The sequence below is a fragment of the Bdellovibrio sp. MYbb2 genome (assembly GCF_056175685.1).
On the sequence record NZ_JBJKJI010000001.1, the window covers coordinates 1,108,697 to 1,222,880 of the forward strand.

General features: G+C 50.2%; 110 protein-coding genes and 1 pseudogene (2 of these 111 cut by a window edge). 59 read left to right on the forward strand and 52 right to left on the reverse strand.

Annotated features, from left to right (window positions below; translation table 11 throughout):
* The 19 genes from AC04MQ_RS05495 to AC04MQ_RS05585 all read left to right on the forward strand — a co-directional run.
* Positions 1-2,344: the 3' portion of a tetratricopeptide repeat protein gene (locus tag AC04MQ_RS05495; RefSeq protein ID WP_475391432.1), read on the forward strand. 437 nt of this gene lie to the left of the window's left edge; the window shows 2,344 of its 2,781 coding nt (coding positions 438-2,781); its start codon lies beyond the left edge, outside the window; its stop codon occupies positions 2,342-2,344.
* An 8-nt stretch (positions 2,345-2,352) separates the two neighbouring features.
* Positions 2,353-3,195, forward strand: coding sequence for a sigma 54-interacting transcriptional regulator (locus AC04MQ_RS05500; RefSeq protein ID WP_041577987.1), 843 nt, complete (start codon positions 2,353-2,355; stop codon positions 3,193-3,195).
* Positions 3,192-3,602, forward strand: coding sequence for a flagellar basal body rod protein FlgB (gene flgB / locus AC04MQ_RS05505; RefSeq protein ID WP_041577986.1), 411 nt, complete (start codon positions 3,192-3,194; stop codon positions 3,600-3,602). The genes AC04MQ_RS05500 and flgB overlap by 4 nt, the downstream gene beginning before the upstream one ends.
* Before the next feature lie 3 nt (positions 3,603-3,605).
* Positions 3,606-4,049 carry a flagellar basal body rod protein FlgC gene (gene flgC / locus AC04MQ_RS05510; RefSeq protein WP_015092407.1) on the forward strand — a complete coding sequence of 148 codons (444 nt, stop codon included), beginning with the start codon at positions 3,606-3,608 and terminating at the stop codon, positions 4,047-4,049.
* Between the two features lie 80 nt (positions 4,050-4,129).
* The gene (gene fliE, locus AC04MQ_RS05515) at positions 4,130-4,465 is read left to right on the forward strand and encodes a flagellar hook-basal body complex protein FliE (RefSeq protein ID WP_011165741.1); all 336 of its coding nucleotides are present in this window, start codon (positions 4,130-4,132) and stop codon (positions 4,463-4,465) included.
* A gap of 24 nt (positions 4,466-4,489) precedes the next feature.
* Positions 4,490-6,139 carry a flagellar basal-body MS-ring/collar protein FliF gene (gene fliF, locus AC04MQ_RS05520; RefSeq protein WP_015092405.1) on the forward strand — a complete coding sequence of 550 codons (1,650 nt, stop codon included), beginning with the start codon at positions 4,490-4,492 and terminating at the stop codon, positions 6,137-6,139.
* Entirely contained in the window at positions 6,139-7,173 is a 1,035-nt protein-coding gene (fliG, locus tag AC04MQ_RS05525; protein ID WP_015092404.1) for a flagellar motor switch protein FliG, read from the forward strand. Before fliF ends, fliG begins: the two co-directional genes overlap by 1 nt.
* Positions 7,160-7,945 (forward strand): FliH/SctL family protein, encoded by a 786-nt coding sequence (locus AC04MQ_RS05530; RefSeq protein ID WP_475391436.1) that lies wholly within the window; start codon positions 7,160-7,162, stop codon positions 7,943-7,945. Before fliG ends, AC04MQ_RS05530 begins: the two co-directional genes overlap by 14 nt.
* A complete protein-coding gene (locus tag AC04MQ_RS05535) occupies positions 7,945-9,273 on the forward strand; it encodes a FliI/YscN family ATPase (protein ID WP_475391438.1) in 1,329 nt (442 codons plus the stop codon). The genes AC04MQ_RS05530 and AC04MQ_RS05535 overlap by 1 nt, the downstream gene beginning before the upstream one ends.
* 12 nt (positions 9,274-9,285) lie before the next feature.
* A complete protein-coding gene (fliJ, locus tag AC04MQ_RS05540; protein WP_475391440.1) occupies positions 9,286-9,735 on the forward strand; it encodes a flagellar export protein FliJ in 450 nt (149 codons plus the stop codon).
* Between the two features lie 4 nt (positions 9,736-9,739).
* Complete coding sequence (locus AC04MQ_RS05545; RefSeq protein WP_475391442.1) at positions 9,740-10,543, forward strand: MotE family protein; 804 nt, start codon at positions 9,740-9,742, stop codon at positions 10,541-10,543.
* A gap of 38 nt (positions 10,544-10,581) precedes the next feature.
* Positions 10,582-12,390, forward strand: a complete 1,809-nt coding sequence (locus AC04MQ_RS05550) for a flagellar hook-length control protein FliK (RefSeq protein ID WP_475391444.1) — start codon at positions 10,582-10,584, stop codon at positions 12,388-12,390.
* Positions 12,391-12,401: 11 nt separating this feature from the next.
* The gene (locus AC04MQ_RS05555) at positions 12,402-13,406 is read left to right on the forward strand and encodes a flagellar hook assembly protein FlgD (RefSeq protein WP_015092399.1); all 1,005 of its coding nucleotides are present in this window, start codon (positions 12,402-12,404) and stop codon (positions 13,404-13,406) included.
* A complete protein-coding gene (locus tag AC04MQ_RS05560; protein ID WP_475391446.1) occupies positions 13,406-13,840 on the forward strand; it encodes a TIGR02530 family flagellar biosynthesis protein in 435 nt (144 codons plus the stop codon). Before AC04MQ_RS05555 ends, AC04MQ_RS05560 begins: the two co-directional genes overlap by 1 nt.
* 171 nt (positions 13,841-14,011) lie before the next feature.
* The gene (locus AC04MQ_RS05565; protein ID WP_015092398.1) at positions 14,012-15,295 is read left to right on the forward strand and encodes a flagellar hook protein FlgE; all 1,284 of its coding nucleotides are present in this window, start codon (positions 14,012-14,014) and stop codon (positions 15,293-15,295) included.
* Positions 15,296-15,546: 251 nt separating this feature from the next.
* The gene (locus AC04MQ_RS05570; protein ID WP_041577985.1) at positions 15,547-16,221 is read left to right on the forward strand and encodes a response regulator transcription factor; all 675 of its coding nucleotides are present in this window, start codon (positions 15,547-15,549) and stop codon (positions 16,219-16,221) included.
* Positions 16,202-17,614, forward strand: a complete 1,413-nt coding sequence (locus AC04MQ_RS05575) for a HAMP domain-containing sensor histidine kinase (protein ID WP_080602439.1) — start codon at positions 16,202-16,204, stop codon at positions 17,612-17,614. The genes AC04MQ_RS05570 and AC04MQ_RS05575 overlap by 20 nt, the downstream gene beginning before the upstream one ends.
* 76 nt (positions 17,615-17,690) lie before the next feature.
* Positions 17,691-19,868 carry a FecR family protein gene (locus tag AC04MQ_RS05580; RefSeq protein ID WP_015092395.1) on the forward strand — a complete coding sequence of 726 codons (2,178 nt, stop codon included), beginning with the start codon at positions 17,691-17,693 and terminating at the stop codon, positions 19,866-19,868.
* The gene (locus AC04MQ_RS05585) at positions 19,852-21,069 is read left to right on the forward strand and encodes a hypothetical protein (protein WP_235046172.1); all 1,218 of its coding nucleotides are present in this window, start codon (positions 19,852-19,854) and stop codon (positions 21,067-21,069) included. Before AC04MQ_RS05580 ends, AC04MQ_RS05585 begins: the two co-directional genes overlap by 17 nt.
* Here AC04MQ_RS05585 and AC04MQ_RS05590 read toward each other — a convergent pair.
* The 11 genes from AC04MQ_RS05590 to AC04MQ_RS05640 all read right to left on the reverse strand — a co-directional run bounded on the left by AC04MQ_RS05590 (position 21,061) and on the right by AC04MQ_RS05640 (position 32,191).
* The gene (locus AC04MQ_RS05590; RefSeq protein ID WP_015092393.1) at positions 21,061-24,192 is read right to left on the reverse strand and encodes an RCC1 domain-containing protein; all 3,132 of its coding nucleotides are present in this window, start codon (positions 24,190-24,192) and stop codon (positions 21,061-21,063) included. The genes AC04MQ_RS05585 and AC04MQ_RS05590 overlap by 9 nt on opposite strands.
* A gap of 270 nt (positions 24,193-24,462) precedes the next feature.
* Positions 24,463-25,176, reverse strand: coding sequence for an ABC transporter ATP-binding protein (locus AC04MQ_RS05595; RefSeq protein ID WP_015092392.1), 714 nt, complete (start codon positions 25,174-25,176; stop codon positions 24,463-24,465).
* Positions 25,173-25,949 carry an ABC transporter ATP-binding protein gene (locus AC04MQ_RS05600; protein WP_041577984.1) on the reverse strand — a complete coding sequence of 259 codons (777 nt, stop codon included), beginning with the start codon at positions 25,947-25,949 and terminating at the stop codon, positions 25,173-25,175. The genes AC04MQ_RS05595 and AC04MQ_RS05600 overlap by 4 nt, the downstream gene beginning before the upstream one ends.
* The gene (locus tag AC04MQ_RS05605; protein ID WP_015092390.1) at positions 25,930-26,901 is read right to left on the reverse strand and encodes a branched-chain amino acid ABC transporter permease; all 972 of its coding nucleotides are present in this window, start codon (positions 26,899-26,901) and stop codon (positions 25,930-25,932) included. Before AC04MQ_RS05605 ends, AC04MQ_RS05600 begins: the two co-directional genes overlap by 20 nt.
* Complete coding sequence (locus AC04MQ_RS05610) at positions 26,901-27,803, reverse strand: branched-chain amino acid ABC transporter permease (RefSeq protein WP_015092389.1); 903 nt, start codon at positions 27,801-27,803, stop codon at positions 26,901-26,903. The genes AC04MQ_RS05605 and AC04MQ_RS05610 overlap by 1 nt, the downstream gene beginning before the upstream one ends.
* Before the next feature lie 8 nt (positions 27,804-27,811).
* Positions 27,812-28,933: an ABC transporter substrate-binding protein gene (locus AC04MQ_RS05615; protein WP_015092388.1), complete on the reverse strand. Its 1,122-nt coding sequence runs from the start codon at positions 28,931-28,933 to the stop codon at positions 27,812-27,814.
* Positions 28,934-29,022: 89 nt separating this feature from the next.
* Positions 29,023-30,012 (reverse strand): 6-phosphofructokinase, encoded by a 990-nt coding sequence (gene pfkA / locus AC04MQ_RS05620; RefSeq protein WP_015092387.1) that lies wholly within the window; start codon positions 30,010-30,012, stop codon positions 29,023-29,025.
* Between the two features lie 92 nt (positions 30,013-30,104).
* Positions 30,105-30,377, reverse strand: a complete 273-nt coding sequence (locus tag AC04MQ_RS05625; protein WP_015092386.1) for an HU family DNA-binding protein — start codon at positions 30,375-30,377, stop codon at positions 30,105-30,107.
* Between the two features lie 161 nt (positions 30,378-30,538).
* Positions 30,539-30,760, reverse strand: coding sequence for a DNA gyrase inhibitor YacG (locus tag AC04MQ_RS05630; RefSeq protein WP_041577983.1), 222 nt, complete (start codon positions 30,758-30,760; stop codon positions 30,539-30,541).
* Positions 30,761-30,806: 46 nt separating this feature from the next.
* Complete coding sequence (locus AC04MQ_RS05635) at positions 30,807-31,517, reverse strand: hypothetical protein (RefSeq protein WP_015092385.1); 711 nt, start codon at positions 31,515-31,517, stop codon at positions 30,807-30,809.
* A gap of 233 nt (positions 31,518-31,750) precedes the next feature.
* Positions 31,751-32,191: a hypothetical protein gene (locus AC04MQ_RS05640; RefSeq protein ID WP_015092384.1), complete on the reverse strand. Its 441-nt coding sequence runs from the start codon at positions 32,189-32,191 to the stop codon at positions 31,751-31,753.
* 199 nt (positions 32,192-32,390) lie between these two features.
* On the opposite strand from AC04MQ_RS05640, the gene AC04MQ_RS05645 reads away from it, so the two are divergent.
* Entirely contained in the window at positions 32,391-33,212 is an 822-nt protein-coding gene (locus AC04MQ_RS05645) for a hypothetical protein (RefSeq protein ID WP_015092382.1), read from the forward strand.
* Here the strand turns inward: AC04MQ_RS05645 and AC04MQ_RS05650 are convergent.
* Entirely contained in the window at positions 33,174-33,923 is a 750-nt protein-coding gene (locus tag AC04MQ_RS05650; RefSeq protein ID WP_015092381.1) for a prolipoprotein diacylglyceryl transferase, read from the reverse strand. The genes AC04MQ_RS05645 and AC04MQ_RS05650 overlap by 39 nt on opposite strands.
* 105 nt (positions 33,924-34,028) lie before the next feature.
* On the opposite strand from AC04MQ_RS05650, the gene AC04MQ_RS05655 reads away from it, so the two are divergent.
* A complete protein-coding gene (locus AC04MQ_RS05655) occupies positions 34,029-35,456 on the forward strand; it encodes a cyclic nucleotide-binding domain-containing protein (protein ID WP_015092380.1) in 1,428 nt (475 codons plus the stop codon).
* Here AC04MQ_RS05655 and AC04MQ_RS05660 read toward each other — a convergent pair.
* From AC04MQ_RS05660 to AC04MQ_RS05685, 6 genes are read right to left on the reverse strand one after another with little or no spacing between them, the layout of a single operon-like run.
* Positions 35,441-36,253, reverse strand: a complete 813-nt coding sequence (locus tag AC04MQ_RS05660; RefSeq protein WP_015092379.1) for a metal ABC transporter permease — start codon at positions 36,251-36,253, stop codon at positions 35,441-35,443. The genes AC04MQ_RS05655 and AC04MQ_RS05660 overlap by 16 nt on opposite strands.
* Positions 36,250-36,819 (reverse strand): ATP-binding cassette domain-containing protein, encoded by a 570-nt coding sequence (locus AC04MQ_RS05665; RefSeq protein WP_015092378.1) that lies wholly within the window; start codon positions 36,817-36,819, stop codon positions 36,250-36,252. The genes AC04MQ_RS05660 and AC04MQ_RS05665 overlap by 4 nt, the downstream gene beginning before the upstream one ends.
* Positions 36,816-37,691 carry a metal ABC transporter substrate-binding protein gene (locus AC04MQ_RS05670; RefSeq protein ID WP_015092377.1) on the reverse strand — a complete coding sequence of 292 codons (876 nt, stop codon included), beginning with the start codon at positions 37,689-37,691 and terminating at the stop codon, positions 36,816-36,818. The genes AC04MQ_RS05665 and AC04MQ_RS05670 overlap by 4 nt, the downstream gene beginning before the upstream one ends.
* Positions 37,692-37,700: 9 nt before the next feature.
* Positions 37,701-38,759: an outer membrane beta-barrel protein gene (locus AC04MQ_RS05675; protein ID WP_015092376.1), complete on the reverse strand. Its 1,059-nt coding sequence runs from the start codon at positions 38,757-38,759 to the stop codon at positions 37,701-37,703.
* On the reverse strand, positions 38,759-39,364 hold the full coding sequence (locus AC04MQ_RS05680; protein ID WP_475391455.1) for a hypothetical protein: 606 nt from the start codon (positions 39,362-39,364) through the stop codon (positions 38,759-38,761). The genes AC04MQ_RS05675 and AC04MQ_RS05680 overlap by 1 nt, the downstream gene beginning before the upstream one ends.
* Positions 39,365-39,367: 3 nt before the next feature.
* Entirely contained in the window at positions 39,368-39,961 is a 594-nt protein-coding gene (locus AC04MQ_RS05685) for a hypothetical protein (RefSeq protein ID WP_475391456.1), read from the reverse strand.
* A 196-nt stretch (positions 39,962-40,157) separates the two neighbouring features.
* Between AC04MQ_RS05685 and AC04MQ_RS05690 the strand changes: the two genes are divergently transcribed.
* From AC04MQ_RS05690 to AC04MQ_RS05705, 4 genes are all read left to right on the forward strand, one after another.
* Entirely contained in the window at positions 40,158-41,378 is a 1,221-nt protein-coding gene (locus AC04MQ_RS05690) for a sensor histidine kinase (RefSeq protein ID WP_475391458.1), read from the forward strand.
* A complete protein-coding gene (locus tag AC04MQ_RS05695) occupies positions 41,378-41,902 on the forward strand; it encodes a response regulator transcription factor (RefSeq protein WP_015092372.1) in 525 nt (174 codons plus the stop codon). The genes AC04MQ_RS05690 and AC04MQ_RS05695 overlap by 1 nt, the downstream gene beginning before the upstream one ends.
* A 146-nt stretch (positions 41,903-42,048) precedes the next feature.
* Complete coding sequence (locus AC04MQ_RS05700) at positions 42,049-42,339, forward strand: BrnT family toxin (RefSeq protein ID WP_475391460.1); 291 nt, start codon at positions 42,049-42,051, stop codon at positions 42,337-42,339.
* Positions 42,329-42,571 (forward strand): BrnA antitoxin family protein, encoded by a 243-nt coding sequence (locus tag AC04MQ_RS05705; protein ID WP_015092371.1) that lies wholly within the window; start codon positions 42,329-42,331, stop codon positions 42,569-42,571. Before AC04MQ_RS05700 ends, AC04MQ_RS05705 begins: the two co-directional genes overlap by 11 nt.
* 16 nt (positions 42,572-42,587) lie before the next feature.
* Here the strand turns inward: AC04MQ_RS05705 and lspA are convergent, their stop codons facing one another.
* From lspA to AC04MQ_RS05735, 6 genes are all read right to left on the reverse strand, one after another.
* Positions 42,588-43,097, reverse strand: coding sequence for a signal peptidase II (lspA, locus tag AC04MQ_RS05710; RefSeq protein ID WP_015092370.1), 510 nt, complete (start codon positions 43,095-43,097; stop codon positions 42,588-42,590).
* Between the two features lie 57 nt (positions 43,098-43,154).
* Positions 43,155-43,769, reverse strand: a complete 615-nt coding sequence (locus tag AC04MQ_RS05715; RefSeq protein WP_475391463.1) for a hypothetical protein — start codon at positions 43,767-43,769, stop codon at positions 43,155-43,157.
* Between the two features lie 261 nt (positions 43,770-44,030).
* Positions 44,031-44,822, reverse strand: coding sequence for a siderophore-interacting protein (locus AC04MQ_RS05720; protein ID WP_475391465.1), 792 nt, complete (start codon positions 44,820-44,822; stop codon positions 44,031-44,033).
* Between the two features lie 156 nt (positions 44,823-44,978).
* Entirely contained in the window at positions 44,979-46,502 is a 1,524-nt protein-coding gene (locus AC04MQ_RS05725; RefSeq protein ID WP_475391467.1) for a sigma-54-dependent transcriptional regulator, read from the reverse strand.
* A complete protein-coding gene (locus tag AC04MQ_RS05730) occupies positions 46,495-48,375 on the reverse strand; it encodes an ATP-binding protein (protein ID WP_475391469.1) in 1,881 nt (626 codons plus the stop codon). Before AC04MQ_RS05730 ends, AC04MQ_RS05725 begins: the two co-directional genes overlap by 8 nt.
* A 158-nt stretch (positions 48,376-48,533) precedes the next feature.
* Positions 48,534-49,817, reverse strand: a complete 1,284-nt coding sequence (locus tag AC04MQ_RS05735) for a radical SAM protein (RefSeq protein WP_475391471.1) — start codon at positions 49,815-49,817, stop codon at positions 48,534-48,536.
* 364 nt (positions 49,818-50,181) lie between these two features.
* Between AC04MQ_RS05735 and AC04MQ_RS05740 the strand changes: the two genes are divergently transcribed.
* Positions 50,182-53,901, forward strand: a complete 3,720-nt coding sequence (locus tag AC04MQ_RS05740) for a TolB family protein (RefSeq protein ID WP_475391473.1) — start codon at positions 50,182-50,184, stop codon at positions 53,899-53,901.
* A gap of 60 nt (positions 53,902-53,961) precedes the next feature.
* Here AC04MQ_RS05740 and AC04MQ_RS05745 read toward each other — a convergent pair whose 3' ends face one another.
* Positions 53,962-55,935: a hypothetical protein gene (locus AC04MQ_RS05745; protein ID WP_015092362.1), complete on the reverse strand. Its 1,974-nt coding sequence runs from the start codon at positions 55,933-55,935 to the stop codon at positions 53,962-53,964.
* Positions 55,936-56,151: 216 nt separating this feature from the next.
* On the opposite strand from AC04MQ_RS05745, the gene AC04MQ_RS05750 reads away from it, so the two are divergent.
* A complete protein-coding gene (locus AC04MQ_RS05750; RefSeq protein ID WP_015092361.1) occupies positions 56,152-56,412 on the forward strand; it encodes a 2Fe-2S iron-sulfur cluster binding domain-containing protein in 261 nt (86 codons plus the stop codon).
* Between the two features lie 46 nt (positions 56,413-56,458).
* A complete protein-coding gene (locus tag AC04MQ_RS05755; RefSeq protein ID WP_041577978.1) occupies positions 56,459-57,439 on the forward strand; it encodes an MBL fold metallo-hydrolase in 981 nt (326 codons plus the stop codon).
* Positions 57,440-57,455: 16 nt separating this feature from the next.
* Here the strand turns inward: AC04MQ_RS05755 and AC04MQ_RS05760 are convergent, their stop codons facing one another.
* The 3 genes from AC04MQ_RS05760 to AC04MQ_RS05770 are packed head-to-tail and all read right to left on the reverse strand — an operon-like array spanning position 57,456 to position 60,957.
* Entirely contained in the window at positions 57,456-58,292 is an 837-nt protein-coding gene (locus AC04MQ_RS05760) for a DUF6279 family lipoprotein (RefSeq protein WP_015092359.1), read from the reverse strand.
* Between the two features lie 54 nt (positions 58,293-58,346).
* Positions 58,347-60,632: a transglycosylase domain-containing protein gene (locus AC04MQ_RS05765; protein ID WP_015092358.1), complete on the reverse strand. Its 2,286-nt coding sequence runs from the start codon at positions 60,630-60,632 to the stop codon at positions 58,347-58,349.
* 52 nt (positions 60,633-60,684) lie between these two features.
* Entirely contained in the window at positions 60,685-60,957 is a 273-nt protein-coding gene (locus AC04MQ_RS05770; RefSeq protein ID WP_235046171.1) for a hypothetical protein, read from the reverse strand.
* On the opposite strand from AC04MQ_RS05770, the gene AC04MQ_RS05775 reads away from it, so the two are divergent.
* The 3 genes from AC04MQ_RS05775 to AC04MQ_RS05785 all read left to right on the forward strand — a co-directional run bounded on the left by AC04MQ_RS05775 (position 60,938) and on the right by AC04MQ_RS05785 (position 63,374).
* Positions 60,938-61,405, forward strand: a complete 468-nt coding sequence (locus AC04MQ_RS05775) for a co-chaperone GroES (RefSeq protein WP_235046170.1) — start codon at positions 60,938-60,940, stop codon at positions 61,403-61,405. The two genes, AC04MQ_RS05770 and AC04MQ_RS05775, sit on opposite strands and share 20 nt — an antisense overlap.
* Before the next feature lie 10 nt (positions 61,406-61,415).
* Positions 61,416-62,825: a hypothetical protein gene (locus AC04MQ_RS05780; protein ID WP_015092356.1), complete on the forward strand. Its 1,410-nt coding sequence runs from the start codon at positions 61,416-61,418 to the stop codon at positions 62,823-62,825.
* A gap of 174 nt (positions 62,826-62,999) precedes the next feature.
* Complete coding sequence (locus AC04MQ_RS05785) at positions 63,000-63,374, forward strand: hypothetical protein (RefSeq protein WP_015092355.1); 375 nt, start codon at positions 63,000-63,002, stop codon at positions 63,372-63,374.
* Here the strand turns inward: AC04MQ_RS05785 and AC04MQ_RS05790 are convergent.
* The 3 genes from AC04MQ_RS05790 to AC04MQ_RS05800 form a co-directional block, all read right to left on the reverse strand.
* Positions 63,371-64,390, reverse strand: a complete 1,020-nt coding sequence (locus AC04MQ_RS05790; protein ID WP_475391477.1) for a hypothetical protein — start codon at positions 64,388-64,390, stop codon at positions 63,371-63,373. The two genes, AC04MQ_RS05785 and AC04MQ_RS05790, sit on opposite strands and share 4 nt — an antisense overlap.
* Positions 64,387-65,448 carry an ankyrin repeat domain-containing protein gene (locus AC04MQ_RS05795; RefSeq protein ID WP_015092353.1) on the reverse strand — a complete coding sequence of 354 codons (1,062 nt, stop codon included), beginning with the start codon at positions 65,446-65,448 and terminating at the stop codon, positions 64,387-64,389. The genes AC04MQ_RS05790 and AC04MQ_RS05795 overlap by 4 nt, the downstream gene beginning before the upstream one ends.
* Positions 65,449-65,518: 70 nt before the next feature.
* A complete protein-coding gene (locus AC04MQ_RS05800) occupies positions 65,519-66,910 on the reverse strand; it encodes a hypothetical protein (protein ID WP_015092352.1) in 1,392 nt (463 codons plus the stop codon).
* A gap of 290 nt (positions 66,911-67,200) precedes the next feature.
* On the opposite strand from AC04MQ_RS05800, the gene AC04MQ_RS05805 reads away from it, so the two are divergent.
* Positions 67,201-68,391 (forward strand): KamA family radical SAM protein, encoded by a 1,191-nt coding sequence (locus AC04MQ_RS05805; RefSeq protein ID WP_015092351.1) that lies wholly within the window; start codon positions 67,201-67,203, stop codon positions 68,389-68,391.
* On the opposite strand, the gene AC04MQ_RS05810 is transcribed toward AC04MQ_RS05805, so the two are convergent.
* Complete coding sequence (locus tag AC04MQ_RS05810; RefSeq protein WP_015092350.1) at positions 68,383-69,576, reverse strand: serine hydrolase domain-containing protein; 1,194 nt, start codon at positions 69,574-69,576, stop codon at positions 68,383-68,385. The genes AC04MQ_RS05805 and AC04MQ_RS05810 overlap by 9 nt on opposite strands.
* A 258-nt stretch (positions 69,577-69,834) precedes the next feature.
* Here AC04MQ_RS05810 and AC04MQ_RS05815 point away from each other — a divergent pair, with 258 nt between their 5' ends.
* Positions 69,835-70,668 carry a flagellin N-terminal helical domain-containing protein gene (locus tag AC04MQ_RS05815; protein WP_015092349.1) on the forward strand — a complete coding sequence of 278 codons (834 nt, stop codon included), beginning with the start codon at positions 69,835-69,837 and terminating at the stop codon, positions 70,666-70,668.
* A 48-nt stretch (positions 70,669-70,716) separates the two neighbouring features.
* Here AC04MQ_RS05815 and AC04MQ_RS05820 read toward each other — a convergent pair whose 3' ends face one another.
* The 3 genes from AC04MQ_RS05820 to AC04MQ_RS05830 all read right to left on the reverse strand — a co-directional run bounded on the left by AC04MQ_RS05820 (position 70,717) and on the right by AC04MQ_RS05830 (position 75,309).
* Positions 70,717-72,162, reverse strand: coding sequence for a HAMP domain-containing methyl-accepting chemotaxis protein (locus tag AC04MQ_RS05820; RefSeq protein ID WP_475391481.1), 1,446 nt, complete (start codon positions 72,160-72,162; stop codon positions 70,717-70,719).
* A gap of 290 nt (positions 72,163-72,452) precedes the next feature.
* Positions 72,453-72,950: a hypothetical protein gene (locus tag AC04MQ_RS05825; RefSeq protein WP_015092347.1), complete on the reverse strand. Its 498-nt coding sequence runs from the start codon at positions 72,948-72,950 to the stop codon at positions 72,453-72,455.
* A gap of 70 nt (positions 72,951-73,020) precedes the next feature.
* Positions 73,021-75,309, reverse strand: coding sequence for an ATP-dependent helicase (locus tag AC04MQ_RS05830; protein WP_475391482.1), 2,289 nt, complete (start codon positions 75,307-75,309; stop codon positions 73,021-73,023).
* 173 nt (positions 75,310-75,482) lie between these two features.
* On the opposite strand from AC04MQ_RS05830, the gene AC04MQ_RS05835 reads away from it, so the two are divergent.
* The gene (locus tag AC04MQ_RS05835; protein ID WP_235046168.1) at positions 75,483-76,820 is read left to right on the forward strand and encodes a hypothetical protein; all 1,338 of its coding nucleotides are present in this window, start codon (positions 75,483-75,485) and stop codon (positions 76,818-76,820) included.
* A 66-nt stretch (positions 76,821-76,886) separates the two neighbouring features.
* Entirely contained in the window at positions 76,887-77,420 is a 534-nt protein-coding gene (locus AC04MQ_RS05840; protein WP_235046167.1) for a hypothetical protein, read from the forward strand.
* 61 nt (positions 77,421-77,481) lie between these two features.
* Here AC04MQ_RS05840 and AC04MQ_RS05845 read toward each other — a convergent pair whose 3' ends face one another.
* On the reverse strand, positions 77,482-78,291 hold the full coding sequence (locus AC04MQ_RS05845; protein ID WP_235046166.1) for an SPOR domain-containing protein: 810 nt from the start codon (positions 78,289-78,291) through the stop codon (positions 77,482-77,484).
* A 133-nt stretch (positions 78,292-78,424) separates the two neighbouring features.
* On the opposite strand from AC04MQ_RS05845, the gene AC04MQ_RS05850 reads away from it, so the two are divergent.
* Entirely contained in the window at positions 78,425-79,276 is an 852-nt protein-coding gene (locus AC04MQ_RS05850) for an inositol monophosphatase family protein (protein ID WP_015092342.1), read from the forward strand.
* Here AC04MQ_RS05850 and AC04MQ_RS05855 read toward each other — a convergent pair.
* Together AC04MQ_RS05855 and AC04MQ_RS05860 are read right to left on the reverse strand one after the other, a co-directional pair.
* A complete protein-coding gene (locus AC04MQ_RS05855; protein WP_015092341.1) occupies positions 79,273-80,058 on the reverse strand; it encodes a murein L,D-transpeptidase catalytic domain family protein in 786 nt (261 codons plus the stop codon). The two genes, AC04MQ_RS05850 and AC04MQ_RS05855, sit on opposite strands and share 4 nt — an antisense overlap.
* 106 nt (positions 80,059-80,164) lie before the next feature.
* Positions 80,165-80,704 (reverse strand): hypothetical protein, encoded by a 540-nt coding sequence (locus AC04MQ_RS05860; protein WP_015092340.1) that lies wholly within the window; start codon positions 80,702-80,704, stop codon positions 80,165-80,167.
* A 194-nt stretch (positions 80,705-80,898) separates the two neighbouring features.
* Here AC04MQ_RS05860 and AC04MQ_RS05865 point away from each other — a divergent pair, with 194 nt between their 5' ends.
* A complete protein-coding gene (locus AC04MQ_RS05865) occupies positions 80,899-81,366 on the forward strand; it encodes a hypothetical protein (RefSeq protein ID WP_015092339.1) in 468 nt (155 codons plus the stop codon).
* A 36-nt stretch (positions 81,367-81,402) separates the two neighbouring features.
* Here the strand turns inward: AC04MQ_RS05865 and AC04MQ_RS05870 are convergent, their stop codons facing one another.
* Together AC04MQ_RS05870 and AC04MQ_RS05875 are read right to left on the reverse strand one after the other, a co-directional pair.
* Positions 81,403-81,699, reverse strand: a complete 297-nt coding sequence (locus tag AC04MQ_RS05870; protein ID WP_015092338.1) for a hypothetical protein — start codon at positions 81,697-81,699, stop codon at positions 81,403-81,405.
* 32 nt (positions 81,700-81,731) lie between these two features.
* Positions 81,732-82,013 (reverse strand): CsbD family protein, encoded by a 282-nt coding sequence (locus AC04MQ_RS05875; RefSeq protein WP_475391486.1) that lies wholly within the window; start codon positions 82,011-82,013, stop codon positions 81,732-81,734.
* 224 nt (positions 82,014-82,237) lie between these two features.
* Between AC04MQ_RS05875 and AC04MQ_RS05880 the strand changes: the two genes are divergently transcribed.
* The 13 genes and pseudogenes from AC04MQ_RS05880 (at position 82,238) to AC04MQ_RS05940 (ending at position 93,996) form a co-directional block, all read left to right on the forward strand.
* Complete coding sequence (locus AC04MQ_RS05880; protein ID WP_232469051.1) at positions 82,238-82,801, forward strand: flagellar basal body-associated FliL family protein; 564 nt, start codon at positions 82,238-82,240, stop codon at positions 82,799-82,801.
* A gap of 9 nt (positions 82,802-82,810) precedes the next feature.
* Positions 82,811-83,812: a flagellar motor switch protein FliM gene (gene fliM, locus AC04MQ_RS05885; RefSeq protein WP_015092335.1), complete on the forward strand. Its 1,002-nt coding sequence runs from the start codon at positions 82,811-82,813 to the stop codon at positions 83,810-83,812.
* A 125-nt stretch (positions 83,813-83,937) separates the two neighbouring features.
* Positions 83,938-84,189, forward strand: a pseudogene (fliN, locus tag AC04MQ_RS05890) (flagellar motor switch protein FliN); the annotation flags it as partial.
* 5 nt (positions 84,190-84,194) lie between these two features.
* Positions 84,195-84,893 carry a FliO/MopB family protein gene (locus AC04MQ_RS05895; protein WP_015092333.1) on the forward strand — a complete coding sequence of 233 codons (699 nt, stop codon included), beginning with the start codon at positions 84,195-84,197 and terminating at the stop codon, positions 84,891-84,893.
* Entirely contained in the window at positions 84,890-85,648 is a 759-nt protein-coding gene (fliP, locus tag AC04MQ_RS05900) for a flagellar type III secretion system pore protein FliP (protein WP_011165671.1), read from the forward strand. Before AC04MQ_RS05895 ends, fliP begins: the two co-directional genes overlap by 4 nt.
* A gap of 8 nt (positions 85,649-85,656) precedes the next feature.
* Positions 85,657-85,929, forward strand: a complete 273-nt coding sequence (gene fliQ, locus AC04MQ_RS05905; protein ID WP_011165670.1) for a flagellar biosynthesis protein FliQ — start codon at positions 85,657-85,659, stop codon at positions 85,927-85,929.
* Entirely contained in the window at positions 85,929-86,708 is a 780-nt protein-coding gene (gene fliR / locus AC04MQ_RS05910; RefSeq protein WP_015092332.1) for a flagellar biosynthetic protein FliR, read from the forward strand. The genes fliQ and fliR overlap by 1 nt, the downstream gene beginning before the upstream one ends.
* A gap of 32 nt (positions 86,709-86,740) precedes the next feature.
* The gene (flhB, locus tag AC04MQ_RS05915; protein ID WP_041577977.1) at positions 86,741-87,802 is read left to right on the forward strand and encodes a flagellar biosynthesis protein FlhB; all 1,062 of its coding nucleotides are present in this window, start codon (positions 86,741-86,743) and stop codon (positions 87,800-87,802) included.
* Positions 87,802-89,901, forward strand: coding sequence for a flagellar biosynthesis protein FlhA (gene flhA / locus AC04MQ_RS05920; RefSeq protein WP_015092330.1), 2,100 nt, complete (start codon positions 87,802-87,804; stop codon positions 89,899-89,901). The genes flhB and flhA overlap by 1 nt, the downstream gene beginning before the upstream one ends.
* The gene (flhF, locus tag AC04MQ_RS05925) at positions 89,891-91,324 is read left to right on the forward strand and encodes a flagellar biosynthesis protein FlhF (RefSeq protein ID WP_475391491.1); all 1,434 of its coding nucleotides are present in this window, start codon (positions 89,891-89,893) and stop codon (positions 91,322-91,324) included. Before flhA ends, flhF begins: the two co-directional genes overlap by 11 nt.
* Positions 91,321-92,151: a MinD/ParA family protein gene (locus tag AC04MQ_RS05930; protein WP_051026329.1), complete on the forward strand. Its 831-nt coding sequence runs from the start codon at positions 91,321-91,323 to the stop codon at positions 92,149-92,151. The genes flhF and AC04MQ_RS05930 overlap by 4 nt, the downstream gene beginning before the upstream one ends.
* Positions 92,152-92,230: 79 nt before the next feature.
* On the forward strand, positions 92,231-93,016 hold the full coding sequence (locus tag AC04MQ_RS05935; RefSeq protein WP_041577976.1) for a FliA/WhiG family RNA polymerase sigma factor: 786 nt from the start codon (positions 92,231-92,233) through the stop codon (positions 93,014-93,016).
* 548 nt (positions 93,017-93,564) lie between these two features.
* On the forward strand, positions 93,565-93,996 hold the full coding sequence (locus AC04MQ_RS05940) for an Ig-like domain-containing protein (protein WP_475391493.1): 432 nt from the start codon (positions 93,565-93,567) through the stop codon (positions 93,994-93,996).
* Positions 93,997-94,009: 13 nt separating this feature from the next.
* On the opposite strand, the gene AC04MQ_RS05945 is transcribed toward AC04MQ_RS05940, so the two are convergent.
* Both AC04MQ_RS05945 and AC04MQ_RS05950 read right to left on the reverse strand, forming a co-directional pair.
* Positions 94,010-95,131 carry a sigma-70 family RNA polymerase sigma factor gene (locus AC04MQ_RS05945; protein ID WP_015092325.1) on the reverse strand — a complete coding sequence of 374 codons (1,122 nt, stop codon included), beginning with the start codon at positions 95,129-95,131 and terminating at the stop codon, positions 94,010-94,012.
* Positions 95,132-95,139: 8 nt separating this feature from the next.
* Positions 95,140-95,445, reverse strand: a complete 306-nt coding sequence (locus AC04MQ_RS05950; RefSeq protein WP_015092324.1) for a polyhydroxyalkanoic acid system family protein — start codon at positions 95,443-95,445, stop codon at positions 95,140-95,142.
* Between the two features lie 174 nt (positions 95,446-95,619).
* Here AC04MQ_RS05950 and aspS point away from each other — a divergent pair, with 174 nt between their 5' ends.
* A complete protein-coding gene (gene aspS / locus AC04MQ_RS05955) occupies positions 95,620-97,434 on the forward strand; it encodes an aspartate--tRNA ligase (protein WP_475391496.1) in 1,815 nt (604 codons plus the stop codon).
* A 69-nt stretch (positions 97,435-97,503) separates the two neighbouring features.
* On the opposite strand, the gene AC04MQ_RS05960 is transcribed toward aspS, so the two are convergent.
* Positions 97,504-98,166: a DUF4097 family beta strand repeat-containing protein gene (locus AC04MQ_RS05960; protein WP_015092322.1), complete on the reverse strand. Its 663-nt coding sequence runs from the start codon at positions 98,164-98,166 to the stop codon at positions 97,504-97,506.
* Between the two features lie 73 nt (positions 98,167-98,239).
* Between AC04MQ_RS05960 and AC04MQ_RS05965 the strand changes: the two genes are divergently transcribed.
* Together AC04MQ_RS05965 and AC04MQ_RS05970 are read left to right on the forward strand one after the other, a co-directional pair.
* Complete coding sequence (locus AC04MQ_RS05965; protein ID WP_041577975.1) at positions 98,240-99,010, forward strand: DUF1266 domain-containing protein; 771 nt, start codon at positions 98,240-98,242, stop codon at positions 99,008-99,010.
* A gap of 107 nt (positions 99,011-99,117) precedes the next feature.
* The gene (locus tag AC04MQ_RS05970; RefSeq protein ID WP_015092320.1) at positions 99,118-99,564 is read left to right on the forward strand and encodes a hypothetical protein; all 447 of its coding nucleotides are present in this window, start codon (positions 99,118-99,120) and stop codon (positions 99,562-99,564) included.
* A 39-nt stretch (positions 99,565-99,603) separates the two neighbouring features.
* On the opposite strand, the gene AC04MQ_RS05975 is transcribed toward AC04MQ_RS05970, so the two are convergent.
* The 3 genes from AC04MQ_RS05975 to AC04MQ_RS05985 all read right to left on the reverse strand — a co-directional run bounded on the left by AC04MQ_RS05975 (position 99,604) and on the right by AC04MQ_RS05985 (position 103,193).
* The gene (locus AC04MQ_RS05975) at positions 99,604-100,713 is read right to left on the reverse strand and encodes a CpaF family protein (RefSeq protein ID WP_475391499.1); all 1,110 of its coding nucleotides are present in this window, start codon (positions 100,711-100,713) and stop codon (positions 99,604-99,606) included.
* Entirely contained in the window at positions 100,710-102,011 is a 1,302-nt protein-coding gene (locus tag AC04MQ_RS05980; protein ID WP_015092318.1) for a type II and III secretion system protein family protein, read from the reverse strand. Before AC04MQ_RS05980 ends, AC04MQ_RS05975 begins: the two co-directional genes overlap by 4 nt.
* A gap of 75 nt (positions 102,012-102,086) precedes the next feature.
* Positions 102,087-103,193 carry a hybrid sensor histidine kinase/response regulator gene (locus AC04MQ_RS05985; RefSeq protein WP_015092317.1) on the reverse strand — a complete coding sequence of 369 codons (1,107 nt, stop codon included), beginning with the start codon at positions 103,191-103,193 and terminating at the stop codon, positions 102,087-102,089.
* Positions 103,194-103,413: 220 nt separating this feature from the next.
* Between AC04MQ_RS05985 and AC04MQ_RS05990 the strand changes: the two genes are divergently transcribed.
* Positions 103,414-105,597, forward strand: a complete 2,184-nt coding sequence (locus AC04MQ_RS05990) for a hypothetical protein (RefSeq protein WP_475391502.1) — start codon at positions 103,414-103,416, stop codon at positions 105,595-105,597.
* Between the two features lie 55 nt (positions 105,598-105,652).
* The gene (locus tag AC04MQ_RS05995; protein ID WP_475391503.1) at positions 105,653-106,921 is read left to right on the forward strand and encodes an amidohydrolase; all 1,269 of its coding nucleotides are present in this window, start codon (positions 105,653-105,655) and stop codon (positions 106,919-106,921) included.
* Here the strand turns inward: AC04MQ_RS05995 and AC04MQ_RS06000 are convergent.
* The 6 genes from AC04MQ_RS06000 to AC04MQ_RS06025 all read right to left on the reverse strand — a co-directional run bounded on the left by AC04MQ_RS06000 (position 106,914) and on the right by AC04MQ_RS06025 (position 110,109).
* Positions 106,914-107,789 (reverse strand): hypothetical protein, encoded by an 876-nt coding sequence (locus AC04MQ_RS06000; protein WP_475391505.1) that lies wholly within the window; start codon positions 107,787-107,789, stop codon positions 106,914-106,916. The two genes, AC04MQ_RS05995 and AC04MQ_RS06000, sit on opposite strands and share 8 nt — an antisense overlap.
* An 8-nt stretch (positions 107,790-107,797) precedes the next feature.
* Positions 107,798-108,280, reverse strand: coding sequence for a hypothetical protein (locus tag AC04MQ_RS06005; RefSeq protein WP_015092313.1), 483 nt, complete (start codon positions 108,278-108,280; stop codon positions 107,798-107,800).
* Positions 108,281-108,376: 96 nt separating this feature from the next.
* The gene (locus AC04MQ_RS06010) at positions 108,377-109,111 is read right to left on the reverse strand and encodes a hypothetical protein (RefSeq protein ID WP_015092311.1); all 735 of its coding nucleotides are present in this window, start codon (positions 109,109-109,111) and stop codon (positions 108,377-108,379) included.
* 11 nt (positions 109,112-109,122) lie between these two features.
* A complete protein-coding gene (locus AC04MQ_RS06015) occupies positions 109,123-109,452 on the reverse strand; it encodes a hypothetical protein (protein ID WP_475391507.1) in 330 nt (109 codons plus the stop codon).
* Positions 109,453-109,454: 2 nt separating this feature from the next.
* Complete coding sequence (locus AC04MQ_RS06020; protein ID WP_011165646.1) at positions 109,455-109,724, reverse strand: Flp family type IVb pilin; 270 nt, start codon at positions 109,722-109,724, stop codon at positions 109,455-109,457.
* 97 nt (positions 109,725-109,821) lie between these two features.
* Entirely contained in the window at positions 109,822-110,109 is a 288-nt protein-coding gene (locus AC04MQ_RS06025) for a hypothetical protein (RefSeq protein WP_015092309.1), read from the reverse strand.
* A 189-nt stretch (positions 110,110-110,298) separates the two neighbouring features.
* Here AC04MQ_RS06025 and folD point away from each other — a divergent pair, with 189 nt between their 5' ends.
* The 4 genes in view from folD to AC04MQ_RS06045 are tightly spaced (at most 13 nt apart) and all read left to right on the forward strand, a layout consistent with a single transcriptional unit that may run on beyond the window.
* Positions 110,299-111,162 (forward strand): bifunctional methylenetetrahydrofolate dehydrogenase/methenyltetrahydrofolate cyclohydrolase FolD, encoded by an 864-nt coding sequence (gene folD / locus AC04MQ_RS06030; RefSeq protein WP_475391510.1) that lies wholly within the window; start codon positions 110,299-110,301, stop codon positions 111,160-111,162.
* A 13-nt stretch (positions 111,163-111,175) separates the two neighbouring features.
* The gene (locus AC04MQ_RS06035; protein WP_015092307.1) at positions 111,176-112,216 is read left to right on the forward strand and encodes an aromatic ring-hydroxylating oxygenase subunit alpha; all 1,041 of its coding nucleotides are present in this window, start codon (positions 111,176-111,178) and stop codon (positions 112,214-112,216) included.
* Position 112,217: 1 nt separating this feature from the next.
* On the forward strand, positions 112,218-113,321 hold the full coding sequence (locus AC04MQ_RS06040; protein WP_475391512.1) for an esterase-like activity of phytase family protein: 1,104 nt from the start codon (positions 112,218-112,220) through the stop codon (positions 113,319-113,321).
* A gap of 3 nt (positions 113,322-113,324) precedes the next feature.
* On the forward strand, positions 113,325-114,184 hold the 5' portion of the coding sequence (locus AC04MQ_RS06045) for a class I SAM-dependent rRNA methyltransferase (protein WP_475391514.1). It continues 445 nt past the right edge of the window; only the first 860 of its 1,305 coding nucleotides appear in the window; its start codon is at positions 113,325-113,327; the stop codon falls past the right edge of the window.

The following is a 114,184-nucleotide window of genomic DNA, read 5'->3' on the forward strand; positions in this document are numbered from 1 at the left end:
ACAGATTCCGACCGAGCTGCCAGCTAAAGACGTGAAACCTGTAGCGAAAGCTAAAACTGATAAGAACCGCAAGCCAGCAGCTGATACTTTGGCGATTGCGGATCAGGGTGTGGGTTTTGCCGCTAATGATTCTGTGAAATCCGGTATCTTCGACGGTGGTGACCCGGAATATTCCCGCTTCTCTGTTAAAGACTATGAGATCAAAGAAGAGGCGATGATTCGCGCCAAGGATAACTATTATATCCCATTCCCGATGCTGGAAACTCCAGTTAGTTACTGGGAGAAAATGAAGATCACTCCGGCGATCTATCAGATTTCCCCGCAGTCCACGGAAGAAAACAAACAGGCTCGTTTGCTTTTGACGCTTTTTGAAAAGCAGCGCTATGGCGTTTATCTGAAAACTCAAGCCTGGTTCAAAGACAAATATCCAAAATCTGAATACAACGAAGTCATTGATTTCATGACCGCCGATGTTCACCTGGCTCTGTGGCAGGAAGAAGGCCGCATGAAAGATTATGACGAGGCGATGCAGAAATATAAGGAAGCCGTCGCAAAGTATCCGCGTTCTGCTCTGGCGGAAAGAACGTCAGTTAAGACGGGCTTCCTGGCTTTGGAAAAAGGCGATGCGTTGAATTCCCTGCGCCTGTTCCAGGAACACATCGACAATAAAAATTTCTCCGGAAAAGAATCTGTATCAAAGGATCTGGCGCGTTTGGGCATGGGTTTGGCTTTCATGAAGCTGAACAAATGGACGGATGCGATTGCCCAGTTTGATCAGGTTGAAAAAGAAGCGACCAATCGCGATCTGAAAGTGGAAGCGGCTTACCGTCGTGGTGATGTCTGGGTTCGCGGCAAGAACTATGCAAAAGCCGTTGATGAATATCAGAAAGCTTTGAAGAAATATCCGGAAGGGCAGGGCTCTTACCCGAATGCGTTCTTCAATCAGGCGGAATCTTTGTTCATGATGAACAAGTACCCGCAAAGTCTGGACACCTATCGTGAATTCGTGAAGAAATTCCCAAGCAGCAACCATTCGGCATTTGCGATGACTCGTATGGGTGAATTGCTTGAAATCTTCGGTGCTGACAAGTCCCGCGTGATGGGGGCTTACCTTGAAACTTACTTCCGTTATGGTGAAACTCCGAATGCGGTGATTGCACGTTTGCGTCTGTTGAGTGCGCGCATGAAGGGCATGAAACCGAAAGAAGTAAATCACGCAGTTGAAGAAATCATGTCTTTGGCTAAAAAGATTGATCTTCCGAATATCGAGCAGTTTGCAACTGTGATGGTGGCGGATGGTTACACTCACCGTGGTGAACACCAAAAAGCGGTGGACCTGCTTTCCAAATACTATAAAGAACATCCCACTTCTGTGGACGTTCCATTGCTGACCAACCGTATTATTTCCAACATCAATGACAAGCTGGAATCCGAAGTCAATGAAGGCAACTTCATCAAGGCTTTGAAAACCCACAGTCAATATGCTGACAACTGGCTGAAAAATTCCAAACGTCTGGATACCAAATACAATGTCGGTCGTGCGTTTGAAATGGCCGGGGTTCCGGTTGAAGCGGAAAGATACTACAAAGACGTTTTGAACCGTATTTATGCAATTCGTGGCACAGCGGAAGCCAAAGAAATCCAGGTGAAAGAGCAGATTCCTTCCGAGGACGAGCTGAACCTGCGTCTTTCCAATGTGTTCACTCAAGAGCAAAAATACAATCAGGCGTATGACTATCTGAAAAACATCAAAACGCCGGAAAAAATGGACGAACAATCCCAGATCGAACGCGTGAACATCGCGGTTCGTCTGCTGGAAAAACGCGGGGACAATGATTCCGCGGTTCGTTATCTGGGCGAATTGCTGCGCACCTGGAAAGGTCAGCCACAGCTGGTGGCGGAACCTTATCTGAAACTTGCCGAACTTCAGGTGAAACAAAGCAAGCCGGATGAGGCCATCCAGTCTTTGGAAATGATCGACAAATTGCAAAGTGATTCCGGCAAGATTTCCCCGGTGATCCACGCCAAGGCGCTGGAAATGATGGGCGATATCTATCTGAATAAAAAGCAGCAGGATCTGGCGACAGGTTCCTATGAAAAGCTGCTGGAAAAATACGAAGACAATCGTCCGCTTTCCTCCATCCGTTACAAACTGGGTCAGATCTACTTCAAAGCAGGTGAGATCCAGAAAGCGGCCGAGGTCTGGAATGACTTCAAAGGTGACAAGAGCGGGTTCTGGAAGAATCTGGCTCAGGAGCAGTTGAAGAATTCAGAATGGCGTGACGGTTACAAGAAATATATCAAAAGAATTCCAGCTATGTCTGAGAACGAGCAAGGCCAATAGGAGTTTGGATGTCGTACTTTGATTTTGATGCTCTACACATCGAAGATAGAAGAATGCACGAAGTGAAACAGCTCAGTTTGCAGCTGGCTTCAACGCAGGCAAGTTTGCTTCTGGTGGGTGAAGCCGGTGTGGGTAAAACAAGTCTGGCTCGTTACATTTACACAAAAAGCCGTTCAGCACGCCTGTACTGCCTGGATTGCAAAAATGCCGGTGGTTTTGATTTCTCCCGCGTGGATGGCGGCACTTTACTGATTGAAGATCTGGATTGCGCTTCCGTGGCATTGCAAAATGACCTGATGAAGCTGGTGGAAAGAACCGATGGGACTCGTCCTCGCTTTATTTCCACCTCCCGTCGTGATTTGCGCGCTTTGGTGAAGCAGGAACAATTCCGTCAGGATTTGTTTTATAAGCTGGCGGTAGTTCATCTGGAGCTGCCGCGTCTGGAAGACCGTCGTCAGGATTTCCAGAACATTGTGAACTTTATTCTGGAAGTATCCCAGATCATGCATGGCAAGTCTGGCTTGCGTTTGACGGCGGAAGGTTTCGACCGCCTGAACACGTGGAACTGGCCGGGCAACATCCGTGAACTTGAAAATGTGCTGGAAAGAGCCGTGGTTCTTGCAAAATCTTCACTGATCGGGCCTGAATCCATTCAGTTTGAGGCTGTGGTCGAGGATATGGATCTGGATTTTGCCCCGGGCATGTCCCTTTCTGAGGTCGAGAAGCGTCTAATTATTCAGACCCTGGAGCTGACCGCCCAGAACCGCACCCGTGCGGCGCAAATGCTTGGAATCAGTATTCGTACATTGAGAAACAAACTTAATGAATACAAGGAAGCAGGTGTTTTATGAGTAATATCTTCGATAAAACAACCAACGCGCTGGCGACCTCACTAAGCATGAGGCAGCTCCGTCACAATGTGACATCCTCGAATATCGCCAATGCCGAGACTCCGGGTTACCACGCCAAGAAAATGGATTTCGAAGGTGCTTTGCAAAGAGCCCTGGATCTGGACGGCGCAAATTCATTGAGCACAAGCAATCCCGAACACTTCGCGGTGGGCGGAATCTCGGTCAATAAAACACGCCCGGATATTTACGATGATCCGGAAGGGGCTGTGAACAACGACGGAAACACCGTCGATGTGGAAAAAGAAATGTCGGCGTTGTCAGAGAACGCGATCATGTACAAAGCGGCTTTGCAATTGATCAACAAGAAAATGGCGGCACTGAAATATGCCGCGACCGAAGGGCGGTAATAGATGGCTGATTTTTTGACGGGGATGAGAATCAGCAGCAGTGGTATGGCGGCGCAAAGAATGCGCATGAATACCATTGCCAGCAATATTGCCAACATTAACACGACCCAGACCCCCGAAGGTGGTCCGTATCGCCGTAAGGACGTGGTTTTCGAGGCGATGCCCGATGCCAAGAACTTTGGCGAGATCATTACATCGACGGATCCGGCAGGAAGCTTCCAGCGGGTCCAGGTTACAGATGTGGTTTCGGATCGCAAGGCGCCGTTGCTCAAGTATGAACCGGACCATCCTGATGCAAATGCAGACGGATACGTGGCTTATCCGAACATCAATTTGATGGAAGAAATGACCAATATGATACAGGCGTCGCGTTCCTACGAGGCCAACGTGACAGCGGTTCAGGCGTCGAAGGATATGGCGCTTTCCGCGCTGGAAATAGGCAGGTAATTCCTTCCTAGACCCCGGCAAAAATTAGGGACTTTTTTACGCAAGTTTAATACAATTTTATCAGAGGAGAAGGTGAAGCCATGGAGGGTTTTACTGTATCAAATGCAAACAGGTTTCTCGATAATGGAATCGTCCGTGATTCCAAGTCACTAAGCATCGAGAACACCCCTTCAACGAGTTCGACATCCGGTACGGGCAAGAGCTTCGCCGACACCCTGAAAGACGCCGTAGGCAGCGTGAATGAAATGCAAAAGGCTTCAGATAAAGCCATGCAGAATCTCGCGACTGGCAAAACGGACAACGTGGCAGATGTGATGATCGCCGCGGAAAAAGCAGACATCGCCCTGAAGGTGATGGTGCAAGTGCGCAACAAGATTATTGATGCGTACCAAGAAGTTATGAAGATGCAGGTTTAGTTTTCTTAGGCTGGAGGGGTTTCCTTGAATAAGATTTTTGGTGGATTGGTTGTCCAGTTTCGCGAGTTCTTCAAAAACCTGGGTCCGACCAAAAGACTTTCAGTAATTGCGGTTACTGTAATTGCGGCGGTGGCACTTTTCACGATGCTGTTTATGGCTTCAGGGAAAGACTATGTGCCATTGTTCACAAACATTCCGACTGAACAGGTTTCCACAATTGTTGGAAAACTGAACGAAAAGAATGTGCCGTTCCAGCTGCGTGATGGCGGTAAGACAGTCGCCATCCCAAAAGAACTGCTACACTCAACCCAGATGACATTGATGTCCGAGATCGGTTCCCCGAAAATGGGTTCTATCGGTCTTGAGATCTTTGACAAGCAGGATTTCGGTATGAATTCCTATGCTCAGAAGATCAACTATCAGCGTGCCCTTCAGGGTGAGCTGATGCGTGCGATCAACACGCTGACAGCAGTGAAACAATCCAAAGTTATTCTGGCATTGCCAAACAAAAAGACCTTCCTGGAAGAGGGTGGTCAGGCGTCAGCATCCGTCGTGGTGGAATTGCACCAGGGTAAAGAGCTGACTCCGGAACAAGTGCGCGGTGTTCGTTATTTGGTGGCGAACTCGGTTGAAGGCATGGACGCTGACAAGGTCACAGTCCTGGATGAGCGTGGCAAAGTGCTGACCCGCGTGGCGGACGGTACAACCGGCGGTTCCAATGAATTGCTGGATCTGAAAGCGAAAATCGAAGGTGACCTGGAAGACCGCATTGAAGACATCCTGACAAAGGTTGTTGGTCATGCCAAGGTTGTGGCGAAAGTGGATGCAACCCTGAATCACCGTGTGATTTCTTCTGTGGAAGAATCCGTGGATCCTGACAAAACAGCGATTCGTTCCCAGCAGTCTGAAGAGGAATCTTTGGACGGCTCCCGCACCAATCCAGCGGGTGTGCCGGGTTCCCGTTCCAATCTGCCGGGTGCAGAGGACCAGGGGACAGTGGGCTTCCGTCAGGATGTTAAAAAAGAAATCAAAACAACCAACTATGACGTGCCAAAAACCGTGCGCAATATCCGTGAATCCGCAGGGAATCTGGAGCGCGTGAGTGTGGCGGTGGTTGTTGACGGCATGATGACGACGACAACCAAAGCGGACGGCACAACCGAGACGACCTGGAAACCGCGCTCTGCTGAAGAGCTGCGCAAGTACGAGGACCTGGTTAAGAATGCGATCGGCTTCAATACCGCTCGTGGCGACAGTGTAAAAATTGAAAACATCCAGTTCCAGCCGGAAGACTTCTCTGAAGCAGAGAAAATCCTGACTACTTTGGAAAGAAAAAAGCTGATCCACGCGTTGTTCAAGTGGGCATTGCTGGGCTTCAGCTTGGCGCTGTTCTTCTTCATCGTGGTGCGCCCGTTCATGCAGTGGATCACAGACAGCTTCCAGGATTCTGTTGAGGAAATGCTTCCTCGTACAATCGAAGAGCTGGAAGAACTGCAGTCCGTGGATAACACCCTTCCGGGTATGTCCACTGCGTTGCCGGTCCTTCAGGAATCCATTGATCCTGAGAAGGCCGAATCTGAATTGCTGAAAGATCGTATCCTGTCATCAATGAGTCGTGACGAGGAAAAAGCAGCCAACGCCTTTGGCATGTGGCTGGTTAGGAAGGATGGCTAATGAAACTTCATAAGTCAGATAATATTGAGTATGAAAATCTCAAGGGCTTCGACAAGGCCGCAATCCTGATCAATTACCTGGGCAAGGATGCGGTGAAGGTTTTGCTTCGCCGTATGGATGACTCTGATATCCGCAAGCTGATCAATCAAATGAGCAAATTGCGCGTGGTGCCGGTTCACGTGACCAAACGTGTGCTGGAAGAGTACTACGAAATGATCTCTGAAACTGAAGACTATATCTTCTCTGAAAATATCTCTGCCAAGGACACCATCGTGGACGCCCTTGGTGAAGAAAGAGCCCGGGGTATCCTGGGGGGCTTGAATATTTCCACTGGCGGATCCCGTTCTTTGGAATCCCTGGAAATGGTCGACGCAAAATCTTTGGCGACCTTCCTGGTGAATGAGCACCCGCAGACCGTAGCTGTGATCCTGGCGCATCTTGAGCCCGAGAAAAAAGGCGAGGTTCTGAAACGTCTTCCGGAAGCCCTGCAGGCTGAAGTGGTTCTGCGTATGGCGAATCTGGAGCACGTGGATCCTGAATTGATTGCTGAAATCGACCGTGTATTGAAAAACCAGCTGTCCAATACAGCGACTGTCGAGCAGGCGGCATTGGGTGGTGTACACCCGGTGGCGGAAATGCTCAACGTTATGGACAAGAACACAGAAACTGCGATCATGTCACGCCTGGAGGAAAAAGATCCTCTGCTGGCGGAAGAAATCCGCAAACTGATGTTCGTCTTCGACGATATCGTGAAAATCGACGACCGTGGTATCCAGTCCCTTCTCAAGGAAGTGGCGAACGAAAAACTTCTGCTGGCACTCAAAACTTCCAGCGAAGAGATTCGTACGAAGGTCTTCAAGAATATCTCTGCCCGTGCGGCCGAGATGCTGCGTGAGGATCTGTCGAACATGGGTCCATCCCGTCTGTCCGACGTCGAGTCGGCTCAGCAGGAGATTGTGAACGTGGCACGCCGTCTGGAAGCCGAAGGAAAAATCCTGATCGCAAGAGGTGGTTCAGAAGATGCAATGGTCTAATCGCGCCTCCAAGTCCGTTTTGTCCAAGGAAGTGGCTGAAAAAACAGTGCTCGAGTTTGTTCCCATGCGTTTTGATCTGGGGACTCCCGAGCAGGCCATGAACTATCTGGCAGAAAAGGGCAAAGGCTCTGACTTCCGCATGAACGATGCCGTGCGTGTGCAGACGGGCATTGATCAGGTGGAAAAAGGCAACGACGAGGAAAAAGTCGAAGTAGCCGCATTGGAAAAGCTGAAAGAGATCCAGGAAGGCGCCTATCAGGAAGCCTATCGCCTGGGTCTGGAAGAGGGCCGTAAAGAGGCCTTCGAGCAGGTGTCTGGTGATATCGCCGAGCGTATGGCCGGTTTGGACGCCCTGCTTTTGACCATCAAAGAACTTAAAAAAGAAATGTCCGGATTTAACGAAGCCCATCTGCTGAAACTGATGTTCCAGATGGCATCCCGTCTGGCGAAAACCGAGCTTAACAGCAACAACGACGCGATGGTGGGAATCCTGCGCGATGCGGTTGGTTTGGCTCAGGACGAGGAAGAAATCACCGTTCACGTGTCCCAGGCTCAGTTTGACTTTCTTGAGGAGCTTAAATCCGAGACCGGCCGTGAGTTTGAATTCATCAAAAAAATCAAATTCGAACCCAACGCCGAAGTTGCTGATGGCGGCTGTATCGTTGAAACCAACTATGGTGAAGTCGATGCGCGCATTGAGCAGCGTGTGGAGCAGTTGTGGTCTGTTCTTTCTGAAAACATGCCCAAAGTTAAAGACAGGATTGCCGGTTAATGAGCGAACTTGAAATGAACCTGGATAAGTATTCTGACGTGATCCAGTCTGTCCACTTGACGAAGGACAGCGGTAAAGTCACGGAAGTGAACGGGATGCTTATCAAAGGATATTTGCCGGGCGCAAGTGTCGGCAGTATCGTGTCCATCAATCCCAGCGGGATGGAAAAATCCTTCCTGGCGGAAGTGGTGGGGTTCAAGGACAAGCATGTTCTGATGATGGCACTGAACGACATGAGAGGCGTGGCCCTGGGATCCAAAATCGTCCTGGCCCGTCAGATCGCCACCGTTCGCGCTGGTGAAGAGCTTTTGGGTCGTGTGGTGGATGGCCTGGGTCGTCCCCTGGATGACAAAGGCGAAGTCGAAAATTTCCGTGAAGTTCCTTTATACAGCGAAGTTCGTAACCCTCTGGATCGCCGTCCGATTCGTGAGCCTATTGACCTGGGGATTCGTGCCATCAATGGCGCATTAACCGCGGGACTGGGCCAGCGTGTCGCTATTATGGCGGGTTCCGGTGTGGGTAAATCCGTATTGCTGGGCATGATGGCCCGTAATACGAATGCCGACGTCAACGTGATCGCCATGATCGGCGAACGTGGTCGTGAGGTGCGTGAATTTATCGAGCACGATCTGGGCCCGGAAGGGATGAAAAGATCGGTTGTTGTCTGTGTGACCAGTGATCAAAGCCCGCTGCTGCGCATGCGTGGCGCCTATGTGGCAACGGCACTGGCTGAGTATTTCTCCTCTCAGGGGAAGAATGTTTTGTTGATGATGGATTCTGTGACTCGTTTTGCGATGGCTCAAAGGGAAATCGGTCTCAGCACCGGCGAACCTCCATCCCAGAAGGGTTACACCCCGAGCGTCTTTGCCACCCTGCCAAAGCTGTTGGAGCGTGCCGGGTCCTTTGAGGGCGAAGGCAGTATCACCGGTTTCTATACGACGCTGGTGGAAGGGGATGACATGAATGATCCGATCGGGGATTCCGTTCGTTCCATCGTGGACGGACACATCGTTCTAAGCCGTTCTTTGGCGCAGAAGGGTCACTTCCCGGCGATTGATATCATGCAAAGTGCCAGCCGGGTGATGCGGGCGGTGTCTTCGCCAGAACACTCGAAACTGGCGCAAAAGCTGCGCGAAACCCTGGCGGTCTATAAGGACGCCGAGGATTTGATCAACATTGGTGCTTATAAGCCGGGATCCAATCCCAAGATTGACCGGGCCGTGAAGGTGATTGATCAGGTGAACGACTTCCTTAAACAGAGAGTCGAGGACCCGACCAATTTCACACAAACCGTGCGTCAGATGCAGCAGATTCTTATTAACGCCTGATAGAGGTGGACCATGAAATTCAAATTTCCACTTCAAAAGGTTCTTGAACATCGCAAGATCAAAGAAAATCTGGCGCAAAAGGATTTTCAGGAAGCCGTGAATCTGTATCAAGAGGAAGTGGCGCGCCTGAATCAGATGGGCAACCAGATTCAGAACGCCCATGCGCAGGTGGGGGCCTTGAGTCATCAAGGTGGGGCCCAAGGTCCAGCTCTTTCCCAGATTCATGAGTTTCTTCAGGGCCAGCAAATCCGCATCCAGAGACAAATGCAAAAAGTTCAGGAATTCGAGAAATTGGTCGAGGCCAAGAGAGAAATTTTGCGACAAGCCGCTCTGGAATATAAAATTATGGAGAAGATGCGTGAAAACAAGTTCGAAGAATATCGGGCTGAGCGTCTTTCCAATGACCAGAAGGAAATGGATGAACAGTCCATCCTGCGGTTTAAAGCTGTGAAGGAATCATAGGCAGATGAAAAGCGGATACGATCAGTTCTTCAAAAATGCACGTCAGGTTGCCGACCAGAACAACGGAGTGAAGTTTCAGAAAAGAAATCCTTCTCCGAAACTGCATCTGGATCTGGCTTCCGAGGACGTTGAACAGCAGATCCGCCGCCGTATGAAAATGTCTGCACCAAAGAAAAAGAAAAAAGCCCCGGTGCCATGGAAAATGATTGGCGTTTCTTTCTTTGGTTTTATGGTTGCCATCTGGGGATTCCAGAATCACGAAGAAGTTGAAAACATCATCAAGCGTGTCGAAGTTCAGATGACTGGTGAGGCGATTGCCCAGCCGTCAGCGCCTCCGGCAGAAACGGCACCTGCTGAACCGAAAGCGGAAGCTCCGGTGACGGCGGCGATGAGCGGTGCTGAAATTGATCACCTGCAAAAACTGAACGAAAGAAACAAGGAACTTGATGCGCGTGAAGAAGAACTGAACCGCATGGAGACCGAACTTGCCACCCAGAAGGTGGAACTTGAAAAACGCCTGAAAGAGCTGGAAGAGATGCGCAGCAAGATTTCCGGCATCCTGGAAGACCGGGTCAAGGCGGACGACGAGAAAGTCGATACTTTGGTACAGATGTACACCAATATGAAGCCACCACAGGCGGCCAAAGTCTTTGAGACGATGGACGAGGATTTGGCAATTGAAATACTTGGTCGTATGAAAAAGAAGAATGCTGCTGATATTATGAATTTGTTGAAGCCTGAAAAAGCTCAGATTTTGTCTGAGATGTTTGCGGGCTACAAGCGTCGTGCTCCTGCGAGCACGAAATAAGAAAGTAACGACAGTTTTTTCCAGGGAAGGAGGAAGGTTTGTTACAAAGTATCGTACCCCCCATGGTGGGTGCGACCGAGATGAAGTCACCACCTGACAGACTGGTGGAGAAGGACTTCAAGGGAACCGGATCCGGCTCATCCTTCGGCAAAGCTCTCGAGGAGAAAATAACCTCGAAAGACCCGAAAGAAATGAAAGAGCCACCGCAACGGGACATGAAGGCGAAAAGTGAAAAGCCTGAAAAGACCGAAGCGAAAAGGGAAAAGGGACCCGAGGTCAGCCAAAACGATGGGAAAGCAGAACGAAAGGGAACGGTTCGACAGCAAAAAATAAAAGAATTCATGGACTCCTTCGAGAGTGAATTCGAAATATCCCCCACGCGACTCGTGGAGGCGATGTCCCAGCTGGACGACACCCAACTAGTACAATCCCCGGAAGAGACGGCACAAGCTGTGATCTCTCAATTGGGACTCAGTGATGAGGACGCAGACAAAGCGCAAGCGATGTATGCGGGCTTGTTGCTGCAGTTGCAGCAGACGCCTGCGCCAAGCAAGGCTCCGGAGTTTACTGTGGGTGCCGGTGTGGTGACTCAGGCTGGTGTGCAGCTGCGTGCTGAACAGGCGCAGGCAAAGCAGAACATGCTTGGCAGCACCGTCGACCGTTTAAATCAAAAATTCTGGACAGACGCGCAGGCAAAACCATTGCCTTCTGCAGGTATGGGACAGCTTGAGGCTGCAGCCCTGCAGAACATGGATCTGGATGAGGCGTCTTTTGCGGATATTCCAAAACAGGAAATCCCAATGGATATGCCGCTTCCGGAAATGCCGCAGCAGGCTCCAGGCAAGCTTCCTGAACTTCCTCCGCATCTGCAGGGTCAGATGAAGGACACCATGTCTCCGGCATTGCTGGCGGCCTTGGCTGCAAAGAAGGCGACAGAAGCACAGGCCGCTCAGGGAACTGGCGTCGTGGCGGAAGCTCAAGCCTCTGAACAGGGCGCGGATCTGATGGCGGAATTCACTCAGGCGGTAAAAACGCCAGAGGCTCCGAAGATCCCGACAGCTCAGGCTTTGAATCCGCTGGAAGTGCAGTCCAAGCTTTCCCAGGAATTCATGCGCAATGAATCCCAGGGTGGCAACCTGATGCAACAGCAATCCCAGGATTCCATGGCAGGCCAATTCACCAAAGGTGTGGAGACAAAGGAGCTGGGTGAAAAATTCAGTCTCGAGGGTCTTCAGGGTGTTCATGGCGCTCCAATCAAGGGTGAGTCCCTGAAAATGGATGCGGCTTTGCCACTGGCAGGGACGGCTCCACAGGCACCGGTTGATGCCAGGGAAAATGAAGCAGCCGTGAAGCAGCTGATGAATCAGGCTCAATACCTGATCAAACGCGGCGGCGGCGAAATGAAGGTTCAGATGACCCCGGAGGGTATGGGAACCATTCACCTGAAAGTCATGCTTCAGGACGGTAAAGTGAACATGCAGATGTCAGCAGATACTCAGGAGGCCAAAAAAGCCATCGAGTCCAGTCTAGCTGAACTGAAAACCAGTCTTGCTGCTCACAAATTGTCCATGGAGAATGTAAAGGTGGATGTGGTTAACTCGACATCCGCGGATACGGCTATGCAAAACCAGACCAACATGAACGGCAATCAGCAAAGAGACCAGACGCGCCAGTTCTGGAACCAGTTCAACGAGAACTTCGGTTCCCAGGGCCGCAAGGAATCTTTCGCAGACATGCCTTCACTGAAAGGTTATGGCGGTCGCCGTGATCCACTTCAGCCGATCGAGACACAAAGCGTGTCCCGCAAAGTTGAAGGCCGTGGCAGTGGACTGAACCTGGTAGCATAAAGGAGTTATGCATGACGATGGTTAACGCGAAATTGGGAGTGAATGCATTCGGAGCGACTCAGACAAAACCTGAGACGGCCGGAGCGTCCAACATGAGCGTGGCAGACAGAGAAAAGCTGGGCGGTGAAAACGTCGGCGAAGTTCTGAATAAAATTGTCGATGCCAACTGGACAGATCCCTCCAAGAAAACCCGTGCTGTCGGCAACCCAAGCTTGGACAAGGATGCCTTCTTCAAGCTGATGCTGACACAGATGAAAAATCAGGATCCGACGAATCCACTGAAGAGCCATGAGATGGCGGCACAGTTGGCAAGCTTCTCCTCTCTGGAGCAGATGCAGAACATGAACAAGTCACTTGATGAAATGAAGAACGGTCAGAAGCCTTCGGAAAACTTCCAGGCACTGAATCTGATCGGTAAAGCAGTCGCAGGTGATTCTTCCAAAGTGGTGCGCGGCACGAATGACAGAGAGCATGATTTCAAATTCACTCTGCCAATGGCTGCAAGCGAAGTGTCGGTGAAAGTTCGTGATGCCGAAGGGAATGTCGTGCGCACGTACAATCTGAAATCACTGAAAGCGGGCGAAAACAAACTGACCTGGAATGGTGAAGACGAAAAAGCAATGAAGGCTTTGCCTGGTGAATATCAATTCATCGCAGAAGCAAAAACTGCTGACGGCAAGAAGATGGGAATCAAAACAGACTTCGACGGAATGATCACTGGTGTGAGCTATTCCAATGAAGGCCCTGTGCTTCACGTGGGAAATCAGGCGATTCGTTTCTCTGACGTGAAAAAGATTACAGACCCACGTCTTATGACCACCGACCAGAAAGTAAATGATGTAACAAACCTAGACTTGAAGAAAGATGATGCTAAAGGACAAACTATGAAAGAGGGGAATGCAGAGTTACAAAACTCTTCCATGAATCCTGCTCCTGTAGCAAAATCTAACATCATGAACAATGTGGGCTTGTCCCGCGACATGATGGAAAAGATCGCTAAGGAGACAGCGAAGTAATGGTCGATTTAAAAAAGATACAGACTCTAGATCAACTCATCCCGCAGCAGCCGGCCAAGGTTAAACAACCTCAGCTGGATGGTACGGGACCTTCCTTCAAGGACACGCTGGATCAGCTCGGAGGCATGAAGCCTCAGAACCTGGGACAGATGAATCCTGCAGGCCCGGTGAAGGGCGCGGAAGGGGTTAAGTTTTCGAATCATGCGATTGAGCGTATGAGAACCCGGGGAATCAATTATTCTCCAGAGGACATCTCAAAACTTTCAGACGCGGTTTCGAGAGCGGCGGCAAAAGGTTCCAAGGATTCATTGATTTTGATGAATGACTCGGCACTGATTGTCAGCGTGAAGAACAACACGGTTGTCACGGTGATGGACAAGAATGCGCTCAAAGAGAACGTGTTCACCAACATCGATTCAACAGTGGTGTTATAAGCGCGGAATCCTCCTTCGCTCATGAATGAGCTACGGCGGATAAATTGTGAAGCTGTCCTGAAGTGACAGATAGCAATGGATTGCACAATTTAATATTAGGGCTGGTCCTCGTAGAGGAGGCCCTCCAAAACGGCGGAATTCGACTAATTCTGCCAACGACATGGAGGTCACATGGGTATTCTTTCTTCATTGTACACTGGTGTATCCGGTATGACAGCACAGGGCGAGGCTCTGGGTGTTATCGGGGACAATATCGCCAATGCGAACACTATCGGTTTCAAAGCAAGCCGTGCAGAGTTCCAGGACATCATCTCCAAAAATCTAAAAGGTATTGTTGGTGGTAACCAAATTGGTCGCGGTGTGAAGATCGGTGCCGTAAATCCAATCCTTTCCCAGGGTAACATCGACGCCACTGAAAAAGTGACGGACCTTGCTATCTCCGGTGACGGTTACTTCAAAGTTAAAGGTTCTGACGGTGAATCCTTCACTCGTGACGGTTCCTTCCACTTTGACCGTGAAGGTTATCTGGTAACCAACGACAATCAAAAAGTTCAGGGCTTCTCTACAGACGAGAAGGGCAATATCGTTAACAAAATGACGGATATCAAATTCCCGCGCGCTCTGATCCCTGCGAAAGCAACCAAAGAATTGAAACTGGATCTGAACCTTGACTCCCGTATGGAGCCAACGAAGAAATTCGATGTTGCCGACCCATACTCCACTTCTCACTACTCTACAGGCGTTGAGATGTATGACTCTCAGGGTAACAAACACCTTGTCAGCTTCTTCTTCAACAAAGTTAACGACCGTGAATGGGAATTCAAAGGTTTGGTTGACGGTAAAGAGATTTCTGGTGGCGAAGAAGGCAAAATGTCTGAAGTTGCTGCTGGTAAACTGATGTTTACTGTTGACGGTAAACTTGATTCCCAGGAAACAACTTCCACGAACTTCAACTTCAAAGGCGGTGCTTTGCAGGACCAGCAAGTGAAGCTGAACTTCGGTGATGCGATCAAGGACGGCGGTAAAGGTTTGGACGGTACTAAACAGTACGGTAAAAACTCGGACCTGATCTCCTGGCACCAGGATGGCGCGGCTGCGGGTACAATCACTGGCTTGTCCTTCAATGACGAAGGTACATTGACAGCGGTTTATTCCAACGGTCAGGCCAATGACCTTGCCCAGATCGCTTTGGCTAAGTTCGAAAACCCGGAAGCTCTGTTCAAAGTTGGTAACAACCGTTTGAAAGAATCCAGAGACTCCGGTACTGCTTCCGTAGGTGCTCCAGGCGCTGCGGGCCGCGGTAAATTGTTCGCGAAATCCTTGGAAAGATCCACAGTGGATCTGGCTACAGAGTTCGTAAACATGATCCAGAATCAGCGTGGTTTCCAGGCCAATGCCAAAACCATCACGACGACGGATGAACTTCTGAACGAAGTTATTCAGTTGAAACGTTAATTCCCGCTAGTCTAAATCTACCATGACCATGTCGACAGGCTCCCTGACCAGGAGCCTGTTTTTTTTCGTTTGGCAACCCCGTTTCAGAGGGGAAATGGTTTCATCTTTGCAATCCCAGGACTAAACCCGATTAAATCTATGTAATATAGGCTATTAAGGGCACCAATGTGAAATTTGCTACTTTTGTTTAGAAACAAATCTGCTATAAATTGCATATAGATTTTACGAACCAGTAACAAAGGTGACTCTCGATGAGATGCTTAGTAGTCGAAGACGATAACGAGATCGCAACAATAGTGAAACAAGGCCTGGGCGAACTTGAAGGTGAGGTCGATGTTGAATCCAACGGACGCCGCGCCTTTGAAAAAGCACAAACCAATCATTACGATATTATTGTTTTGGATTTGATGCTGCCTGAAATGGATGGTTACACTTTCGCAAAGTCTTTGCGCGAAAAAGAAATCAACACACCGATTCTGATCCTCAGCGCTTTGCGTGAATTGGATGACCGCCTGAAGGGTCTAAGCATGGGTGGCGATGACTACCTGACCAAACCTTTCGCAATGGCCGAACTTCAGATCCGTGTGAAGAACCTTTTGAAGCGTTCTCAAAAAGCATCCGAAGTGACTCAACTGATTTTCCAGGACCTGAAACTGAACCGTCTGAACCGTGATGTGGTTCGTGCCGGCAGAAAACTCGACCTTCAGGAAAGAGAATTTGTTCTTCTTGACCTGTTCATGAGTAATCCAAATAAAATCATTGGTAAGCAGACAATCCTTAAGGAAGTCTGGAACTATGATTTTGACCCTCAAACGAACGTGGTGGACGTACTTGTATGCCGACTCAGAAACAAACTGGAAAAAGATTTCCCTACACGCCTTATCTACACGGTTAGAGGCGTAGGATATGTTCTCAAGTCGTCTTAAACCGACCCTCTTCCGAATCAGCACCAAGCTGACGCTTGCGTATTCTCTGGTGCTGATTCTAAGTTCCACAGTCATCTTTAGCTTCCTTTATTTTCAGATCAGTCACGGCCTGCAAGAGCAGGAGCGTGGCGTGCTGTCTTCCAAGCTGGAAGAATACCGCAACCGCATCGAAGTGCGGGGTCTGGGGGAATTTAATGACTACTTCCTGTACATTCCCAACTATGACCGCGACGCTGCGTTGCTGGTCAGTGTTTTCAGCCCCAAAGGGGAAGTGACCTTCCATCACGAGCCCTTCCCCAGCTTCAAATTGAACATGGAAATGCTTAAAGAAGAAATGAACCGCCATCGCGGTCAGATCTTTGAATTTGCCATGCGTGAAATGCACGGGGGCGACACGATTATCATTCTGGGCACAACCCTGAAAGATGGCAGCCGTCTGGTGGTGGGGAAAAGCACCGAAAGCCTGAGTCTGCAGTTGCGCAACCTGCAAAAGATCTTCTGGTGGTTGCTTCTTCCGGTGGCCTTGATTGGTTTCCTGGGGGGCTTGTTCCTGTCCAACCGAACGCTCAGCCCGGTGCGTGAGCTGATCACTTCGATGAAAAAGATTGAAGGCGGTTCCCTGTCCACACGTGTTCCGATCGGGGGCAGTGATGACGAGCTGGAAGAATTGAAGGTTCTGTTCAATAAGATGCTCGATAAGATCGAAAATCTGGTGAATGGCCTGAAAGAGGCCTTTGATCACCTGGCTCACGATATTCGCACTCCGGTGACCCGTTTGCGCGGGCGAGCGGAACTGGCGCTGACCAGTGAAGGGGATGTTGAATCCTATCGCGAGGCTTTGCAGAGCTGTTTTGAAAACTCGGACAAGATCCTGAACTTTCTGCAGGTGCTGACGGATATCACCGAGGCTGAAAACCGCAGTAAGAAGCTGAAGATCGAAAAGAAATTCATCAGTGATCTGGTAAAAGAGATCATGAGCCTGTACGAAATGGCCTTCGAAGAAAAAGACATCAAAGTTATTCAGAAGCTCGACAGTCATGACTGGGCCATGGTCGATGCGAAACTGATCAGTCGTGTTGTCGCGAACCTTCTGGATAATGCGCACAAGTACACACCTCCGGGTGGTGAAGTGACGATTGAAACCATTAATCAAACTGAAAACGTCATTATACGGGTGACGGATTCCGGGCCGGGTATTTCGGCGGATGAACACGGCATGATCTGGCAGAAGCTTTATCGCAGCGACAAGAGCCGCTCTGAATACGGCATGGGCTTGGGATTGACGTTTGTAAAAGCGGTCGTCGAAGCGCATGACGGAAAAGTTTCTGTGCGCAGTCCGGTGAAAGACGGACGTGGTACGGAGTTCGAAGTTCTTCTGCAGAAGATGTCGTGACCTAGGTCGCGGTGTCCAGTGTTCCGCTAAATCTTGTGGCGGGGGTGTAATGCCTCGGCCATAATGATTTCATCACATGAAAAAAATCATCGTAGCATGTCTTCTTGGAATTTCGGTCTTGTCTTTCATTGTGGCAAAGCAGTTTCTGTTCAAGGCCGAAGTAAATAATGAAAATCTTGGCCCGACACTGGCAGAAGTTCGCAATGTAAAAAACGAACTGCGCTATAAACACTCCACTGGTTTTTTCTGGGCCGATGCCGCTCAATCACAAAAACTTTATAACGGATCGGAAGTTTTCACCGGTCCATCTTCTGAAGCCCTGCTTGAAATGCGCAACAAGGACGTCATTCACGTTCCTGCAGAAACACTTCTGCGCATCACCGAAAATCCACAAGCCGGGACGCTGGCGTTGAATCTGGAACGCGGCAGCCTGCAAGTGGAAGGTAAAGGGCAGGGAAAACCTTTAAGCGTGCGTGTCGGGAATTCCGATCTGGTGTTGAAAGCCGATGGTCCCTTTGGATTATTTGCCAAAAAGGATGCCTCTGGCCAGCTGACACTTTCCATGGCGTCAGGCTCTGTGACATTGGAAAATGGAGACCAGAAGAAAACTTTGGGCGCTGGCGAGGCTTTGAGTATTTCTGATCCCACGGCCCCTAAGGACGACAAAGATAAAAAAGACGAACAGGGTGCTGGGGGTGGCGCCGCTGGTGGAACTTCCGAAGTTTCAGCCGGGGGTGGCGGTGACATCAAGATAACGCCTGAGTCTGAAGTGAAAAAGGTCCCGACAGCGTTGACCATGACCACAGTGGAAAAAGAAAAACTGATTCTGGTCGAACCGGCTCCGAAAAAGATTCTGTATGGCCAGGGACTGGAGTTCTTCCGTTGGAAGGGCGCGGAAGGTAAAAAGCTGACTTTGCAGACCAGCCGCACGGCAGACTTCCTGACGGAAACCCGTTCTGAAGATGTCTCTGAAATGAAAGAGGCGGTGATTCCCAAAGATCTGGGTACGGGTGAATATTATTGGCGTCTGGTTGAAAACACGGATGGAGTTCCGCATTTTTCTGAAACGCGCACCTTCCGCATCGAACGACTGGGAAGTGCCAAGATCGGTCAGCCGGCCCTAGCGTTTAAAGAACGCGGTAAATGGACATTGAATGTTCCGGTCAAGGATTCAAAGCCCGGTGAAAAATTCCACATGCAGGTTGGAAAGAATAAGGGCTTTGAAGAAATCTTTGATGAATACGAAGGCCCCGAACCTTTAAAAAGCTTCCTGGATATGTCCGGTGAATACAACATCCGTGCGCGCAAAGCGTATGGCAACAACTTGTATTCAGACTGGTCAGATCCGGCAAAAGTGATTGTGCGCCCGCCACTGTCAGCACCGTTGCTTTCAAAGTCTGATGAAAAAATCGGTGCCACGAACATGTCAGAAATGACTTTGACCTGGAATCCGGTTCCCTATGCCGTTGATTATCTGGTTCAGATCGGCGAGGGGCCGAAGTTCAGTAAAATTCTGAAGAACGTGGTCGTTGAAAAGCCCCCCTATGAGCTGAAGCACAACGAAACCGTTCCAGGTTACATGCGTCTGGTGGCTCGTTCTGTCGAAGGTGAATATTCCCCGCCATCTGAGGTTTATCAGGTTAAAGGCGTTATCAAGGGCCCGTCGATCGAGAAAAAAGAAGTTTTGCCTCCGGTCTTTGAACAAGCGGGATCAACACCTCAGTTCCACCTTGTGTGGACTCATCGCGAAGCGGCCAAAAGATACCGTGTTGAACTAAGCCGGGATCCGAAAATGGCTGGATCCCAGATGCTCGATACCGAGAATGTAGAGTTTTTCCATTCAGTCACTGAAGAGGGCTGGTACTATTTCCGTGTATGGCCGGTAGTGGATGAAAGTAAACTGTTCGGTCTGCCGACGCCCATTCTGGCGGTTTCTTATGGCAAACCGGGTCCTTTGATCGCACCAAAAACCATGACTCCGAAGAAAAACGAAGTATTCCTGATTCCTCGTGGTGTTCCGGTGTCGATCAAGTTCACGTGGTCTGAATCACCGGAAAATGAATGGTACGTCCTGCAGCTGTCCCAGGATCAGAACTTTGCAAAGAATACTGAAATTAAAGTCGAAGCACAGGAATACATTCTGAAAAAGCCGATGAAAAACGGCCAGTGGTATTATCGTATTCGTGGCAGAAACAAGTACCAGGCGTCGGCTTGGAGTGATACTGGGGTGTTCTATTTTGGCGTCTCTCAATAAAGCTCTTGGAATTTTTGTTGCTGCATTGATGTTGGGCGCTCCTGCGTGGGCGCAGCAGACCTTGAATAAGGCGCGCGTTGAAGTCGTGCCATTTTCTTCTTTGCAAAAGAATATCCATCCCTTTCAGACGGATTGCCGCAATATTCTGCGCGAACCTCAGGTTGAATGGGAACAGTTCGAGATCGTGAAATTTCCCGAACAAAGCACGCTGCAGTTGAAGATTTCCGGTGAACTGAAAGAAAATCTGGACATCCGTTTCTGGAGCCGTCGCATCTTATTGTATGATAAGGACAAAAAAGCCCTGAAGCCGGTGATCCTGCCTTTGGTGAATCTGCCTCTCAAAGCCGACACCGGGAAGTTTCTGATCTCGTTGAATATTCCTGAAAATGCCAATTTTATTTCGGTGCCCCTGGAATTGTTTGGTGATGAAAGCTTCCGTTACCTGTTCCACGTGCGTGGGGTGAATCAGGAAATGAAAGTGCAGGCCATGCCGGTACTGGACAAAGTCGGAAAAGATTTTTGTTCCCGTGACGTGATGTGGGTGGGGGCCGGATTGATGGGAGCTGCTCAAAAGCAGGACACCAGCCCGATCGTGACTACTTTGGATCTGCAGTCCTTCACATTCGACACACTTTCATTTGCACGTCGCTGGAACTGGAAAGTGGATCGCACGATTCGTACCAGTGCTTACACCAGCACGTTCCAGTTTAATAATTTTCTGGATGTGTCCGGCAGTCAGCGCCTGTTTGATATCAAGGGCGAAGTCGCTTTCACGAAACGTCATTGGACCTATCGCAATGCTCTTTTCAAAGTTCAATATGGTTATCTGGCGGGTGGTGACTTTGAAAGGCGCCCTTATGCCTATGTTGCCAGTGCAAGTTCTGGCGGAATCAGTACCGGACAGCATATCAGTGCGACAGTCGGTGGATTTGCCGAACTGTTTTCCCACGACAAAAAATGGTACACGGATGTTTCTTTAAGGCTGCATCCGTTCTATTTTGGTTTGGATCACACTTACAGTGGTATTGGGATTTCGGGTGAACTCGGGTTTGCCCATCCACTCAGTTACGAGCGCAGTATTGGTGTTTATACTTACGGTACCATGTTTCAGGGGAAGCATGCGGGTTCCGATTCCAAAGACACTTCAGATGTCTTTATTTTCGAAACCCATCTTGAATTCAGATACGGCTGGCTATTTTAAAACATAGTTCGGCGTGCTGTGCATGAACGTGTCGTGAGCTTCGCCATAGTGACTGACGCCCCAGCATTTTAAATCACCCAACGTTGTTATGCCGCAGACATGAAGTGGAATGCTGTCCAACAGAACCAATCCCATGCTGACAGATTTGGCTAAACCAAATCCAAAGGCAAATGACGCCGTGGGAGCAGAGACGATCTGATAAGTGGAATTCACAGCACCGCTGTTATCCAAACCCCAGCATTTTACCGTTTCGGTCGCCATCGTCGCACATCCGCCGAATGCTCCAAGAGAAATATCTGTCGCCCCGGTCAGTTGTGATGCCACCATCGGCGTGGTATTGACAGCACCGGTGGCCTGGGTGGTCAATGGAATGGCTGCGTGGACGGTTCGAGTTCCCCAGCATTTGACTGTCCCATCATGCAGGTAGCAGGCACCATAGTTGCCGATGGATATTTTGACTTCTTTTGTTGTGGTGATGGTTTCAATCAGCTGCGGCACGTGAGTGGCTCCACCTATCGGCGTGCTAGCGCCCACAATTCCGTTTGCATTGTAACCCCAGCAATAGATTTCTTTGGTGGTGGCCGTGGCCTTGATGGCGCAGGTGCTACTGATGCCGGCGTGAACGCTTACCACTCCTGAAGTCAGATTTGGGACGGCGGTAGGGTAAGGTCTTGCTTCCGAAATGGTGGCATGCCCTGATTCACCGGCACCATTATTACCCCAACATAGAACCCCACCAGAAGAATTGACGGCGCAAGTGTGGTTGTATCCGGCGGAAACATCTTTGATACTGCCAGGCAGTCCGGCAACGCCGGCCGGATATGTTTGCGGGATCTGGTAAGGAGTCAGCACGCGTTCGCCACTTGCAGAATTGTTTCCAATCTGACCGGTTTCATTAAGACCCCAACAGAAGACCGCTCCTGCTTCGGTGAGTGCGCAGTAGTGCTGGAAACGACCGGTGATTTTTTGAACGTTCGTGATCGGCAGCGTGAAATGGGGGCGTGTCAGTGCGTTGCGATTGTTGGTGCCTAATTGTCCTTCATCGTTTTGCCCCCAGCAGGTGACAGTTTTATTCGAGCGCAAAGCGCAAGTGGAGGCCGCACCGGTCACGACCTGCGTGTAGGTGGCAGAAGACTGTCCAGGACTGAAGGCAGCCGCGCGGAAACCATCCCCCCACAAACCATTGCCCACTTCTCCATAGCGATTGAAGCCCCAGCATTTCACTCGGGTTGACGCTGTCACCGCGCAGCTGGCCAGTTCGCCCAACTGGAAGTCGGTGATCGTTTCACCAAAGCTGTCCATCCGCTGAGGGACAAAGCTTTCGGTCAGTTCATACTGATTTGTGGCCGAGGGCAGTCCCATACCCCAGCAGTAAAGATTGTTGTCAACACCTAGGGCGCAGGTGCTGTCTGTACCCACTTTGACTTTTTTTGCTTTCACCGGCATAGCCACCATATTGGCGGCGGCCCACGGCACTGATCCGGAAGCAGCACCACGACGGGATCGATAGTTGCTGCCCCAGCACCAGACATCCCCGGTTGCCGTCAGACCACAGGCATGACGAACATCTGCATAAGCGCTGCCGTTGACGGTAAGAGTGGCAATGTCGTTTGGTAGACCTGTGATTGAAATTGGAACGGGCGTTGCCACAGCTCCGGTGCCCATCTTGCCCCAGCACTTGACGGTGCGGGTGCCCGCGTCTTCATCGATGGCACAGGCCATGCGATATCCCGCAGCCACGTCGATGGCTTTGGTGATGTATCCATATAGAGTTGGTGTGCTATAAACGCTCGTGGTGGTCGCCTGACCAACAGTAGCGTCGGCATTGTTGCCCCAGCAGCGCACTTGATCGGTGGAGGTGATGATGCAGGTGAAGCCCATGCCGACCGTAACCTTTTTCACGCCGGTGTACCCCGCAAGCTTTTGCGGGGTTGCGGTCCCTGTTGTCAGACCATTACCCAGTTGACGGGTGGCGTTTTCACCAAAGCAGTAAACTTCACCAGCTGTGTCAATGTAGCAATTGTGCTCAGCATACCCTATGCCAATGTCACGGATGTCGGTGGCTCCGGTGACTTCAGCAGCAAAATTGTTGCCGGTGTTTTTTCCGTTTCGATACATGAAAGCGCCCCAGCAATCCAGCTTTCCATCCAGGCGCAAGGCGCACATATGCCCTTTGGCGGCACCCGCCATCGCCTTGTATCCCGTGGCCTGAGGTCGGGCGCTGTAGTCGGGCATCGTGTTAATGATGTTCACGCCAAGTGTTGGAAGACTTGAAGCCGCATTTGTTGAGCCTGTGACCGCCAGGGAGAAGCTTTTTGTGGGGCTTGGGGTGGTCTTGGACATGATGGAATAATAGAGGCTCTTCGTGACAGCACCTGCAGGAATTTCCAGTTCGGTGGAAATGATATCCGGGAAATAGTAATCTATGCCGGCAAGGGCGGTTCCCGGGATGGATTTAAGCATCACGGTTGTTGGCACCGCGACTGTCCGTGACAAATTGACCCGGATATTTCCCATTGTCTGTTCCTGATTGAAATCACCCGGAGAAGTCAGGGTGACTATCGGGCCTGCGATGAACGACGGCGAGGTCTTTTCGGCACTGACGTTGCCCACTTTGTCGGTCGCACGAATGATGTAGTAATAGCTGTCAGCTTCCGTGTCCGGCAAAGTCAGGCCGTCAAAGTAAAGCGCGTCTTTGGATTTTTCAGTCCAGTCTTTGATGACGGCGTTGCCAGCAGTTTTTACCAGCTTGATTTCATACTTCGCGATGCCGGACAGATTGTCGGTTGTGACCGGAGCATTCAGGCGCGGCGACACATCCAGTAAAGAACGGTTCGACACCAAAGTTTGGGTGTCGGAAACATTCGGGCCGGTTTTATCCAGAATGATTTTGGCCTTCGTGCAATCGCTGTAGAAGCCATCTTTGTTGCGCACCTTTACGGAGATATAGTGCTCACCTTCCACATTGGGAAGCATGGCTGTTTTTTCAGACGTGTACGGTTCCCACATCTCTGAACACAGACCGCCGACGGCAAAACTCAGCTCAGAAATTTCAGATGTGGAAATGATTTTGACCGGAATGCTGGTTTGTCCCGTGTAAGGAACGTCGTCGTTAACCTTCAAAGTGATAGTGGGAGTGTTCTCACTTGAGAAAATAAGGGAGAGGTCATTCTTGGTGGTGCAAGAACTTAGAAGCAATAAACTAAGCACGAGGTATAAGAACGTTCTAGTCATGCTGTTCTGATCGGATATTTGGAAGCAATTATAAAGACTTAGACAGGTTCAATCTCAGTTTGAGACAACATGAATGTTCCAGAGAAAGTGTCCGCGGAATACTTTGCAATGCCATGGTCTTGAAATCGAAGGCGACGTAAAGGTCCCCATAGTAAACAGCTAGACTCCCAGATAGCTTTTGCGGACTTCGTCGTTGTTCAGAAGGCTTTGGGCAGAGTCCTGCATCACAATGCGACCGCACTCTAGCACGTAAGCGCGATGGGAAATTTTCAGCGCCATACGCGCATTTTGTTCAACCAAAAGGACGGTCATGCCTTCTTCCTGATTCAGCTTTTTTACGATTTCAAAAATCTGCGCCACAATCAGCGGAGCCAGCCCCAGGGAAGGTTCATCCAGCAGCAACAAGCGTGGCTTTGCCATCAGTGCGCGGCTGATAGCCAGCATCTGCTGCTCGCCTCCGGAAAGGGTTCCGGCCATCTGGGAAATACGCTCTTTCATTCTTGGGAACAGAGTTAAGCACATTTCCAGATCTTGTTTGATTTTGGTTTTGTCCGATCGGGAGTAGGCCCCCATCTCCAGATTTTCAAGCACACTCATTTGCGGGAAGACACCACGGCCTTCCGGAGACTGGGCAATGCCCAGACCCACGCGCTTGAAGGTGGAAACTTTATTCAAGTCCTCACCGCGGAAACGGATGTTGCCCTGACTGGGAACAATGCCGGAAATCGCACGCAAGGTGGTGGTTTTGCCTGCACCGTTGGCGCCGATCAGGGACACCACTTCGCCTTCATTGACAGTAAAGTTGATGCCTTTTAAAGCGTGAATAGAGCCGTAATAAACATCCAGATTTTCAACGGTCAATAATGGATTCATTCGGCCTCCTCAACGCCCAGATAGGCTTCGATCACACGTTGGGAGCTTTGCACTTTTTGCGGGGCCCCTTCTTCGATCTTCACGCCGTGATCCAGAACGATGATGTTTTCACAGATTCCCATCACCAGCTTCATGTCGTGTTCAATTAACAGTACGGTCAGTTTGAAATCTTCGCGGATCTTCGCAATGGTTTCCATCAGATGGTGGGTTTCTGAATGGTTCATGCCGGCTGCCGGTTCATCCAAAAGAATGATCTTTGGATCAGTCGCCAGCGCGCGCACGATTTCAAGTTTGCGCTGTTCACCGTATGGAAGGGATGTGGCCGGTTTATGGGCTTTGTCCTGCAGTTTGAAGATCTTTAAAAGATCAATCGCCTTTTCCTGCAGACGTTGTTCATCCACCCGGAAAGAATCGGTCTGAAACAAAGTATCGAACAAACCATAACGAACATGCTGGTGACCGGCGATCAGAACATTGTCCAGAACAGTCAGGTTTTTAAACAGACGAATGTTCTGGAAGGTGCGCGTGACCCCGCGGTGGGAAATTTCATAAGGAGCCAGGCCCTTCAGGCTTTGGCCTTCCAGGGTGACTTCGCCGGACGTGGGCTGATAAACCCCGGTCAGCATATTAAACACCGTGGTCTTGCCGGCACCGTTCGGACCGATCAAACCAGCCAGCTGGCCTTTTTTGATTTGGAACTCCAGCGAGTCAACGGCCTTCAGACCGCCAAACTGCATGGTGATCTTGCGGGCCTCAAGCAGAACGTCGGACATATTTTCTCCAAACATCGCTGATTTCCAAATCCCCGAACAAACCTTTTGGTCGAAGAATCATCATAAGAATCAAAGCCAGGGAATAAATCACCATGCGCAGATCGACACCAGTCAGTTCCTGCAGCGGACGCAAAGCTTCAGGCAATACGGTGATAATGACCGCGGCCACGATGGATCCGGTCATGGACCCCATGCCGCCCAGAACAACCATGATCACGGCATTCACACTTTGCAGGAAGGTGAAAGACGATGGATTGATGAAATTGGTAAAATGCGCAAACAATGCCCCCGCCACACCGGCAAAGAAGCTTGAAAGCACAAAGGCTTTTACTTTCATGCGTGTGGTGTTTATGCCCATGGCTTCCGCGGCGATTTCGTCTTCACGCACGCTCAAGAACCCGCGCCCGTGACTGGAATGCATGACCCGCCAGATGGTGAAGAAACAAATCACCAGCCACACCGAAGCAAACATAAAGGCAAACGGGAAAGTTCCAAAGCTTGGAATGCCGGAAAGACCGCGCGGTCCACCCACGAAATCCATGTTCAAAAGGGCCACGCGAATGATTTCACCAAAACCCAAAGTGACAATGGCAAGGTAATCACCTTTCAGGCGCAAAGATGGCAGACCCACCAGAAATCCCGCCACCGCCGCGGCAAGGCCGGCACCGATCACAAAGATAAAGGACTGCACCAATTGCATGGATTCAGGCAGGAAGCCCCACTTGGTGGAGGCGTAGGCCGAAAAATATGCACCGATCGCCATAAAGCCCGCGTGTCCCAAAGAAAACTGGCCGGTGTAACCGTTGACCAGGTTCAAGCTCATGGACAGCAGACAGTTCACCGTGGCAAAAAGCAGGATCAGTTTGATGTAGGCATTAACGCCGAAATCCAATCCGAACCCCAGAATAGCCAGGCAGATAAGTGCCAGTGCCGGGTTTTTTAAGGCTTTCATCAGACCTTCTCCACAGAGTATTTACCCAGCAGACCCGCCGGCTTAAAGATCAAAATCACAATCAGAATTCCGAAGGCCAAAGCATCGCGATAGGTGCTTGAAAGATAAGCCACGACCATTTCTTCCGAAAGGCCCATGATCATCGCACCCAGAACCGCACCGCCGACGTTGCCGATGCCACCCAGGACGGCGGCAACAAACGCCTTCATTCCGATCATCATGCCCATCAGGGGGTCAATTTTGGGATATTTCATGCCGACCAGAACACTGCCGACACCAGCCAACGAAGATCCGACAATAAAGGTGAAAGCAATAATTCGGTCCGGGTTCACACCCATCAGGCTTGCCACCATCGGGTTGGCGCTGACCGCACGCATGGCGCGGCCGATTTTTGTTTTGAATAACAGGAACTGCAGTCCCAGCATGGCGACAATACCCACACCCAGAACCGTCACATCAAAAGAGCGGATTTCAACAACACCGATAGAGAAGATCACAAAGTCTTTCATGACTTCAGGAAACACTTTGGGATCGGCTCCAAAAACCACCTGACCGGAATATTGCAAAAACAGACTGACGCCGATGGCAGTGATCAGGACATTTAGTTTTGGTGAATTTCTTAAAGGACGATATGCCAGACGTTCAATCACCAGCCCCAGCAGGCTGCAGCAGATCATCGTGATGACAATTAAAGTCAGAAGAGTGCTGAAGCCGGGGTTGTTTTCAATTCCCAGCCAGCGGGCGAAATAGTAGGCGGCAAAGGCGCCCACCATGTAAACATCCGAGTGGGCGAAGTTGATCATTTTCAGAATTCCGTACACCATCGTGTAGCCCAGGGCGATCAATGCGTAGATGGATCCAAGGCTTACTCCGTTGATCAAATGCTGTACGAAATCCTGCATGCACGTCCTTATGGGGTGATAGTGGTCACAAACTTGCGGTTGTTACCGTCGACCTGGATGACCACCGCACTTTTCACAGCGTCACGGTTTTCATTCAGGCTGATTTTCCCGGTCACACCAGGGAAATCTTTTGTCTTGGATAGTTCATCACGAATGGCTTTGCCTGACAAGTCTGGCGCGCGCTCAATCGCTGCCACCAGGATTTTCGCGGCATCGTAACCCAAAGCCGCCAAAGCATCCGGAGTTTCATTGTACTTGGCTTTGAACTTTTTGATAAACTCAGTCACCGCTGGATCCGTGGATTCAGTGGTGTAGTGGTTGGAGTAATAGTTGCCGTTGATGGCTTCTTTGCCGATCTCGTACAATTTGTCAGAATCCCATCCGTCACCACCCATCAAAGGCACTTTCACACCCAATTGGCGGGCTTGTTGGGCAATCAGACCCACTTCAGTGTAATAACCCGGAACATAAATCGCTTCCGGATTTTTAGAGCGGATCTGAGTCAGCTGGGCTTTGAAGTCGATGTCGCCGGCCTGATAGCTCAGGTCCGCAACGATTTCGCCGCCGCCTTTTTTGAATTCCGCAGCGAACACGTCGGCCAGACCCACGCTGTAGTCGTTTTTCACGTCACGCAGGATCGCGGCTTTTTTGATCTTCAGGTTTTCTTTCGCGAACTTTGCCATCACCATGCCCTGGAATGGGTCGATGAAACAGACGCGGAAGACATAATCACCGGCTTTGGTCACATCGGGATTTGTGGAAGCAGGGGAAACAAAAGGAACTTTGTTGGACTGGGCAATCGGAGCCGCCGCTTTGGATCTGCCGCTGGCAACGCCACCGATGACAGCTACGACGTTGTTTTGAGTGATCAGACGGGTTACTGCGGAAGCTGCCTCTTCGTTTTTACCCTGATCGTCCAAAGTCACCAGGCTGATTTTTTTGCCTTTGACTCCGCCTGCGGCGTTGATTTCATCCAAAGCCAGGCGCACACCTTTGTTGGAGCTAAGTCCGAATGTGGCATCGCTTCCAGTCAGGGAATCGTATTCACCGATCACAATTTCATTTTCTTTTTTGGTGCAGCCGCTGATAAGTGGCAGAACCAAAATCAGAGCCAAGAGGAGTTTTTTCATGTGGACCTCGCTGTGGGTTGCTTAAATGGAATACTCCATAGAATTCAAGCTCCTACAGTCGAGGTCAAGGTAAAAACGTGAGGACGGGTCTAAGTTGCCAGAACACTCGCCAGCGAGATCAGATCCAGCTGGTTTTTCTTTTCGTTCTTGTACACGAGTTCCAAAGGCACCTGAATAAGTCGTTCACCTTCAGTGCCGATCATAACGTCGCAATAACCTTTGAACAAAGCGTCCACAGCGGCAGCACCCATGCGGCTGGCAAGAATACGGTCGGCCGCAGTCGGGGAGCCACCACGTTGTTGGTGACCAAGAATACAGACTTTTGCGTCCATGCCGGATTTTTTGCGAATGGCATCAGCAAGATCATACGCGCGGCCTGGCTTCTGTCCTTCGGCGGTGATGATAATACTGCTGGTTTTGCCGCGGGACTTGGCTTCGTTGATGCGGTCGATGGCTTTTTCAACAGTGGTGTTGGCGTCGGGAGTGAAGATTTCTTCCGCACCACCAGCAAGGCCCACGTGAGACGCGATGAAACCAGAATTTCGGCCCATCACTTCAACGATGAACAAGCGATCGTGAGAGGCAGCGGTGTCACGAATGCGGTCAATTGCTTCAAGAGCTGTGTTCACAGCCGTATCAAAGCCGATGGTTTTATCACTGCCAAAGATGTCATTGTCGATGGTGCCGGGAACGCCGACCACCGGGATCTGATGTTCTTCCCAAAGTGCATGAGCACCGCGGAAGGATCCGTCACCGCCGATGCAGACCAAAGCATCCAAACCAAGGTTTTTGATATTTTGAGCGGCGCGGGCGCGGCCTTCGGGACGCATGAAATCGGTGGAGCGGCCGGTTTTAAGCATAGTGCCGCCGCGCTGGATGATGTTGGCCATGTCGCGAAGTTGCAATGGCTCGATCTTGTTTTCGATCATGCCGACATAGCCGTTGTGAATTCCGTACACTTCAAGTTTTTGTGAGATCCCCACGCGGACAACTGCGCGGATTGCCGCATTCATGCCCGGCGCATCGCCGCCACTTGTGTACACACCAATTTTCTGAATTTTCTTATCAAACTGAGCCATGGGATAAAGGCTACCCCGGGATTATCATAGAGACAAAATAAAAAAGGCGTCCTTGCGGGACGCCTTTTCAGAAATCGAAATACTGGGGTTAATTACTTAACCATAGATTTGAATTCAGCACCTGCGCGGAACTTCGGAGCCCATGCAGCAGGGATTTTGATCGCTTTACCAGTTTGTGGATTGCGACCAGTGCGAGCTTTACGTTTAGCTTTAGTGAAAGTACCGAAGCCAACCAATTTAACATCGTCACCTTTTTTAACGGATTTTTTGATGTTTTCTACAGCGCAATCAAGGATTGCTTCTGCTTGAGCTTTGGAAACTTTTGTTTCAGTAGCGATTTTTTCGATAAGTTGAGCTTTGTTCATTTGAACTCCTCTTGTTGGACACGTTTGTGTATCCGATGTTGATTATAAAATCGTGATGATAACTCTTCGTCATCCAATGACAGCCCCATGAAAATCCATAATCAGAATTTCGTCAACTGCAAAATGTGAAAAGGTCTCTGAGTGTGGATTTGCGGCTGATGCTAATGTTTGTCTTCGCCTGGATAATCATCATCATCCATGGAAGTTAAAGCATCACTTGAAGAATCTTTGACGGGAATTCTGTAGGACTCAGAAGCCCACTCGCCAAGATCAATAAGTCTGCATCTTTCAGAGCAGAAAGGACGGAAAGGATTTTCGCTTGAGTACAAAGCCAAAAGCCCGCATTGCGGGCATTTGACCTGTCGAGATTGAGATTCGGTCATAGTCGGAATTTATTCCAAGTCCCGCACCCAGTGCAAGACGCAGAGCTTAGTAACGCTTGAAAACACCTGTTGCGAACTTCGTCGCGACACCATTGTGCGGGAAGTAAACTTCGTACGCGAACTGGTTCTGCGCCAAAGTTCCTTCTTTTACCATGACTTGGATCAGGCGAAGGCCGCCACCGTTCAGGTAAGAACCCTGAGCGCGGATTTCAAAGCCTTTGCTGTTGTTGATAAGGCTGAAAGTGTTGTTATTGGAAAGAATCAGCGGGTTGAAAGCAACTCCACCAGCGTTGATTCCCAGGTTCAATGTGTACTGATACCAGTTTGGAGCCGGGTATGCTTCAAATCTGATCACCGGTCTCATGGAACCGTCGATCGAGAAAGAAACCATCAGGGAACCGGATGTCCAGTTTTCACACTTGGCCAAGCCAGCTTCGATACCCCAGATAGTACGACCACACACTGCCAACGCTTCTTTCAGGAAGGTTGCATAAGCACCACTGTTCACAATGCTCAGGCTGCCGCGGTAGTTCGTGTTGTTACCATAATAATTATAGTCATAGAATTGGGTTGGGCCGGTTACGACGTTGCCGCCGCCATTAACCACAACGCAAGATGATCCATTCCAGACAGTGCCCACAGCACAGTTAGGGATCACACCGGTATTGGTGTTTCCACCGCCACCACCACTTTTTCCACACGCCGCTAAAACCAGCGCGCTATAGATCGCGATAAACGATACGATAATCCTTTTCATAATAAACCTCTCTCTCGATATTTTTCCTCACTTACAATGCAATACATGAGTCATGCCAGAGCGCGGGAATGTTGAAAGAGCGTTTAATCGCAGATGGAACGTCTGAGCCTGTTTACTTATTTATAAGGTCAGCCAATTTGTGTCACTGCGAACGAAGGCAAGCGCCTGAACGGAATGGGAAAACCCTGTCTCAAACTGAGACAGGGTTTGAACTCGTTGAAAGCACTGGGGGATTAGTCGCCGCGAGTGATGTCAGCGGTGCCGGAAATACCGACAGCGTTGCCGGCGTCATCCAGATCGATATAGAAACGAACATTGGTTTCACCAAGGGGACGGTAGCTGATCAGCAGGTTGCATACGGCAGATCTGCCATCCTGGTCGATCGTACATTTGGTGTCGGTGTGGGAAACGGCACTTTTCATATCTTCCAAGTCCTGTCCTTCAGAAAGACGGGTCAGAATCTCTTCGTTGTAGGCCTGAACTTTGGCCAGAATATCAGTCAGTTTTTCATGGGAATGAACTTCGCCGCTCATGCGCATGGTGCCGGCATTTTGTTCCAATAAAGTCAGGGCCTGCTCTTGCAGCTTTTGATCATTCAAAGAATCGAAAGCCGAGGCAGAGGCCTGGCTGGCAAAGACAAAAGACATCAACAGAACAGTCAAAGATACGCGCATGGAATCCTCCGAAGTTACAAAAAATTATATCTCGCTGTTGGGTCTTAGCAGAATGTGTGCCTGCCAGAGATGAGCTTTGGTTTGATTCCAGTGACCAAGCTTGAGTGGCAAGAACATTTTCTGTCACTGTGGGTGGAAACTTTCATGCAACCTTTTGAAGGTGGGACTTTATCCTGAAGTATGGTATGGTGCTGTCCCTATGAGCCGCGAAACTAAAAAATATCTTCCCTACATTCTGGCGACACTTCTTCTGGTGGGACTCATTTTTATGGTTCAGACGCAGAAACCTTTGAAGGCACGCACTTCAGGGGCGTCTTTTGCGCAAGAAGCGGGATATTTCTTTCTGCCTCCCGGCAGCGCGAATGTTTCGCATGTGACCGAGGCTCAATACCGGGCACTGCTGACTGAATTTCAGGTGAAATACATCATGCCGGTGTTTAACAGCACGGGAAGACCTCTGCTGGTTCCAGCCGAATGGGAAAGTCCTTACTTTGCAGCGTTTGCCCAGAATAAAGACACTTACATGCAAGTTTCCTTGTGGGGCGGTATGGCCCGCGCGCCCGGCGCTTCGTTACCGGTGCTTGCGGGAATTCTTTGTCATGAAATCGGTCACGTGATCGCGGGTGAACCGCGCCAGACTTTCACCGGTGCTGAGTGGTCTTCTTCAGAAGGACAGTCGGACTTTTATGCAGCCAAAGATTGCCTGCCGCAGTTTTTGAAAGCACATCCGGAACTGGTCACTGAAATCAACCCGCAAGTGCTGGCACTTTGTGGTGGCAATGAGCTTTGCGCCCGCACCGCACAGACCGGGGTGGAGATGGTGCAGTTCTTCAAACGCTATGATTCGCAAAAGTCAGCGGATGTATCTTTGTGGACACCAGCTCCTGCGGCGACGGAGCTTTTAAGAAATGTGTATCCGTCTCATCAGTGTCGTCTGGATACTTATCTGGCAGGGGCTTTATGTCAGACGGGCGGACGTTGTTCAGCTCCGGCGTGCTGGTTTGCGAATCATCAGGAATAATCCCAGCGCCATAATAGTCAGGCTGATCCAGCTTGAAATTGACAATCCCAATGAAGGCCCGCGGAAATCATCACGGAACGCTTCCATCAGCAGACGGCCCATTCCATGCAAAACCATCCACAGGAAAAAGATGCTGCCTGGGTTCTTTAGCAATTTCGGGCGCAGCGAATGCGCCGTGGTTTCAGTCCCCAGCAAAATGAAAAGCACACCCAGTTCCCACAGCGAAGCATAGGCTTGGGTCGGATGCAGGCCATTCACCGCCCAGGGAAGGTCACAGGTTCCGCCATAACAACAACCCGCCAACAGGCAGGCCACCCGGCCCAGCACATAGGCGAAGGAAAGAACCGGCGCAAACAGGTCCAGATAGTCTTCAAACTGCACGCGCGCCACAAACACCATATAGAGCAGACTGCAAAGGCCCGCCAGAATGGCGCCGCCATAAAAGACAAAGCCACCATTCCAGAAATAAAAGATGCGGGCGAAGTCTTCCTGATAATGCTCGAAGTTTTCATAGAAGACGTGAAACAGGCGCCCACCGATAAAGCCCGTCACCATGATGATAAGACTTAGGTCCAGCGCGACTTTGCGGGAAAGTTCAAACTTGTCCGCCCGGAGGCTGATCCAGAAAAGGCAAAGGCAAACCGTCAGACTCAGAACGAGATAATAAGTGGGAACGTTAAGAGTGGGCGACAGGGGAATGAATGGAAACAAGCGGCCTCCGCTATACCGACGATAGACTTAATTTTCTTTGATTACCAAGAATATTCAACACGATTCTGGTCAAGGGCCCGGAACTACAGACATAATAAGGCCAATATGAAGTTGCACCCGGCTGAAATCGCCAAAGAAATTAGGGCCTTTTCTTTCTTCAAGTCTTTTGCGGACGATCTGCTTTTGCAGACTTCGGCCATGGTTCATTGCGAGTCATTCGCAGCGGGGTCCTTCATTCTTCAAGAGGGCAAACAAAACAGCTCTTTGTTCTTTTTAAGATCCGGAAAAGTCGAAATTTCCCTGGCTTCTGAAGTGATTGCCACTTTGGATACTCGGGGTGAAGTGTTCGGTGAAATGAGTGTGATCACCACAAACCCGACATCCACCACGGTCAAAGCTCTTTCGCCGGTGGAATGTTTTGTGATCCGTTCCGAGGATTTTGGCCATGTTCATCCCAAGGACAAGGACCGTTTCCAGGCCTTGTTATATCAGATTTACTGCAACGTCCTTACAGAACGTCTTATGAAAACCAACGAAAAAGCGCGACTCTTTGAAATCCTGAACCGCGAACTTCACGAAGCCCAGCAGAAAATCCAGAAAGTGGGTGGCCGGGTCTTGTTGGTTGAACCGGAAAAGAAACAACAACTTCCGATTCGCATGGCTCTGGGGGGCACCGGAGTTCAGCTGGATATTGCAGATAACTCCGAAAGTGCGCGCGAATTCCTGCGCGACAACCAGTATGACGTTGTTTTGTGTGAAGAAGGCTGCGTGGATGTGCTTAAAGAAGTCCACGAAGGCAAAAAAACGCCTTATTCCATTTTGCTAACCAGTAAAGATGTTCAGGGGAACCTGCGCATTCTGGAAGGCAATCGTTATGTGGATCATATCATTTCCCGGGATGCGGAAGACCGCAACGCCACCATTCGTTATGTTTTGACGGCTCTGGGAAAACTTCTGAACAAGGATCTTTTCGGCATCGAAAAATACCTGACCTGGGGAGTGGAAGTTCAAAGAAAAGTTGTTTCCAACTCCACTCACCGTGAATCCCTGCGTGAGGATCTGTACGGCTACTTCAAAAAGATGGGGGTTCGCTCCACCATTTTGGACCGTGTGAATACGGTAGTTGAAGAAATGCTGATGAATGCGATCTATGATGCGCCGGTGGATTCAAGCGGTAAATCCATTTTCAATCATGTATCCCGTAAAGAGGAAATCCAACTGGACACCCACCAGCAGTCCCAGCTTCGTTACGCCAGTGACGGGGTTTATCTGGCCGTGGGGGTGAAGGATCCATTCGGTTCTTTGACCAAAGATATCATCATTGATTATCTGCTCAGCTGTTACAATGGTTCGGCAGGAAGCATGAATGCCAATAAAGGCGGCGCGGGGCGCGGCCTTCATCAGATCATCGAAAATGCGGATTTGACAGTTTTCAACGTTAAAAAAGGCGTGTGCACTGAAGTCATCTGCATGTTCAATATCGACGGCCAAAAGCGTGAAGCCCAGCCGTCATTCCACTATTTCTTTGTATAAGTGATAAGTCCCAACAACATCTGTCCCAGAAGCACGCAAGGCACTGTGGGCAGATTTGTGGATAAGAGCGAGACCGCAAACCCCAAAGCAGTTCCACCCACGGAAATCACCAGCATTCTGATCAGATAGCTTTGCAGGTTTCTGCTGCGCGTGGCGGTGAAGCTGGTTGCAATGAACAAAGATCCGATGGTGAAAAGATAGCCCATGCTTTGAATCGCCATCGTTGTCAGCAGCAGTGTTCCCACGTCAAAGGCGCGGTTTTGCCAGGTGCGATGAATGTAGCTGTGATTGACCATTTGAAAAGAAGCCAAAGACAAAGATCTCCAGAACTTCAAAACAAAGATTCCAAACGCCACGGCTGCCAGCAGACATAGTTGAGCACCCGTATCGCTCATCACCGCCAGATCACCGAAATAAGATGCGGCAATATGGCTTTCCAAAGCCGGGGTCAGATAGCTGATCAGATAGGTCAGTGACAGGAAGAATACGAACAGGGTCAGATAGATGTGATTGCGATCGGACTTGGTCTGAATCAGCTGATCCATCAATAGCAAAGTAACCCAACCCAGCGACAAACCCGCGACGAGGCTGATGCCGTGAAAGTCTGTGCCCAGCAGAATATTGATCACAAGGCCCAGAACGATACCCAGTGAGGCACCTTGTCCCAGAACAAAGATCTGTGCACTTTTTTCGCGGGCACTCCATTGCGATCCGATTAATGCCAGCACCGCAGCCATCAGGATTGAAGACGGCAGGGACCACTTATAAATTTGCAGCAGTTCAATAAAGGATGTCATCGGATCTCCAGCACACGAACGCGGTTCCATTCGGAGGTCAAAGCGCGATGGGACACCAAAACCAATGAACTTTGCGGATTTTCTTTCAAATAGCTCCCCAGAGCTTCTTCCAGCTGCAGGGTAGACTCGGAATCCACGTGATTAAACGGTTCATCCAGAATCAGCAGGCGCGGTTTTTTCGCCAGTACCGCGGAAAGCAGGATTTTTTGTCTTTCACCACCACTGGCGGTGTTCCACTTTTTATCCAGATCCATATTCTTTAACAGGGGGTGGAATCCTTCATTATCACCCAGCAGATCACGCAACGTCAGCGGCAGGTGAAAATGCAGTGTGCCCAGCTGCGGCAGATACTGGATGTCTTTTTGCGGAATTGAAAATTGAAAACGGCCATCGAAGTATTTATGCAGACCCAGCAGGGTTTTTAGCAGCGTGCTTTTTCCCGCGCCATTTTCACCGCGCAGAAAAAGCACGTCGCCTTCATTCAGCTCTAGATTCACCACTGGTGAAAGGGCAAGGCCTTCCGAGCTTCGAACCTGTAAATCACGGACGGAAAGCACAGAACTCATTTTACAGACCCCACCAGCAGTTCCTGCAACTTGGAGATGGAATTTGCGTCGCCTTTGAGCGGCACATAAGAAGGTACAATCACCACAGGAACACCGGACAGTTCCTGGAAGCGCTCCAAAGTCTTGTGCGGCGCCGAGGCCGTCGCAAAAAGCACAGTCACTTTATTATCTTTGGCAAGTTTCGCAGCCTGAGCAATGCGCGCAGCCGACGGAGGCATGCCCGGCTTTTCTTCCAAGGATCCCGCGGACTCAAGGCCATAGGCATTGAAGAAATAAGTGAATTCCTTATGATACTCCATCACTTTGGTTTTCTTCACGGTTTTTGCCAGACGCTCTTGCAGGCGGGTCATGTCGGCTTTGAAAGTATCATAATTTTTCTCGAACACAGTACTTTCCTGAGGCAGTGCCAAAGACAGCACTCGCACCACTTCGCGGCCGGCCTCGGCCATCTTTAAAGGACTTAAAGTGAAGTGCGGATTTCCGTGCGCATGGACGTCGCCCAATGAGCGATTGATAACGCCGGTAGGAACATCCAATGGTTTAATGCTGTTGCCCAGGATGCAGGAACCAGTCCCACCGTCTTGAATTTTAGCATTGCCGGATTTGGAAAGAACTTTAGGAAGCCAGCCGACCTCCAGCTCAAGTCCCATAGAGCAGACGATGTCGGCGCGGTTAACTTTCAGAATGTAATCGGGGCGGGCTTCGGCAAAATGCGCATCTTCAGAACCGGAAAGCAGGCTTTGCACTTCGACTTGATCTTGTCCGATGGCACGCACCACTTCGGCGATGTCCGGCAAGGTGGTGACCACTTTGATCTTGGCCTGAGCAGAAGCACTGAACACGAACAGAACGGACATTAAAAATTTATTCATGACAGGCTCCTAGAATGAATGGGCCGGGTGGGCACCAAGAATCGCCACCCACTGCAGTTCGATTTTCTGGCTGATGGTGTCGGATTCGCCCTGATAAGTCTGATTATCATAGGTGTAAGCCACACGCAGCAAAGAGAACTCGCTGTTTTTAAAAGTCAAAGTCGGGACAAATCCATAATCCAGATTCTTTTGTCGGGAGCCATCACTGATAAAGCTGCGTGACAGATCCGAGAACAAATCCACACGAAGCCCCAGGAACAATCTTTCTGACAAGGACATCTGCGGATAGAAGTAAGCCCCGATGTCTTCCTGAGTGTCCGCTCCGGGGGCGCTTAAGTTGCGGTACCAGATTTCAGACTGGAGCAGGAAAGTGAGGGTTTTGCCTTCCATTTTTTTAAACACAAAGTCCAAACCGTACAGCTGGGTTTTGGTTTCTGCAGCGTCCGTGCGACCCAGGTAGTTCATGCCCCATTGAAGCGCACCGGCCTCGCCAAAATCAACAAAGTTCACCGGGTGAATATAGTGAGTCGGCACCTGCGGTTTTTCGCCTGCATCGTGACTGTGGCCATAAGTGTAACCATTGGTCACACCCATGGTGATATCCCAATAGCTGTCCGTCGGAAGCAGAGTCGAAAACTCAGCCCCGGTGTCAGCAACGCCTTCTTCATCAAAGAATTCAGCCTGCACACGGGGAGCCGAAACAAACGCCCAGTCGTGCTGGTGAAATTGATTCAGGCGGCCCACGCCCAGAAAGAATTTTCCGACGCGAAAGCGGGAATTGGGAATCACTTTGCTGGATCCCACATAGGCTTCGTGAACTTCGGCCACGAATTCGCCTTCTTCATTGTGGGCCGCAAAATTCAAGTAGGCATCAAAAGTCGGATCCAGCGGGCCAAAGAACATCAGTTCGGCAGCGCGAATATCGAGTTTGTTTTCAGCCGAGTCCTCGAAATTTAGCGGTGCCACCAGATCCAAAGCTGCCGCGGATTGCATGTTTTGCAGAACCTGGGCTGAAGCGGACGATACGGTGGCGGTAATCAAAGCGGCAGTTAGAATCAGTTTTTTCATCAGTGTCCATCCTGTGGGGAAGAAAGGCGCGCATTCAAAAGTTGAGCATTCGTGGCCGTGAAGCCCCAGGCCCGCCCAGAACCATTACCGGGAGCTGCATCATAGTTCAGATCCAGGCTGTCTTCAGCACTGTTGTAAACTGTGTTGGTGTGATCCATGCCCGAGGACTTGGCACCACTCCAGATCAGCACGTGTGCGGGACGTTCATTGTTGTGAATGTCCAGGGTGAAAGTCAAAGTTCCCGAAGCATCAACAAATGTAAACAAAGAACTCCAGTCCTGCACTTCGCCTTGAGCGTCGGCATGCGCCTGCAGGGTGGTTCCGGTGCGCGTGAACGTCACCGTGAAACCGCTTAACAGGTTGGAATTGGCAAACGTATGCAGGCTTAAAGATCCACCCTCATTCAGAGTGAAGGTGATTTCAAAATTAGCTCCGGATGAAACAGCCGAAAGACCTTCGGTCATCAAGCCTTTGCCCGCGCCCAGATCATAGTAAGAGGAATCACCGACCTGCAGGGCCTTGCTCAGGTTGTCTTTGTCGGGATTGTGGCCACCTCCACAGGCGGCCAGGGTCAGGCAGAATAAAACAGCAAAAAGAATCTTCATGGATTACTCCTGATAGCGGGGTTCGTTCGGGCCTGGGTCTCTGCTGCGGTGGCAGTCAAAGTGATCGCCGTGCATGTGACACATAAAGTGAGACTTCACTTCACCAGCACCGGTATCGTGAGCCAGTGTTGCCCAGATGTTGCCACCGGTCTGCCACATTTTCACATTCGTGATCTGGGACAAAGGCGCAATTTTTCTGGCGAAGATGTCGGCGGAATAAGCCAAGGAATCTGCGAATTCATCAACACCGAAGCTGACATCATTAGCTGGGGTGTCGATCACTCCCAAATCAGCAGAATCATGGCAGTGGGCTTCCTGTGCATCACCGTGAGCGTGGAAGTGGCAATCATAACCCACTGCGCGGGCCGTGCCGGAGTTATCCATATAGGTCAGCTTCACTGCAGCTTCATCATCGGCTTTGAAAGTTTGAAAGCCGACAAGGTTGCCAATGTTCCCGGATTCAAAAAGCTCCAATGCTGCCACCGATGCCAAGGTCACCGGGGATTGGTTCAAGATGTTGTTACCATGATCGTGATCGTGTTCATGGGCAAAAGCAGATACTGGCAGGGCCAACAAAACAGAGAAGATGAATTTCATAGGTACTCCTTGGATTCTTTTGCTTCTAGCAAGGCCACTTTCTAATTGCAAGATATTTGCATTTAAACTGCAGAGCTGAAATCAATTTGGGTTTGAAAATGCGTAAGTACTTGAAATCACGATATAAGGGGCAGCGAATCGTTGCATCTTCAAGTCTGCGGTTGCGCCACCGGGGGGCTGGGGTTACAAGGGGCGCATGCCAGGACTGATTCGTTTTCGTTGGATCGCTATTGTTTCTTTGTTGCTTGGAACCATTCCGCTTTTGAAGTGGGGATATTTGGACAAGCGCCATTTTCCATACATCATTGCCGTGCTGACCTTGCTGGGTATCTTGAATGTTCTGGCTCACAGTATCTGGCCGAAGCAGGAAGACTACGGACAAAAACAAGTGCTGGTTCATCTGTGGGTGGATTTACTGGCGGCTTCAGGTTTGTTGTTCGTAAGTGGTTCGGCGGATAATCCGTTCGTTAGTATCTTATGTATTCACTCGTTCCTGGGCGGGATGCTTTTGCGCAAGAAAGCGTCTTACGTTTTCGGAGCCTCCGTTTTGGTGCTGCTGTCGTTGTTGCAGTATGAAACCTGGATGGATTCGCAAAAAACCGTGGGCATTGATTTTTCAGAACTGTCTTTGCGTTTTCTTTCCCAGTGGGTGCTGATCACGGCCAGCTGGTTTGTCAGTCATTATTTTTCAGGTCTGTTGGCGCGTAAAGAAAAGCGCATTCGTCTTTTGCAGGATCGGCAGCATCAGGCCGACCGTCTGAAAGCTTTGGGTGCCTTGACTGCAGGATTTTCCCATCAGCTGGCAACGCCGATGAATTCCCTGAAGCTGCGTATGGAGCGCGGCTTGCGCAAATTGCCGGAAGAAAGCTCCGGCGCGCGCGAGGAATTTGAAAAAGCCCAAAGTTCTCTGGATGAATGCGTGCGTGTTTTCCAACACATGGCTTCGGTCTTTTCGCGGTCGTCCCAAAGTGAACTGCAGCGTGTGGAACTTCCTTTGCGGGTGAAGGATCTGATTGGCGTGTGGGAAAAGGAAAATTCCGGCATTGTGGTGGAATCCCATCTGACCACTGATTCTTTGTGGTGCCGTCTGCAAACGCTGGCTTTTTCCCAGACATTCTTTGATCTTTTGGACAATGCTTTGGAAGCTTCGCCTGCGCAAAGTCCGCTTTACGTGCGCCTGTTCCAGGAAGACACCTGGGCCGTGCTGGAAGTGGTCGACAAGGGTTCAGGCATTTCGGCAGAGATCCTGTCCCGCTTGGGCGAACCTTTTGTGACCGGCAAAGAAGCTGGCAATGGACTGGGAATTTATTCTGCGCAGATGATGGCTCAGGCCAGTGGCGGAGATTTTGTGATCACCAATAACGTCAGTGGCAAGGGCGTCACCGCCCGCATCCGTCTGCCTTTGGAGGAAAAATAATGGAACAACACGGGAAACGACTTTTGCTGGTTGAAGATGACCAAGGTTTGCGTGAAGTGTTGACCGAAGAACTGCAAGAGCGCGGCTTTCAGGTGAAAGCCTATGCCGACATGCCAGCCGTGGCCGAGCTTGCAGAAATCGACTGGGCGCTTTTGGATCTGCGGGTGGGCAGTGAAAACGGACTGGAACTTTTAAAGGATCTTAAAACCCGTCATCCGCAGGTCAAAGTCGTGATGATGAGTGGCTTTGGCAGTGTGGCTTCCGCAGTGAAGGCCATGCAGTTGGGTGCTCACAATTTTATCGCCAAGCCAGTGACCGTAGAAATGATTTTGAGAGCCTTCAGCGATCAGGCTGAAAGCATGGAGCTGCCGGAAGAAGAAATCTCTCTGGCGCGCATGGAGCGTGAATACATCGACTACGTCCTGCAAAGTTCTGAGGGCAATATCACCCAAGCCGCCAAAAAACTGGGTCTGCACCGCCAGAGCCTGCAGCGCAAACTGCGCAAAAACATCCCCCGCAAATAAGCCAGTTCCCGGATCCATACTTACTTAGAAACCCACTTCTTCAGTTTTAAAGACGGAGTGGGTTTTGCTTTTTAAAATCTCCAATAAAATCAGCATATTGATAATGTAATTACGATGTATTTACATTTTTGGGGAAGCACGGTAATATGGAATTCGAATGGGATGATGAGAAAGCCCAGGGTAACTACAAAAAGCACGGAATTAGATTTTCTGAAGCCGTGACGACATTTCGGGATTCTTATGCTTTGGGGATGTTGGATCAGGAAAGCTCTGCCAGTGAAGACCGTTGGTTAAGGTTGGGCCGGTCCTCTCATTTAAAAGTTCTGGTGGTTGTCTATTGCGAGAGGCTGAGTCCTGAGCGAGTTCGGATAATCTCAGCAAGAAGAGCGACATCCCGGGAAATAGAATATTATCTGCGAGGTTTGCATGAAGAGTGAGTACGATTTTTCCAAAGCGAAGAAAAAAAAGCCTGTGAAAGAAATCAAGATTCTTAAGACTATTCGTTTGGATCCTGAAGTGCTGGAGTGGCTTGAGGCAGAAGCGGAAAAGCAGGGTATGGGCTATCAGACATATTTGAACTGGCATCTGCGGAAAACCATGTCCAAAGGAAGCTCGATTGAAGAGAGGATTGCGAAATTGGAAAAGGCCGTCTTTCCCAAGAAGGCTTAACTCACAAAAAAGGCGCCTATGTGGCGCCTTCTTCTTTTTCTTTATTCTTTTTATTTTCCAGGAACATCAGCAGCAGCAGCAGGGCTACGCCGCCCACGATCGCCATGTCGGCGATGTTGAAGGCTGGCCAGCTCCAGCGGTTGTATAAATGGAAATCCAGGAAGTCGATCACGTAACGGAAGCGCACGCGGTCGATGTAGTTCCCGATAGCACCACCAAAGATGCTGGATAGGGCGATGATCTGTTTGGTGTCGTCGTCCTTCACTCCACGCAAGATGCCCAGGATGATCAGCAAAGCGATCGGTGGCATGGACAGGAAGAAGATTTCACGGAAAGAGGGATGGCTTTCTGCCAGGAATCCGAACGCCGCGCCGAAGTTTCTTACATATGTAAGATTGAAGAAGTTCGGAATCACGATAACGGATTCACCCAGGTGGAAGTGCGTGTGAACGTACACTTTTACCAATTGGTCCATGGCCACCAGAAGGCCGGAAATAAGCAATAGCCAGATATATTTTTTCTTCATGCGGGGGAGTATAGCCTAGTTTAATTGAGATATTAAATGATTTCGTAGGGATATGGTTTACTTCAGAAGACCTTTGGAGCGGCTGTAGCCGATCTTGATCAGCATTCTGAGGGCTTCCAGATCCGAACTCAGGTTGAACTCGTCTTTGACTTCCTGAATCATAGCTTTGGAGCCACAATCAAGCATATCAAGGGTTTCCGGAGTGCGGGACGTCGTCGTCAAAGTCTTTTCCGTGTAGGAAACTTGAGTCTGCGTGGGCGGCGCCGGCGGCATCGTTATCACCGGCTGAGCCGGTGGCAGCACCTGCTGTTGCATCGGTGGGATGTGCTGAACGTGTTGAACCTGATGAACCGGCTGTTGAGGAACCATCATCGGTTGTGCCTGCACAGCGGCTGCCGCAGCTGCTTGTACGACAACAGAGCTAGCCTGAGGAGCGCGATCCAATTCGCCCATCATGCCGGCCAGACTTTTCAGCTCATTTTTGAAGTTCTGGATGCTGGGTCTTTCAAGAGAGTGTTCGCCATCACGGGTGGCCTTCAGATACAGGCTGACCAGGATGTCCGGAGTCGTTGCCATTTCCTTGATAGAGCTGTTCTGCACCATAAGCCATTGATAGGCTTTGAGCATCGTCTCTTTCGTGTAAGCCTGTGGCGGCAACGGATTCATGGTCATTAACTAAAAATCTCCGGGAGTGAGGGACTGAAACTACAGAGTTCGTAAGATTGAGTCAATGCAGAGACCTCACTATTTCCAAACAATTCAATGCTTAAAAAATACGCATCTCTAGATAGGGGGGATTTAAGGTGATTACAAAACTAGAGGCGACGCAGAAAGGGCTCTTTTATGAAAAACTTTTTCTTGATTTGGCGGAAGAGATTTTATTGGTGACTCCCGAAACCCTTGTTGTTCCGGGAGTTCCAGCCCCTAAGGGCATTAAGTATTTTCGTTTTTCTTCCAGTATCCGGTGGCTTTAACCCACTCTGGATTTGCACCGCGAACGGTTTCCACAAGCTCTTTAAGCTCTTTGGATGTTTGCAGCTCAGTGGCGATCCAGCAGAAATATTCACCATGTGGAAGGTTTGCTTTCAGCACAGTTTCTTTCAGTTTTGTGGCAGTGCCAGGTGGGTTGTTTTCGCGCAAAACCCAGTGAGTTGTCACCTGAGCTGTTGAATCAAACTCGCGTTTTTCAGATTCATTTCCGATCTCAATCACGACCACAGCTTCGGCATTTGCAGGCAGTTCGCTTAAACGGCGGGCAAAGGACGGAATGGCGCATTCATCGCCGATCATCAGGTACCAGTCAAAGTCATAAGGCACCACCGTCGAACCACGGGGCCCGCCAACACCAAGATAGCTTCCGACTTGGGCTGTGCGCGCCCAGTTGGCCGCGGGACCTTCTTCGTGCAGGAAGAATTCCAGATCCAGTTCTTTGGCGGCATTGTCAAAGCGGCGTGGGGTGTAATCACGCATGATCGGTTTTTCACCTTCCGGGAAGACCGGTCCTTGCGGCCCGGCCTCAGGAACCACCGGCATTTTTTCCCCGGGCTTGGGGAAGAAGACTTTGACGTGATCATCTGGGGACGCGCTGTAAAAATCCGCCAGATCTTCACCAGTCAGGGTGATGCGTTTCATACGCGGGGAAATATCAGTGATGTATTTAACCTGCAGCAGTCGGAACTTAAGATTGTGACGAACTGACTGAGGTTGTCTGTATGTGTTTTCCATTCGAGGAACCTCCAATATCTTTAGATCTAGGAGGCGGGTTGATTTGGCGCAACCGCTTTTCGTTCATCTCGAATATATGAATTCACATTATCATCGCGTTTGCGATTTGAAAGTTCGGTGTACTAACGAAGAAGGCCGGGATGTCCCGGCCTTTTTTTAGTTTGAATAGTCTTTGGCGATGATGCCGTACTTTTCGATTTTTCTTAGAAGAGTCTTCTTGGGAATATTCGCATGCAATGCTGTCTGATTGATGCGTCCGCGGAAAGTCTTCAGAGCTTTGATGATAAATTCTTTCTCAAAAGCTTCTTTCTGGGCGTTGAAATCCAGATTTTCACCAGAGTAAGCGATCAGCTCACCATCTTCTTCGTCCAGATCCATGCCGCCGACATCGCTGTCTTCGTCATCACCCAAAGAAGCGTGAGCCTGAACTGCAGAGCTGATCCCCGCAGAAGCCACGTTCTGAGCGGTTTCCTGAACCGGTGGAACGTCGATCAGGTTTGTGCCCGTCGCGATCAGCAAAGCTTCCGGCAAAGAGGCGATCGTGATCACATTGGACATTTCCAGAACGAAAGCGTGTTCGATCACGTTTTCAAGTTCACGGATATTTCCCGGCCAGCTGTGTTTTTTCAAAACAGCCATGGCATCCGGCGCGATGCCAGTGATGCGCTTGCCATGGGCCTGGTTGAACTTGCGGATAAAGATGTTCACCATGTGTTCCATGTCGTCTTTGCGTTCAGCCAAAGCCGGCAGGAATATAGGTACCACGTTCAGACGATAGAACAGATCTTCACGGAAGGTGCCGGCTTTGATCATGTCTTCCAAAGGACGGTTGGTCGCAGCGATGATACGCACGTTCGTCGGGAATTCGCGGTTGGAACCCACTGGAGTGAACAGTTTTTCCTGAAGCACGCGCAGGATTTTCACCTGCATCAACTGAGGCATGTCGCCCACTTCATCCAGGAACAGAGTGCCGCCTTCAGCAAACTGGAATTTACCAATCTTGCGCTGATCAGCTCCGGTGAAAGATCCTTTTTCGTGACCGAACAGTTCGGACTCAAACAAATTCTCTGGGATGGCAGAGCAGTTGATAGCCACGAATTTTTCGTCTTTGCGGGCCGAATTGAAGTGGATGGCTTTCGCGACAAGTTCTTTACCCGTACCGGAAGCACCACGGATCAGAACCGGTGTTTCAACTTTAGCCAGACGATGGATGATATTGAAGACTTTCTGCATCTGGGAAGTGTGACCGATGATTTTGCGGCCTTCTTCCACCATCACCGGAGCGGACGCTGCGATATTGGAAATCAGATTGTGGGCATTCACGGCTTTGTCGATCAAAGCCAGCAGGTCATCACCGGCAACTGGTTTTTGCAGATAGTTGTAAGCGCCGTCTTTGACTGCCTGAATGGCAGATTCAAAGGTCGCGTGAGCTGTCATGATGATTACGATGATGCCCGGATCGAATTCTTTGATCTGACGAAGGGCTTCAAGGCCGTTCATGCGAGGCATATCGACATCCAGCAGAACAAGGTCGTATTTCTTGTCACCGTTCTTCACTTTTTCCATGGCATTGACGCCATCGAATGCTTCATCAACTTCGAAGCGCTGAGTGACAGAAAGTGCGGACTTTACCGAAAGTCTTAAGCCCTGATCATCGTCTACAACCAAAACCTTAAGCATGAGTGCCCCCTTGTTTGATGGGTAGTTCTACCGTAAATGTGGAACCATTACCATGGGAAGATTCTACAAAAATGTTTCCCTGATGTAATTCCGTGAAGTATTTCGCCAGATACAGGCCCAATCCAGATCCCTTGATAGGGGAGGATTTGACGTTTTTCGATCTGAAGAACTTCATGAAGATATTTTGCAATTCATCCTGCGGGATGCCCGGCCCCTGATCGGCCACTTGGACGATCACTTTGGACGGGGTTTCTTCGCTGCTGACCATGATTTTCGTGTCTTCCGGGCTGTACTTGATGGCGTTTTCCACCAGGTTAGAAAACACCTGTTTCATCAGCTCAGGGTCGACCTGAACGGGGAACATAGGCTCCAGCTCCGACACGATCTGAATGCGTTTCACCTTGGCCAGGAATTCATGCTTGCGGATAACCTCTTGTAAAAGGTTATTGATGTCCTTGCTTTGCATGTTCAGCTGCACGCCCTGGCTTTCGATTTTACCGTAGCTTAAGATGGCGTTGATAAACTTCAGCAAATCATCTGAGGAATGCTTGATGGTGTCCACAGCTTCACGCTGCTGGTTGCTTAGGGCTACCGAGTCCGTCAAAATCATATCCGTCATCCCCTGAATGCGCGCAATCGGTGTTTTCAGGTCATGGGACATCATCGAAATAAAGTTCGTTTTAAGTTCTTCCACCTGACTGAGCAGTTTATTTTTCTGATAGTATTCCCAGCTGCGGCGGTTTTCCACGATCAGACGGTACGGAATGAAGAAGTAGTAACACAGGAAGATCGTCAGCAAAGGTGCCGCCATCGGCAGCCACAGCCCGAACGCCCAGTAAGCCCCCGCACACAGAACAACAAACCCCAGCAGGGTCGCGCCCAGAACGATCAGACCGCGTGTGGGCTTCATTGTCAGCACCACTTGAGTGGTCAGAATGGACGCCGCCAAAATGAACAACCAGCTTAAATAGCCGGAGACTTTCACTGGACCGGAGTTTTTGATCAATGTGTCGATGACGTTGGCCTGCATTTCGATGCGGGTCATGGCCGTCACTTCGCGGCTGAACGGAGTCATGATGTATTCAGCTTCGTTCAAGCCCAGATCCGTCCCGATCAGAACGATCTTGTCTTTGAAGCGGGACAAGTCCGCTTCGCCCTTTAGAATGGATTCAAACGAAGTCGCCGGATAAGAGCGCGCCGGGTGGAAATCAATGTACGCCTGATCGGTTCCATAGAAATCAAACTGACCGCGGATGCTTTCAATCTGCATGGTCTGGGGATTCACCAGGCTTGCCAGACGCACGGGCAGCATCGGACGGTCCTGATAAGTCAGAATCATACGACGGGTGACGCCGTCTTTGGCAAAGTTCACAAGGTCCGTGGTTTTTGGGGCCGGAGAAATAGAGACTTGTTCCAGAGGCTCTTGCAGGAACATCTGATTTTCTTCGCCCTTCATTGGCGTCGTGCGACCGGCAACAAAGACATGCGGAGAAGAAACAATCGCGGATTCCCACGCGTTCTTTTCGTCCGTGGTACCCGGAACTTCATCAAAGGCAAAATCATAGGCAATGGCTTTGGCACCACTGTCATTCAGGGCCTTTAAAAGGGCGATTTGTTCCGGGGCAGAGGGATAGCCCTTATAGAACTGTACCGTCTGGGGAGTGATATAGATCAGCTCGACATTGCCGGAAGTGGAATTGATGATTTTGGTGCGAACGCGCAGATCGTAAAGGTAGGACTCAAGATAATCCAGGTTGGTCTGGCCGATGAAAAAAGAAATCCCCACTGCGAACAACATTCGCAGCGCAAGCGCCTGATAGGAGCGTCTTTTGGAGGCTCCGGATTTCTCTTCAAGGGAGGGAGGAAGAGTCATACAACCTGTCTTTAAAGTTTAATCAATTTCTGATTAGCGAACCGGGATGCAGCCTTCGCCATTACCGCCGCCAGGACCGGCCAGCTTGGTAGTGGATGAAGGTTTGGGCTTCAGAGGTTTGATTTTTTTGATATGTGTTTGCTGTGTCATGGTTTCCTCTAGCAGGTTGCCCTGCTTAATTTATAGTACATAAAAGTGGTTCCAAGCAAGCTGCGCGTGCGGAAGCAGAACTGACCGTCCTTTTGGTGCTTGCTGCCCGTGCCTTTCTTGTGGATGAACATGCAGCCGCCACCGCACAGGAATCGAGCCCAGCAGCTTTGGCAGTTGTTTTTTTCAATCAATGGCGCCTGTTCGGCCTCCATGCGGGCAAAGTCAACGTCAGTGCCTTGTCCGACTTGTTCTTCCTTGTTCCCCACTTCCCATGGGCAGGTGAACAGGTTGTTTTTGGCATCCATCATCAGGAAGGATTTGCCAGAGCCGCAGAAGTTTTCCGTCTGCTGCTGATTGTCCAGAGCATTGAAGTACTGGTCGAAGATGCCCACTTTGCGAAGCTCTTCTTCGCCGCCGGCTTTGAAGGCCATTTCAGCGATTTGATTCATCTGATCGACGAACAGCTTGTTGCTGGCGTCGTCATTTTCCTCCACTGAATAAGTGAACTCGTAGCGGTCCGCATTCAGGGTTTTATAGAACTCATAGGCTTTCACCAGCTCCAGGTTTTCGCGGTTGAAAACACCGTGCAAAGTCAAACGACCCAGGGATTCGCGAACGGCAGAAAGCTGCTTTAGACCTTCAACCACCAACGAAGTGCTGCCGCGGCCGTCTTTGGAGGGGCGGGCCTTGTCGTTGGTTTCAGCCGGGCCGTCCAAGCTGACGGTGACATTGGTTTTCAAGGAAGTCAGAACTTTCAAAGTTCTTTCATTGATCAAAGTGCCGTTGGTCACAATCGAAAAAGAAGCGTGAATGTTTTGACCTGCGGTCATCAGGCGAACATAGTTGCCGATTTCCTGAATGCCATCCGGGTAAAGCAAAGGTTCGCCGCCCAGGAAGGTGATGTTGAATCGGCCACCAGCAGGAACACGCTCCAGGAAGAACTTCAATTGCGGCAATGTTTTTTCAACGTTGATTTTGGTTTGTGCGGAACCATAGGTTCCGTCACCACCGGCTGCACAATAAGTGCATTTCAAGTTGCAGATCTGGGTCACGTTGATGGTCAGGCTGCGAATGCCCACTGAAAGGCGGCCGGATTTAACGTCAGGGCTGTTTTCCAGCTCCCAGTTTTTCAGCGCCATGGCGGCGTCGTCAGCACCCAGGGATTCCTGGTTCATCTGGTTCCAGGTGTCCTCAGAAATTTCGGCGATTTCAAGATTGCGGGCGTGGAAAGCCAAGGGAGCTCCTTGGTTCCATTTGAATGCCACAATGTCTTTAAATCGTCTTTGTTCCATAGTCAGTCCAAGGTATTGCAATAAGCGTTCCATAATGAGACACGGCAAGGCCTTAACTTAATTAAGTAATTTCATATAGTTAGGAATGCGTAAGGTGGTGTATTTTTGGCCTCTTTTCGAGGGGCTGGGAGCAAAAGGAAACTATTTCAGGGGGTGTCTAAAAGGTCCCTACGTCCGAGGGCTCGCGGGAAAGGCGAGGAAACTCTTAAACAACCTCCATTTTTCAAAGAAAAGTTCGCACTTTTACGAGAGGAAGATTCCATATTCTCAAATCAACCCGAAGAACCAACTTAATACGGAAATCGGGTGATTTTCAGAGGGGAAAAGTCTTCAGCGGGAGCCTAAGGGTTCCGATAAATCCTGTATGGTATTGCGTGTCCTGTACGTCCTTGTGGCGATATTCATTTTCACCGGTTGTTCCCTCGAGGCGAATCTTGAGGACCTGACCAGTCGTAATCAGCTTTTCATCGTTTTGGATGAAAGCAACAAGGCCATCAATTCTTCAAATATTCGCTCCTATGCCATCAAAGGTTCCTGCCAGCATGTGGGTGAACCTGTGCAGATCACGCTGGAAGGCCGTGGCACTTTCGAAGGTCTTTGCGATGCTTCAAAAACTTTTGAAGTTGTTCTGGATCTGGACGGACTGCTGGAGGGCCAGATCCAGATGACAGTTTCACAAAATGAAACTGAACTTAAAAAAACATCACTTGATACAAAAACCATCATCGTGGATCTGACCCCGCCGACGGTGACGGTGAATGCTCCGGACAATGCCGACAACTATCCGGTGTCTTCATTGCGCGCGAACTATCCGATCACCGGGGCATGTTCAGATGCTTTGAATCTGGTCAAGGTCGTGACGTCGCTGCCGTCTGAACATTTCCTGGTGTGTTCGGCTTTGCACCAGTGGGAGATGCGTATGGATCTTTCCACACAGACGGCAAGCTCCATTGATTTTTATATTCAGCATTTTGATACGGCTGGAAATATTTCTGAAACCAAATCTGTGACGATTCGTTATCCGCAGTGGCAGAAGATCAGCCCGGATGTGACTTCCACTGGTTATCCTGCCGTCCGTCAGATCGTTCAGTATGGCGATTCCGGGCGGGTACTGTTGTCGTCACCATTGCGCAACGATGATATGGTGGATTTGGGGCTGGTGAACTTTGATGGCACGGGTTTGACCAGAATCAATCCGATGTCGGGGCAGTGGGGCCTGGATCAGACCTCGGTGATCACTCCTGTTCCGAAGCACAGCCGAGCCCTTTATGTGCGATTCGCAATTGGACGTGTGCAATTGAAAGAACTGCATTCTGTTAAAATCGACGGCAGTGGTGATCGTGTTTTAATGGGGCCAACGTCCGTCAATCCAACGGGTGGTGTGACCTCTTATGCTTTGACGCCGGATCAGAATACGGTCATTGCCATGGGGGACGTGGGCCCGACGGATAACGAGTTCAATCTGTATGCAATCAATGTTTTGACCGGGGCGCAGACGAAACTGAATGGCTCGATGGTGGCCGGCGGTGACGTTCGTGAATTCAGAATCACTCCGGACGGATCGACGGTTGTTTTCCGCATGGACAAGGACATCGACGAAGCTATTGATCTGTATGCGGTGAATGTGAATGGAACGAATCTGCGTCGTCTGGGGCCGGCAATGGCACTTAACGAAGCAGTTCAGTCGGATTATGTTATCAGCGCCGATAGCAAATGGGTTGTCTATCGCGAGAACAAGACCTTCAACAATGGCGGTATGGCCCTGGGGGCTGTGTCATTGGTGACGGGTGAAGTGATTGATGTTTCGGCGACATCATTCAATGGAGTGACGGCCATTGCTGAAATCAGTCCGAACTCCCGCTATGTGGCTTATCGAATTGATCGTGGAATGTCGACATGTCTGGAGATGTGGGTTTATGACCTTCAGACCCGAGCAGACAACCGTGTGACTGTGGCTTGTACCTCCACCACAATGGACGTCGGATCGTTTGTCTGGTCACCGGATTCAACAAAAATCGCCTTTACTCAGGCAATCAGTTCCTATCGCTTTGATCTGCACATTGCCAACCCCGATGGAACAGGTTTGTTGCGTCTGACTACGACGTCCGTCGTGCGCAACGGGGGACATCAGGGGATTGAGAAAAATACGATCAACTTCTCGCCCAACGGGAAAAAAATTATCTGGCAGGCCGATGTCAGCGGGATTTCGCCACCAGCCGTGGGTGAAATGAAATTTGAGCTGATTGCTATTAATACTGATGGCAGCGGGACGCCGGTGGTTTTGACTCCGCAGGCGCAAGCTTCGGTGGTACGAAACTATCCGGTGGTTGAAGTCAGTCCTTCCGGGGATCGTGTCGCTTATATTGCGGATCTGGAAGTCGACGGAAAATACGAGATGTATCTTTCCGCGGTGGACGGCAGTTCCAATCGCAAATTGAGCCCATTGATCAGCAATCTTGATGGAGATGTTCTTTCCGGCAACCTGCAGTACTTCTTTGACTGGGATCTGAATACAGTGATGATGCTGGCTGATGACAACATCGAAGCCGTGAATGGTCTGTACCGTGCGAGCTTGAGTCTTGTGGTCAGTGCTTCTGCGAAAATCAATATGCCGTTGATTCGCTCCGGGGATTATTTCTTTGTGACTCCGCCAGCCAGCGGAACCAAAGTCGCATTCCGTGGAAATCCAGACGTGGATGCGGAAATGCATCTGTATGCTTCAGACCCCAGTGGCAGCAATCTGGTCCGAGTGACAAAAGCGTATCCTGCAGGGGGCGGCAAGCTGACGACTTTTGCATTTACCGACGATGGAACCAAGATCATTTATTTGGCGGATCAGGACACTCCTGGCGTGCAGGAACTTTATGTGGGTGACAGCAATGGAGCTGCGCCCGTTAAGGTGAGCATTCCCATCACTAATCCCAATGGCGCGATCACGGCCTTTAATTTCAATGAGGCGACTCAGAAACTTTATTATATTGGTGACATCACTGTGGACACGATCCCGGAGATTCACCGCGTGAATCTGGATGGAACCGGTGCGCTGAAGATCACTCCGGACTTTGCTCATCCGGTCATTTATTCGGACTGGGATGTTGCGCCTGATGGCAGCTATATCGTGATCCGCATGGACTATGACATTGATGCGAAATGGGAGATCGGTAAAGTGGCCGTGGATGGAAGCGGCACTGTGACTCGCATCAACAGCGTGATTGCTGCGGGTTACGATCTGGCGAGTTTTGTGATTTCCCCGGATTCGCAATGGGTTTGTTATTGGGGAATTACATCAGTTAACAGTGTTTATGATGTTAAAGTCGCTTCAGCGGCGAATCCCGCGGGTGTGAACTATATGGCAGCGCAAGGGGTGGATGCGGTACGCATGGGATCTGGCTGCAGGTTCTCAGAGGATTCCGAATATGCCGTCATCCCTGGTGACTTTGTGACCAACGGTCGCACGACGCTGAAGACTTTCCGTATTTCTGATCAGGCGCAGTTTGACATGAATCCGGGGCTTCCTGCGACGTCGCACACGTCCTTGTATCAGACTCTGACCGAAGGGGCGAATAAGCGTCTGATTGCCCTGAGTGAGTCCTCACCGGATATTTACGAACTGTACAGTATGAATCTGGATGGCTCGGACATTCGTAAAATCAGTCAGAATCCAATTGCGGGTGGGCAGGTGAATGCGAACAACGGGACATCGGTGAAATTCCTGAACGACGCCAATAAAACCATTGTGTACACGGGCTTGATTGAAACTGTGGGCAAGTGGGATCTGTATGCTGTGAAATGGGACGGGACGGAAAGCAGAAAACTTGTCACCCTGAACACCTTTGCGGATATCTATGACACCTTTGTGTCAGCGTTGGCAGACCGTGTGTTCTTCCGCGCGGACAACGACAAGGACGGGGTTCTGAGTCTTTATTCAGTCAAAGGTGATGGTACGGGATTGAAGAATCACATGCCGGGGCTGCAGGGGAATACCGGGGTCTGGAACAGCGTCATGGCGACCTCCAACCGGGTTCTGTTCACCAGTGACGCCTACAATTCCCAGACTCTGGAAGTCTTCGTCGATACATTCTAAAAAAAATCCCGGATTGCTTTCACAACCCGGGACTCTTGAAATTCTGGTTTTACCAATCAACTACATCAATGGAGCTGGTTTGGTGTGAGTGCGGTACTCACCAGCGTCGTCAGAGAACAAACGCAGGTCGAAGCTGCGGTTGTGGATGATGTTCTGGATGTACATCAGTGAACGGTACAGGCTTTCTTCCGCAAATGTGCCGAAGCTGTACTGGATTGGTGTGGTGCCTTTTGCAGACAACACCATTTCATAACGCATCAACTGGTGCTGGGAAGTCTCTGGGACCAGGGACATTAGGAAGCCCACGCCACGTTCGCGCCAGATGCCGATTTCCTGCAGGTCTTCAAACGCCTCGAAGCGTTTTTCAACTGTGGTCGCCGGATTGATGATGATCTGCAGGCGCTCTGCGATGCGCTTGATGTCGCCCGTGAACGCTGCCATCCAGTTGCCAATCGCACCTTTAGGCGGGATCAGGCCACCGATGATCGGTGTGGAACGAGGACGGCTTTTGGTAGCGATGTATGCTTTGAACTTCGCTACAAAGGCTTCTTTCGTCATGTATGGCAGGTAAGCCAAAGCATCCGGATTGAAGAAGACTTCCTGTTTGAAGTAACCATTCACGATCTTGCCGTTTTCAAAGGTCCACAGGTGCCAAGGAACTTTGTTGTATTCCTGCAGGCCGATGGTTTCCTGAACGATCTTTTGGATCTCGCGGAAATCACGAGGGGAAACGTCACGCATTTTCATTTCGTTGCTGGAAGTCAGGGTCACGAAACGCTGAGGCGCCCATCTGCTGTTGGAAGTGAACAGCAAGTTGGAAGTTGCCAAAGTTTCTTCACCGAACAGGCCAAACAGAATTTTGGACTTTTTGTATTTGGAGAAAGTATCCAGCAGGAAATGTCTTTCCTGATCTTTCTTGTCGAAGGAAAGAACCTTGTTTTCACCGTAAGCACGGCCGGCCTCGAACTTCAGCAGGCTCAAAGAAAACTTGGTCTTCGCATCGCGGAACACGCCTTCAGAAGAACCTTTGAATACGCGGTCGATACGACGCTGCTGAGCCGGAGCTTGTGCGTCTTCCATCGTGATGGCTTCAACATCCGTCAGGTCAGCCAACAGCTGATTCTGAAGATCTTTGCGGGATGCCAGAGGATTCAGGATTTTAACATCCTTGAACATCACTTTGTTCTGCATCAGACCGTCGTAGGCCTGAGCCGCTTGCGCGTTGTCCAGGTCAAACACGTAATCCAGCATGATCACGTCGTTTTTCCCCAAACCAGCGCTGGCTTTCAATGGAACGAAGTTCAGCCATTTTTCGATGCGGTTGTCGATCAGGTTCACACCCAGAACTTCCAGGTCTTCCACTTCAACACCGGCATTGGCACCGACGCCTTCGCCGCGAACGGCGATCAGCTTCACGCGCATTTTATTGTCGGCCATACGGAACAGATGAACCATGAAGTTGCCGGACAGGTATGCGTGAGTGGATGCGCCCGCCTCGAAAGAACCTTTCAGGGTGTCGTAGCCCAAAGAAAGGATCAGACTGATTTTGCCTTCAAATGCCACGAAATCGCCAGGCACCAGTCGGGTGATGGCTTTTTCTGCTGTCAAAGGCAGGTTTCTCATTGTGTATGGCAAAGTCAGCAAAGAGTCTTTTTGGTTTTTGAACTGACGGGCAAAGATGATTTCAGTGCCTTTGTTGATACCAAAGCTGACCGGGCTGTCCATATCATTGATCAGGTCGCCGATGTCGACGCCGAAATCCATGATATATTTGTCGATACGAGTGTAGTAGCCGTCAACATAGGACGGTTCAGATTCGATTTTGTAGCGCAGGGAAGTGGAGATACCGTCGATGATATCTGCATTGACCAGGGTCAGGCTGCCGCTGATTTCCTGTTTTGCGACCTGTTTTTTGATTTTTTCCCAGGCATTGGCAGGTTTAAGAACTTCCCAACCAGCTTGAGCTGGGGAAGCGATCATCAGTGAAAGGGCTGCGGCCAAAGCGGCAGTCACAACACGTTTTTTGAGCATCATAAGCTCTCCTTACATACATCCTTGAATTAAACAGCGGTCATCTATGCCGCTCTGCGAGTTCCGTAACTTCGGGGCACGTTACAACCCGGCAAGAGTGGTAGTAAAGAATCTTTCAAAACACAAAGTAAAAACTCTAATGGGCCTAATTACCGGTAAATACCGCTTAGCAGTAGAAAGTATTTGGCGGTACAGCCCCCGCGATGATGTGATGACAGAATGAAGGTTAAATACATCCTCAATGGTCGCGAATATGAAGTCGAAGCAGAATCTGGACGCACACTTCTGGATGTGGCTTTGATCGCCCGTTTGAATCCACCGTACTCCTGTATGGAAGGGAACTGCGGGACCTGCGAAGCTCTGATTGAACAGGGGTTCACCTCTGAAAATAAAGAGGTAAGTCGAGTTGTTCGCACCTGTCAGGCTGTACCATCGTCTGAATTTGTGATTGTGAATTATGACAAAAGCCCGACCCAATAATATGTAGATTGATTCGTGTTTCTAAACAGTTCATCCTGTTCCATATATGTCGCTCACGGTAAAATTTTGGGGAGTCCGAGGCTCTTTGCCATCTGCACCTCCACCCACGGATTGGACTTATCATGTTGAAGGGGTTCTAAGGAACTTCTTCTCGGCTGGCTATCGCGATCCATCCCAGATTTCCCGCTATATTCAAAGTTTGGATGTGCCTCAGGTGGGCGGCTATGGTGCTGCCACGACCTGCGTGGAAATCCAAAGCCCCAAAGGACAATTGATCCTTGATGGTGGCAGCGGTATTCGCAACTTGAGCGAACGTATCATGACCGGCACCACCGGTCGCGGTAAGGGCCCGTTCCATATCTTCATGACTCACTTCCACTGGGATCATGTGATCGGTCTGCCCTTCTTTACGCCGAACTTTATCCCGGGCTGTGAAGTGCATTACTATGCCGTGCAACCGGAACTGGAAAAGCTGATCCGCGGGATCTTCCAGCGTCCGTATTTCCCGGTGCCGTTTGAAGCTTTGAAAGCCAAGATCCACTTCCATGTGATGGAACCGCGCAAGCCGTATCAGTTGGATGACATGACGATCACGCCGTACAAGCTGGATCATCCGGATCCTTGCTGGGGCCTGAAAGTGGAATGTGGTGGCAAGGCTTATGCTCACTGTGTGGATACCGAGGGCACGCGTATCACCCGCGAAGAGCTGGGTGAAGATCTGCCGCTTTATCAGAACGTGAACCTGATGTACTTCGATGCGCAATACACGCTGCCAGAACTGGCGGAAAAAGCCAACTGGGGGCATAGTGCCGCACAGGTGGGTTTGGATATCGCCATTCGTGAAGGCATTCAGAAAGTCATGTTTGCCCACCATGATCCGGGGGCACGCATTGAACATGTTCAGGAGCTGAAACGTCAGACGCGGGAATACTATGAATCCCGGCAGCGTTTCGCCTCGGCGAACCAGAACTCACTTCCGCCGGTGGAGTGGGACTTTGCCCACGAAGGCATGGAAATCAAACTTTAATTAAAAAAGGCGGGGTTCAACCCGCCTTTGCTATTTTTTCCAACTGTGCTGTTTTCTCATTCAGATTTTCAATCAGATTCTTTTTCTGTTTCAGGTCCATCGACCCCAGAACCGCGATCACCAGCTTTTGCAGCTGCTGTTTATATTCGCTGAAGGCCGTTTGATATTCGGGCAGATCCATGGCGGCTGGGTTGTTGTAATAGGTTTTTAAGAACTCTCTTTTGGCTTCAGGGGTGGTCATCAGCTGCTGATAACGGGTCAGGATGTGGGCTTTGTTTCGCGCCTTTAGTTCACCGGGAAAGGGTGATGAATCCAGGTGGGCATTGATCATGTCTTCTTGTTCTGAGGTCAGTGAACCCAGGAACATTTCAAAGTATTCGGTGTACTTGTTGCGCATTTCTTTGCGGTATTTGGAAGTCTGATGGAACTTATCCAGATCGGCTTGGGTTTTCTTTTCAAATTCCCGCGCGAAGGTGGCTAACTGCCTGGGTTCTGTCGAGGAAAGGAAGCGTCCGGCGGTGCCGGCAAAGCGGGCGTTGATCTGTTCAACATCCCTCAGGAAAAGATCAAAATAGAAGCTGGTGCGGGATGAATCTAAAGTCCCTTTTTGCACCTCTTTCTGAAGTCCTTTGAGTCGTGCGATCCATTGGGGCAGAACCTCGGATTTGATTTCACCAAGATCCTTCTGCACGCCGTTTTTAAGGTCCCGGCTTTGTGAACTTGAAATATCAAAATAGTCATCAACCTTTGAAGCAATGTAGGTGTCAGCCCACTTGAATGCGATACCAAAATGATTGCAACCCGTCAGGGTTGCAGATCCGGCAGACAGAATGATGAAAAGAAATTTGTTCATTCATCAATTCTATCAGACGAAGCCGTGTTAGCCGCGCTGGGAGCGGTTTTCAGATCAAAGGTCGGGGGATTTCGCCTTGTCAAACACGAGTTCCACTTGAGTTGGGTCACCTTCCTTGTAGGCATTTAAAGCCTCAAGAGTCTTTTGATCCAGCATCACTTTTTCCGTGTTTTCCGGCCATGGGAAGTCATCTGCCGGGAACCGGGTGCCGATCTTTTTCATGAACTGAGTCCACACCGGGACCGCTCCGTTAGAACCAGTCAGCTTGTGCGGAAGATTGTTGTCATAACCGACCCACACTACGGTGGTCAGATAAGGAGTAAAGCCCGCAAACCACGCATCCTTGTTGTCACTGGTGGTGCCGGTTTTGCCCGCTGCCGGATTGAAGAATCCATTCAGAGTGATCGAACGAGCCGTGCCTGACAAAATGGTTTGTTTCATCATGCTGACCAGACTCGCCACTGCGGCAGGATCGACGGTCGCTGTCGGACGGGGATCGTGCACGAAGACTTCCACGTTGTCCGAATTTAAAGCGCGTCTGATAAAGGACAGTGCTGGCTTTTGCCCCATAGCTGCCAGGGTCATATAGCTTTGCAAAACCTCTTTCGGATACATTTCAAACGCACCCAAAGTCATCGCCGGGAAAGATTTAAGCTGCGAAGTCACACCCATTTCATGGGTCACATCAATGACGTTCCCCAAGCCTACCGCCAGTCCCAGGCTGGCAGTGGCAGCGTTCAGGGAATTTTTCAATGCATAGAACATCGGAACTGTGCCGAAAAATTTCTTGCCATAGTTTTCCGGGGACCAGGCCTGACCTTCATACTTGTAAGTGAACTTTTCATCGTTCAGCAAAGTCACCGGGGTATAAGGCTCGCCGGTTTCGGTTTTGTTCAGCAGGGCCGTCAGGTAAACGAAGGGCTTCATGATCGAGCCGATCTGGCGGTGACCATCGATGGCGCGATTAAACTGGGTCATGCGGAAGTTTCGGCCGCCGACAACCACGCTGACCAAGCCTGTCTGATTGTTGCCGACCAGAACGGTGCCTTCCAGGGAATGACCTTTGGCTTTCAGGCCCGAGATGTGTTTGTTGTTTTTCTCCAGGTTTTCCAGATGGCCACGCAAAGAATTCTGCGCGGTTTCCTGTGCTTCCAGATCAAGACCGGTATAGATTTTCAATCCATCGGGGCTTAGTCCCTGAGTCGTCAGTTGCTTGCGAACTGCATCCAGATAGTACGGTGCTGTTTCGGAAGCAATCGTTCGCGGGGCGCCCGGAAGTGGCTGGCGATCGGCTTCGTCAAACTGTGCCTGAGAGATGTAATCCAGGCCCTTCATTTTCGTGAGCACCAGATTGCGGCGGCGCTCGGCGTTTTCAGGCTTTTTGAATGGATTGTAAAGACCCGGGCTGTTCACGATCGCCGCCATCAGCGCGCATTCGCTGATATTCAGATCGGTCAGTTCTTTGCCAAAATAGTAGCGAGCGGCCGCACCGTAACCCCGCACTTGGAAGGCGCCGTTTTGGCCCAGATAGATCACGTTCAGATAAGTTTCCAGAATCTGGTCTTTGCTGAAGCGGGACTCCAGCAGCACGGACATGATGAATTCCTGATACTTTCTTTTCAGGGTTCTTTCGCTGGTCAGGAAATAGTTCTTCACCAGTTGCTGAGTGATGGTGCTGCCCCCTTGGGCCCGGCGACCGGAAGTGACGTTTTTTACCAGGGCGCGGAAGATGCCTTTGAAGCTGACTCCGCCATGTTCCAGGAACTGGGCGTCTTCGATGGACATCACTGCATTGGAACACATCGGTGGTACTTCACCCAGAGTGACAGTTTTTTGCATCAGCGGTTCGTTGCCGATATATTGAGCAAGAAGGGGAGCCTCGCTGACGGCCTCTTGCACTTCTTCAAAGGGGGCGCCCTTGAAGATGCGGGAAATCAAACGGTCTTTTTGCACCACCAGAATCTGAATGGAGCTGTCCACGTCCTGAGTGCGGGTGTCTTGCGTGACCCAGCCGATGCAAGCGTCCTGATTTTCATCCAAACCCACCTGCAGACGGGCGGCGCACTGCTCGCGTGTGGCAATAAAGTAATCTCCGGACAGCAGTCGTTGATCGAACTCGCGACGGCGATAGTTCTGACGCAGAAGCTGTTTCTCGATGTCAGAGATCTGGATCAGACTGTGTGTCTGGAAAGTCGGTGGAGCTGCGTAAAATTCAGTCGGAACGATGAACTTTTTCGATTCCAGTTTGGCAGTCAGTTCTTTCTCGAGCGCAAAGTACGAATAAGCGCCAATGCCAAGCCCGCAGATGATTACAAGCGTCAGAAGGATTGTAAAAGCCAATAAAATAGTCTTTAATCGTGGTCGAATCATAGATGACAGAGTAGTACGAAACTCACTCGGTGAACAACCTTTGAAAATGTTTTTCATAAGTTGCCTTTGTGAAAGGATTGTTTGTGGCTAAGAAGAAATCTTCTGCTAAAAAAGCCAGTGTAAAAAAGGTCGTTAAAAAGGCCGTCAAAAAAAGCGGTGTAAAAAAATCTCCTGCAAAAGCCGCTAAAAAACCAGCTCCCGCAAAAAAGAAAGCTCCTGCCAAGAAAACGGCTGCTAAAGCACCAGCAAAAAAAGCTGCTGTGAAGAAGCCGGCTGTGAAAAAGGCCGTTGCCAAAAAGCCGGTCGCTAAAAAGGCTGTGAAAGCTGGCAAACCTGCGGCAAAAAAGGCGGCAGCGAAACCAGCTAAAGCAGCAGCTCCAAAGGTTGCTATGCCGACCGCTCACTTGGTGCGTGAATCTGCCCCTGTTAAAAAACTGGATTTGAGTGGCTTTGTCACTCCATTGGACGACCGTCTGATGGTTCAGGTTTCTGGTGCCGAAAAAATGACCGCGGGTGGTTTGTATATTCCTGACTCTGTGGCTGACACTTCCGGGAACATGCAAGGTTTCGTTGTGGCTGTTGGACGCGGGCACATGAATAAAAAAGGCCATGTGCGTCCGATGGATGTGCAAGTCGGGGACAAAGTTGTGTTCTCTGAATATGCCGGTTCTAAAATCAAAATTCAAAATGAAGACCTCATTATTCTGCGTGAAGCGGATGTGATGGGCGTGGTTTCCAAGTAAAGGAATAAAGATGTTGAAAAAGAACTTTTTGAAAGCATTGGGTCTTTCTGTCGCATTGGCGACTCCGGCGGCTCACGCCCTGTCTTTGGATTGGAGCGGTGGTTACCGTTTTGAATGGACTGAGATTGATCGTCCGTCTTTGGGTTCTCCGACGGAAAGAAAAGCTTACGGCACCAACTATCTTTATCTGAGCCCGACTGTGATCGCGGCAGACGGTGTGAACGTTGTTTCCCGTTTTGATATCCTGAACAGCGCGGATTATCCAAATTCTCAGCTGGGTGAAATCTGGGGTTTGAACTCCAACACGGCTGCGGCTTCTTCCACGAACCAAGGTTCCACCAATGTTCGTGTCAGCCAGCTTTATCTGACTGTGAACCAGGAATACGGCGCTTTGGTTGTGGGTCGTGCTCCGTTTGAGTTCGGTTTGGGTATGACTTACAATGCCGGCAAAGGTCTGTTCGACCACTGGTATGACACTCGCGATATCGTGGGTTACAAAATCGTGGTGGGTGACTGGTTCTTCATGCCGTCCTTGGGCCGCAAACAGTCCACTGGCTACGGTCAGGGTGGTTCTATCTCCACAATGGGTTTGCACCTTCAGTATGAAAATGCAGAAAACAAAACCACTTTGGGCGTTTATCAGGAAACTTCCAAAGGTGTGAAAGAGGCTTTGGGTTACCAAACTCCGGATCAGGTTGAAGCTATCGGTGGAGCAGGCGCGACTGTTGGTGAAAGCATGAACGTTCAGCGCACCAACGTGGTGTTTGGACGCGGTTTTGATTCCTTTGGTTTCAAATTGGAAGCCGGTTTCCAGAGCGGTGAAACAGGTGTTTTGACCGCAGGTGGTGATTCTGTGTCCTTGAATGGTTTCGGTGTGGCTTTGGAATTCGAAGTTCCAGCTAAAGAATCCAAATGGGATTACAGAGTTCGTGCCGGTATGGCGACGGGTGAAGACGGTGGTTCTTCCGGTTTCGGTGGTTATGCCTTCAATCAGAACTATGATGTGGCGATGTTGTTGTTCAATCATCGTTTGGGCATGAAAGACTTCCTGAATACCAACGCTTATCGTTCCAATCCGAACCTGACTGTTGGAAATTCTGCGGATGATGAATACGTGAGCAACGCAATTTACCTTGCTCCATCCGTGAACTATGCTTGGTCCGAAAGAGTCGACCTTCGCAACACTCTGGTTTATGCACAATTGATGCAGACCCAGAATTCTTCTGTTGATTCTACAAAAGATCTGGGCCTAGAATGGGATATCGACGTGGTTTACAAACACAGTGATAAAATTCAGTGGGTGAATCAGGTCGGTCTTCTGTTCCCAGGCGAAGCTTGGAAAAACGGGTCTGGAGCAGACGGAAACCTGGATAACGGGTTTACATTTGGATTTGCATCTAAAGCCGCCATCAGCTTTTGATTACAGCACGATTGCAACTTGTACGACAGCTTGATGACTACTTGAAACATCTTGTTTGGTGGTGAGCAGGGCCCGGGGGGCGAAAGTCCCCCGGGATTTTTTTTGCCTTAAAACATCATAGACAACGCTCCGGGGATTTGTAATATCAGGTCTGCAACCGAAATCGGAGGTTCTATGAAAGCGTTCTTTGGATCCATCGCGACTGTTTTGTTGTTGGCAGCTCCTGCCGCCCAAGCCTGGACCGAAGTGGCCTACGAAACTATCTTTGCTAATCAGCCGACCTTCCAGCAGATTATTTTGCGTAATAGCAAAGCCGAATATCAGGAAGTCATGGTTCAGGTCATGAACCCCAATGGGGCCCGCATTCAAAGAGCCGAAATTATCACCGAACAGGGCTGGTCCAAACCGGTCTGGAGACTTGAAGGCGACTACCGCTTCGGCATGCAGCGATCCGACGTTTTTCAAAAAGCTAAAATCAGATACTTCCGTACCTATCTGACGACTCTTCGTCCGGGTGAACCGGTTCGTCTGCGCGTGATGATGCGCTAGAGGGAATCTTCCATTATAGGTGAAGTGTAGTGGCAGCCCATAAGACACAGGGGCATATTCTTTACGCCCATCATTCCTGTTGCCATGACATATTTGTTCTTTAGATCTTCAGCTTCCTGTTCGGTCATGTGATCCAAATCAAAAAAGGTTCTGGAAGTAAGGGGAATGTCCTCGCTTGCCTTAAACGTAATATAGCTCCTAGTCTGCGGAAGAATTTCGGCAGCCGCTGTTAGCTGGGCATGTTGCGGAGCAAGGTCTTTAGACAGCAAAGCCAACTTAATAAAGGCAAACGGAGTTCCAACCAGTTTGCCGCCGGCAACGGGAAGTTCTATTTCCATGTTTTCGACTTTCTTACGGCTTAAGAGATACTTAAGATAATTTAGATTTCCACTGGGATGGCGGGACTGAGAGATGATTTCTCCTAACAGCCAAATTTTGAAATTCTGATTGTCCAAATTATCCTGGCAATAGGTTTCTGCCAACCCCAGGACGGTATTGCTGAAAGTGTTTGAAAAGACACTCATGAACGAGTGAACGTTTAATAGATCTGAGCAGCCCAGATTGATCTTTTGAAAGTGAGCCCACGCCTTTTCCAAAGTGCCATAGGTCGACAAGTTTTGATATTGGAGCATCGCCCACATTCCAATGGCATTTCCGGATTCTTGGCTATATTCCCGAACGAGCAGGTATGGTTTTTTGTGAAAACTGGAACCTTTGATAAAGGCAGAAGCTCCCTTCGCAATCAGAAGACTGACGATAGGATGGTTTCCCCGCTGGAGAGCAACCTCTAAAAGGGTTTGTCCGTTTTCTTCAATTGTTGCCAAATCCGGCATGGGCCGGGATTCGATAAGTGATTGAACTTCTTCGAAGGAAGCGTACTTCACGGCCTGAAAGATTGATTGAGCCGGAGATTCTACCGACCTTGTAGTGACGTATTTTTCTTCAGCCTGGTCTTTCTGAAATGCGCAACCCACAACGAAGAAGACGAGGAGGCTTGAAATAAGCAGACTTTTCATTCCTCTTCCTCCGGGTTCCAGAAGTCTCCGCTGGCCTCTGCCAATGAATCATTGAGGATGGTGTTGCCCCAAAAGTTTTCGTCGTTGCGGAGTTCATCGATAGTAATCGAGAATTTTGCTTCGTCGATAGTTTTACACTTTCCCGGGCAATAGATTGTGGCCAGTGCCTCCGGAAAACGTGTGATTTTTTGCAGATAAGTGCTGAAGTTCTCGTGTCTGGCTGGATACTTGATATTTCGCCACCAGAGCAAAAGCGATGGATTTACAAAGTAGGTGCGGTCTTCTTTATCGCTATAGTGCCAATATCCATGGAATTTATTCGGCATTTTGCCAGATATAAACTCTGCCAAAGCGAAGTGCGGAAGAGCCTTATTTAGTTGGGTATCAAGCTCGTCAAGCAGAATATAAGAAGCATCTTTGACCAGCCTTTCAAATAGCTCGTCATTTTGCATGGAGGGAGCTTTAATAAGCTTTTCTATTATGGCCAAAGGAATTTCATGGTCGCGATATCCACGCGTGATTGCGGGTATCACCTCGGAGGCCGGAGTCTGATTGGTGATGACAAAAGTCAGCAGCTCTTCAAAGGACCTGCTCTTAAGAAGACTTCGAATTTGCGATTTGGACCGTGATATGCCCGCCCTGAGAGCGTGGTACTTAAACAGCTCTAAGGAGCTTGGTTTCTTTTGTTCTAATTTTAGAGTGCCGACTTCCTGATACAAAGACTTCTTGGTTGTGGTATTGGCCACGAATGGTGAGGCGCCCAACTGAGCCAGGTGCCGGATGACTTCAACGTCACCACGCAAGGCTGCATTTTCCAATGGCGTGCTGCCATCTGGAAAATTCTGATTTAGATCGGCTTGGGACTTGGTTTGAATGGCGTCCTTCAGGTCATGAAGTTCAGCTTCAAGAATAAGTTTTTGGAAGGCGTTCTCAGGGGTTTTGGCTGACTGGGCCAACGGCGTTTCAGACGGCGCGGCTGGTTTGTTTTGATCTTTCGAGAAAGAACAACCCATCAAAACAGTCATTATGATTGTTTGCGCAAGAATGACTTTTTTCATGTTTTGTTCTCCTTTCTCAATAGGACAAGGGTCCTTCGTGGACCCTTGGGAGGATTGAATCAGTTAGCTTTTATTGACGACCGCGGATCAGTGCTCTTTGCTGCAAAGCTTCGGCCGTCGCATCGCGTGGGGTTCCGAAAGTCACACCGCTGCTGTTTGGGTGAACATTCAGTTGCGTTTGCGTCTGAGTGCTCAGCGCCGTACCACCTGTTCTGGAGGAAACTCCTGATGGAATTGTCCCTGGCGTGGTTGGCAAAGTTCCGATGGAAGTAGTTGGAACCTGGCTCTGAATAGTGCCGATGGTGCCGCGACCCGGGTTTTGAAGTCTACCGGACAGGTCGATACCTGGGTCTTTAACGGTACCAGTCGTTTTTCCGGCGAAGGCGTTCAAAAGAGCGAGGTAGGATTCAGTTAAGAAAGTTCTATAAGATGCTTTCTGCATTTCGGTGATGTTGCCAATTGAACTCGCTGATTGAATACCAACAAGACTGTTTCTCTCAAGGATAGAAGCCAATGCGCTAGTTTCGCCTTTGCGAATTTCAGCTTCGGTGGTCAAATATGCGAATTCTTGTTGATTTGTAGTTTTCAGAGACAGTGCAGTTAGTGCTGCTGCTTGCTCGGCTTCGTATTTCAACAGGTTTGACTGCGCAGACAATAGCTTTGAGCGAACCATTTCATGCTTTCTTGGTATTTCAGCAAGTAAATTTCTTGTTAGAAGTAGAGTCTTCTCTTTCAGAGTGTCTGCATCTTCTTTGGCCCATTGGAATGAGATGTTGTCGTCATAGGAAATCAGACCTGCTTTTACTCGGTCCTGCAGGTTAAGTGAGGATCTGATAGTGGTAAGCTGTTCAACCAAAAGCGGCTGAATTGCTTCAGAGAAGAACTTGGATGCTTCGGACGAAGTTACATCTTTCTTTTCGTCATTCAATATGTCTGTGAATCCTGGAGCTAGGCAGGAAAGAGCGTCTGCAATCTCTTTATGGCGCTTGCACTCTTTACGCAGCTTCTCGAAGTGGTCTACAGCCTTCTTTTCAACAACCTCTTCACCCGTAGCCTCAGCATCCGCTTCTGCCACTTCTTCTTTTTTAGCCACTTTCTTTTTAGGTGCAGCTGGTTGTTCAGCCAATTTTTTCATCAGCTCAACATTCAGGGCATCGATATCAGATTTGTTTTTTGCGCTCAGGACGATGGTGTCGTAACCACACTTGCCTTCGCAGACTTTGCCTTCAGTTGTTCTTTTTGGAACCAAAGCCAGGACTTCTTCATCACCGTTATCAATGTATTTAACGGGCATCACACCTTCAGCGGTGTAAACCTTGCTTTCAGTCAGATCGCCGCTTGTGGAAGCGAAGTCTGCGGAAGCAATTCCGTCATTATGAGTGTTGAACGATACATTGAATCCCAAGACAGCCAGCAGAGCTGATGTCAGAACCCATTTCTTTTGCGGGTAAGTGAATTTCATAAGTCCTCCTATATGAAGGGAACATCCAGTCCCTTTTATCTACACTTATGTAAAGCGAAGGCCGGGCCAAAACCCGAGGTTCGTGCCATCGGCCCTAAACACAGGAAATAGCTAAGAGTTCTCATGTTGAGATTCATTGCACGGCCCGTAGAGGTTGTAGAACTTCTGGTGTCTCGATGCGAGAACCCTCAAAAAATACCGAATTTCAATAGCTTAGCGCTGTTTAAGGGGGCGAAAGGCAAAGCGTGAAAAAGCGCCCCTTTCGGTCACTTTTAGGCTATAAGACTGCCATGAAGTTTCATTTCCCGCGAAGCAAAAGGCCTGAACATGTCGCCGAATCCGATTGGAATAATTGGACCTGGCAGCTTCGTCATTCCCTCAAGTCACAAGACGATTTCGCCCAGCATTTTGAATTAAGTGCGGATGAAAAAGCGGCGTTCGTGGGTGGGAAAGAACTTTTCAACGTGCGCACAACGCCGTACTACGCAAGCCTTGCACAAGGTGCTGCGGGCCAGTCCATCCGCCAGATCCTGATGCCTCATCGCTATGAAATCGAAGAAGGTGATCAGCAGATGCTCGATCCTTTGGGGGAACGTCAGAACAAGGCAGCCCCTCGCTTGATCCACCGCTATTCAGATCGTGTGTTGTTCCTGATCACAGACATCTGCAGTGTTTACTGCCGCTTCTGCACCCGCAAACATTTCACCGGGCAAGAGCAGGCCTTCATCCGCAACGAAGAATACGAACAGGCTCTGGCCTATATCAAGTCCCACACCGGGATTCGTGAAGTGATTCTGTCCGGCGGCGATCCGCTGACGGTCAGTGACAAGCAACTGGACCGGGTGCTGGGGGACTTGCGTGCGATCGAGCATGTCGAGATCATCCGTATCGGTTCCCGCATGCCGGTGGTGTGCCCGATGCGCGTGACTGAAGAGCTTGTGCAGATTCTGAAAAAGCACAAACCGGTGTTTTTGATGTCGCACTTTAACCATCCGGACGAGCTGACAGCCGAAGCTGTGGAGGCTTTGGAAAGACTGGTGGACAACGGTGTGCCGGTGATGAATCAGATGGTGCTATTAAACGGCATCAACAATCATCCGGCATTGGTGCAGGCCTTGAACCGCCGCCTGTTGTTCCTGCGTGTGAAGCCTTACTACATGTTCCAGTGCGACCCTTCATTGGGTACTGATCACTTGCGCACATCTGTGGAAGATTCACTGGAAATTCAAAAAGAGCTGTGGGGTCACCTGTCCGGTCTTGCGATGCCGAATCTGTCTTTGGATATTCCCAATGGCGGGGGGAAAACTTATCTGGTACCGAACTTTGAAGTCGGCCAGGAAGGCCGTACTCGTCACTATGTCGGTTGGGACGGGGTGAAGGCTGAATACGTCAGCCCTGCACCGGAAAAGATTCGCAAGCCCGATGCCTCGATGTACGAGGCCGAGTGGGCTCACCTGAAAAACAGCAAGAACTTACTTTAGTTTTCCGTTCACGCCATCCAAAAGCTCTTTGCCCAGAAGGCCGATTTCTTCCAGCTTCTGCACTGGCAGACGGTTGAAAGTCACAGCCCAGGCATAACCATCACCGTGACGGGTGAAATAGGAAAGCGTTCCGGTTTCCAAAGCCCCGGCGTGTCCGATGTTTTTCCCGCCTTCCATGCACACCCAGCCCAAGCACGCATTCGGATTTCCGATGGTGGTCACGGGTGCTGTCATCACCGCGACAGTTTCAGGTTTTAGAATTTGTACACCTTTGTTCCAAGGGGTTACGGCATTGGCAATCTTCACCAGATCTGATGGTGTCGCCAGCCAACCACCGTGCCCATCCATGGTATGGAAGACATAACCATTGTAGGACTGCGGTCCCATGGTTTTATTGTCGAAAACAGACTTGTTGGGTGCAGAGCGGGGATCATCATAATAGCGCGCTTCGTTTGGCAGAAGGTCTTGCAACGTGTTCCCGGCAATCTTCATATCGGTGATGCCCAGCGGTTGCAGGACTTTCTGCTGCACATACTGTTCGTAAGGCATTTTAGACAGGGACTCGATAATACGAGCCAGAATGTTGAAGCCCAGATTGGAATAGTGGAACTCTTTCCCCGGAGCCACATCCAGCTTCTGATATTTCAAAACATAAGAAATCACAGTCTCAGCACTTGCCGGAACCGCGGTCTTCATTTTTTTTGCAATGGTGTAGACTTCATATTGCGGGTCACCGCTGACGCTCAGATCCCAACCGCCGGAATGCTGAAGCAAATCACGCAGGGTGATTTTGTAAACGCGGTGATCGCGGATCTGGCGGTACTTTGGCAGATAACCACGCGGGCCGAAGACAGGTTTGTTCAGAGCTTTTTCCAGATCGACACCGGAATCTTCCAGTACTTTGAACATGGCGATGGCCGTGATGGGTTTGCTGGCGCTGGCAATGCGCCATAAAGTGGTGTCGGTGGGCGCTGTTTTGTTTTCGACGTCCGCCAAGCCATAGTTGGCAGTGTGAATGATCTCGCCGTCTTTAAGGATTGCGACAGAAGCACCAGGTATATTGTGTTTTTGAATGAAAGTACTTACGAAGTCACCGGCGGTTTTCGCCGATTCATTCTTTTTCGGGGCGCTGGTGCAGCCGATCATCAGCAGCGAAACCAGCAGGGTCATCAGGGATGTTTTCATTAAGAGCTCCTTCTCGCTATGAGACAGCGTGATCGATTTTTGGCTTAAAGAAAACAAGTTTTCGTGGATTTTCTTAGCCGTCAGTACAGTTGCGTTTTGGCCAGTTGTTAATGTCCGGTGAAAATTCAATCCATAGTCTTGTGAAGTACCATCAGAATCACCCGAATAGTTCAGCAGACACAACCGCAAACTCGGATGTAGGCGGTCAACTATTCAAGGAGGCTAAGCCATGGTTATGACGAAGTAGCGAGGAAATAAATGGGAATGAGAGTAACAACCAATATTGCAGCCCTGAATGCCCAAAGAAATCTGGCGGGTTCGCAAAGAATCGTAAATGATTCTATGGCCAAACTCGCTTCGGGCAGTCGAATCAACAAAGCGGCAGATGATGCTGCGGGTTTGGCGATATCAGAAGGGTTGAAGGCCCAGATTCGTTCTGCAGCTCAGGCTCAAAGAAATGCCAACGATGGTATTTCAATGATCCAGACGGCAGAAGGCGGTCTGAACGAAGTCGGCAATATCATCGTGCGCCTGCGCGAACTGGCAATCCAGGGTGCTTCCGACACAGTCGGGGAAACCGAGCGCGGGATGCTTAATAAAGAGGTGACTCAGCTGACCAGCGAAATGCAGCGTATTGCCAAGTCCACGACGTGGGGTACGACGAAGTTGCTGGATGGCTCGGCGCCAAAATTTGATTTCCAGGTGGGCATCGGCAACGACGATTTCGCGGATCGCATCAGCTTTAATGCGGGCGAGCACGCGGCGACGCTGGATGCTTTGGGTCTGGAAGGACTGGATTTCTCTTCGAAAGAAGGGGCACAGACAGCACTGAAACGACTGGACGATGCGCAGACGAATGTCAGCGGCACCCGGGCTTATCTGGGGGCTTTGCAGAATCGTCTGACTTCGACAGTGGACAACCTGGGTGTGACTCAGGAAAACCTGTCCGCGGCCAACAGCCGTATCCGTGATACTGATGTTGCAACAGCATCCAGTGAAATGGTCAGAAATAATATTTTACTGCAGGCAGGAACTTCGATTCTGGCTCAGGCAAATCAAGCAAACCAGTTGGCGTTAAAGCTGATCGGTTAGCAAGTACTCCGTGAGGGGGCCCATTCCCGGGCCCCTTTTTTTTTGCTCTTAAGAGGCCTTGCGGCCTTCGATCAATCCACGCAGATCCGAAATCAGGGAGTCCACGGCTTCGGTTTTTTCATTCAGTTCTTTTGCAATGGAAGAAACCTGTTCTGAAGCCTTGGTGTTGCTTTGCGATGTCGTGTCTAGGCTGACCAGGGCCCCGGAAACCTGCTGGATGCCCACACGCTGTTCTTCACTGGACGAAGCAATGTCCTGATTATAAGAGGACACCTTTTCAATGTCTTTATGGATGCGAGTCAGAACATCCTGGCTTTGGCCGGCCTTGGCAACACCTTCATTAATGTAGCTGGCACTTTGAGAAATCAATTCAGAGATCTCTTTCGCCGACACGGAACTTCTTTGTGCCAAGGAACGAACTGCTTCAGCCACCACGGCAAACCCACGACCGGCTTCACCAGCCCGGGCCGCCTCGACCGCGGCATTCAGTGCCAGCAGATTTGTCTGGAAGGAAATGTCTTCAATGATATTGATGATGTCCTGCATTTTTCTGGAACTGTCACTGATCTTGGTCATTGAGTTCATCAGTTGTTTGATCGCACCCGAGCCGTCTTCAGCAGAAGTTCGGGAGTCTTCAGAAGCCACCTTGGCCTGACGGACGCGGTCGCTGCTGATTTTAACGATGGCTTCAATCTGACTGATCGAGGCGGTGCTGGCTTCCAGCATGGAGGAAGCTTTGCTAGCGCCATTTTGAACGGTCACGCTGGCTTCGGAAAGATAGCTGGCGGCTTTATGCACTTCCTGGGAATTGTCGGCCAGAGCGTCGCAGATTTGTTTGACCGTCTTGGCAACAGACGAGGAAGCAAAGAACGACACCAGTCCCGCCAGGACAATTGAAATAGCAGCAAAGACAGTCACCCAGAAGCGCGCTTGTTCTTCGGCGTTCACTGCCTCATGCGCGGACTGATCCGCGTACTGCACCTGATAGGTTGTTTCATTCAGCAGGGGTTCGTAGACTTTTTGTGCTTTTGTGGGACATACATCGCGAATCAATGCGACAACTTTGTCTTCGTTCTCTTTGTAGTGCGCACTTAAAGCCAGAATCTCGCCGCCGAAGTTTTTGAACTCAGTCCACCCTGCGATGAACTCTTTATAGCTTTTGCGTTCTTTGGCAGAAGGGTCGATCTTTTCATAGGCATCAATATGCTTTTCAAAAAGGACGACTTGCTCTTTGGCTTTTTCAACATAGTGATTCACATCTTCCTGGGTGTTGCCCGCAAGGCCGATGCTGCGAACATGGATGCGCAATTCGCGTATGGTGGCGCGAAGGTCGGCAAGTTCTTTTAAGGAGGGCAGGTTTTCCTGTGCGACGATGCTGTACTCACCACTGACTTTGTTCAGGAAGTAAAATCCCAGCGCGCCGCTGGTTGCGGAAAGCAGGGCTACCGAAAGACCCATCACCGTTAACTTTGCTTTCAAACTCCAGGATTTCATCAACGACCTCACATAAAACTCTGTAAAAAAAATTTGATGACAGAAATTTAATCGGCGGCAATCAACCAAAGTTGAGTAAAAAGATGAAAGAAGAGGTGTTTTTGAAATATTCGATCTGACGTTTGGGTGAGAAAATGGCCTTACTCCGAATGATATTCGCGTAAATATTCGGGGGCCAAATGTGTTTCGTGGCTGGAATCATCCTTTTGGACGACAGCCTGGCATGTTTAGTTGAATAAAAAAAGCCCGGACGGTGCCGGGCTTTATCAACGTGCTGTCAGCTCTTAAAACTAGAAGTTGAAAGAATAAACTGCGGAAGTGAAATCCACAGAAGACGCCGTGTCTTCGTCGAACCAGTTCCATACTTCGAAGCGCTCAATGCCGATAGCGCCAGCGCCGTTAGCAAGTTTGTACTGAGCACCGTAGCGGAAGCTTGGACCAACAACAGTCTTGTCATCAGCGCCATCCATTTTGATCATGGAGATGCCCACGCCTGGAGCCAGGAACGCAGTCACGTTGGAAGCTTCAACAAGTCTTACGAAAGAGTGTGCACCAAAGCTCAATACTTGAGGGATGCCAGCGTCTTTCTTTTCAGTTTGCATGAACACGTAAGCACCCAGCGCGCCTTGGGCATCGTCAAATTCCATACGACCACCGATGTTCAATGCAGAACTGGTCATACCCAGATTGATGCTGGCAGTTTTGTTGCCGCCGTTGGAAGCAACATTTCTAGCTGCGAAGGAAACAGAAGAGGACAGAACACAAAGGACAACGATCAACTTTTTCATTAATTACTCCTTGTTAGTAACCCGAAGAAGTTTGTCAGTTATCCTCATTTTGGCAACAAAAAAAATATGACTATACGCGCTCCAAGCGGGCGTACTTCACCACGAATTTCTTCACAGTTTTATCCGTGAACATCACGCTGACCTTGAAGTTTTCGCCGGTGCCTTCAGTTGCGTACACAGTGCCGACCCCAAATGTCGGGTGTCTTACGCGCATACCTTTAGAGAATGGCGCAGATCCGCTCCCTTCATTGTCGTAATCCGGGAAGTCTTGAGCATCATCATAACTCTGCGTGCGAGCGCGATTGCGGTCAGAGCTGGTTGCGCCCCATTTCGGTGTGCCGCCAAAGTCAGAGTCATAAGAGCTGGAACCATAGCGGGCCATAAAACGCGGCGCTTCGGCTGAGGTTTTAAAGTCGATCAGGTTCTGCGGGATTTCCTTGATGAATCGTGAAGGCGGGTTGAACTGCTCCTGGCCCCACACGCGTCTCATTTTCGCGTAGGTCAACCACAGTTTCTGGCGAGCGCGGGTCATGCCCACATAAGCCAGACGGCGTTCTTCCTCTACATCTTCTTCACTGTCACTTTCCGCACTGCGAGCACTTGGGAAAAGATTTTCCTCAAGGCCCACAACAAACACGTAAGGATATTCAAGACCCTTGGAGATGTGCAGAGTCATCATGGTGACCGAGTTCTGTTCCTGATTCAAAGAATCCACGTCGTTCACCAGAGCCATTTCTTCCAGGAAGCTGATCAGCGTGGATTCTTCACCACGCTCTTGCACGAACTGGGCAATGGCGTTGTCCAGTTCCTCCAAGTTTTCGATACGTGCCTGGGATTCCGGGGATTCATCTTTTTTCAAAGCGGCCAGATATTCCGTGCGATCCAGAACCACGGCAAAGAATTCCAGCAGTTTCAGGTGCTGGGCATTTTGCTGAAGGTCTTTCATCAGATCAACAAAGCGGCGGATCTTGCCGGTGGTGCCGGCATTGAACAGGCGCTCGTCGCAGGATTTTTCAGCTGCTTCGAACATGCTCAGGTTCTTGTGGGCCGCGTATTCTTCGATTTTTTCAATGGTGGTTTTGCCAATACCGCGCGCGGGGACGTTGATGATGCGCTTCAGGGCGATATCATCTGCCGGGTTGATGGACAGTTTCATGTAAGAAATCATGTCCTTGATCTCCATGCGCTCATAGAAGCGCACGCCGCCGACCAGGCGATACGGAATACCCATGGTGCGCAGCTGTTCTTCCAGCACCCGTGATTGGGCATTGGTGCGATAGAAGATCGCATAGTCGTTGTGCGAGCCTTCGCCTTCGTTGATCATCGACTGGATGGTCTTTGCAACGAAGCGGCCTTCTTCGTATTCGTTTTTTTCTTCGCGCACGTGAATCAGATCACCGGCTTCGTTGGAGGTGAAAAGAGTTTTGTCTTTGCGCTGGGAATTATTTTTGATCACAGCCGTGGCGCCATTGACGATATTCGCGCTGGATCGGTAATTTTCCTCAAGCTTGATCACCTTCGCATCGCGGAAGTCTTTTTCAAAATCCAGGATGTTTTTGATGTCGGCTCCGCGCCAGCTGTAGATGGACTGATCCTCGTCACCCACCACGCACAGGTTGCGGTGAGCGGAAGCCAGCATCTGCACCAGCAGATACTGAATGTGATTGGTATCCTGGTACTCGTCCACCATGATGTAGCGGAATTTTTTCTGATACATCTGCAGAACATCAGGGTACATGCGGAACAGATCATAGGTTTTCAAAAGTAGATCATCGAAATCAAGGCTGTTGGCCTTTTTCATTTCGCGCTCATAGGCTTTGTAAACTTCAACAGTCTTTTGATCCATCAGACGTTTCGAGGACTTTTCCAAACCTTCCGGGGAAAGACCCATCATCTTGGCGCTGCTGATACGGCTTTGGAAGTTTTTTGCCGGATACATCTTGTCGTTGATATCCAGAGCGGTCATGACTTTCTTGATCTGGCTTAGCTGATCGGAAGAATCATAGATTCCGAAGAAGGGCTTATAATCCAGAAGTGTGATGTGCTGGCGCAGAACGCGAACACAGAAGCTGTGGAAGGTATTGATCCAAAGCTGGGTGTGAACAATGGCACCCATGTCCGCCAGGATCTTGTAAATACGATGTTCCATCTCTTTGGCGGCCTTATTGGTAAAGGTCACACACAGGATTTCATCGGAAGCCGCGACCCCTTGGCCGATCATATTGGCCATGCGGTGGGTAAGGACGCGGGTTTTGCCAGATCCGGCGCCGGCAAGGATAAGTAAAGGCCCTTCCAGGGTTTCGACGGCATCCTTCTGCGCGGGGTTCAGATTTTTCGTAACAAAATCAAGTACATCCATGGCGGCTTCCTTAATGTGCGTTTGCAGGGGCTGTCGAACTTCTGGTGAGACTGACAAAGTTTGTCTATCCCTAAGTTTTCATTGAGGTTTTCGCCATTTTCCACTATAACTATAACGCAATAAGTCAAGTGAGCGAGAGAACCCCTCCGTTTATAGAACTTAGAGAGGACTTTGTGAAGCGCGTTTTTAGCCGGATCACAGCAGCAATTCTAGTCGCAGGCGCCTTGGGCGCTTGTGCCCCGCAGTCTGAGAGCGCTGATCAGTCCGGCAATGTCCGCGTACTGGCACCACAAAGCAACTCCAAGGCCGGTTATTCCCTGCAGACGGTAGAGCTGCTTGGAATTGAAGACCTTCAGACCGTCACCGGTAAATTCGTTCGTTTTTTCCTCAGCCCGCGCATTACCAATAACTCCCTGCACGGCCGTCCTGCCGTGGCTCGCTTTATCAAAAATAAATCCGGTGATTTTATCCCGGCCAACGAAATGACCCAGCAACTGGTCACCATTTATGCTCACACACAGAAGCTGGCGCTGCTTGATGAAGAGCTGGGCGCTGGTGGTGTGAACCAGTGGCCGCGTGATGTGGGCGTGGGTGTCAGAGTGAAAGGTTCTTCCGGAGCCAATAACGCATTTTATGACGGAGCCACCGATTCCATGCTGGTGGTGCCTTACACGCAAGACGGTCTGGCAATCGCAATCAATGGCGGGATTCTGGCGCATGAGCATTTCCATTCTCTGTTCTTTAAACTGGTTTTGAAGGACGTCGTCGATGACGATGCCGGTGTACACAGCCGCGATTCCTTTATGGATGACGCCAGTATCGTACAAGAAGACTTGTCCGGTCGTGGTCGTCGCGAAAAGCCGGTGCTGATCGGTGATGAATTGGATGAAGCAACTCTTTTGAAATTCCACCGTTTGGCGATGATGCGCGGTCTGAATGAAGGCCTGGCTGATTTCTGGGGCTGGATGTACACCGGGAATCCTGATTTCATCGCTCAGTCCCTGCCAAGCCAGAAACGCGTTCGTTCCCTTGAGGTCAGTGATCTGTTTGGTATCTATGAGCTTCCGAATAAAACAGTCGTGCGTAATAACCTGGAGCTGTTCCATGCTTCCGGTGAACGCACGAAGTTCCGCGACTATGTCACGGGTTATGCTTACACGGTGGGAACGCAGTTTTCCCGCGTGCTGAAAAAGTTCACGGACATCTATTCCAAAGAACGCGGCCTTGAAGATCTTGCCGCCCGCAAAGAAGTGGCAAAGCTGGTTATCAAGATGCTGCCGTCTTTGAAGGTCGATCTGGCTGAAAAGAAAGACACTTACTATACGCATGATCAGTTCGTTCAAAGCCTGGTTAAAGAACTGGGCGAAATGAAAAAGAAAGAATGCGAATTCCTGGCTGAGGTTCTGGAAACTTCTGCAGAAACTCCGATGGTTTATTCCTGTGTGGAAGAAACTGGCTGGGTGATTAAATCAGCGACGGCCGAAAATCCTGAAGCACGGGAAGTGAAGTAAATGAAATTCGTCGCGGGATTGTTGTTATTCTTGTTGTCCGTAAGTGCTTTTGCCCAAGAGTCGCGAATGAAGACGCCCACGGAGGCGCCGGTGTCCTTGCTGGCGGCTTATCCGTTTGGCTATGAAATGCGCTATGAGCGCGGCAATTCCGGTGATCTGGAAGCCCGTCAGCCACGGAACTTTTCCATCGGCTATCATCGCAATCGCTACAGCCTTCTGGTGGAATACGCAAGCTTCACGGACACCACCGGCAACAGCACCTCCAGCATCGAGCGCCGTCATCAGGATATGACCCTGTGGGGCCGGTACAATGTCTTAAGCGGCAAAGAAGGCGGCATGCGCGGAGTGATTTATTTCGGTGCCGGCGTTGGTGGTTACGAGGAAGAAGTCATCACCCGATTCATGACCGACAGTCGTTCTGATAAAACCGGAATGAAGGTGATGGGTGGATTGTCTGCAGGGCTTGAGCTGTTTATCTTAAGCACCAGTCAGTATGGTGTGACCGTGGGGATGGAAGGCCGGGCATTGCTGGGGTCTGATTTTGATCCGAATCCGACTTTGGGTGCTGTTCTGCGTGCGGGCCTGGTGGTTCCGCTATAAAAAAAGCCCCGTTCTTTCGAACGAGGCTTCCTTAGGAATTTAATTAAAAGCGGGTGAACAATTACTCAGTGATCTTTTGAACGATCGCAGAGCCGACTTTCGCTTTAGTCACAAGCTCTGTGCGGTAAGCTTGAGCTTCTTTCTGAGTCGCAAACTGGCCAACACTTACGCGGAACCAGGTTTTGCCTTTGATATTTGCCGGGATATAGAACGCGCTATAACCTTTGTTTTTCAGGTCAGAAGCCATTTTCTGAGCTTCTGCTTCATCAGCATAAGACGCCACTTGCACAGTGAATTTGCCCACTGCGAACTGAGCCACATCTTTAGGAAGGGAAGAAGGCAGACGGTCTTCTTTCGCCGTTACTTTCTTTTCTGCTGCTTCCAAAGTTGTTGGAGCTTTGCCTGCCGCTACGTTTTTCGCAGCTTCAGATGGTTCGTTGTGCTGGGTTACAGGAGTTTTGTCACCTTTGGTTGGATTCGGTTTGTGAGTCTCAACTTTAGGTTCTTTGGATTCAACTTTTGTTTCAGCGATTTCACCGTGGTGACTGGCAGGAGCCGCGTGTTCACCGTGAGCTGGTGTTGCTTCGTTTTCAGTTGTTACAGGAGTCGTTTCATCCGCCACGAATTCTTCAGCAAGTTTCGCGATCTCTTCATCAGTCATCGCGCCCACTTTGCCTTCTGAGGTCCCGTGTTCAGAAACAGAAGCCACTTCACGCTCTTGGGTGTGAGAGGATTTTTGAGGTTCCAAAGCAGCCAGCTGATGTTGGTTGTCACTGTACTTCTTGCCTACAAATGTACCGATAGAGAAAGACAGCAAAGAAATAAAGAAAACTAAAGCTAGTTTCACCATCACATCCGTTTTAGAACTCATTTTTTCAATCCTCATAATTTTTAAACCCGCTTGAATGCTTAAGTTTCGGGCCCTTCCTTTGGCCCTGCAAACATGTTAGCGTTAATCCTCTGAACTGGTCAATCATCCAAGGGTCCTGCCCGAAGGGGAAAGCGTGGAAAACAGCGTAAAATCAAGGGATTGGAAGCAGGTCTTAGGTCAAGCTATTGAAGCTGTGAACCTGGGCCGACAGGTGCTTCTCAATTATTTCGGTAACTTAGAGCACGTCGAGGAAAAGTTCCAAGCGGGCCTTGTCAGCGAAGCCGACAAAGAATCAGAAAGAGTCATTGCAGAGCATCTTAGGAAAAATTTTCCGGAAATCGAGTTCCTGGGCGAGGAAACCTTCGCCGCATCTCACGGAACCGGGACAAAGGTCGCGTGGAGCAAGGCAGGCGCAAATGGGCGCTGGATCTTGGATCCACTGGATGGGACCACAAACTATGTTCATCGTTTTCCGATTTTCTGCATCAGCTTGGGTTTGGAAATCGACGGTCAAATTCAGCTCGCCGTGATTGATGTACCGATGTTGAATGAAACATACACCGCGATTCGCGGGCAGGGTGCATTCGTCAACGGCAAGCCTTTGCGAGTCAGCAAGAACACCGAACTGAAGAAAGGCCTGCTGGCCACGGGTTTTGTGTCAGAGCATGAACACGTGATTTCTGAACAGCTGAGAATCTTTGACGACATGGTTCGCAAATGCCGTGGTGTTCGCCGTCCTGGCGCTGCGGCTTATGATCTGGCGCAAGTGGCGCGCGGTGTTTTTGATGGTTATTGGGAACGCAATATTCAACCATGGGATGCAGCTGCAGGAATTCTTCTTGTCGAGGAAGCTGGTGGCGTCGTGCAGACTTACCGCGGTGAAGCCTACACGCCCTATAAGAATTCGATCGTGGCGGGAAATGCCGATATGGTCACAGAGATTCAAAAGGTCCTTGTGCCTCGCCTGAGCGAGGGCACAGACTAATTCTTTTTCTTGGTGGAAACCAGACGGCCCGACTGGGCCTCATCCACCAACGCTGGGTGGTAGTGATAGATCACGCTGCCACCCTTCAACAGCGGAATCAGCTTTTCCGCCATCGACAAAGACAACGCCGGGCAACCCCAGCTTAAACCCAGGCGGCCGTAAGGCTGTCCGGTTTTTTTATTGATCATATTAATGAAATCCTCGCCGACATACCAGGCTCCATGCACAACGATATCGCGGTTGTAAGCCTGATCGTTGGATCTTTGCAGGCCGTACATGCGCAGGGTTTTTCCGTAAGATCCGGTATACACTTCTCCGGTCAGATAAATTCCCAGTGACGTCTGGCGGGAATCTTTGGTGTTACTAAAGCGATAAGCATAGTTGCCATCACCACTGCCAATGCCGTGAGAGGTGTAGTATTTCTCAACCGCGCCGTTGCGAAGGTTGATAAAATAAAAACGTCTTTCGGTGGACGGCGCAGAATAATCCACGATGACCACATACTGTGGGCTGTTCAGGGTGACGTACTTGCTGCTGCGGTTGCGTTTGACTTCTTCGCAAGGGCGCACACTGGCCGGGTCTTTGCCTTCACAGGTGTAGGTGTCCTGCTGGAAGCTGCGGCCGCGGTTTTCATACATGAATTTGCTCAGGCGATTGACCGCATCGGCAGGCACTCCCTGAGAAATGATTTTACGATTGATGTTGTCCTGCTGGGCTGCAGAGGCAGAAAAGGCAGTGCAGAAAAGCGCTGTCCCCAGAATGTATGGCAAGGCATTTTTCATCAAGGTCCCCTTGTAAATAAGAGACCTTATAGTACGCCCTTTTCAGGAAAGAAACTGTCAGGATTTTTGACAGGTATAAAACACAAAAAGGGCGCTCAAAAGCCGTTTAATTCAAACGGATACGGAAAGAACCGAAGGTCACAGTTTCAGAGTATTCAACACCGTTGTCAGCTTTCACGTGCTTACGGGTGCGGATCAGAACGTCAACGTCCTGAGGTACTTCTCTGGTTTTAAAGAAGGACACGGATTGCTCCTGTACGCCACCTTGATTCAAGTGTTCAAGGTCGGTCTGCAGCAGAACTTCAGAATGCTTGTTCACCAGAAGCATTTCATAGTTGCTGTAAGTGATTTCAACGTTGGCGCCGTTAGGTGCAACATAGGATTCACGAGTCGGAGCAGAATCAAGAACCCACTGGGAGTTTTGGCATTTCACCATAGCCACGCGGAGGGTGGTTTGTTGTTCTTCATCGCTGGAAGAAGCGTTGATCAGGGACAACTGAACAACTTTGGCTTTTGCTTCCGGGGTGCCACGGGAAGAATCACAATAAGCAACAGAGCCATCAATAACCTTGTTCAAAGTGATGTCAGCGTGAGCCGCGCCAGAAGCCAGGATCATGGATAGGACAGAAAAGATCAGACGAGCCATGGGTATCTCCTTAAAAGTGATCCACTAGATACCACCAGACTGGCGGGCATTTCAAGTCCCCGTGATGGGGGAGCCACAGTTTTTATTAACGGGGGGTGTAAACAATCGGCTATTTTTTACCGAAGAGAGAGGCCTGGAGGGCATTTCAGATTACCTAAGGGGTGCTAAACCAATTTCACAAGCGCGCCTGGAGCGTGAAGCTCATTATTAAATCCTCGGGTCTTGCAAACTATCTCAACGGAAAAAGTGCCGTTAGTGAAAAGACACTTAAAAAGTATCTGGAAAAATACTTCGGGAATGAACACATTGACCCCTTGTTTGAGCTGGCGCCCTTAGCAAGCGCCAAGAGCGTTCCCAATGACTCTGGTCTGTATGCTCTTTATGATTCCTCCAAAAAGCTTTTGTATTTCGGTAAAGCAAGTCGTCTTAAAGTAGAGATGAACCAAACCCTGAATAGAGCTGCACCAAAACAGCTATGGGCTCTGGCGTCTAACAAGGCCACGTATCGACAGCCCAAGTTCAAGGAAATGGTCACCTATTTTTCCGTTTACAAAGTCACTCCGGATTCAAGTGAACTCAGACATCATTTGGAATCTTTCGTGTTGCGAGTGGTGCTCAACAGCACAATGAATCAACGCACTGGAAAGCTGAAAGTCAGATAAATAAAAAAGGGAGGTGGTGCCTCCCTTTTTTATTCGTCAATGGCTGAATTTGTTTTTGATTTCAGCTATCTTATCACCGACCTTGTCGCCCCACTTTTCCATGAAGCCTTTGACTTGAGTGTCATCAATGCCCACGGTGCTCATGGCCTGATGCACACGCTTATCAGCTTCTTCTCTGGAGATTCCTGTTTTTGCAGAAACCAGGGTGATCAGTTCATCGGGATTTTTCATCGCTTTTTTTATTTCTTCGTCGGTCAGGTTCAGCCCGGCGAACTTCTGTTTCAAGGCGTTAGAGAAATCGCCAAATTTGTTTTCAAATACCTGCTTGTCCATAACTTCTCCTTCCCTCGACCACAGTCGGGGGCTTAGTGAGACAGCTTGTTTTTGATGTCGTCGATTTTTGAATTCACCTTGTCGGAAGCTGATTCGGCTTTGCCTTCGAACTTTCTGTCCATTTTGGTCATGAACTCAGAAACTTGTTTTGACGCTTCTTCTTTGGAAAGTCCGATTTTCTGCTGAACCAATCCGCTTAAGGCTTCCATGTTGCCTTTGGTTTTTTGAATGTCATCATCGGTCAGGGCTCCCCATTTTTTGCGAAGCTCGCCCGATATTTCCTTGATTTTGCCTTGGAAGATATCCTTGTTCATAAGAACCTCCTTAGTCATAGTTGCTACCTTTATGGGGCGCCTGTTTGGCGAAATAGTCAAATTTTCGCGCCAAAACTTTGGCGCCTGTCATAGAATTACTACCCGGCAAACATTCACCACAGGGGCAAAAATTGCCCCAATTCAAATATGTTGTCCCGCAGTCACTGGCCCTCGGCGAAGGTCCTGTTGGCATCCGTGTTGCTTTCAATCTTGATAGGACCACTATGTGGTCATTCATCATGGAGGATGAAGTGGCTGAAGAAAAAGCGGCAGCATCGGATGTATCGTCAGCTCCGAGCGGGGGATCTGGACAAAAGCCTATTCTACTTATTGCCTTGGCGGTCGTTAATATGCTCGTCGTTGCAGGTGTTGGATTCATGCTCTATTCCAATCGCAAAAAAGAGGCGGCAGAACCTAAAATTGAACAAGTGATCAAAGGCGAAGCAGAAGCTCAGCACAAAGAGGCCACTGAAGAAAAAGAGGTCATCGGTAAAGTCGTTCCTCTGGAAACCTTTATTGTGAATCTGGCGGGCTCTAAAGGCCGTAAAGTCGCAAAAGTGAACATGGAGCTGGAAGTGACCGGCAGCCACGTCATGGAAGAGCTGGAAAAGCGCAAAGCCCAGATCCGCGACATCATTATTATTATTCTATCCAGCAAGACCTATGAGGATGTTTCCTCCAGGGAAGGCAAAGACAGTCTTCGCAGTGAAATCAAGGACACCATCAACTCTTTCCTGGTTCAGGGAAAGATTTCCAACGTGTTCTTCACCGAGTTTATTTATAACTAAGGCAGGACTATGAATCAGGTTCTTTCACAAAGTGAAGTGGATGCTCTGTTAGCCGCGGTCTCTGACGGGGACGTGGGCTCGCCAGAGGCGTCCAAGCCCGAAGCGCAGAACGTCGGTAAAGTCGACGAGCGCAAGATCGTTTCTTATGACCTTACCAGCCAGGACCGTATTATTCGTGGCCGCCTTCCTCAACTGGAAGTTATCTACGAGAAATTCATGCGTGCCTTCCGCGTTTCTTTGTCATCTGCTTTGCGTAAAATCGCTTCCATCACACTGACTTCCACTGAATTCCTGAAATTCGGGGAGTTCATCAATACATTGCCAATGCCGACGTGCATGTCGGTGCTGCGTTTCGGAAACCTGCGTGGTTCCGCACTGTTCGTGATCGAAAGCAAGCTGGCTTACGCACTGGTTGACAGTTTCTTTGGCGGTGCTGACCGTCCTTATACAAAAATCGACGGCAAGGACTTCACCCCAATTGAGCTTTCCATTGTCCAAAAGGTGGTGGGTCTGGCGATCAACGATATGGAAATGGCGTGGGCCTCCATTGAAAAGATCGGCTGTTCTTTTGTTCGTACCGAGGTGAACCCGCAGTTCGTGGGTATCGTGCCTCCGACGGACGTGGTTATTGCCTCCACGTTTGACGTGGAGCTTGAAAACGCGACGGGCACGATCTCTATCGTGATTCCTTACGCGACCATCGAGCCGATCAAACAAAAACTGCAGACCGGTTTCCAGGTTGAAACCGATCAGACAGACAAAAAGCTTTGGACTGCGATCATCCAGGAACAGCTTCTGGAAACAGACATGGAGATCAAAGTGAACCTGGGCGAAACCGAGATCAAGCTGAAAGATCTCATGAACCTGAAAGTCGGCGATGTGATTCCGCTGGATCAGGATGCTTCGGGTGAATTCGACGTGGCGGTCGAAGGTGTCAGAAAGTTTAAAGGTTATTACGGAATACATCATGGAACCGTGGCTGTGCAAGTGACCAGACCGGTGGAAAAGTAGGGGGATGAATGAGCGACGATACATTGGATAATCTGGCGGATCAGCTGGTGGCGGAAGCTGCCGGTATGGCTGAATCCAGCGGAAGAAAAGCTTCCAGCGAGATGCCAACACATAAAGACAGAAACCTGAGCCTGATCCTCGACATCCCTTTGAAAGTGTCAGTGGAATTGGGCCGTACCAAAATGCCGGTGAACGAACTGCTGAACCTGACTCAGGGTTCCGTGATCGAGCTGAGCAAGCTGGCGGGTGAGCCGATGGAAGTTTACGTGAATGACAAGTTGATCGCCCGCGGCGAAGCCGTGGTGGTGAACGAAAAGTTCGGCGTGCGTTTGACGGATATTATTTCACCTGCTGAGCGCGTAGAGCAGCTCAGATAAGAGGTATGAAGATGCGTTGGTTGCTTTCTTTGATCTTTGTAGTTTCAGTTTCTGCCCATGCGGAGCAGGCGTCCACGCCAACGGCGGCAGCGTCTGAATCCCAGGAGCTTTCCGCGGCCGCGACAGCAGAGCCAAATGATCTGCCAAAGACAGAGTCAAAGGATGTCACTAAAAATGACAACCGCAAAGAATCCGAGATTCTTCTGAATCTGGAATCCAACAAGAAAGCGGCCTCTGAAGGCGGCGGACTTTTCCGTATTCTTTTCACCCTGTCCATGCTGGGTGTTGTGGGTACGGGCGCGTTCTTCTTCCTGCGCAAGTATAAAGTTCCCAAAGCGATGAAACATCAGACGCAGATCAAGGTTTTGCAGCAGCACTACCTGGGTCCGAAGAAAAGTCTGGCAATCGTGCGCGTGGCGGGCGAGTCCATCCTGATCGGTGTGACGGATCATAATATCTCCATGATCAAGTCCCTGTCCCTTCTGGATGACGAAGTGCCTGAAGAAGCGCCACAAAGCTTCGGCAAAGTTCTGGGTCAGTCCAATTCCAAAAATGTGGACTTCGACGACACGGCGGCTGAAGAGGAAACTCCGCCTTCGCGCAAACGCAGCGCCAAGGATCTGGATCTGGACGAGGAATTTGCGATCAGTGGAATCAAGGATATCGTTTCCAAACGTCTTAAAGGCATGAGGTCTTTTCAGTGATCAGAAATAAATGGGCTCTTTGGAGTCTGCTTCTTTTGCCTCTGGTATTCTTCTTCGGTTCCAGTGCGTTTGCCCAAGTGACATTGCCAACAATGAACCTGGGTTTCAAGACAACCGACAACCCAAATGAGGTTGTGAACGCGGTGAAGTTGATCATGGTTATGACGGTGCTGACTTTGGCACCGGCGATCCTGATCATGATGACCGGTTTCACCCGTATTATTATTGTGCTGTCCTTCCTGCGTCAGGCGATGGGTGTGCAGCAGATGCCACCGAATCAGCTTCTGGTCGGACTGGCTTTGTTTTTGACTTTCTTCGTGATGCAGCCGGCGTTCAACGAAATGAACACCAACGGCATCCAGCCATATATGGCTGGCACGATTTCCCAGGATCAGGCGATTGAAAGAACTTTCGCGCCTTTGCGCAAGTTCATGTTCAATCAGACCCGTGATTCGGATCTGGCATTGTTCATTAAACTTTCCAAAGTTGAAAAACCAAAAACCCGTGCCGATGTTCCGACAATGGTTCTGGTTCCGGCCTTTGTGGTGTCCGAATTGAAAACGGCCTTCCAGATCGGCTTTATCATCTTCCTGCCATTCCTGGTGATCGACATCGTCGCTGCCAGCGTTTTGATGGCGATGGGTATGATGATGCTTCCTCCAGTTGTGATTTCGTTGCCCTTTAAGATCATGCTTTTTGTCCTGGTGGATGGATGGGGTTTGCTCATCGGTTCCATGGTCAAGAGTTTCGGGTGAGGTGAATAATGACAGATGAATTGGTAATCAGACTGGGACAAGACGCTCTTCGCACGACAGCCATGCTGGCGGCGCCACTTTTGATCAGCACGCTGGTCGTGGGTTTGGCAGTCAGTATCTTCCAGGCTCTGACTCAGATCAATGAGGCGACGTTGACCTTCATTCCAAAGATGATTGTGGTGGCGGCGGTGTTCGTTCTGGCCGGGCCATGGATGATGGACGTAATGAGCTCTTACACTGTGAATCTTTTTGAAAATATTGCCGTGATGGTGAGGGAATAGTGCTGAACTGGAGTGCGATGACCGAGGCTCAGATTCTGCTGTTTGCGCTGGTTCTGCTGCGCATGCTGGCGTATGTGATCTCTTCCGCGGTTTTTGGCTCTCCGTTGGTGAATACGCCGGTTAAGATCCTGCTTTCTCTGGTATTGAGTATGGTGCTTTACCCGGTGGTCAAAGTCGGCAACGTCGACTATCTCGTAATTTCCAATGAAATCATTGGCTTGGCAGTCCGAGAATTGATTGTCGGATTGGCTCTTGGTTTTTTAACCCGGTTGTTCTTCTTTGTGGTCAGTATGACAGGGGACCTGGTTTCCATGAGCGTGGGTCTGAGCGCGGCTCAGCTTTATAACCCGATGATGGGTTCCCAGGGTGGGGTGATCGAGCAGTTCTATTCTGCCATGGCGACTTTGGTGTTTTTGGCCATCAATGGCCATCACATGCTGATCAGTGCGATCGCGCAAAGCTATGAGCTTGTGCCGGTCAGTTCTTTGGCTTTGAATTTTGGTCCGTTTGCGGAAATCGCCGTATTCGGACAAGTTGCATTTGTAATGGCGATCAAGATGTGTGCCCCGGTACTGGTGGCGATCCTGATTGCCAATCTGGCAATGGGTATTCTGGGAAGAGCGGTCCCCCAGATCAACGTCCTGGTAACAAGTATGCCGGTGACGATCATGCTGGGTATGGCAGTGGTGTTTATCTGCCTTCCGCTTTTGATTATGGAAATGAATGGGGTTGTTGAAATCACAGCTAGCAAACTGTTTGATGTGATGAAACACTTATAGGGTAAGGCTTTTAAGTTCTAGGAAGGAACGAGATGGCTGAAGATAACGGCGAAAAGTCCGAAGAAGCAACGGACGCGAGACGGGAAGAGTTTCGCAAACGAGGGAACGTTGCACATACAAAGGAGCTGGCGTCCGCAGTAATGTTACTTGCGGCGGCTGGTGGCGTGTATGCTTTGGGCCGTTTTTTCTTCAAGGAAATGTACGAGGTTTTCCAGCACTCTTTCGGCGACGACATGGTGAAAATGGTGCGTGAAGGTAACTTTACCGAAGCGGCCCAGTACTGCGGTGTGAAAGCCATGATCCTGATTGCACCGGTTCTTTTGTTTGCCGGTATCATCGGCGCCGCCTCTTCAATTGTGCAAATCGGCTTCCTGCAGGTCGAAGACGCTGTTTCCCCTAATTTTGAAAAAGTAAATCCGGTTGAGGGCTTCAAGCGTGTTTTCAGCATGCGTGCCCTGGTCGAAGCTTTGAAGTCCATTTTGAAAATGGGTGCCGTGGCCATGGTGCTTTACTTCCTGCTGCGCAGTGAAGTCACGCAGGTGCCATACATGCTGACTTATTCCATCGATCAGATCATCGCCTACATTGGTGTGATCGTGGTGAAGCTTCTGGGTGGTGTCGGTGCCGTGATGCTGGTGATTGCCGGTGCTGACTATTTCTATCAGCGATTTGATCTTGAAAAGAAAATGATGATGACCAAGCAAGAGGTCAAGGAAGAACACAAGCAGCGCGAGGGTGATCCGATGATCAAGTCGCGCATTCGCCGCATTCAGCGCGAAATGGCGAGCAAGCGCATGATGTCCGAGATTCCGAAGGCGGACGTCGTCATCACCAATCCGACCCACATTGCAGTGGTTCTGAAGTATTCGGACAATCTGCCGGCACCGCAAATCGTGGCGATGGGTGCGGATCACGTGGCGGAAAAGATCAAGGAAATCGCGCGCGAAAACAATGTGCCGATCGTGGAAAACAAACCACTGGCGCGCACGATCTTCAAGACTTTGAAAATTGGACAGGTTATTCCCCGGGAGCTCTTCGTGGCTGTGGCTGAAGTGCTTTCATACGTTTACCGTTTGCGTAGGAAGAAAAGATAATGGATCAGTTGTTTCAGTTCTTAAAACGATTTGACAAGATCACCAAGAACACGGACTTGTTCATTGCCGTGGGCTTGCTTGCCGTATTGGCCGTGATGATCATCCCGCTTCCGCCGATGATGCTGGATCTGGCACTGACTTTCTCGTTGGCGATCAGCATCCTGATCCTGCTGGTAAGTATCTATACCGATCGCGCTCTGGATTTCACATCCTTCCCGTCATTGCTTCTGATGACGACTTTGTTCCGTCTGGCCCTGAACGTGGCGACCACCCGTTTGATCCTGACCCACGGTCACGAAGGTGAACAGGCGGCAGGTCACGTGATCGCGTCTTTCGCCAACTTTGTGGTTGGTGGTAACTACGTCATCGGTTTTGTGATGTTCCTGATTCTGATGATCATCAACTTCATGGTTATCACCAAGGGTTCCGGGCGCGTGGCGGAAGTTGCAGCCCGATTCACCTTGGATGCAATGCCTGGTAAACAGATGTCCATCGATGCAGAGTTGAACTCCGGTCACATCACCGAAGCCGAAGCGCGCAAACGCCGTAAGCAGGTGGAAGGTGAAGCGGACTTCTATGGAGCGATGGATGGTGCCTCCAAGTTCGTCCGTGGTGATGCCATTGCCGGTATCATCATCACCCTGATCAACGTGATCGGTGGTTTGGGTATTGGTGTGATCCAAAAAGGTCTGGATGTCGGAACGGCTGCCAAATACTACACCATGCTGACTATCGGTGATGGTCTGTTGTCCCAGATTCCGGCGCTTGTGATCTCCACCGCGGCCGGTATCATCGTGACTCGTACTTCCAACTCTGACAAAGACGTTGGTGAAGAGGTCACAGGTCAGTTGTTTGTGAAGCCTCGTGCCGTGATGATTTCTGGCGCGGTTCTGGTTCTTATGGGTCTGGTGCCGGGGCTGCCGACATTGCCGTTCCTGCTGATGGGTGGTTTGTTGTGCGGAACTTCCTGGGTTATCAAAAAAGCCCGCGCCGAACAGGCTGAAGTCGCCAAGAAACAATCCGAAGCGGCGCTGACTGCTCCGAAAAAAGAAAATATCGAAACGATGCTTCCGCTGGACATGGTCGAGCTGGAAGTGGGTTATGGCCTTATCAATATTGTTGAGTCCGATCACAGCGGTGACCTGCTGGAGCGTATCGTCAGTATCCGCAAGCAGTTTGCTTTGGATCTGGGGATTGTGGTTCCAAGTATCCACATCCGCGACAACCTGCAGTTGGCCCCGGGCGAATACCGCCTGATGATCAAGGGCAACCGCGTGGGTGGTGGCACCCTTCGTCCGGAAGCACTTCTGGCAATGGATCCGGGCAATGTGGCCGAGCGTATCGAGGGGATTCCAACCAAAGAACCGGCGTTTGGCCTGGATGCTTTGTGGATTTCGCCTGTGCGTAAAGAAGACGCTGAAGTTGCCGGTTACACCGTGGTGGATCTGCCGACGGTTATGGCCACTCACCTTACCGAGATTATCCGTACTCATGCGCATGAACTTCTGGGTCGTCAGGAAGCTTCCACTCTTATTGAGAACTTCAAGAAGTCTCATCCGAAAGTGGTTGAAGAGCTGGTGCCGGATCTTCTGCCACTGGGATCTGTGGTTCGCGTGTTGCAGAACCTGTTGAAAGAACAGGTTTCCATCCGTGATCTTCTGACAATCTTTGAAACTTTGGCCGACGATGCGCCTCGCACTAAGGACATCGAGGTTCTGACTGAACAGGTTCGTCGTGGTCTGGCTCGCGGTATCACTGCGAAGTACACCACGGATATGGGCAATATCCCGGTGATGACATTGCACCCGCACATTGAAGAGCTGATTGCCAACTCCCTGTTGCAGACAGAGCAGGGGGTTCAGCTGGTTATGGATCCGACGACGGCCCATCGTCTGATCAACGAAATCGCGCGGACGGTGGAACACCATCCGGAAGTGGCCGGTCAGCCGATCCTGCTGACCAGCCCGACATCGCGCCGTCATTTGTATAAGTTAACTTCCCGTTTTATCCCGCAGCTTGTGGTGCTTTCACACAATGAGTTGTCTTCGGATGCGGATGTGAAATCGGTTGCACTCGTGGAGATGAGCCATGCAGGTTAAGAAATTTGAAGCGCGTACCATGAAAGAAGCCCTCGAGATGGTCAAGACCCAGCTGGGTCCTGATGCCATCATTCTGTCGGCTCGTGACAACAACAAGAGCTTCGGTCTTGTCGGGGAAGGCAGCGTGGAAATCACCGCAGCAGTCTCTGAGGAAACCCTGCAGAAAAAGAAGTTTGCTGAATCTCGCCTGCGCGAGCAGGATCGTGCCCGTTTCCAGAACAGCACAGCCCGCCAGCAGAAAGAGCTGATCCACAAAATGGTGGAAAAGCATGTGCAAAAGAACACGGCACCAACTCCGATCACTCAGCGTCGTTATATCGACATTGAAGATGAATCCGAAACACGGGTTCGCAACGCCGCTCAAAGAGCTTTGAATGCCTTCCAGGAGCAGGATGAAATTTTCTCCCGCAGTGGTAACTCGGCTCCACGCAAGGCGGCTGCCCCAGCTCCGGCGCCAGTAAAAGCGGCACCAGTGGCAAGACCGGTGGTTGCAGCGGAAAGCCCGGAAGTGATTGCATTGAAAAATGAAATCGCCAGCCTGAAACAGGTGATCACTCAGTTCCAGCAGATGCCTCAGACGTTCACGGGTTCTCACCCGGGTGCAGACTATGGCATCAACTATGACCTGAGTTTCGTTTTTGAAAAGCTGACGAAAGCGGGCATGGCTCCGGAAATCGCGGCAGAGATCCTGACTACAGCTCAGGAGACTCTTCCGGCTTTGAAATTGAAAAATAAATCTTTGGTTGAAGCCTATGTGGCCCGCCATGTTTTGGATAACACCAAGATTGCCCAGAATCCGACTCAAGGGAAGATCCACTGCTTTGTGGGCCCAGCGGGCAGCGGCAAGACTTCTGCTTTGATCAAAATGGCCAGCCAGATGGTGGTTCGTGAAGGCAAAAAGATTGCTCTGTTCACAACAGACACTTTCAAAGTGGGCGCGGCTGATCAGATGAAGATCTATGCGCAGATTCTGAATGTGCCATTCTCGGTGATTCGCACCCAGAATGACTGGACGAATCTGATGCGCTATCTGGCGAATGTGGATTGTGTGCTTGTGGATTACACGGGCCTGAGCCTGAAAAGCAACGACGAGATTCATATGCTGAAAAGCCTACTTCCTCCGGCGGCATTGAATCCAAATATTCATCTGACGTTGTCAACCAACGCCAAAGACAGCGATGCGACTGAGCTGGGCCGCAGATATTCTGTTCTGGGTTATAAAGATGTGATCTTCACGTCTTTGGATGAATCCACCCAGCACGGGACTATTTACAACTTTATGAAACGCTTTGATGTGCCATTGCATTCCTTCGGTATCGGTCCGCGCGTGCCAGAGGACTTCGAGTTCGCAACCAAAGAGCGTCTTTTGGATCTGATTTTCAGAATCACGAAACTTAAACAACAGGACTCTGAAGCTGTATGAGAAATATGAACGCTTTTGATATGCAGCGCACACGCACGATCAGCATCACTTCCGGCAAAGGCGGGGTGGGGAAGACCACTCTGGTGGCGAACCTGGCTTTGTCTTTGGCTCAAAAAGGGAAGAAAGTGCTGATCCTGGACGGGGACCTGGGGATGGCGAACGTGGACATTTTGTTCGGTGTTCGTCCTTCCGGAAACATGCATGACATTATCGCCGGTCGCAAGGAAATGCGCGACATCCTGATGGAAGTGTCCAAGGACGTCTTTCTGATTCCAGGTGGCAGTGGGGTGGTTGAATTCAATCATCTGAATCATTTCGAAAGAAGAGCCATGGTGGAAGCCGTCAGTGCTTTGCCTCTGGGTTTTGACTATCTGCTGATTGATACCGCCCCGGGGATTGCTGAAAACGTTTTGTTCCTGAACTCGGCGGCTCAGACGGTATCTGTGGTGATCACTCCGGATCCGGCAAGTTTTGCGGATGCTTATGCGCTGATCAAGGTTCTGCACAAGCAGTACAAGGTGAATCACTTCTCTATTATTTGCAATCAAGTGCGAGATGAACAGGAAGGTCTGGGTCTTTACCAGCGCTTCAACGATGTGGTGAACAAGTTCCTCTACATTGGTCTGGATTATTGGGGCTCAGTTCCCAATGATGTGGTTTTGCGAAAAGCAAACCAAATGCAACGTCTCATTGTGAGACACGATATCAGTGCTGAATCTTCCAAGGCGATTCGTCAAATTTGTAATCAGGTGGAGAAATCCTCCAAACAAATCGAGAGCACGGGTGGCATGCAGATGTTCTGGGATCAGGTCGTGGGGAGCGCTTAGGTCCAACTCCACAGTTATGTGAGAATTGGACTTTTAGGGCATGGACCTGTTTGATAACATAGACTTCAAGAGGGAAAATATGGGGAAAAATGCGGCATTGTTGAAGAAGTACAAGGAAGAGCCACGCAAGCTCGCTCCGACGCAAAAAGATGATCTTATCAGAGAGTACGCTCCGTTGATTAAGTTCATCGCTCAGAAGATTGCGGTACGACTTCCCTCCAATATCGAGCTGGATGACCTTATTTCAGCAGGTGTCATCGGTTTGATGGATGCGATTGAAAAGTACGACTCCACTCGTGACAATAAATTCAAAACCTATGCTGAATTCCGCATCCGTGGAGCAATCCTGGATGAACTTCGTGCACAGGACTGGGTTCCCCGCTCTATCCGTGATAAAGCCAAGCTTTTGGATAAAACCATGGTGCAACTGGAAGCTGATCTTGGTCGTACTCCCTCCGACGAAGAAGTGGCTAAGGCACTGAATGTAAATATTGATGAATTCCACGATCTGGTGAATCAGGTTCGCCCGGTCAGTTTGTTGCCAATCGATCAGGCGACAAGCTTCAGCAATACCGACAAGAAATCCATCATGGATATCCTTGAAGGTTCCCGCACCAACAGCCCGTTCAATCAATTGAATGTCAAAAACATCAAAGAAGTTGTAGCGCAGGCGATTGAAGAATTGCCAGAGCGTCAGCGCCTGGTTCTGTCTTTGTATTATTACGAAGATCTGAACTTGAAAGAGATCGGTCAGGTTCTGCGCGTGACAGAATCCCGCGTGTCCCAATTGCATGCTCAAGCCGTCGCCCGTCTGCGTGCGAAACTGGCAGCAACCATCGGCGCCGGCGAACTCGAAATCGCCTGATAGTCAGCAAACGAGAATAAGAAAAAATTTGAAACTCCCGGAGAGAAATCCCGGGAGTTTTTTGTTATCGGGCATATCACAAAGTGGCAGGGTCTTTGCTTAAGGGTTCTTTATAAGCATGAATGCTTATGAAAACCACAAGGAGGAAACCGTGGGAACAGAAAGAACAAACAGGCCACAACAGGGTGATTTGAACAAAGACAGATCTCAAAGAGAAGAAAGCAGCCGTTTGGAGAGAGAGCGTTCTTCCGAGAGAGGTTCTCAAACATCCCAAAGACCTCAACAAGATAGATCCGACAGAAGAAACAGCAGATAGCCGTTCTCCTTTTGTCTTCGAGCGAGAAGGGGCCTTCCTTAAAGCGGAAGGTCCCTTTTTTATTTTCCCTTCCAACGGTTCATTAATCGGGGCAAAGTGCCCGTTCAAGCGGGGCGGGATGACCTGTGGGCAATGACAGCAGACGCGCCCTTCTATGAAATTCCCACCATCGAAGAAATTCATTTTGCCCCATCATCGCGATGGGAATGAAATGGATTTTAAGGAGGTGCTTATGAAAATCTTAACAGGTCTTTTTCTGGGTCTACTCCTCGCTTCACCCGTTTTGGCATACGAGGATTTCAACGAAAGCGATATCAATGAAGTGTACGTGATCAGTGTGACGGACGACACGACAACGCTGGACCGGGATTACTATTACAATTTCGGGCGCACACGTTTGTTCCAGGATAAACGGGCAACATTCTATCTGCGCAACAACAGCGGACTTCCCATGTACATTAATGATTTTGATATGAGCGGCGACAATTCTTTTGATTACGCTGAAAACTGCCCTCAGATTCTTTTCAGAGGTCAGCAGTGCCGTATTCGTGTGTTCTTTGAACCGCGTCGTTTGGGACAGCATCGCGCGGAACTGGAAATTGAGCTGACTCCTCAGGAAGACGTCGTACTGAATTTGCGTGGGCGCGGTGTCTTGAACTACTAAAAGACAAAGACGCCTACTCTGAGGCGTCTTCTTCCATCTTGGCTTTGATTTTTTTCATCAGGCGGGCCTCCATCTGACGGACGGCCTCGCGGGTGATGCCGTGCTTTTCGCCGATCTCCTGCAGGGTCAGCGGATCGTCATTCAGAATACGTTCATCCAGAATGATCTTTTCCCGTTCAGAAAGTTCCGGACGGATTTCTTCAATCTTTTGTTTCAGAATTTCCAGCTGTTCACTGTGGGCCATGGCTTCATCCAGTGGCTGGTCGGAAGGGCCGCGCTGCAAATCCCCCAGAGTGGTGCCGGAATCATCGTCCACCGGACGATCCAGACTGACATCGCGACCGGACATACGCATGGTCATGTCGCGCACTTCGTCTTCGGGAATACCCAGACGGCTGCTGATCAATCCGATATTGGGTTCAATGCCCATGGCATCCAGTGCTTCTTTTTCTTTTTGCAGCTGATAGAACAGTTTGCGCTGGTTCTGAGTGGTTCCGATGCGCACCAAAGAATACTGGCGCATCAGGAATTCCTGGATATAACCGCGAATCCACCACACCGCATAGGTGATCAGGCGCGCGCCTTTGTACGGGTTGAACTCGCGCACGGCGTGCATCAGACCGACGTTGCCCTCTTGGATCAAGTCGATCATTTTTGAACCGAATTTGGAATATTCAGCAGCGACCTTCACCACGAAACGCAGGTTGGCTTTCACCAGGGCCTGGGCCGCTTCAGGGTCTTTGCTTTCAAAGTATTTTTTTGCCAGAGCCATTTCTTCTTCGCGGGTCAGAACTTTGTAGCGACGGATCTCGTTCAGATACATCACCAAAGGATCAGCGGAAGTAATGGCCTTGGAGGTGTCGGCGACAGCCAGAGTCTTGGTGTCTTCCTCGACCTCGGGAAGATCGTCCTCGACACTTGGGACGGCGTAGGCTTTTTCGGCCTCTTCATGCGAGCGAAGCTCGTCGCTGTGAGCGTCTTCCACCAGCTCGGCCACAACTGTTTTTGATTCAGTGGGGGCGGGCTTTGTGTTTTTCCCAGACGCAGCCTTGCCCGCGGGCTTCTTGGCAGAAGCCGTCTTGGACGGGGACTTGGTCTTAGGGGTGGAGGGGCTTTTTGCTTTCGTTTTCGCCATAAGCTCAACTAGCCAAGGTATTTAGCCAGTTTCCTTTGCAGAGTCTCGGTGACTTTACCTTTGAAGGGGGTCAGCATCAATGGCAGATCCACGGTGACAGAGACTTTGCTCCCTGCGCCAGCCGTAGCCACGGTCATATCCGCTTTAAACTGGGATCCCTTGAGGTTGGCGCACTTGGTGCCGTCATCAAAAGAGCACTGAATTTTTGGGTCAAAGCGTCGAATATCCTGATCATTCGAGAGGAATTCTTTGATCTTCTTGTAGGCTTCTTCCGCGGAATGGCTACTAGAGTGATCAATCGTAAACTTAGGCATCGGATATCTCCTTATTTCTGTTTTGAAATTATAGGGGGAAATGCTTGGTAAATGAAGCAGAATGGCTGGGTCTGGGGGACTCTCTTAAGGTTCTGTTATGAAGAGTATAAGAATATGGTTTTTGACTGCAATGGCACAATATGTAAATCTGGGGCCCACGAACAAGGTAGACATATGAAGTTTGTTAAAGAGCTAAAAAGAACACATTATTGCGGAAGTCTGGGCGTTTCCCAGGCAGGTCAAAAAGTTGTATTGATGGGTTGGGTCGATGTGCGACGTGACCACGGCAGCTTGGTATTCATCGATTTGCGCGACCGTGAAGGCATCGTTCAGGTTGTTTTGGATCCAAATAAAGCCGAGACCGCTTCCTCAAAAAATCTGCGCGGTGAATTTGTTCTGGCGGTTGAGGGTGTGGTTCGTGCACGTCCAGACGGCATGAAGAATGCGAAAATCAAAACCGGTGAAGTTGAAATTGAAGCGATCCGCTGCGAGATTCTGAATGAATCCGCGGTCCCGCCATTCCAGGTCAGCGACACGAATGTGAACGAAATGCTGCGTTTGAAATACCGTTACCTGGATCTGCGCAGCTCGCGTCTGTCCAGCCATCTGATCACTCGTCATAAAGTAGCCCAGCTGGTTCGTCGTTTCCTTTCGGACAACGGTTTCCTGGAAGTTGAAACTCCGATTCTTTACAAGTCCACTCCGGAAGGCGCGCGTGACTATCTTGTGCCATCCCGTGTGAATCCGGGCCATTTCTATGCGCTGCCTCAGTCTCCGCAGACGTTGAAGCAGCTTTTGATGATCTCCGGTTACGACAGATACTTCCAGATCGCCCGCTGCTTCCGTGACGAAGACTTGCGTGCGGATCGTCAGCCGGAATTCTCCCAGATCGATATGGAAATGTCCTACATCGATCAGGAAGACATCATGGAGATGAACGAAAAGCTTCTGCGCACGATCTGGAAAGAGATCAAGGGCATCGACGTGGGCGCAATCCCGCGCATGACTTACCAGGAAGCGATGGACAGATACGGTATCGATAAACCGGACACGCGTTTCGGGGTTGAGATCAAGGATCTTAAATCCATCGTGACGGGTTCAGGCTTCAAGGTCTTTGACGATGTTCTGGCTCGTGGCGGGATCGTTCGTGGTATCGCAGCTCCGAAAGGCGGCAGCTATTCCCGTGGTCAGCTGGATAAACTGACTGACATGGCGAAACGCGCGGGCGCAAAAGGTCTTGTGTGGATTAAATCAGAGGCGGACGGCACGCTGTCTTCTTCTGTTTCCAAATTCTTCAGCCCTGAAAAACTGGCTGAAATGTTCAAAGCCTGCGGCGGTGAAGCCGGTGACTGTGCTTTGGTTGTTGCGGATGATTACGACACCGCTTGTGCGGCATTGTCCACGTTGCGTTTGCACCTGGGCCGTGAGTTGAATCTGATCGACAACAGCAAATACAAATTCCTGTGGGTGGTGGACTTCCCATTGCTTGAGTACTCTCCGGACGAAAAGCGCTGGGTGGCTCGTCACCATCCGTTCACATCTCCAAAGGATGAGTTCGCGCAGGATCTGGTTAATAACAATGAAGCTGCTTACGGCAAGATGCTGGCGAAAGCCTACGACCTTGTGTGCAACGGTTACGAAATGGGTGGCGGAAGTATCCGTATCTATCGCAACGAAATTCAGCAGGCGATGTTCCGTCTGTTGGGCATGAGCGAAGAGGAAACCCAACACAAGTTCGGCTTCTTCCTGGAGGCTTTGAAATACGGAACTCCTCCGCACGGTGGTATCGCCTGGGGTATGGACCGTCTTGTGATGCTTCTGTGTGAAACAGATGCGATCCGTGAAGTGATTGCGTTCCCGAAAACTGCGAAGGCAACAGACTTGATGTCTGACTGCCCAAGCGAGGTGAACCGCGATCAGCTGGCGGAAGTCGGTGTTCGTCTAAGCACACTGGCTGAAAAGCATCTGGAAGATCTGAAGAAGAGCTAAAAGATAAAAAACAAAAAAGCCCGGGATGGAAACATTCCGGGCTTTTTTTATTTCTAAAATGATTTCAATTTATTCCAGTGCGGATTCAACAGTGATCGGGCCTTCGATCGTCTGCACCTGAATGCGACCGACTTCTGCCGACTCAACCCCGGCCACCGGTTCCTGCTTCAAAGAATTATCAATGGGGCCAGACACCGATTGCAGATCCAGTTCGTATAGTGCCGCTGGTGGCAGGCGCAGGGTCACATGTCCTTCGCGAGTTTCAATGCGAATCTGTTTTTTGAAAGTCTCGGGTACGTAAACTTCAGCTTTTAGGTGCGAGTCGGTGGTCTTGCTCAGTTCCTGACCGTTCACGTTCATCTGAATCCAATGGCTGGCCAGTGGTTCCTGAAATTCAAGATGCAGGCGGGTTTTTTCGGCGGTTTGCAGGATGTAGCGGCCTTCTTCAAAGCGGGGCACTTTGCCCGACAGGCGCACTTTCAGGGTGCTGCCATTGTAGGTGCGCAGTTCAACATCCACACGGCGGGAAGAGATCAAAATCTCGTCCATACCCTGCAGGAAAAATTCCTCGTTTTCTTCATGAGTCTGACCTTGCAGAAAACGGTCCGCGACGGAATTGAAGGCGTTAAAGACAGTTCCGGGGTTATTGAAGACGTAACCCATCAACAACATCAAAGAGCCAGCAAGAATAAAAAATAATGCCGCAGCGGCAAGCAGGAGCTTCTTTAACATGCGAAGAAACTAACACATTGAAAAAGCAATTGAAACGTATTTGAATTGAGGAAGGCCGGTGAAAGGGGTTTCCATGCAGCGCATTTTGCCAGAAACAGATCTTGAAAAAAAATTGATGTCTTTGGGTGCGCCGTTTATCGAGGAAAATCAAGTTCTTGATGAACTGTTTCAAGTTGTCGGGTCTGATTTGGAAGAAGGCAAAGAGCTTTCGCCCGAAATCCGCGAACAGGTCATGGATGAAATCGGTGAGTATTTCTTCCGCCTGGATATGAACTATGGCCCGGACATCAAGCTGGATTGTCTGGCGATTCTGGAAGAGTTCTGGGGCGTGGCTGACCGTGAAACCTGCCAGAAAACTTTAGAAAATATCCGCACGCAGGGTCACCGCACGAAATTCAATGTTCTAAGATCCGCTTTGCCTTCTGATGGCAGCATTGATGCTGTTTCCATGGAAAAGTTTCGTCAGATCTTCCGTTTTGATCTGGAAGAAGGGCAGGAGCTTCAAATGAGCGACGCAGATTACAGCAAGCTTGCTTTGTGGGTTCAGCGCACGAATAAATATCTGAAAGAACCCGGCATCCTGGCCTGGGATGCTTCCCGCTATGTTCATCTGGTGCGACTGAGCTTCGTGGCCGGGCACCTTTCAGACATTCAGGCCTGGTCCGAGATCCTGAAGCTGGCTCCGTTAATTGAAGGCCGTTTTTCCAACTGGATGGATTTTTCCCAGAGCTTCCTGATCGGGCGCACGTTCTGGTCAGGGTCGGATGATCCTCGCGTGAAAGCCATCTGTGAAAAGCTGCTGGGGCACCCGGCAAGTCCATGGCAGTTTATCAGCTGGTCTTAGGTCCAGATCTTCCAATTCCGTCTCAAGTTTATACGTTCGATTCCGATACGTTTTCTATCAAGTGAAGACCAGGATGGACTTCATAGATACACACACGGAGGTGTGAGATGGAAAAAATCAGCGGAATCCTGCCAGCAACGGCAAGGACTCGAGCGATAGACACTTCGGCATCCCAGCCAGCCCGTCCCGGAGCTTTGGCCCTGGGGCGACCGATGGGGAAGAACTCTCTGGGTGATCGCATCACGTTGAGCAAACAAATGGAAGAAATGCGGGCAACCGGAAACCTTCCTGAACAACAACTGCAGCCGGAGGCCTCTCCCGTATATAAAAGACCGGCGGGTGAAACGAACAAGTTGAAGGTGATTGAAGACCTGAATCAGAAGTTCTTCAATAATCCGAAATCGGTGGCACGCGAAGGCGACCAGACGAAGTCGGAAGAAACCTTCACCAAAGCAACCGAGAATGAAGGATTGTTCTTTGTTGAAAAAGATCTGCGCGCACAGGAGCAAGCGCCCCTGAAACCGCAGACTGATAGTACCAAAGTAGTAGCTTAAATTTGAAAACCCGGACGGCGCCCCTCGCTTTCCGGGTTTTTACTTTTCCTGCTCCAGCAGAAACCCGGTTTCTTCCAATGAAGTGATGCGATAGACGCCTTTCATGCGGCGGGATCCATCGGCCTTTCTTTCAGCCACGATCACATAATCCAAAGACATTTGAATCAGTCTGCGAATGGCGGAAAGACTCCATTGCGGAGCCCCCATCTGAATCAGCATCTCAAGACGTATCAATGCCTGACCCGCATCCTGCGCATGCAAAGTGCCAAAGCTGCCGCTGTGACCTGTCGCTAAGGCCATTAAAAAGTCCTTGGCCTCTGCGCCACGCACTTCACCCATGACCATGCGATCGGGCCGCAGACGCAGTGACCTTCGCACCAGTTGCGCCTGGTCCACAGAAGGCAAAACCCCTTGCGGATCTTCGCGGGTTAAAAGTTTTAAGCTGGCTTTGTTGGGAAGGGAAATTTCGGATGTGTCTTCGATGACGACCATCCGCTCGTTTTCCGGCATCAGATTCAAAAATGAATTCAGCACCGAGGTTTTGCCAGAGCCGGTAGGGCCCACCACCAGAAAATTTTTCCGCCGCTTTACGATGTCTTCAAAAAACGGCAGGGAATCAGGCGGGCACCACTGATGTTCGGCCAATCGGGAAAAGCTCCACGGGTTTTTGGGATGACGGCGCAAAGTCACGTGAGGATGAGTCTGCGTCAGTTCTGCGCCAATCAGGCTTAAACGAAAGTCACCAAATCGTCCGTCGGCGCAGGGAAATTCCGTGGTGATATGGGCATGAGCTGCGTGGCTGAGGCGATCCAGGAAATTGCGATAGCTGGTGTCAGAGAAAAAATAATCCGGATGCTTTTGCAAATGGCCCGCACGTTCAAGCCAAATCGCGGAAGGCCCGTTGATCAGAATCTCTGTGATACTTTCATCGTTCAGCAGGCTTTCAATCGGCCCCCACGCATGCATTTCATTTTGCACCCGCAAGCGGGCTTCGGCCGTGACTGAGGCGGTGTGCAGATCCAGGATTTGGTCAATGCGCTGAGAGCGCAATTTGTGCTGTTCTTCAGAGCTGAGTAAAAACTCATTCAAAGGAAGTTTCAGAATGTCATCGTGAATGCGGTCATAGATATGTTTGGCTTCGCTGATCATAGGCGACGGCCCTGCAGGGTGTTTAGGTGCTGGGGAGCAGGGTTTTCTTCACCTTCCCGTAAAATGGAGGGACGCACAAAGATGACAAGTTCGGAACGATTTTCTTTGAAGTCCTTGCTGGCAAACAGCGCGCCCACAACAGGAAGGCGTGAAAGCAGGGGAAGGCCCTCGGAACTTTTTCCGTCTTCGCTTTTTAATAGGCCGGACAGCGCAATGGTCTGCGGTCTGGTCAGATCAAAATGACTGGAAACCCGGTTGGTCAAAATTCCCGGCACGTCATCGACCTTGCGCGAATCATCGACGGTGGAAACTTCGGTTTCAATCGAGATGCTCATGCGTCCGGCGGCGTCCGCTTTGGGTTTTACGCGCAGTAAGATCCCGTAGCGCTTCCACACGATGTCCTGCATTTTATAGTTCATGATCTTGATCGGGAATTCGCCGCCGGCCAGGAACTCGGCCTCTTTGCCACTGCGGCAAAGGATGTTCGGGCTTGCCAGAATTTTACCCTGGCCTTGAGCTTCAAGGGCGGTCAGGTTGAAAGGAAGTTCATCTCTTTCCCAAACTCCGTCGGGCATAAGCTTCGCGGAATAACCCGCGGGTGGGCGTAGGCCGTACTTCAGGGAAAAGTCTTTTTTGATTTCAGCCACGGTGATTTGCACCTTGATGGTCGGTGCAACGTCCAAACTGGTTTCGTCCTTTAGCAGGCTGACTCCGAAGGATGTCAGAAGCTTGCTGTATTTTCGGAAGGTCTGATCGGTGCCGCTGACTCGGACTTCCAAAGCGGGTTCAAAGATCAATGTCTGGGGCGGCAGATGGGATTTGTAAAACAAGTCGCTGAAATGTTCCTGAGCTTGTTGCTGTAAAGAAGCGGTCATCCGTGCCCGCATTTGATAGCTTAGATTTCGCGCGCGCATATAGTCCGCCAGATGAATCCAGTCCTGTAGACGATACAACTGGCCTTCGATTAAAAGATCACCTTCGTTTAACGACGCCCGCAAACCCACGCGCGATTTCAGGTAAGTTGTCAGATCCTGAAAAGAATCTTTCTTGGACGGATGCAAAACCTGCACGCTGTAAAGGGCCGATCCCACTTTGACTGTGGTGACGCCTTCGCGGCGGCCGACCAGATTCAGTTTGCCACCCTGGCCTTCGGCGGTCAGGATTTCGCGGTCTTGAATCCATACTCGATCCTGTCCCTGTAAAGGCACGGATTTTTGTTCACCCAGTCCCAACACCAGCGCGGTTTGGGAATAAGCAGGAAAAGAAATAAGCATCAGGAAAAACAGTAAAGTTTTCATGAGCGGGCTTTAAAGCAAAGCCCGTGCAGAGTTGTCGGCAGGATAGTGCGGGGTCAGGGCCGCGAGCCGGACACCCTAGGCCAGTGGCAGTTCAAAGAACACCATCACACCCTGAGCCGTGTTTTTAAACTGCAGGTGGGACTGGTGTGACTTTAAAATAGACTGGCAGATGGTCAGACCCAAGCCTGTTCCGGTGGAGTGGTGCATGACGTCCTCGTCAATAAAGAAGGGCTTCATGATTTTGTCCACTACAGACGTGGGCAGGTGAGGGCCGATATTGGAAACGACAAAACGCAGATTGTTCCCGCTTTTCAGGCTTTCCAGGTGAATCTCGCTGCCGTCGGTTCCGAATTTTGCGGCATTATGAATCAGTCGCAGCATGACTTGTTTGATCAGGCGAACGTCGGCTGAAACGGCCAATGGTTCCAGCTTGCTGACCAGCTTCTGCTGCTTTTTATTCAGCAGATCCTGCACCTCTTTACTGATGGCTTCGTCAAATTGGGTGAAGGCCACCTGCTGCATGTCTATTTTAAGTTGATTGGTTTCCGCGCGCACCACCAGCAGAACATCTTCCACCAGGGTTTTCAGGCGCTCGGCACTGCGGGTGATACGGTTCACCATCAGCTTGTCTTCGTCGTTCAGTTTGGATTCCGCCAGCAGGGAAGAAAAACTTAAGATCGAAGTCAGCGGGGTTTTCAGTTCATGGTTGATCAGAATCATGAAATTGGATTTGGCGACGTCCAGGCTTTTAAGTTCTTCCAAGGCACGCGCCAGTTCCGTGTTTTTTGTTTTCAATTCCTGGCCCAGAACATAGCGGTCGATCGCGTGTTCCACAGTATTGGTCAGATCCACCGGGTCCCAGGGCTTGGTCAGATAGCGGAAGATCTGACCTTTATTCACGGCACTGATCACGGACTCCAGATCGGTGTAACCGGTCAGTAAAATTCGCACAGTCTCAGGATGAGACGCCAGAGTTTTTTCCAGGAATTCCACGCCGGTCATTTCCGGCATGCGCTGATCGGTGATGATCAAAGCTACGGGGCCCGGATGTTCGTCCAGCACCGCCAGTGCCTCTTTGCCCGAGGTGGCCTTTAAGACGTTGTATTTCTTTCGGAAGAGGCGTTCCAGGGCGTCAACATTATCCACTTCATCGTCGACACACAAAATTGTGCTTTTAATCATATGAGGTAGTGTAGGAGCTGGAAATAGCCAGTGCAAAGGATTTCCAGCTGGTCCATCGTACCGTCCGGGTCGAGTCCTGCTAAATGTGAGAAATATGCTGGTCGACAGTCTAGATTCATAATCTTTCAACATTTAGACCGGGAATGCATCAAGTTGAAGCGCTATTCTGACGAAGAGTGGAACGATAGAAGTTTTTTTATTCCTTTTCAGGAGATCGTGTATGAAGTTTTGGATGCGCATTGCAGCTCTTTTCACCTTGGTGATGAGCTATGCAGCTGGTGCCCAAGCCCAAATGTGGGGCACAGGTATGTACGGTGGGATGCAAGCCTGCCCGTATGATTACTCTGCTGGTGCCGGTTCCTCCAGCTATCTAGATGAAATCAAAGAAGCTCAGGCTGAAATCAGCGAAGCACAAAAGCAGCTTCGTGCAAAACAATCTGAATTGAAGAAGATCGACAGATCCCTGACTCGTTCCCGTAAAGATGTTGAAGACGTGGTTTCTGAAGACTATTCAGAGCTGATGTTCGAGCACATCGAGAACAACGTCAGCTGTAAAGAGTACAAAGGCATGGGCGCGAGTGATGAGTTTATCGCGCAGGGGCAGGAAGGTGATGCTTCCGTTCAGGCTGGCGGCACTCGTGAAGTTCACGGCTTCAGCATCCAGGAATGGGCGCGCGTTTGTGATCCGAATAAAAACGGTTCTGTTTCCGGCACGGTTTGTTCCACTCCAAAATTCCGTCAAAGTGAAAAAGGTCGTGCAACGACTGAAGATTGTAAAAAAGGTCTTTCTGATTACAAGAAGGGTTACTCTCAAAGAAACAAAGTCACTCGTGAAATTGATGCTTTGAAAAACCTGATCGACAACAGAAAAGAAGACATCAAGATCGCGAAAGAAGATTACGCTGATGAACAGCGTGAACGTCGTCGTGAGATCTCGGAAGGTGGCGTGTGCGTTGACTGTATCGCTTCCGGTTCCGGTTACCAGTATCAGAAACCAGAAACCAACTGGGGTTCTGTGATCGGGAACGTTGCATTGGGTGGTTTGTCCATCCTTGCTGGTTACAAAACAAATCAAATGATTGCTGACGCGAACTCCAACATCGGTTGGCCGACAGACCCTTGGGCTTCCACGGGTTACGGTTACGGTTTGGGCGCGATCGGTACTGGTATCGGCCAGATGGTCGGTGGCGGCAGTGGTATCTATGGTTCTATCGGTGGTGGTATCGGTGCAGGTGCATTTGGTTGTGCCGGCAATAACGGTGGTGCTTACGGTATGATGGGTCCTTACGGCGGCATGAACGGTAATGGCATGTGGGGTAACCCATATGCGATGGCCGGCCTTGGTATGGGCGGCATGGGTGGCGGTATCTATATGCCAGGGATGGGTCCTTGGGGTATGGCCGGTCCATGGGGCATGGGTGGTCCATACGGCGGCATGGGTGCCATGATCGGCGGTATGGCCGGCGGCATGATGGGTGCTTACCCTGGTTCTATGATGGGTGGTATGGCCGGAATGATGGGAGCTTATCCAGGTGGCATGATGGGTATGGGCGCGATGGCAGGCGGTATGGCCGGCATGATGGGCGCGTATCCGGGTGGCATGATGGGCATGGGCGCATTGGCTAGTGGAATTATCGGAGCTTACCCAGGTGCTATGATGGGTGGCGGTATGATGGGTGCTTACCCTGGCTCTATGATGGGCGGCATGGCCGGCATGATGGGCGCATATCCTGGCGCAATGGTTGGCGGTATCGGCGGTGGTATCATGGGTGCATACCCAGGTGCCATGATGGGCGGTATGGCTGGCATGATGGGAGCTTATCCAGGCGGTATGATGGGTATGGGCGCGATGGCTGGCGGTATGGCCGGTATGATGGGCGCGTATCCAGGTGCGATGGTCGGCGGTATGGCTGGCGGCATGATGGGTGCTTACCCTGGCGCTTTGATGGGCGGCATGGGTGGTATGGCCGGAATGATGGGCGCATATCCTGGTGGCATGATGGGCATGGGCGCAATGGCCGGCGGTATGGCTGGTATGGGCGGCATGGCCGGTGGCATGGCGGGAAGCCTTGGCATGATGCAGATGCAGCAGCAGATGATGCAGATGCAAATGCAGCAGTATCAACAGTATATCCAACAACAGCAGTCTTACATGCAACAGCAGGTTCAAAGACAGCAGGTTGTATCCAGCTTGCAACAGGAACTTTATGGATTGTTGTATAGAATCCAGCAGGTTCAATACGGTGTAGGCGGCGTGGGTGGCTCTATCGGTATTGGTATCGGTGGTGGCACAGGTATCGGTCCAACACCAATTGGTGGTGGCATCGGTGGTCCTCAGCCAATTCCGGTTCCGGGTACAGGCGGCGGGACAACAGGCCCGGCTCCAATCCCTTCTGCACGCTAAATAGCAAATTAAACAGTTAAATTAATTAAGGCCTTCTGCTAAAACAGAGGGCCTTATGCTTTTTAAAATCCCGCGTCTTTACGACAGTCACACGCACTTTATCGCAACGGGCGAATTCGCTTCGGGGCTTCGTTTGGAATCGATCAGATCCCTGCAGGATTTGCAGAATCTGGATCGCACCAAGCCGGGATACTATCGTCAGCACTGGCTGGTGGGGTTTGGCTGGGACGAACGCCAGTGGCCGGTGCACGAACAGCCGCACAAGGATCTTCTGGATAAAGTCTTTCCGGATATTCCGGTTTACTTTGCCCGCATGGACGGACACAGCAGCTGGTTGAATTCCGCAGCCCTTAAAGAAATGGACTTGGATTCCGCCACGGGCATTCTGACCGAAAAAGACCATCTGCGCGCCTGGGATCACTTGCCGTCATTCTCTAAATCCCAGCAACGAGCCAATATTCTGCAAGCCTGCCGCACCTTCAATGCCGCTGGATTTACTCACGTGCGTGACCTGAGCTGCACTGAATCCCTGTGGAATATGCTGTGTGAGGTCGCCGATGCCGGAGACCTGACTTTGGCGATCGAGGAAAATTTCACCTCCCACGACATGAATGACTTTGATTCGATGCTGACTGCGGCACTGGCCGCGAAAAAACAGGATCGTCCCTTGCTTCGCTCCAAAGGCATCAAGGTTTTCTATGATGGTTCATTGGGATCTGAGACGGCTTTGCTCAGTCGTCCTTACAACGGCGAGCGCTCTGGCAATCAGGGGCGCATTCTGTGGGATATTGCGGATATCGAAACAATGATGAAACGCACCTGGGCCGCAGGCTTGGAGTTTTCAGTTCACACAATCGGGGATGAGGCTGCTCATCACATCGTGCAGGCCGCCCGCAAAATTTCAGCGCAAGGGGCCGTGGGCCGCTTGAATCTGGAACACGCGCAAATTCTGCGCCCGGAAACCATTCAGATGATGAAGCCTTTGCATGTGCGCTGTCATATGCAGCCTTGTCACTGGCTGAGCGACCGTGTGTGGCTGATGGAAAAACTGAGAGAGCTTTACCCGTATGTCTTCCCATGGGAAGCCTTGCGCCTGGCGCAGATCCCGATTTCTTTTGGTTGTGACAGCCCGGTGGAGCCTTCTTCTTTCTGGCGCAACTATCTGGCGTTGGAGGAAAGTCCTCAGGCGCGCATTCGCAAATTTAATGGCGACATCTCGGTGGTGCATGCGCACCCGGATAAAACTTTTGCGCCGGACTGTCATTCGGTGATTGAAGATGGAGTGGTGAAAGAAGTCGTCTTTAACGGCAAGAGGATTATTTAAACGACGGCTTGTCGATGATGACCTTTTTGTCTTTCAATGCATAGATGCCGCCGCCGACTAAAATCGCGGCGGTCGGGATCAGCCACTTTTTATTTCTTTGCACCCAGCTTTTTTCTGTTTCTTCATCGGCTTGATTTGTTGCCTGCACACAACTGGCGGTGAAAAACACGCGCGCTTGCAGGGACAGATTGATGTCGTCAATCTGGGACTGGAAGCCGCCACAGCCGCCTTCGACCAAGGCTTGCGGATGGTTGGTCTGTTGCAATAGCTGCGCAAAGGTTCCATAGAAACTGATGCTGGCATGGGAATCAGAAATCAGCGTGAAGTGATATGGGGCCTCGGTCACGATCTTTAACCGACTGCTTTCTTCCAGCGGGATCGGCTGACTTTCCACCGCCAAAGCCTTCATCCACGGATTGAGCTTTCTTAGATTTTCCAAAGACACTGTTTCAACTGCGCAGATGGTGAGGCTGGATTCGTCCTGCAACAGGCTGAATTTGCAGTGCAGATTGCGCACGGAGCTTTGTGCTTGTGGAGAGAGCTTTCCACTTTGCCATTTCGAAGTCAGATCCTGCAAAAACTGCAGACTTAAAGATGACAGAGCAGACTGCTGATTCAGTCGATTGAGGGTTTCAAGTCCTTGCGGAATTTCACTTGGGGAAAGATCTGCCAGCTGAAACAGCTGCTGTTCTTGTTGGGGGGCCTGTTGCAACTTTTCAGTTTGCACATCGCTGTAGGATCGTGCGGAAGGGGTTTCCTGCAAATATTTTTTGAATTCAGCGGGGGATGCCGAAGGTGCCTGAATCAGTACCTGAGCCTGCGCAGCCGTCGCCAATAGAAATAATAGAATTGCAATTGGGGTTTTCATTGGAACTCCTAGTTTTGATAGTCGATGCGCACGGCTTTGCGTGGAGAGGAAGCGGGGGTGACACTATTACCGCGAGCTTCAGGGTTTTGAACGACGGCAATGAAGGGACCGCTAAAGCTTAGCAATCTGGGACTTTCACTGTCTTTCACCAGAACAGCATACTGCTGCGGATTGAGCGGGGCGCGCAGCAGTTTCAACTTGCTGCCAACTTTAAGACCGCCTTTTTGAGTGTCGTTGCTGGCAAGGTAAAGATCGACGACGCCACCCATGTCACCCACAAGTGATGCGAGCGATTCGGCATTGGCAATTTCAATTGGCACCAGCACGTGGCCTGCGGGGATGTAAGTGTCAACCGACGCGGGGGCCGCCACGGTTTCCAGCGGATCTTGGTCTGATTTGGAAGGGCTGCTGATAAAGGCTATCAGGCCGATGATCAGAAAACCCGCCAGTGGCCAGTTACTTTTTAGATTTGAAACGGTCTTTTGAAACATAAGACTTCTCTTTTGTGAATTGGTGGCGTTGTTGTGCTGTTTTTAGCTTTGAAAGATGGGAAAAGGCCGCGAAGAAAATCAGCAGTACCAAGGCCATCACCAGACAGACTTCAATGAGTATCTGCCCTTTGTTATTTGGGTTTTCCATCGCAAGGGTCCTTTGGTCAAAGTGACGGCGCAGGCTTTTTCAAAGCCGAAATCCGCCTTCAGAAAATTAGAAAGAGGCGGGCGCAGCGCGATCCGGTACTGCCAGCGTTGCGCCAAAGCCTGACGAACTTCAAAGTCAGGTTCAGGGCTGTATGTCGGCGCCGTGTCCGGGAAGTCCGGACGGACCGCCAGGCGCGGAATGGGCTCATTTTCAATCTGGGTTTTGATCGTCAGGAAATTCAGACGTGTCTGGTTTTCCCTGTGGGCACGGTAAAGCCGGGTGCGGGTGGAACTGTGGCTGCGCTGAAGCTGCAGGTTGCTTTGTTGGATCAGTTGCTTTTGTTGTGCGTCCAGAGCTAGTCGCAGTCCTTCAATTCTCAAGACCTCTAATTCAGCAGCAGTTGCTACAGGGATATTTCCGGCGGCCTCTGCTGCTTTGGCTTTGGCCTGTGCAGAAATCAATTGGGCTTTTAATTTTACGGCTTTGGAATTCAACGACAGCAGTTTTTCCAGATGGGGACGGACCTTTTCCTGTCCCTGCAAGCCTTCGCTGCGGCAGGTGTGTTTCATCGCCAGATCCAATTGTAGAAATCCCATCATGGCCGCAACCAGAAACAGTCCGGACACCAGGATCGGCAGTAACGCCAGAATTAGAATAGCGGCAAAGCCCTGCTGGTTGCGCATATGCGGCCTTCTTACAGGCGCAGTTCTTTAGAAATCTGGATTTCCGGTTGCAGCGCAATCTCGATGCGCCCTGTGCTGCCGGAAAGGGATTTGTTCAGGCGGACATTCAAACGGGTGTTTTTAAGCATCAGCTTTTGCAGATTCCTTTCCAGATGGGTTTTACATGTGGAAACTTGAACGGATTCCGCACAGATCAGGGCTTCATGCAGTTGGTGGTCGGCATAATAGAAAACCAGCGTGCGATAGAATAGAAAAGCCAGCGCTGTGCCGGTGGCTAGCAGCAGCGGCAGTACGAAGGCCGCCTCTAACAAAGCTTGTCCTTTTTCATTCAGGATTTTCATGACTATTTGCTGTCTGATTTGGAGTTAACGGAACCCTCGAAGAAATCGCTGAAGTCGCGTTTCTTGTACATAGTGTCCGTGACTTTGTGGGCTTCTTTCTTGCGGCTGTCCGTTCCGCCCAGGGCCTGCGCCACGTTGGCGAACTGCACGTCGATGTTGGCGCCGACAACTTTGATAACGGAAATGCTGCCGACAGCAACGATTGCCACAATGATCAGGTACTCGACAAGTCCCTGGCCTTTTTTGTTTTTGATGATGGTTTGAGCTTTCATGATTCCTCCAGTGGTCAGGAGGTGGAAGCAAAGATCGGACAGGGGCGGGATGCGATTAAAGCAAAAAAAAAGTCCGGAGGTCCGGACTTTTGGAGAACTACTTCTTTTTAGCCTTTGAAATTTCGGCTTTTTTTGCAGCGGCCTTTTCTTCTTTGGCAGCAGCAGCAGCTTCTTTTTTCGCGCCGGCTTTTTTAGCCTTACGCTGGATGATAATACGATCCAGGATATCGTAAGCTTCTTTTTGCAGGTCGTTTTCGAAGATAAAGCGGTAGAAACCTTCGATTTCCGGGCTTTGACGGAACTTTTTCAGGGACGTAGGAAGGCTGTCAGATTGAACGAAGTCAATGGAGCTACCGTCTTTTGAAAGCTTAACTTTTTCAGCCATTTAGAAAATCCCCTAACGTTTTAAGGGTTTGTACCCTGATAGGCCTTCTTGAAGCAAGCAAAAACAGGATTTCCGGGGACGAAAAGGTCTGTGATCCGGGCTTTGGCTGAACGGGACGAAGTGGGAATAAGTATTGAATTTTGTTCAGAAATGACGCAGATTTAAGGCTCAAAAAACAGGGGAGGTCGGATGCTGATTCTTGACGGAAAAGAAGTCGCGAAAGAGGTGCGTGCGTCCCTGGTTCCTCGAGTGGCCAAGTTCAAAGAAACTTATGGCCGGGCTCCACAACTGTCGGTCGTCATTGTCGGCGACGATAAGGCGAGCCACGTTTACGTTAAGAACAAAAAAATCGCCTGTGAAAAAATCGGGATGACCTCCACGATTCACACTCTGCCTGCAGAAACCACTCAAAGCGAACTGAATCAGGTTCTAAGCAAACTGAATAATGACACGGGTGTGGATGGGATTCTGGTTCAGTTCCCACTTCCGAAACACTTAAGCTCCGACGAGGTTCTAAAGCTGGTGTCGGCTGAAAAAGACGCCGATGGTTTGACCTATGAATCATTGGGGTACTTCTTCGCTGGAAAACCCCTGGTCAGCCCTTGCACTCCGGCTGGGGTGATGCAGATTTTGAAGCATTATAAGATCCCGGTGGAGGGGAAAAAGGCCGTGGTCATTGGTCGCAGCAATATTGTGGGGAAACCCATGGCTCTGCTCTTGACTGAAGCCAACGCCACAGTCACATTGTGCCACTCCAAAACTTCCAATATGTCAGAGCTCACAAAGCAGGCGGATTTGGTTGTCGTCGCGGCTGGCAAGGCCCGACTCTTGGGTAAAGAAGATTTTAAAAAAGATGCGATCGTGATTGATGTGGGTATGCATGGCTCAGGTCAGGGCGGAAAACTCTGTGGAGATGTTCGCTTTGAAGAGCTTGATGGCTGGGCGAAGGCAGCGACTCCGGTTCCGGGTGGTGTAGGTCCGATGACCATTGCCATGCTTCTGAAGAACACCTGCCAGTTGGCGGAACAACGCGCCCGCGACCCTCAATTCTAGTTCAGAGGATTTTATGTACAGCGGATTTTTGAAAAATGTTTGGTATGTGGGACTTCCAAGTGCAGAGCTGGCGGTGAATAAAGCCACGGCCCGCAAGATCTTGGGTGAGCCCATCGTGTTCTATCGTGACTCCAAAGGCAAAGTGTCGGCGATGCGTGATATCTGTCCCCACCGAGGAATTCCTCTGAGCTATGGCCGTGTGGTAAATGATCAGATCGAATGCCCTTATCACGGCTGGAAGTTTGACGGCACCGGCATGTGTACTGAGATTCCTTCACTGTGCCCGGATCAGGAACTGAATCCGAATAAAATCAAAGTGCGCTCTTATCCTGTTCACGAAGCTCAAGGCCTGATCTGGGTCTTTGTGGGTGACAAGGATTATGATGTTTCCAAAGCGCCGGCGATTCCGGTGATGAAAGCCTTCCCGGCGGATGTGAAGCCGAATCTGACTTACGTGGTGAACTTCCCATGTCACGTCGATCACGCGGTGATCGGTTTGATGGATCCGGCGCACGGTCCTTACGTGCATAAAAGCTGGTTCTGGCGTTCTGAAAAAACCATGCTGGAAAAGAAAAAGAAATTTGCTCCGGTGAACTATGGCTTCCAGATGGTTCGTCACCAGCCTTCGAAAAATTCCAAGGCTTATAAGATCCTTGGCGGCACTCCGACGACCGAGATCACCTTCACGCTTCCTTGCGTGCGTGTCGAGCATATCGAAGTCGGGCCTCGTAATTTCTATTCTTACACGGCGCTGACTCCGGTGGATGAAAACAACACGCGTGTGACTCAATTGGCGTACTGGGACATCCCTTGGCTGACACTTTTGAAGCCGGCGATTCATCAGTTCTCTAAAAAATTCCTGGGGCAGGACATGGATGCGGTGACCAAGCAGCAAGATGGTCTTCGTTATGATCCAAGCCTGATGTTGATCAAGGACGCCGACACTCAAGCCAAGTGGTACTATGCTTTGAAAACTGAGTACCATGATCATCTTGAGGGCAAACGTGAATTCAATCACCCTGTGAAAGAAACTGAGCTTCGCTGGAGAAGTTAAGATGCTTCGAGGAACCGGAATTGGACTGGTTTTGCTGTTCTCGCTCAAAGCACAGGCTTTGAGTTTGGAATATTTCGGTGAAACCGCGGTCAAGACTGGAACCGAGTTCAAAAAGACCACCATCGGTGGTCTTTCCGGAATGGCCTTCAGTGGCGACACCCTGTGGGCGCTTTCTGATGATCGTGGAAAGTTCGGGGAGCCTCGCTTTTACGGCTTTGACCTGAAAATTTCAGCCAAGTCCGTTTCTTTGAATCCCAAATCCGTCAGCTTTATTTCAGGCGTTCCCAAAACCGGGGAGCGCGCCGCGATTTTGGATCCCGAGGGGCTGGCGCTTTTGCCGTCCGGGGATTTTTTGATTTCTTCGGAAGGTGACAACAATTCCAAACCCCGTGAAATGCCCCGGATCTTCCGTATAAACCCGCAAGGCGCGTGGAAGGCCGATTTGGCAATTCCGGCCAAGTTTTTACCTGAATCCATTGGTCAGCAAAAGCAGGGTGTACAGAACAACCTTTCGTTTGAGGGGCTCTCAAGTTCCGCAGATGGTAAGGTGTTGTTTGCGAGTGTAGAAACTTCCCTTTTTCAGGATTATGTCGCGGGGGAAGAGGAAAAAGGCGACTGGCTGCGAATTCTCAAGTACGAAGACAAGCCTGAAAAAGGTTATCAGCCCGTGGCCGAGTATGCTTACCGTCTGGATCCATTGAAAGATGGTCATGGCGGGAAAGAGGTCTTCCGCGGGGCTTCGGAAATCCTGGCTGTCAGCGATACCAAGTTGATTGTGCTGGAACGGGGTGTGCGTCTGCTGCCGAAAAAGATCTGGGCCAATACAGTGACTTTGTATCTGGTGGAACTTGCCAAAGGTACGGATGTTTCGAGTGTGAGTAAGCTGGAAGGTGCGAAGTTCACGGGTGTTGAAAAAACAAAGTTGGTGGATTTCGAATCTGATCTTGGCAAAAAACGTGGTGACAAACGTGTGCAGAATTTTGAAGCCTTGGCCTGGGGGCCGAAGCTTCCGGATGGACGCCGAAGTTTGCTGATAATGAGTGACAATAATTTTTCAAAAAAAGAAATCACCGAGTTGGTTGTTTTCGCAGTTGAGGGTGAATAGTTTATGATGACAGTGTGGCGTCTTCGTCAGGGAGCCGATAAAAGAATTCGCAGTGGACACCCTTGGGTGTTCTCTAATGAACTGCTGGTAAGCCCTAAGGGTCATCCCGCAGGTGCGGCGGTGGAGCTTCAGGATTCCAAGGGGCAGTTCCTGGCCCGCGGTTACGGCAATCCTCATTCACTGATTTCTTTCCGTGCCTTGAGCTTCAACAGCCAGGACAAGGATCCGACCAGTTTTGACTTCCTTCATGAAAAGATCTTCAACTCTTGGCGCGTAAGAAAGGCTGCGGGTTTCCGTGGCAGTTTCCGTCTGGCTTTTGGTGAATCTGATTTCATTCCGGGCTTGGTGCTGGATTACTATGTGATCGTTCAAAATGGCAAACGCGCTCAGTTGTTCGCAGCGCAGTTGGTGACGGCGGGAATGAACGAAGCCCTGAAGGATGCTGAGGGCTTCTTCAAAAGTTTGGCGGAAAAAGCTCATGCACTGGGCTTGTCTGATTTCGGCTGGGATCAAACCGCCGTCGTGATTCGTAACGACGTGGGTGTACGTAAGCTTGAAGGCCTGCAGGTTGAAGAACCGCGCCTGATCAAGGATCTGCCGGACATGAACCTTCGTGATGTTGAAATCGTGTTAAACGCCGCAGGTGACGACGGCACGATCACCATGAGTTGTGATTTGGTTGAAGGTCAAAAAACGGGTTTCTTCCTGGATCAGACTCACAACATCTTCCTGGCGGTGGGATTATTTAAGAATTGGGCCAAAACCCAACAGCCGCGCAAGATCCGTGTTTTGGATCTGTGCTGCTATGTCGGTCACTGGTCCACGCAGATTACTCGCGCTTTGAAGTCTTTGGGCTTTGAAGT

Bases quoted from the DNA above. Each gene is read 5' to 3' on its own strand.
- AC04MQ_RS05560 (WP_475391446.1), top strand. From the start codon at position 13,406: ATGGTCGATTTAAAAAAGATACAGACTCTAGATCAACTCATCCCGCAG.
- AC04MQ_RS05795 (WP_015092353.1), bottom strand. From the start codon at position 65,448: ATGAAAAAAGTCATTCTTGCGCAAACAATCATAATGACTGTTTTGATG.
- AC04MQ_RS05635 (WP_015092385.1), bottom strand. From the start codon at position 31,517: ATGAAAAGGATTATCGTATCGTTTATCGCGATCTATAGCGCGCTGGTT.
- fliE (WP_011165741.1), top strand. From the start codon at position 4,130: ATGGAGGGTTTTACTGTATCAAATGCAAACAGGTTTCTCGATAATGGA.
- AC04MQ_RS05745 (WP_015092362.1), bottom strand. From the start codon at position 55,935: ATGATGCTCAAAAAACGTGTTGTGACTGCCGCTTTGGCCGCAGCCCTT.
- AC04MQ_RS05570 (WP_041577985.1), top strand. From the start codon at position 15,547: ATGAGATGCTTAGTAGTCGAAGACGATAACGAGATCGCAACAATAGTG.
- fliJ (WP_475391440.1), top strand. From the start codon at position 9,286: ATGAAATTCAAATTTCCACTTCAAAAGGTTCTTGAACATCGCAAGATC.
- AC04MQ_RS05880 (WP_232469051.1), top strand. From the start codon at position 82,238: ATGTGGTCATTCATCATGGAGGATGAAGTGGCTGAAGAAAAAGCGGCA.
- AC04MQ_RS05785 (WP_015092355.1), top strand. From the start codon at position 63,000: ATGAAAGCGTTCTTTGGATCCATCGCGACTGTTTTGTTGTTGGCAGCT.
- AC04MQ_RS06000 (WP_475391505.1), bottom strand. From the start codon at position 107,789: ATGAAAACCCCAATTGCAATTCTATTATTTCTATTGGCGACGGCTGCG.
- AC04MQ_RS05680 (WP_475391455.1), bottom strand. From the start codon at position 39,364: ATGAAGATTCTTTTTGCTGTTTTATTCTGCCTGACCCTGGCCGCCTGT.
- AC04MQ_RS05760 (WP_015092359.1), bottom strand. From the start codon at position 58,292: ATGAACAAATTTCTTTTCATCATTCTGTCTGCCGGATCTGCAACCCTG.
- AC04MQ_RS05960 (WP_015092322.1), bottom strand. From the start codon at position 98,166: ATGTTAAAGAAGCTCCTGCTTGCCGCTGCGGCATTATTTTTTATTCTT.
- AC04MQ_RS05625 (WP_015092386.1), bottom strand. From the start codon at position 30,377: ATGAACAAAGCTCAACTTATCGAAAAAATCGCTACTGAAACAAAAGTT.
- AC04MQ_RS05655 (WP_015092380.1), top strand. From the start codon at position 34,029: ATGAAGTTGCACCCGGCTGAAATCGCCAAAGAAATTAGGGCCTTTTCT.
- AC04MQ_RS05690 (WP_475391458.1), top strand. From the start codon at position 40,158: ATGCCAGGACTGATTCGTTTTCGTTGGATCGCTATTGTTTCTTTGTTG.
- AC04MQ_RS05700 (WP_475391460.1), top strand. From the start codon at position 42,049: ATGGAATTCGAATGGGATGATGAGAAAGCCCAGGGTAACTACAAAAAG.
- AC04MQ_RS05720 (WP_475391465.1), bottom strand. From the start codon at position 44,822: ATGGAAAACACATACAGACAACCTCAGTCAGTTCGTCACAATCTTAAG.
- AC04MQ_RS05840 (WP_235046167.1), top strand. From the start codon at position 76,887: ATGAAGACGCCCACGGAGGCGCCGGTGTCCTTGCTGGCGGCTTATCCG.
- AC04MQ_RS05555 (WP_015092399.1), top strand. From the start codon at position 12,402: ATGACGATGGTTAACGCGAAATTGGGAGTGAATGCATTCGGAGCGACT.
- fliQ (WP_011165670.1), top strand. From the start codon at position 85,657: ATGACAGATGAATTGGTAATCAGACTGGGACAAGACGCTCTTCGCACG.
- flhF (WP_475391491.1), top strand. From the start codon at position 89,891: ATGCAGGTTAAGAAATTTGAAGCGCGTACCATGAAAGAAGCCCTCGAG.
- AC04MQ_RS05995 (WP_475391503.1), top strand. From the start codon at position 105,653: ATGCTTTTTAAAATCCCGCGTCTTTACGACAGTCACACGCACTTTATC.
- AC04MQ_RS05950 (WP_015092324.1), bottom strand. From the start codon at position 95,445: ATGCCTAAGTTTACGATTGATCACTCTAGTAGCCATTCCGCGGAAGAA.
- flgC (WP_015092407.1), top strand. From the start codon at position 3,606: ATGGCTGATTTTTTGACGGGGATGAGAATCAGCAGCAGTGGTATGGCG.
- flhB (WP_041577977.1), top strand. From the start codon at position 86,741: ATGGCTGAAGATAACGGCGAAAAGTCCGAAGAAGCAACGGACGCGAGA.
- flhA (WP_015092330.1), top strand. From the start codon at position 87,802: ATGGATCAGTTGTTTCAGTTCTTAAAACGATTTGACAAGATCACCAAG.
- AC04MQ_RS05965 (WP_041577975.1), top strand. From the start codon at position 98,240: ATGCAGCGCATTTTGCCAGAAACAGATCTTGAAAAAAAATTGATGTCT.
- AC04MQ_RS06035 (WP_015092307.1), top strand. From the start codon at position 111,176: ATGTACAGCGGATTTTTGAAAAATGTTTGGTATGTGGGACTTCCAAGT.
- AC04MQ_RS05935 (WP_041577976.1), top strand. From the start codon at position 92,231: ATGGGGAAAAATGCGGCATTGTTGAAGAAGTACAAGGAAGAGCCACGC.
- AC04MQ_RS05780 (WP_015092356.1), top strand. From the start codon at position 61,416: ATGTTGAAAAAGAACTTTTTGAAAGCATTGGGTCTTTCTGTCGCATTG.
- AC04MQ_RS05845 (WP_235046166.1), bottom strand. From the start codon at position 78,291: ATGAGTTCTAAAACGGATGTGATGGTGAAACTAGCTTTAGTTTTCTTT.
- AC04MQ_RS05945 (WP_015092325.1), bottom strand. From the start codon at position 95,131: ATGGCGAAAACGAAAGCAAAAAGCCCCTCCACCCCTAAGACCAAGTCC.
- AC04MQ_RS05685 (WP_475391456.1), bottom strand. From the start codon at position 39,961: ATGAAATTCATCTTCTCTGTTTTGTTGGCCCTGCCAGTATCTGCTTTT.
- AC04MQ_RS05940 (WP_475391493.1), top strand. From the start codon at position 93,565: ATGAAAATCTTAACAGGTCTTTTTCTGGGTCTACTCCTCGCTTCACCC.
- AC04MQ_RS05830 (WP_475391482.1), bottom strand. From the start codon at position 75,309: ATGGATGTACTTGATTTTGTTACGAAAAATCTGAACCCCGCGCAGAAG.
- AC04MQ_RS05600 (WP_041577984.1), bottom strand. From the start codon at position 25,949: ATGTCCGACGTTCTGCTTGAGGCCCGCAAGATCACCATGCAGTTTGGC.
- AC04MQ_RS05705 (WP_015092371.1), top strand. From the start codon at position 42,329: ATGAAGAGTGAGTACGATTTTTCCAAAGCGAAGAAAAAAAAGCCTGTG.
- AC04MQ_RS05665 (WP_015092378.1), bottom strand. From the start codon at position 36,819: ATGAGTTCTGTGCTTTCCGTCCGTGATTTACAGGTTCGAAGCTCGGAA.
- AC04MQ_RS05730 (WP_475391469.1), bottom strand. From the start codon at position 48,375: ATGACTCTTCCTCCCTCCCTTGAAGAGAAATCCGGAGCCTCCAAAAGA.
- AC04MQ_RS05815 (WP_015092349.1), top strand. From the start codon at position 69,835: ATGGGAATGAGAGTAACAACCAATATTGCAGCCCTGAATGCCCAAAGA.
- AC04MQ_RS05985 (WP_015092317.1), bottom strand. From the start codon at position 103,193: ATGATTAAAAGCACAATTTTGTGTGTCGACGATGAAGTGGATAATGTT.
- AC04MQ_RS05595 (WP_015092392.1), bottom strand. From the start codon at position 25,176: ATGAATCCATTATTGACCGTTGAAAATCTGGATGTTTATTACGGCTCT.
- AC04MQ_RS05800 (WP_015092352.1), bottom strand. From the start codon at position 66,910: ATGAAATTCACTTACCCGCAAAAGAAATGGGTTCTGACATCAGCTCTG.
- AC04MQ_RS06005 (WP_015092313.1), bottom strand. From the start codon at position 108,280: ATGTTTCAAAAGACCGTTTCAAATCTAAAAAGTAACTGGCCACTGGCG.
- AC04MQ_RS05565 (WP_015092398.1), top strand. From the start codon at position 14,012: ATGGGTATTCTTTCTTCATTGTACACTGGTGTATCCGGTATGACAGCA.
- AC04MQ_RS06015 (WP_475391507.1), bottom strand. From the start codon at position 109,452: ATGAAAATCCTGAATGAAAAAGGACAAGCTTTGTTAGAGGCGGCCTTC.
- AC04MQ_RS05790 (WP_475391477.1), bottom strand. From the start codon at position 64,390: ATGAAAAGTCTGCTTATTTCAAGCCTCCTCGTCTTCTTCGTTGTGGGT.
- AC04MQ_RS05735 (WP_475391471.1), bottom strand. From the start codon at position 49,817: ATGGAACAAAGACGATTTAAAGACATTGTGGCATTCAAATGGAACCAA.
- AC04MQ_RS05670 (WP_015092377.1), bottom strand. From the start codon at position 37,691: ATGAATAAATTTTTAATGTCCGTTCTGTTCGTGTTCAGTGCTTCTGCT.
- AC04MQ_RS05740 (WP_475391473.1), top strand. From the start codon at position 50,182: ATGGTATTGCGTGTCCTGTACGTCCTTGTGGCGATATTCATTTTCACC.
- AC04MQ_RS05820 (WP_475391481.1), bottom strand. From the start codon at position 72,162: ATGAAATCCTGGAGTTTGAAAGCAAAGTTAACGGTGATGGGTCTTTCG.
- AC04MQ_RS05825 (WP_015092347.1), bottom strand. From the start codon at position 72,950: ATGAAAAAGTTGATCGTTGTCCTTTGTGTTCTGTCCTCTTCTGTTTCC.
- AC04MQ_RS06040 (WP_475391512.1), top strand. From the start codon at position 112,218: ATGCTTCGAGGAACCGGAATTGGACTGGTTTTGCTGTTCTCGCTCAAA.
- AC04MQ_RS05990 (WP_475391502.1), top strand. From the start codon at position 103,414: ATGAAGTTTTGGATGCGCATTGCAGCTCTTTTCACCTTGGTGATGAGC.
- AC04MQ_RS05660 (WP_015092379.1), bottom strand. From the start codon at position 36,253: ATGACATCCTTTATTGAACTGCTGCAAATTTATAAGTGGTCCCTGCCG.
- lspA (WP_015092370.1), bottom strand. From the start codon at position 43,097: ATGAAGAAAAAATATATCTGGCTATTGCTTATTTCCGGCCTTCTGGTG.
- AC04MQ_RS05500 (WP_041577987.1), top strand. From the start codon at position 2,353: ATGTCGTACTTTGATTTTGATGCTCTACACATCGAAGATAGAAGAATG.
- AC04MQ_RS06020 (WP_011165646.1), bottom strand. From the start codon at position 109,724: ATGAAAGCTCAAACCATCATCAAAAACAAAAAAGGCCAGGGACTTGTC.
- AC04MQ_RS05630 (WP_041577983.1), bottom strand. From the start codon at position 30,760: ATGACCGAATCTCAATCTCGACAGGTCAAATGCCCGCAATGCGGGCTT.
- AC04MQ_RS05930 (WP_051026329.1), top strand. From the start codon at position 91,321: ATGAGAAATATGAACGCTTTTGATATGCAGCGCACACGCACGATCAGC.
- AC04MQ_RS06010 (WP_015092311.1), bottom strand. From the start codon at position 109,111: ATGCGCAACCAGCAGGGCTTTGCCGCTATTCTAATTCTGGCGTTACTG.
- AC04MQ_RS05530 (WP_475391436.1), top strand. From the start codon at position 7,160: ATGCAATGGTCTAATCGCGCCTCCAAGTCCGTTTTGTCCAAGGAAGTG.
- AC04MQ_RS05980 (WP_015092318.1), bottom strand. From the start codon at position 102,011: ATGAAAACTTTACTGTTTTTCCTGATGCTTATTTCTTTTCCTGCTTAT.
- AC04MQ_RS05640 (WP_015092384.1), bottom strand. From the start codon at position 32,191: ATGCGCGTATCTTTGACTGTTCTGTTGATGTCTTTTGTCTTTGCCAGC.
- AC04MQ_RS05605 (WP_015092390.1), bottom strand. From the start codon at position 26,901: ATGAAAGCCTTAAAAAACCCGGCACTGGCACTTATCTGCCTGGCTATT.
- AC04MQ_RS05645 (WP_015092382.1), top strand. From the start codon at position 32,391: ATGAGCCGCGAAACTAAAAAATATCTTCCCTACATTCTGGCGACACTT.
- AC04MQ_RS05715 (WP_475391463.1), bottom strand. From the start codon at position 43,769: ATGACCATGAATCCGTTGCCGCCACAGGCTTACACGAAAGAGACGATG.
- fliG (WP_015092404.1), top strand. From the start codon at position 6,139: ATGAAACTTCATAAGTCAGATAATATTGAGTATGAAAATCTCAAGGGC.
- AC04MQ_RS05675 (WP_015092376.1), bottom strand. From the start codon at position 38,759: ATGAAAAAACTGATTCTAACTGCCGCTTTGATTACCGCCACCGTATCG.
- AC04MQ_RS05810 (WP_015092350.1), bottom strand. From the start codon at position 69,576: ATGAAAACATCCCTGATGACCCTGCTGGTTTCGCTGCTGATGATCGGC.
- AC04MQ_RS05805 (WP_015092351.1), top strand. From the start codon at position 67,201: ATGAAGTTTCATTTCCCGCGAAGCAAAAGGCCTGAACATGTCGCCGAA.
- AC04MQ_RS05575 (WP_080602439.1), top strand. From the start codon at position 16,202: ATGTTCTCAAGTCGTCTTAAACCGACCCTCTTCCGAATCAGCACCAAG.
- AC04MQ_RS05725 (WP_475391467.1), bottom strand. From the start codon at position 46,502: ATGCTTAAGGTTTTGGTTGTAGACGATGATCAGGGCTTAAGACTTTCG.
- AC04MQ_RS06025 (WP_015092309.1), bottom strand. From the start codon at position 110,109: ATGGCTGAAAAAGTTAAGCTTTCAAAAGACGGTAGCTCCATTGACTTC.
- pfkA (WP_015092387.1), bottom strand. From the start codon at position 30,012: ATGGCTCAGTTTGATAAGAAAATTCAGAAAATTGGTGTGTACACAAGT.
- AC04MQ_RS05895 (WP_015092333.1), top strand. From the start codon at position 84,195: ATGAAGATGCGTTGGTTGCTTTCTTTGATCTTTGTAGTTTCAGTTTCT.
- AC04MQ_RS05860 (WP_015092340.1), bottom strand. From the start codon at position 80,704: ATGGCTCGTCTGATCTTTTCTGTCCTATCCATGATCCTGGCTTCTGGC.
- AC04MQ_RS05615 (WP_015092388.1), bottom strand. From the start codon at position 28,933: ATGAAAAAACTCCTCTTGGCTCTGATTTTGGTTCTGCCACTTATCAGC.
- AC04MQ_RS05755 (WP_041577978.1), top strand. From the start codon at position 56,459: ATGTCGCTCACGGTAAAATTTTGGGGAGTCCGAGGCTCTTTGCCATCT.
- AC04MQ_RS05580 (WP_015092395.1), top strand. From the start codon at position 17,691: ATGAAAAAAATCATCGTAGCATGTCTTCTTGGAATTTCGGTCTTGTCT.
- fliM (WP_015092335.1), top strand. From the start codon at position 82,811: ATGAATCAGGTTCTTTCACAAAGTGAAGTGGATGCTCTGTTAGCCGCG.
- AC04MQ_RS05695 (WP_015092372.1), top strand. From the start codon at position 41,378: ATGGAACAACACGGGAAACGACTTTTGCTGGTTGAAGATGACCAAGGT.
- AC04MQ_RS05545 (WP_475391442.1), top strand. From the start codon at position 9,740: ATGAAAAGCGGATACGATCAGTTCTTCAAAAATGCACGTCAGGTTGCC.
- folD (WP_475391510.1), top strand. From the start codon at position 110,299: ATGCTGATTCTTGACGGAAAAGAAGTCGCGAAAGAGGTGCGTGCGTCC.
- AC04MQ_RS05875 (WP_475391486.1), bottom strand. From the start codon at position 82,013: ATGAACAAGGATATCTTCCAAGGCAAAATCAAGGAAATATCGGGCGAG.
- AC04MQ_RS05970 (WP_015092320.1), top strand. From the start codon at position 99,118: ATGGAAAAAATCAGCGGAATCCTGCCAGCAACGGCAAGGACTCGAGCG.
- AC04MQ_RS05535 (WP_475391438.1), top strand. From the start codon at position 7,945: ATGAGCGAACTTGAAATGAACCTGGATAAGTATTCTGACGTGATCCAG.
- aspS (WP_475391496.1), top strand. From the start codon at position 95,620: ATGAAGTTTGTTAAAGAGCTAAAAAGAACACATTATTGCGGAAGTCTG.
- flgB (WP_041577986.1), top strand. From the start codon at position 3,192: ATGAGTAATATCTTCGATAAAACAACCAACGCGCTGGCGACCTCACTA.
- AC04MQ_RS05870 (WP_015092338.1), bottom strand. From the start codon at position 81,699: ATGGACAAGCAGGTATTTGAAAACAAATTTGGCGATTTCTCTAACGCC.
- AC04MQ_RS05975 (WP_475391499.1), bottom strand. From the start codon at position 100,713: ATGATCAGCGAAGCCAAACATATCTATGACCGCATTCACGATGACATT.
- AC04MQ_RS05610 (WP_015092389.1), bottom strand. From the start codon at position 27,803: ATGCAGGATTTCGTACAGCATTTGATCAACGGAGTAAGCCTTGGATCC.
- AC04MQ_RS05855 (WP_015092341.1), bottom strand. From the start codon at position 80,058: ATGAAAAATGCCTTGCCATACATTCTGGGGACAGCGCTTTTCTGCACT.
- AC04MQ_RS05750 (WP_015092361.1), top strand. From the start codon at position 56,152: ATGAAGGTTAAATACATCCTCAATGGTCGCGAATATGAAGTCGAAGCA.